Annotated in this window: 106 protein-coding genes and 1 pseudogene (1 of these 107 running past the window's edge); 72 read left to right on the top strand and 35 right to left on the bottom strand. The window is 72.0% G+C overall.

Annotation, left to right across the window (positions count from 1 at the left end; translation table 11 throughout):
* Positions 1 to 43 precede the first annotated feature (43 nt).
* The gene (ku, locus tag AC1DW8_RS12130) at positions 44 to 1000 is read right to left on the bottom strand and encodes a non-homologous end joining protein Ku (protein ID WP_056826443.1); all 957 of its coding nucleotides are present in this window, start codon (positions 998 to 1000) and stop codon (positions 44 to 46) included.
* Positions 1001 to 1018: 18 nt separating this feature from the next.
* Here ku and ligD (AC1DW8_RS12125) point away from each other — a divergent pair, with 18 nt between their 5' ends.
* Both ligD (AC1DW8_RS12125) and ligD (AC1DW8_RS12120) read left to right on the top strand, forming a co-directional pair.
* Positions 1019 to 1966: a non-homologous end-joining DNA ligase gene (gene ligD / locus AC1DW8_RS12125; RefSeq protein ID WP_478094252.1), complete on the top strand. Its 948-nt coding sequence runs from the start codon at positions 1019 to 1021 to the stop codon at positions 1964 to 1966.
* Positions 1966 to 2850, top strand: a complete 885-nt coding sequence (ligD, locus tag AC1DW8_RS12120) for a non-homologous end-joining DNA ligase (protein ID WP_056773562.1) — start codon at positions 1966 to 1968, stop codon at positions 2848 to 2850. Before ligD (AC1DW8_RS12125) ends, ligD (AC1DW8_RS12120) begins: the two co-directional genes overlap by 1 nt.
* Before the next feature lie 136 nt (positions 2851 to 2986).
* On the opposite strand, the gene AC1DW8_RS12115 is transcribed toward ligD (AC1DW8_RS12120), so the two are convergent.
* Entirely contained in the window at positions 2987 to 3319 is a 333-nt protein-coding gene (locus tag AC1DW8_RS12115; protein ID WP_478094249.1) for a histone-like nucleoid-structuring protein Lsr2, read from the bottom strand.
* Positions 3320 to 3562: 243 nt separating this feature from the next.
* The gene (locus AC1DW8_RS12110) at positions 3563 to 3781 is read right to left on the bottom strand and encodes a hypothetical protein (protein ID WP_056773556.1); all 219 of its coding nucleotides are present in this window, start codon (positions 3779 to 3781) and stop codon (positions 3563 to 3565) included.
* Positions 3782 to 3852: 71 nt separating this feature from the next.
* Here AC1DW8_RS12110 and radA point away from each other — a divergent pair, with 71 nt between their 5' ends.
* Genes radA through AC1DW8_RS12095 form a run of 3 tightly spaced genes read left to right on the top strand, consistent with a single transcriptional unit; the run spans position 3853 to position 7320 of the window.
* The gene (radA, locus tag AC1DW8_RS12105) at positions 3853 to 5268 is read left to right on the top strand and encodes a DNA repair protein RadA (RefSeq protein ID WP_056773554.1); all 1416 of its coding nucleotides are present in this window, start codon (positions 3853 to 3855) and stop codon (positions 5266 to 5268) included.
* A gap of 55 nt (positions 5269 to 5323) precedes the next feature.
* Positions 5324 to 6400: a DNA integrity scanning diadenylate cyclase DisA gene (disA, locus tag AC1DW8_RS12100; protein ID WP_056773551.1), complete on the top strand. Its 1077-nt coding sequence runs from the start codon at positions 5324 to 5326 to the stop codon at positions 6398 to 6400.
* A gap of 26 nt (positions 6401 to 6426) precedes the next feature.
* Positions 6427 to 7320 carry an HhH-GPD family protein gene (locus tag AC1DW8_RS12095; protein WP_478094244.1) on the top strand — a complete coding sequence of 298 codons (894 nt, stop codon included), beginning with the start codon at positions 6427 to 6429 and terminating at the stop codon, positions 7318 to 7320.
* A 197-nt stretch (positions 7321 to 7517) separates the two neighbouring features.
* Here the strand turns inward: AC1DW8_RS12095 and AC1DW8_RS12090 are convergent, their stop codons facing one another.
* Entirely contained in the window at positions 7518 to 7907 is a 390-nt protein-coding gene (locus tag AC1DW8_RS12090; RefSeq protein WP_056773548.1) for a PPOX class F420-dependent oxidoreductase, read from the bottom strand.
* 103 nt (positions 7908 to 8010) lie between these two features.
* Here AC1DW8_RS12090 and AC1DW8_RS12085 point away from each other — a divergent pair, with 103 nt between their 5' ends.
* The 3 genes from AC1DW8_RS12085 to AC1DW8_RS12075 are packed head-to-tail and all read left to right on the top strand — an operon-like array spanning position 8011 to position 10542.
* Entirely contained in the window at positions 8011 to 8805 is a 795-nt protein-coding gene (locus AC1DW8_RS12085) for an ABC transporter permease (RefSeq protein WP_056773545.1), read from the top strand.
* Entirely contained in the window at positions 8798 to 9613 is an 816-nt protein-coding gene (locus AC1DW8_RS12080; RefSeq protein WP_478094241.1) for an ABC transporter permease, read from the top strand. Before AC1DW8_RS12085 ends, AC1DW8_RS12080 begins: the two co-directional genes overlap by 8 nt.
* Positions 9610 to 10542 carry an ABC transporter ATP-binding protein gene (locus AC1DW8_RS12075; protein WP_056773541.1) on the top strand — a complete coding sequence of 311 codons (933 nt, stop codon included), beginning with the start codon at positions 9610 to 9612 and terminating at the stop codon, positions 10540 to 10542. Before AC1DW8_RS12080 ends, AC1DW8_RS12075 begins: the two co-directional genes overlap by 4 nt.
* Positions 10543 to 10719: 177 nt before the next feature.
* On the opposite strand, the gene AC1DW8_RS12070 is transcribed toward AC1DW8_RS12075, so the two are convergent.
* From AC1DW8_RS12070 to AC1DW8_RS12020, 11 genes are all read right to left on the bottom strand, one after another.
* Positions 10720 to 11226 carry an amino-acid N-acetyltransferase gene (locus AC1DW8_RS12070; protein ID WP_478094239.1) on the bottom strand — a complete coding sequence of 169 codons (507 nt, stop codon included), beginning with the start codon at positions 11224 to 11226 and terminating at the stop codon, positions 10720 to 10722.
* Positions 11223 to 12479, bottom strand: coding sequence for an LCP family protein (locus tag AC1DW8_RS12065; protein WP_478094237.1), 1257 nt, complete (start codon positions 12477 to 12479; stop codon positions 11223 to 11225). Before AC1DW8_RS12065 ends, AC1DW8_RS12070 begins: the two co-directional genes overlap by 4 nt.
* Before the next feature lie 22 nt (positions 12480 to 12501).
* Positions 12502 to 13833: an FtsX-like permease family protein gene (locus AC1DW8_RS12060; RefSeq protein ID WP_478094235.1), complete on the bottom strand. Its 1332-nt coding sequence runs from the start codon at positions 13831 to 13833 to the stop codon at positions 12502 to 12504.
* Positions 13830 to 14723: an ABC transporter ATP-binding protein gene (locus tag AC1DW8_RS12055; RefSeq protein WP_478094233.1), complete on the bottom strand. Its 894-nt coding sequence runs from the start codon at positions 14721 to 14723 to the stop codon at positions 13830 to 13832. The genes AC1DW8_RS12060 and AC1DW8_RS12055 overlap by 4 nt, the downstream gene beginning before the upstream one ends.
* A 166-nt stretch (positions 14724 to 14889) precedes the next feature.
* Positions 14890 to 17508: an ATP-dependent Clp protease ATP-binding subunit gene (locus AC1DW8_RS12050; protein WP_056773529.1), complete on the bottom strand. Its 2619-nt coding sequence runs from the start codon at positions 17506 to 17508 to the stop codon at positions 14890 to 14892.
* Between the two features lie 265 nt (positions 17509 to 17773).
* Complete coding sequence (locus AC1DW8_RS12045) at positions 17774 to 18712, bottom strand: hypothetical protein (RefSeq protein WP_478094231.1); 939 nt, start codon at positions 18710 to 18712, stop codon at positions 17774 to 17776.
* A gap of 321 nt (positions 18713 to 19033) precedes the next feature.
* On the bottom strand, positions 19034 to 19549 hold the full coding sequence (locus AC1DW8_RS12040) for a nucleoside deaminase (RefSeq protein ID WP_478094229.1): 516 nt from the start codon (positions 19547 to 19549) through the stop codon (positions 19034 to 19036).
* Positions 19546 to 20298 (bottom strand): SAM-dependent methyltransferase, encoded by a 753-nt coding sequence (locus tag AC1DW8_RS12035; protein WP_478094227.1) that lies wholly within the window; start codon positions 20296 to 20298, stop codon positions 19546 to 19548. The genes AC1DW8_RS12040 and AC1DW8_RS12035 overlap by 4 nt, the downstream gene beginning before the upstream one ends.
* A gap of 125 nt (positions 20299 to 20423) precedes the next feature.
* Positions 20424 to 21710 carry a lactate 2-monooxygenase gene (locus AC1DW8_RS12030; protein ID WP_478094225.1) on the bottom strand — a complete coding sequence of 429 codons (1287 nt, stop codon included), beginning with the start codon at positions 21708 to 21710 and terminating at the stop codon, positions 20424 to 20426.
* An 85-nt stretch (positions 21711 to 21795) separates the two neighbouring features.
* Positions 21796 to 22626, bottom strand: a complete 831-nt coding sequence (locus AC1DW8_RS12025) for a maleylpyruvate isomerase N-terminal domain-containing protein (RefSeq protein WP_478094223.1) — start codon at positions 22624 to 22626, stop codon at positions 21796 to 21798.
* The gene (locus AC1DW8_RS12020) at positions 22626 to 23366 is read right to left on the bottom strand and encodes a hypothetical protein (protein ID WP_478094221.1); all 741 of its coding nucleotides are present in this window, start codon (positions 23364 to 23366) and stop codon (positions 22626 to 22628) included. The genes AC1DW8_RS12025 and AC1DW8_RS12020 overlap by 1 nt, the downstream gene beginning before the upstream one ends.
* 186 nt (positions 23367 to 23552) lie before the next feature.
* On the opposite strand from AC1DW8_RS12020, the gene AC1DW8_RS12015 reads away from it, so the two are divergent.
* The 4 genes from AC1DW8_RS12015 (at position 23553) to AC1DW8_RS12000 (ending at position 26471) form a co-directional block, all read left to right on the top strand.
* A complete protein-coding gene (locus AC1DW8_RS12015) occupies positions 23553 to 24503 on the top strand; it encodes a proline dehydrogenase family protein (RefSeq protein ID WP_156415479.1) in 951 nt (316 codons plus the stop codon).
* A 13-nt stretch (positions 24504 to 24516) separates the two neighbouring features.
* Positions 24517 to 25323: a pyrroline-5-carboxylate reductase gene (proC, locus tag AC1DW8_RS12010; RefSeq protein ID WP_056773514.1), complete on the top strand. Its 807-nt coding sequence runs from the start codon at positions 24517 to 24519 to the stop codon at positions 25321 to 25323.
* A 15-nt stretch (positions 25324 to 25338) separates the two neighbouring features.
* Positions 25339 to 25851, top strand: coding sequence for a GNAT family N-acetyltransferase (locus AC1DW8_RS12005; RefSeq protein WP_442297551.1), 513 nt, complete (start codon positions 25339 to 25341; stop codon positions 25849 to 25851).
* 92 nt (positions 25852 to 25943) lie between these two features.
* Complete coding sequence (locus tag AC1DW8_RS12000) at positions 25944 to 26471, top strand: GNAT family N-acetyltransferase (RefSeq protein ID WP_056826417.1); 528 nt, start codon at positions 25944 to 25946, stop codon at positions 26469 to 26471.
* A gap of 94 nt (positions 26472 to 26565) precedes the next feature.
* Here the strand turns inward: AC1DW8_RS12000 and AC1DW8_RS11995 are convergent, their stop codons facing one another.
* On the bottom strand, positions 26566 to 27234 hold the full coding sequence (locus tag AC1DW8_RS11995) for a potassium channel family protein (RefSeq protein ID WP_056773504.1): 669 nt from the start codon (positions 27232 to 27234) through the stop codon (positions 26566 to 26568).
* Between the two features lie 50 nt (positions 27235 to 27284).
* On the opposite strand from AC1DW8_RS11995, the gene AC1DW8_RS11990 reads away from it, so the two are divergent.
* The 6 genes from AC1DW8_RS11990 (at position 27285) to AC1DW8_RS11965 (ending at position 34161) form a co-directional block, all read left to right on the top strand.
* A complete protein-coding gene (locus AC1DW8_RS11990; protein WP_478094217.1) occupies positions 27285 to 28481 on the top strand; it encodes an acetoin utilization protein AcuC in 1197 nt (398 codons plus the stop codon).
* 503 nt (positions 28482 to 28984) lie between these two features.
* Positions 28985 to 30265 (top strand): aspartate--tRNA(Asn) ligase, encoded by a 1281-nt coding sequence (gene aspS, locus AC1DW8_RS11985; protein WP_478094215.1) that lies wholly within the window; start codon positions 28985 to 28987, stop codon positions 30263 to 30265.
* Positions 30266 to 30449: 184 nt separating this feature from the next.
* Positions 30450 to 30650: a helix-turn-helix domain-containing protein gene (locus AC1DW8_RS11980; RefSeq protein ID WP_056773495.1), complete on the top strand. Its 201-nt coding sequence runs from the start codon at positions 30450 to 30452 to the stop codon at positions 30648 to 30650.
* Positions 30651 to 30878: 228 nt separating this feature from the next.
* On the top strand, positions 30879 to 30977 hold the full coding sequence (locus AC1DW8_RS11975; RefSeq protein ID WP_003792170.1) for a 30S ribosomal protein bS22: 99 nt from the start codon (positions 30879 to 30881) through the stop codon (positions 30975 to 30977).
* A gap of 305 nt (positions 30978 to 31282) precedes the next feature.
* The gene (locus tag AC1DW8_RS11970) at positions 31283 to 32329 is read left to right on the top strand and encodes an NAD-dependent epimerase/dehydratase family protein (protein ID WP_056826649.1); all 1047 of its coding nucleotides are present in this window, start codon (positions 31283 to 31285) and stop codon (positions 32327 to 32329) included.
* The gene (locus AC1DW8_RS11965) at positions 32326 to 34161 is read left to right on the top strand and encodes a 1-acyl-sn-glycerol-3-phosphate acyltransferase (protein ID WP_478094213.1); all 1836 of its coding nucleotides are present in this window, start codon (positions 32326 to 32328) and stop codon (positions 34159 to 34161) included. The genes AC1DW8_RS11970 and AC1DW8_RS11965 overlap by 4 nt, the downstream gene beginning before the upstream one ends.
* A gap of 62 nt (positions 34162 to 34223) precedes the next feature.
* Here the strand turns inward: AC1DW8_RS11965 and AC1DW8_RS11960 are convergent, their stop codons facing one another.
* Positions 34224 to 35540, bottom strand: a complete 1317-nt coding sequence (locus tag AC1DW8_RS11960) for a DUF5667 domain-containing protein (protein ID WP_478094211.1) — start codon at positions 35538 to 35540, stop codon at positions 34224 to 34226.
* A 347-nt stretch (positions 35541 to 35887) separates the two neighbouring features.
* On the bottom strand, positions 35888 to 36643 hold the full coding sequence (locus AC1DW8_RS11955; protein WP_478094209.1) for an RNA polymerase sigma factor: 756 nt from the start codon (positions 36641 to 36643) through the stop codon (positions 35888 to 35890).
* Positions 36644 to 36808: 165 nt separating this feature from the next.
* On the opposite strand from AC1DW8_RS11955, the gene AC1DW8_RS11950 reads away from it, so the two are divergent.
* The 9 genes from AC1DW8_RS11950 (at position 36809) to AC1DW8_RS11910 (ending at position 45641) form a co-directional block, all read left to right on the top strand.
* Complete coding sequence (locus tag AC1DW8_RS11950; RefSeq protein WP_478094327.1) at positions 36809 to 37111, top strand: glutaredoxin family protein; 303 nt, start codon at positions 36809 to 36811, stop codon at positions 37109 to 37111.
* 143 nt (positions 37112 to 37254) lie between these two features.
* Positions 37255 to 37938, top strand: coding sequence for a redox-sensing transcriptional repressor Rex (locus tag AC1DW8_RS11945; RefSeq protein WP_020145048.1), 684 nt, complete (start codon positions 37255 to 37257; stop codon positions 37936 to 37938).
* Positions 37935 to 39317, top strand: a complete 1383-nt coding sequence (hemA, locus tag AC1DW8_RS11940; RefSeq protein WP_056773485.1) for a glutamyl-tRNA reductase — start codon at positions 37935 to 37937, stop codon at positions 39315 to 39317. Before AC1DW8_RS11945 ends, hemA begins: the two co-directional genes overlap by 4 nt.
* On the top strand, positions 39314 to 40282 hold the full coding sequence (hemC, locus tag AC1DW8_RS11935; protein ID WP_056773483.1) for a hydroxymethylbilane synthase: 969 nt from the start codon (positions 39314 to 39316) through the stop codon (positions 40280 to 40282). The genes hemA and hemC overlap by 4 nt, the downstream gene beginning before the upstream one ends.
* Positions 40279 to 41928 carry a bifunctional uroporphyrinogen-III C-methyltransferase/uroporphyrinogen-III synthase gene (locus tag AC1DW8_RS11930; RefSeq protein WP_056826406.1) on the top strand — a complete coding sequence of 550 codons (1650 nt, stop codon included), beginning with the start codon at positions 40279 to 40281 and terminating at the stop codon, positions 41926 to 41928. The genes hemC and AC1DW8_RS11930 overlap by 4 nt, the downstream gene beginning before the upstream one ends.
* Before the next feature lie 13 nt (positions 41929 to 41941).
* Entirely contained in the window at positions 41942 to 42907 is a 966-nt protein-coding gene (hemB, locus tag AC1DW8_RS11925) for a porphobilinogen synthase (protein WP_056773478.1), read from the top strand.
* 35 nt (positions 42908 to 42942) lie between these two features.
* Positions 42943 to 43428, top strand: a complete 486-nt coding sequence (locus AC1DW8_RS11920; RefSeq protein WP_056773476.1) for a MarR family winged helix-turn-helix transcriptional regulator — start codon at positions 42943 to 42945, stop codon at positions 43426 to 43428.
* Between the two features lie 44 nt (positions 43429 to 43472).
* Complete coding sequence (gene hemL, locus AC1DW8_RS11915; protein WP_056826405.1) at positions 43473 to 44810, top strand: glutamate-1-semialdehyde 2,1-aminomutase; 1338 nt, start codon at positions 43473 to 43475, stop codon at positions 44808 to 44810.
* Between the two features lie 210 nt (positions 44811 to 45020).
* On the top strand, positions 45021 to 45641 hold the full coding sequence (locus tag AC1DW8_RS11910; RefSeq protein ID WP_056773470.1) for a hypothetical protein: 621 nt from the start codon (positions 45021 to 45023) through the stop codon (positions 45639 to 45641).
* Positions 45642 to 45658: 17 nt separating this feature from the next.
* On the opposite strand, the gene AC1DW8_RS11905 is transcribed toward AC1DW8_RS11910, so the two are convergent.
* On the bottom strand, positions 45659 to 46276 hold the full coding sequence (locus tag AC1DW8_RS11905) for a LysE family transporter (protein ID WP_056773467.1): 618 nt from the start codon (positions 46274 to 46276) through the stop codon (positions 45659 to 45661).
* A 209-nt stretch (positions 46277 to 46485) separates the two neighbouring features.
* Between AC1DW8_RS11905 and AC1DW8_RS11900 the strand changes: the two genes are divergently transcribed.
* Genes AC1DW8_RS11900 through AC1DW8_RS11875 form a run of 6 tightly spaced genes read left to right on the top strand, consistent with a single transcriptional unit; the run spans position 46486 to position 51618 of the window.
* The gene (locus tag AC1DW8_RS11900) at positions 46486 to 47154 is read left to right on the top strand and encodes a histidine phosphatase family protein (protein WP_056773464.1); all 669 of its coding nucleotides are present in this window, start codon (positions 46486 to 46488) and stop codon (positions 47152 to 47154) included.
* On the top strand, positions 47154 to 47768 hold the full coding sequence (locus AC1DW8_RS11895; protein WP_056773459.1) for a TlpA family protein disulfide reductase: 615 nt from the start codon (positions 47154 to 47156) through the stop codon (positions 47766 to 47768). Before AC1DW8_RS11900 ends, AC1DW8_RS11895 begins: the two co-directional genes overlap by 1 nt.
* A 7-nt stretch (positions 47769 to 47775) precedes the next feature.
* On the top strand, positions 47776 to 48519 hold the full coding sequence (locus AC1DW8_RS11890) for a cytochrome c biogenesis CcdA family protein (RefSeq protein WP_056773456.1): 744 nt from the start codon (positions 47776 to 47778) through the stop codon (positions 48517 to 48519).
* 1 nt (position 48520) lies between these two features.
* A complete protein-coding gene (gene resB, locus AC1DW8_RS11885; protein ID WP_478094202.1) occupies positions 48521 to 50272 on the top strand; it encodes a cytochrome c biogenesis protein ResB in 1752 nt (583 codons plus the stop codon).
* Complete coding sequence (gene ccsB, locus AC1DW8_RS11880; protein ID WP_056773453.1) at positions 50269 to 51279, top strand: c-type cytochrome biogenesis protein CcsB; 1011 nt, start codon at positions 50269 to 50271, stop codon at positions 51277 to 51279. Before resB ends, ccsB begins: the two co-directional genes overlap by 4 nt.
* 12 nt (positions 51280 to 51291) lie before the next feature.
* Positions 51292 to 51618: a DUF4229 domain-containing protein gene (locus AC1DW8_RS11875; RefSeq protein WP_056773450.1), complete on the top strand. Its 327-nt coding sequence runs from the start codon at positions 51292 to 51294 to the stop codon at positions 51616 to 51618.
* Positions 51619 to 51747: 129 nt separating this feature from the next.
* Here AC1DW8_RS11875 and AC1DW8_RS11870 read toward each other — a convergent pair whose 3' ends face one another.
* From AC1DW8_RS11870 to AC1DW8_RS11850, 5 genes are all read right to left on the bottom strand, one after another.
* On the bottom strand, positions 51748 to 52971 hold the full coding sequence (locus tag AC1DW8_RS11870; protein ID WP_478094200.1) for a flavin-containing monooxygenase: 1224 nt from the start codon (positions 52969 to 52971) through the stop codon (positions 51748 to 51750).
* Positions 52972 to 53099: 128 nt separating this feature from the next.
* On the bottom strand, positions 53100 to 53975 hold the full coding sequence (locus AC1DW8_RS11865) for a 1,4-dihydroxy-2-naphthoate polyprenyltransferase (protein ID WP_478094198.1): 876 nt from the start codon (positions 53973 to 53975) through the stop codon (positions 53100 to 53102).
* Between the two features lie 19 nt (positions 53976 to 53994).
* Positions 53995 to 54312 (bottom strand): PLD nuclease N-terminal domain-containing protein, encoded by a 318-nt coding sequence (locus AC1DW8_RS11860; protein ID WP_056826394.1) that lies wholly within the window; start codon positions 54310 to 54312, stop codon positions 53995 to 53997.
* An 11-nt stretch (positions 54313 to 54323) separates the two neighbouring features.
* A complete protein-coding gene (gene menE, locus AC1DW8_RS11855; RefSeq protein WP_056781571.1) occupies positions 54324 to 55508 on the bottom strand; it encodes an o-succinylbenzoate--CoA ligase in 1185 nt (394 codons plus the stop codon).
* Positions 55508 to 57049, bottom strand: coding sequence for an MFS transporter (locus AC1DW8_RS11850; RefSeq protein WP_056826390.1), 1542 nt, complete (start codon positions 57047 to 57049; stop codon positions 55508 to 55510). Before AC1DW8_RS11850 ends, menE begins: the two co-directional genes overlap by 1 nt.
* Before the next feature lie 281 nt (positions 57050 to 57330).
* Between AC1DW8_RS11850 and AC1DW8_RS11845 the strand changes: the two genes are divergently transcribed.
* Positions 57331 to 58311: an alpha/beta hydrolase gene (locus AC1DW8_RS11845; protein WP_478094195.1), complete on the top strand. Its 981-nt coding sequence runs from the start codon at positions 57331 to 57333 to the stop codon at positions 58309 to 58311.
* Positions 58312 to 58314: 3 nt separating this feature from the next.
* Here the strand turns inward: AC1DW8_RS11845 and AC1DW8_RS11840 are convergent, their stop codons facing one another.
* Positions 58315 to 59274 (bottom strand): 1,4-dihydroxy-2-naphthoyl-CoA synthase, encoded by a 960-nt coding sequence (locus AC1DW8_RS11840; protein WP_056781566.1) that lies wholly within the window; start codon positions 59272 to 59274, stop codon positions 58315 to 58317.
* Positions 59275 to 59309: 35 nt separating this feature from the next.
* On the opposite strand from AC1DW8_RS11840, the gene AC1DW8_RS11835 reads away from it, so the two are divergent.
* The 4 genes from AC1DW8_RS11835 (at position 59310) to AC1DW8_RS11820 (ending at position 62019) form a co-directional block, all read left to right on the top strand.
* The gene (locus AC1DW8_RS11835; RefSeq protein ID WP_478094193.1) at positions 59310 to 59828 is read left to right on the top strand and encodes an NUDIX hydrolase; all 519 of its coding nucleotides are present in this window, start codon (positions 59310 to 59312) and stop codon (positions 59826 to 59828) included.
* Positions 59829 to 59963: 135 nt separating this feature from the next.
* Positions 59964 to 60230, top strand: a complete 267-nt coding sequence (locus AC1DW8_RS11830) for a hypothetical protein (protein WP_478094191.1) — start codon at positions 59964 to 59966, stop codon at positions 60228 to 60230.
* A 23-nt stretch (positions 60231 to 60253) separates the two neighbouring features.
* Positions 60254 to 61258 (top strand): o-succinylbenzoate synthase, encoded by a 1005-nt coding sequence (locus AC1DW8_RS11825; protein ID WP_478094189.1) that lies wholly within the window; start codon positions 60254 to 60256, stop codon positions 61256 to 61258.
* Positions 61255 to 62019, top strand: coding sequence for a 3-keto-5-aminohexanoate cleavage protein (locus AC1DW8_RS11820; protein WP_478094187.1), 765 nt, complete (start codon positions 61255 to 61257; stop codon positions 62017 to 62019). The genes AC1DW8_RS11825 and AC1DW8_RS11820 overlap by 4 nt, the downstream gene beginning before the upstream one ends.
* Before the next feature lie 16 nt (positions 62020 to 62035).
* On the opposite strand, the gene menD is transcribed toward AC1DW8_RS11820, so the two are convergent.
* Positions 62036 to 63961, bottom strand: coding sequence for a 2-succinyl-5-enolpyruvyl-6-hydroxy-3-cyclohexene-1-carboxylate synthase (menD, locus tag AC1DW8_RS11815; protein ID WP_478094185.1), 1926 nt, complete (start codon positions 63959 to 63961; stop codon positions 62036 to 62038).
* Between the two features lie 11 nt (positions 63962 to 63972).
* Positions 63973 to 65268, bottom strand: a complete 1296-nt coding sequence (locus AC1DW8_RS11810; protein ID WP_056781548.1) for an isochorismate synthase — start codon at positions 65266 to 65268, stop codon at positions 63973 to 63975.
* A gap of 94 nt (positions 65269 to 65362) precedes the next feature.
* Between AC1DW8_RS11810 and AC1DW8_RS11805 the strand changes: the two genes are divergently transcribed.
* The 19 genes from AC1DW8_RS11805 to AC1DW8_RS11715 all read left to right on the top strand — a co-directional run bounded on the left by AC1DW8_RS11805 (position 65363) and on the right by AC1DW8_RS11715 (position 87526).
* Entirely contained in the window at positions 65363 to 66055 is a 693-nt protein-coding gene (locus AC1DW8_RS11805) for a demethylmenaquinone methyltransferase (RefSeq protein ID WP_478094182.1), read from the top strand.
* Positions 66056 to 66173: 118 nt separating this feature from the next.
* Entirely contained in the window at positions 66174 to 67493 is a 1320-nt protein-coding gene (locus AC1DW8_RS11800; protein WP_478094180.1) for a geranylgeranyl reductase family protein, read from the top strand.
* Between the two features lie 127 nt (positions 67494 to 67620).
* Positions 67621 to 67980, top strand: coding sequence for an NADH-quinone oxidoreductase subunit A (locus tag AC1DW8_RS11795; RefSeq protein ID WP_020145018.1), 360 nt, complete (start codon positions 67621 to 67623; stop codon positions 67978 to 67980).
* A 78-nt stretch (positions 67981 to 68058) separates the two neighbouring features.
* A complete protein-coding gene (locus tag AC1DW8_RS11790; RefSeq protein ID WP_056826380.1) occupies positions 68059 to 68613 on the top strand; it encodes a NuoB/complex I 20 kDa subunit family protein in 555 nt (184 codons plus the stop codon).
* A complete protein-coding gene (locus AC1DW8_RS11785; RefSeq protein WP_478094177.1) occupies positions 68610 to 69392 on the top strand; it encodes an NADH-quinone oxidoreductase subunit C in 783 nt (260 codons plus the stop codon). Before AC1DW8_RS11790 ends, AC1DW8_RS11785 begins: the two co-directional genes overlap by 4 nt.
* Positions 69392 to 70780, top strand: a complete 1389-nt coding sequence (locus tag AC1DW8_RS11780; RefSeq protein ID WP_056781533.1) for an NADH-quinone oxidoreductase subunit D — start codon at positions 69392 to 69394, stop codon at positions 70778 to 70780. Before AC1DW8_RS11785 ends, AC1DW8_RS11780 begins: the two co-directional genes overlap by 1 nt.
* Positions 70777 to 71538, top strand: a complete 762-nt coding sequence (gene nuoE / locus AC1DW8_RS11775) for an NADH-quinone oxidoreductase subunit NuoE (protein ID WP_056781529.1) — start codon at positions 70777 to 70779, stop codon at positions 71536 to 71538. Before AC1DW8_RS11780 ends, nuoE begins: the two co-directional genes overlap by 4 nt.
* Entirely contained in the window at positions 71535 to 72866 is a 1332-nt protein-coding gene (gene nuoF / locus AC1DW8_RS11770; protein ID WP_056781526.1) for an NADH-quinone oxidoreductase subunit NuoF, read from the top strand. The genes nuoE and nuoF overlap by 4 nt, the downstream gene beginning before the upstream one ends.
* Positions 72863 to 75328, top strand: coding sequence for an NADH-quinone oxidoreductase subunit G (locus AC1DW8_RS11765; protein WP_478094174.1), 2466 nt, complete (start codon positions 72863 to 72865; stop codon positions 75326 to 75328). Before nuoF ends, AC1DW8_RS11765 begins: the two co-directional genes overlap by 4 nt.
* Entirely contained in the window at positions 75325 to 76755 is a 1431-nt protein-coding gene (gene nuoH / locus AC1DW8_RS11760; RefSeq protein WP_478094172.1) for an NADH-quinone oxidoreductase subunit NuoH, read from the top strand. Before AC1DW8_RS11765 ends, nuoH (AC1DW8_RS11760) begins: the two co-directional genes overlap by 4 nt.
* The gene (nuoI, locus tag AC1DW8_RS11755; RefSeq protein WP_082622891.1) at positions 76748 to 77557 is read left to right on the top strand and encodes an NADH-quinone oxidoreductase subunit NuoI; all 810 of its coding nucleotides are present in this window, start codon (positions 76748 to 76750) and stop codon (positions 77555 to 77557) included. Before nuoH (AC1DW8_RS11760) ends, nuoI begins: the two co-directional genes overlap by 8 nt.
* Positions 77554 to 78342, top strand: coding sequence for an NADH-quinone oxidoreductase subunit J (locus AC1DW8_RS11750; protein ID WP_056781517.1), 789 nt, complete (start codon positions 77554 to 77556; stop codon positions 78340 to 78342). Before nuoI ends, AC1DW8_RS11750 begins: the two co-directional genes overlap by 4 nt.
* On the top strand, positions 78339 to 78638 hold the full coding sequence (nuoK, locus tag AC1DW8_RS11745; RefSeq protein WP_020145008.1) for an NADH-quinone oxidoreductase subunit NuoK: 300 nt from the start codon (positions 78339 to 78341) through the stop codon (positions 78636 to 78638). Before AC1DW8_RS11750 ends, nuoK (AC1DW8_RS11745) begins: the two co-directional genes overlap by 4 nt.
* Positions 78639 to 78653: 15 nt before the next feature.
* Complete coding sequence (gene nuoL / locus AC1DW8_RS11740; RefSeq protein ID WP_478094169.1) at positions 78654 to 80639, top strand: NADH-quinone oxidoreductase subunit L; 1986 nt, start codon at positions 78654 to 78656, stop codon at positions 80637 to 80639.
* Positions 80640 to 80647: 8 nt separating this feature from the next.
* Positions 80648 to 82249: an NADH-quinone oxidoreductase subunit M gene (locus AC1DW8_RS11735; RefSeq protein ID WP_056826372.1), complete on the top strand. Its 1602-nt coding sequence runs from the start codon at positions 80648 to 80650 to the stop codon at positions 82247 to 82249.
* Positions 82246 to 83859: an NADH-quinone oxidoreductase subunit NuoN gene (gene nuoN / locus AC1DW8_RS11730; RefSeq protein WP_056826370.1), complete on the top strand. Its 1614-nt coding sequence runs from the start codon at positions 82246 to 82248 to the stop codon at positions 83857 to 83859. The genes AC1DW8_RS11735 and nuoN overlap by 4 nt, the downstream gene beginning before the upstream one ends.
* 46 nt (positions 83860 to 83905) lie before the next feature.
* Positions 83906 to 84925 (top strand): polyprenyl synthetase family protein, encoded by a 1020-nt coding sequence (locus AC1DW8_RS11725; protein ID WP_056781508.1) that lies wholly within the window; start codon positions 83906 to 83908, stop codon positions 84923 to 84925.
* Between the two features lie 83 nt (positions 84926 to 85008).
* A complete protein-coding gene (locus AC1DW8_RS11720; protein WP_056826642.1) occupies positions 85009 to 86190 on the top strand; it encodes an alanine racemase in 1182 nt (393 codons plus the stop codon).
* A gap of 4 nt (positions 86191 to 86194) precedes the next feature.
* Positions 86195 to 87526, top strand: coding sequence for a D-arabinono-1,4-lactone oxidase (locus AC1DW8_RS11715; RefSeq protein ID WP_082620097.1), 1332 nt, complete (start codon positions 86195 to 86197; stop codon positions 87524 to 87526).
* Positions 87527 to 87570: 44 nt separating this feature from the next.
* On the opposite strand, the gene AC1DW8_RS11710 is transcribed toward AC1DW8_RS11715, so the two are convergent.
* Complete coding sequence (locus AC1DW8_RS11710; RefSeq protein ID WP_478094166.1) at positions 87571 to 87885, bottom strand: hypothetical protein; 315 nt, start codon at positions 87883 to 87885, stop codon at positions 87571 to 87573.
* 145 nt (positions 87886 to 88030) lie between these two features.
* Here AC1DW8_RS11710 and AC1DW8_RS11705 point away from each other — a divergent pair, with 145 nt between their 5' ends.
* Positions 88031 to 88885, top strand: a complete 855-nt coding sequence (locus tag AC1DW8_RS11705; RefSeq protein WP_478094164.1) for a VOC family protein — start codon at positions 88031 to 88033, stop codon at positions 88883 to 88885.
* A 49-nt stretch (positions 88886 to 88934) separates the two neighbouring features.
* Here AC1DW8_RS11705 and AC1DW8_RS11700 read toward each other — a convergent pair whose 3' ends face one another.
* Positions 88935 to 90341 carry a class II fumarate hydratase gene (locus AC1DW8_RS11700; protein WP_478094162.1) on the bottom strand — a complete coding sequence of 469 codons (1407 nt, stop codon included), beginning with the start codon at positions 90339 to 90341 and terminating at the stop codon, positions 88935 to 88937.
* 128 nt (positions 90342 to 90469) lie between these two features.
* Between AC1DW8_RS11700 and AC1DW8_RS11695 the strand changes: the two genes are divergently transcribed.
* Complete coding sequence (locus tag AC1DW8_RS11695) at positions 90470 to 92206, top strand: sialidase family protein (RefSeq protein WP_478094160.1); 1737 nt, start codon at positions 90470 to 90472, stop codon at positions 92204 to 92206.
* A gap of 32 nt (positions 92207 to 92238) precedes the next feature.
* Here the strand turns inward: AC1DW8_RS11695 and AC1DW8_RS11690 are convergent, their stop codons facing one another.
* The 5 genes from AC1DW8_RS11690 to AC1DW8_RS11670 all read right to left on the bottom strand — a co-directional run bounded on the left by AC1DW8_RS11690 (position 92239) and on the right by AC1DW8_RS11670 (position 98292).
* Entirely contained in the window at positions 92239 to 93807 is a 1569-nt protein-coding gene (locus AC1DW8_RS11690; protein WP_056781493.1) for an MFS transporter, read from the bottom strand.
* Between the two features lie 38 nt (positions 93808 to 93845).
* On the bottom strand, positions 93846 to 94847 hold the full coding sequence (rarD, locus tag AC1DW8_RS11685; RefSeq protein ID WP_082620096.1) for an EamA family transporter RarD: 1002 nt from the start codon (positions 94845 to 94847) through the stop codon (positions 93846 to 93848).
* The gene (locus AC1DW8_RS11680; RefSeq protein ID WP_478094157.1) at positions 94844 to 95932 is read right to left on the bottom strand and encodes a 2-oxoacid:ferredoxin oxidoreductase subunit beta; all 1089 of its coding nucleotides are present in this window, start codon (positions 95930 to 95932) and stop codon (positions 94844 to 94846) included. The genes rarD and AC1DW8_RS11680 overlap by 4 nt, the downstream gene beginning before the upstream one ends.
* Positions 95929 to 97827: a 2-oxoacid:acceptor oxidoreductase subunit alpha gene (locus tag AC1DW8_RS11675; protein WP_478094155.1), complete on the bottom strand. Its 1899-nt coding sequence runs from the start codon at positions 97825 to 97827 to the stop codon at positions 95929 to 95931. Before AC1DW8_RS11675 ends, AC1DW8_RS11680 begins: the two co-directional genes overlap by 4 nt.
* A 69-nt stretch (positions 97828 to 97896) precedes the next feature.
* On the bottom strand, positions 97897 to 98292 hold the full coding sequence (locus AC1DW8_RS11670) for a hypothetical protein (protein WP_478094153.1): 396 nt from the start codon (positions 98290 to 98292) through the stop codon (positions 97897 to 97899).
* Between the two features lie 73 nt (positions 98293 to 98365).
* Here AC1DW8_RS11670 and AC1DW8_RS11665 point away from each other — a divergent pair, with 73 nt between their 5' ends.
* The 10 genes and pseudogenes from AC1DW8_RS11665 to AC1DW8_RS11620 form a co-directional block, all read left to right on the top strand.
* Positions 98366 to 98725: an NADH-quinone oxidoreductase subunit A gene (locus AC1DW8_RS11665; RefSeq protein WP_056781480.1), complete on the top strand. Its 360-nt coding sequence runs from the start codon at positions 98366 to 98368 to the stop codon at positions 98723 to 98725.
* Positions 98725 to 99372, top strand: a complete 648-nt coding sequence (locus AC1DW8_RS11660; RefSeq protein ID WP_156415711.1) for an NADH-quinone oxidoreductase subunit B — start codon at positions 98725 to 98727, stop codon at positions 99370 to 99372. Before AC1DW8_RS11665 ends, AC1DW8_RS11660 begins: the two co-directional genes overlap by 1 nt.
* Entirely contained in the window at positions 99369 to 99896 is a 528-nt protein-coding gene (locus AC1DW8_RS11655; protein WP_056781474.1) for an NADH-quinone oxidoreductase subunit C, read from the top strand. The genes AC1DW8_RS11660 and AC1DW8_RS11655 overlap by 4 nt, the downstream gene beginning before the upstream one ends.
* Positions 99893 to 100861 carry an NADH-quinone oxidoreductase subunit NuoH gene (gene nuoH, locus AC1DW8_RS11650; RefSeq protein ID WP_478094150.1) on the top strand — a complete coding sequence of 323 codons (969 nt, stop codon included), beginning with the start codon at positions 99893 to 99895 and terminating at the stop codon, positions 100859 to 100861. Before AC1DW8_RS11655 ends, nuoH (AC1DW8_RS11650) begins: the two co-directional genes overlap by 4 nt.
* Before the next feature lie 27 nt (positions 100862 to 100888).
* Positions 100889 to 101740, top strand: a complete 852-nt coding sequence (locus AC1DW8_RS11645) for a NuoI/complex I 23 kDa subunit family protein (RefSeq protein ID WP_478094148.1) — start codon at positions 100889 to 100891, stop codon at positions 101738 to 101740.
* Complete coding sequence (locus AC1DW8_RS11640; RefSeq protein WP_478094146.1) at positions 101737 to 102312, top strand: NADH-quinone oxidoreductase subunit J family protein; 576 nt, start codon at positions 101737 to 101739, stop codon at positions 102310 to 102312. Before AC1DW8_RS11645 ends, AC1DW8_RS11640 begins: the two co-directional genes overlap by 4 nt.
* Positions 102309 to 102791: an NADH-quinone oxidoreductase subunit NuoK gene (nuoK, locus tag AC1DW8_RS11635; RefSeq protein ID WP_478094144.1), complete on the top strand. Its 483-nt coding sequence runs from the start codon at positions 102309 to 102311 to the stop codon at positions 102789 to 102791. Before AC1DW8_RS11640 ends, nuoK (AC1DW8_RS11635) begins: the two co-directional genes overlap by 4 nt.
* A complete protein-coding gene (locus AC1DW8_RS11630) occupies positions 102788 to 104701 on the top strand; it encodes an NADH-quinone oxidoreductase subunit 5 family protein (RefSeq protein WP_478094142.1) in 1914 nt (637 codons plus the stop codon). Before nuoK (AC1DW8_RS11635) ends, AC1DW8_RS11630 begins: the two co-directional genes overlap by 4 nt.
* Complete coding sequence (locus AC1DW8_RS11625) at positions 104692 to 106197, top strand: complex I subunit 4 family protein (RefSeq protein ID WP_056781456.1); 1506 nt, start codon at positions 104692 to 104694, stop codon at positions 106195 to 106197. Before AC1DW8_RS11630 ends, AC1DW8_RS11625 begins: the two co-directional genes overlap by 10 nt.
* Positions 106194 to 107570: pseudogene (locus tag AC1DW8_RS11620) on the top strand (NADH-quinone oxidoreductase subunit N); the annotation flags it as partial. The gene AC1DW8_RS11625 and the pseudogene AC1DW8_RS11620, both read left to right, overlap by 4 nt.
* Positions 107571 to 107763: 193 nt before the next feature.
* On the opposite strand, the gene AC1DW8_RS11615 reads toward AC1DW8_RS11620, so the two are convergent.
* A complete protein-coding gene (locus AC1DW8_RS11615; protein WP_235508695.1) occupies positions 107764 to 108381 on the bottom strand; it encodes a hypothetical protein in 618 nt (205 codons plus the stop codon).
* A 194-nt stretch (positions 108382 to 108575) separates the two neighbouring features.
* Between AC1DW8_RS11615 and htpX the strand changes: the two genes are divergently transcribed.
* The 3 genes from htpX to AC1DW8_RS11600 form a co-directional block, all read left to right on the top strand.
* Positions 108576 to 109451, top strand: coding sequence for a zinc metalloprotease HtpX (gene htpX / locus AC1DW8_RS11610; protein WP_056826345.1), 876 nt, complete (start codon positions 108576 to 108578; stop codon positions 109449 to 109451).
* Between the two features lie 72 nt (positions 109452 to 109523).
* A complete protein-coding gene (gene pepN, locus AC1DW8_RS11605; RefSeq protein WP_056826343.1) occupies positions 109524 to 112022 on the top strand; it encodes an aminopeptidase N in 2499 nt (832 codons plus the stop codon).
* 5 nt (positions 112023 to 112027) lie between these two features.
* Positions 112028 to 112525: the 5' portion of a hypothetical protein gene (locus AC1DW8_RS11600; protein WP_478094139.1), read on the top strand. It continues 327 nt past the right edge of the window; only the first 498 of its 825 coding nucleotides appear in the window; the start codon lies at positions 112028 to 112030; its stop codon lies off the right edge, out of view.

Genomic DNA, 112525 nt, shown 5'->3' with positions numbered 1-112525 from the left:
TGGCGGGGGTCTGGGCGGTCGGCGACGGGGCGGAGCCGGCGGGTCAGCTGGCCTTCTTGGTGGCCGCCTTCTTCGCCGTGGTCTTGGCCGTCGACTTCTTGGCCGTCGTCTTCTTCGCCGCGCTCTTCTGCGTCGTGGCCTTCGTGGCCGTGGCCTTCGCAGCGGTCTTCTTCGCGGGCTTCTCGGAGTCGGAGTCGGCGTCGGAGGCGCTCGAGCCGCCGGTCTTGGCGGCCTTGGCCTTGTCGACACTGCGCTGCAGGGCCGCGAGCAGGTCGACGACCTCGGTCTCCTCGCCCTTGGCCTCGGGCATCTCGGTGATGTCGCCGCCCTCGATCTTCGTCGCGACGAGCTGGGTCACGGCCTCGGAGTAGTCGTCCTCGAACTCGTCGGGCTCGTAGTCGCCCGACAGCGAGTCGACGAGCGACGACGCCATGGCGAGCTCCTTGGCCGTCGCGTGCGTCTCCTCCGAGAGGGACTCGAACTCGGGGGCGCGGACCTCGTCGGCCCACAGCAGCGTCTGGAGCACGATGACGCCGTCGCGCACGCGGAGCACGGCGAGCGTCATCCGGGTGCGCACCGACACGGTGACGAGCGCCATCCGGTCGGCCTTCTCGAGCGCGTCGCGGAGCAGCACGTAGGGCTTGAGGCCCGTCTTGTCGGGCTCGAGGTAGTAGCTCTTGTCGAAGAGCAGCGGGTCGATCTGCTCGGACGGCACGAACTTCTCGATCGAGATCTCCTTCGTCGACCGCGTCGGAAGGCTCTTGAGGTCCTCGTCGGTCAGCACGACCATCTGCCCGTCGGCGGCCTCGTAGCCCTTGGCGATGTCGGAGTAGGGCACCTCCTCGCCGTCGATCGAGCAGACGCGTTGGTACTTGATGCGGCCGCCGTCCTTCTCGTGGACCTGCCGGAACTGCACGTCGTGGTTCTCGGTCGCCGAAAAGAGTCGGACCGGGACATTGACGAGGCCGAACGACACGGCGCCTTTCCAGATGGCTCGCATGAGAACAAGAATGCACCCATGCGCCCCATGCTCGCGACGCCGACGACGACGATTCCGGTCGGCGACCGCTGGCAGCACGAGGTCAAGTGGGACGGCATGCGGGTGCTGGCCGACGTCGTGGACGGCGAGATGCGCCTCTTCTCCCGCACGGAACGCGACGTCACCGTCGCGTTCCCGGAGCTGCGCGGGCTCGCGAACGAGTACGCCGACATGCTGCTGGACGGCGAGATCGTCTCGATGCGCGACGGCGTGCCGTCGTTCGCCGCGATGGCCGAGCGGTTCCACGTCACCGACGCCCGCCGGGCCGCGATGCTCGCCGAGGCTGCGCCGGTCACCTTGATGACCTTCGACCTGCTGCGGCTCTACGGAGTCGACCTCATGCCGCGCAGGTGGACCGACCGGCGCGCCACGCTCGAGCGACTCGAGCTCGCCGCCGCGCGCTGGCAGACGCCGCCGACGTTCGCCGACGGGACGACGCTGCACGCCGCGACGAAGGAGCAGGGCCTCGAGGGCATCGTGTCCAAGCGCGTCGACTCCGTCTACGTGCCCGGGCTCCGCTCTCCCCACTGGCTCAAGTCGCCCCACCGCGGCACCGTCTCGGTCGTCATCGGCGGCTGGCGGCCCGAGGCCACGGGGACCGTGTCGAACCGTCTCGGTGCCGTCCTCGTCGGGGTCCCCGGGCCGGGCGGCCTGCGCTATCTAGGGCGCGTCGGATCCGGCTTGGCCGGCAAGACGGGGCAGGCCCTCATGCGCGACCTCCAGGCTCTCACGTCGGCCGAGTCGCCTTTCGCCACAGACGTCCCCGCCGAGGACTCGAACGGCGCGACGTGGGTTCACCCGGTGCTTGTCGCCGACGTGCAGTCGCTGGGACTCAGCGGTCAGGGGAGACTGCGCCAGCCGGCATACAAGGGCCTGCGCAGCGACCTCACGCCCGGTGACGTCGACGACCACGGGGACGGTGAGTGATGGCGTACGTGCCGACCAAGGTGACCGTCGAGGTCGACGGCCGACGGATGAAGTTGTCGAGCCTCGAGAAGGTGATGTATCCGAGGGCCGGCACGACCAAGGCCCAGGTCATCGACTACTACGCGCGCATCGCGCCGGTGATTCTTCCCCACCTCCGCGACCGCGCAGTGACGCGGATCCGCTTCCCGCACGGGGTCGGCGACATGCAGTTCTTCGAGAAGAACATCCCGGCCGGCACGCCCGCGTGGATCCGGCGCGCTGGGCGCGACCCCGTCTTCCCGCTCATCGACGACCTCGCCGGGCTGACGTTCTTCGCCAACCTCAACTCGCTCGAGCTGCACGTGCACCAGTGGCGCTACGAGGGGGAGGGGCGCGATGCCGTGCCGCGGGGCCCCGACCGGCTCGTCATCGACCTCGACCCCGGGCCGGGCACCGGTCTGCTCGAGTGCGCCCGCGTCGCGCTCGTCGTGCGCGAACGTCTCGGCCGCATCGGGCTCGACACCGTCCCGGTCACGAGTGGCAGCAAGGGACTCCAGCTGTATGCCGTCCTGCCCGGCGCGCACACGAGCGACGAGATCCGCGACACCGTCCAGCAGCTCGCGCAGGAGCTGACCAAGGCCCACCCCGACCTCGTCGTGTGGAAGATGGCCAAGGAGCTGCGCCCGGGCAAGATCTTCCTCGACTGGAGCCAGAACGTCGCCGCCAAGACGACGGTCTGTCCCTACTCCCTGCGCGGCCGTGACCGCCCGACGGTGGCGGCGCCGCGGTCGTGGGACGAGATCGAGGCGGGCGCCGACGGCGGCGAGCTCGAGCAGCTGACGGCCGACGAGGTGCTCGACCGCGTGGCCCGGGACGGCGACCTGGCAGCCGAGATCACGGGCTGACCGCTGCGGTGGGCGAGCCGGGAGGTGAGGGGGCCCGCTCGCGCGAGGCCGTGACGGCATACGCCCTCCCCGTGGCGTGCGAGAGGGCCCGGCACGTCGGAGTGCCGGGCCCTCTCGGATGCGTCGCCGACCGGGGTCAGTGCGCCTTGTCGTAGGCCGCCTGGACGTCGGCCGAGATGCGGCCCCGGTCCGAGACGGTGTGGCCGTTGGCGCGGGCCCACTCACGGACCGCGCCGAGGTCGCTGCGCTTGACCGAGGCGGCGCCCGCGCGACGACGCGAGGCGGCCTTGGCCGAACCCGCCCGACGTGCGTGACCGGTCCACGTCGCGAGGTCGTCGCGAAGCTTGCGGGCATTCTTGTCGGACAGGTCGATCTCGTAGGTGACGCCATCGAGCGCGAAGGTCACCGTCTCGGCAGCCTTTCCACCGTCGATGTCATCGATCAACACCACTTCGACACGCTGAGCCATGTTTCTCCATCTGAAGTTGTTCGCTAATTCGGAGGGGATTCCGCGAATACGCGACTCGCGGGGCACGATCAATTTAGCGCGAAGACTCCGTAAATGCATTTCCATCGAAACAATGGCGCGGTCGACCGCTAAAGAGATGCACCGACGCGTGCAGGAATGACGGAAAGGCGGTGTTCCTGCCGTGGCGGGTCCTTTGTCGACGCGCGGTCGTCGACACGCGCTCGACGCTCGGCGCTCCGGGGCTCAGCGCTCCGTCGTCGGGGTGGCCTCGGCGCCCGGCGCGGCTGCCTGCGACGCCTCGTTCGCGGCAGCCTCGCGGCGGTCGTGCTCGGCCTCCCACCTGGCCTGGGCGAGGCGCTCGCGACGGTCTCCCTCGAGGATGCTCTTGATGACGAAGTAGAAGAGCGCGCCCACACCGACCGTCGGGACGATGGCGAGCAGATAGGGCATGACCGATTCCATGCCGACATTTTCTCACGGCGCCACGGCCGCCCCTCACGAGCGCTGTCGCACCGCCACCGTACGGTCGTGCCATGGCTACGAGGACGACGACCCGACGCACCCCCGGCTTCCGCTGCGGTGAGTGCGGGTGGACCACCGCCAAGTGGGTCGGTCGGTGCGGCGAGTGCCAGGCGTGGGGCACCGTGGCCGAGACGGGTGCGCCCACGGCCGCCCGCACCACGGCGGCCTCCGTCGTCACCCCGGCCCTGCGCATCGCCGACGTCGACGTGACCCGGGCGGCCGCGCGACCCACCGGCGTGGCGGAGTTCGACCGCGTGCTCGGCGGTGGCCTCGTCCCCGGCGGGGTCGTCCTCGTCGCGGGGGAGCCCGGCGTCGGCAAGTCGACGCTGCTGCTCGACGTCGCCGCCCGGGCGGCCCGGTCGGGCTCCGAGGTCCTCTACATCAGCGGCGAGGAGTCGGCCGCGCAGGTGCGCACGCGCGCCGAACGCATCTCGGCGATGGCCGACACGCTCTACCTCGCAGCCGAGACCGACCTCGCGACCGTGCTCGGCCACGTCGAGGCCCGCTCGCCGGGCCTGCTCGTCGTCGACTCCGTCCAGACCATCGCGAGTGCCGACGTCGAGGGCCAGGCCGGCAACGTCTCGCAGGTCCGCGAGGTCGCCGGTGCCCTCATCGCGGCGGCCAAGGCGCGAGGCACCGCCGTGCTCCTCGTCGGCCACGTGACCAAGGACGGCTCGATCGCCGGCCCCCGGGTCCTCGAGCACCTCGTCGACGTCGTCATCCAGTTCGAGGGCGACCGGCACTCGCGGCTGCGCCTCGTACGCGCCGTCAAGAACCGCTTCGGCCCCACCGACGAGGTCGGGTGCTTCGACCTGTCCGACGTCGGCATCACCGGGCTGGCCGACCCGAGCGGGCTCTTCCTGTCGACGCGTGACCACGCGGTGCCTGGCACGTGCGTCACCGTCACCCTCGAGGGTCGCCGACCGCTCGTCGCCGAGGTGCAGGCGCTCGTCGCACCGTCCACGCTGCCGTCGCCGCGACGCACCTCGAGCGGTCTGGACGCCTCGCGGCTCGCGATGATCATCGCCGTCCTCGACAAGCGGGCCGGGGCGCCGGTCGGCTCGCGCGACATCTTCGCGGCAACCGTCGGAGGGGTGCGCATCACCGAGCCCGCTGCCGACCTCGCCATCGTCTGCGCCGTCGCGTCGTCCGTCATCGACAAGCCCCTCGCCAGCGACGTCGTCGCCTTCGGCGAGGTCGGCCTCGCCGGCGAGGTCCGTCGGGTGACCGGTCTGGACCGCCGTCTCGCGGAGGCGGCCCGCCTCGGATTCCGCCACGCCCTCGTGCCCGCGGGCAGCCTGTCCGACTCCTCCGTGCCCGCCGGGATCCGTGCCGTCGAGGTCGCCGACGTCCCGCGGGCCATCGAGGCGATGGGACGCCTCGCCGGTGGACGGTCAACGAGCGCACCGGCCGTCGGCACCGTCTAGACTGCGACCGACCGGGGTGGACGCGCTCGGCGCCCCCATTGCGAACAGGGAAGTGATGGACCGGAACGACGAGCTGCTGCTGCGTGCGGCCCTCGCCGCCGTGGCACCCGGAACGGAGCTGCGCGACAGCCTCGAACGCATCCTCCGTGGACGCACCGGAGCCCTCATCGTGCTCGGCTTCGACCGCGTGGTCGACTCGATCTGCACGGGCGGCTTCGTGCTCGACATGGAGTTCTCGGCGACCCGCGTGCGCGAGCTGTGCAAGATGGACGGCGCCGTCGTGCTCGACCGCGAGGGCACCCGCATCCTGCGCGCCGCCACCCAGCTCGTTCCCGACTCTCGCATCGAGACCACCGAGTCCGGCACGCGTCACCGCACGGCCGAGCGCGTGGCCAAGCAGACGGGCTTCCCCGTCATCTCCGTCAGCCAGTCGATGGGCGTCGTCGCGCTCTACGTCGGCGACCTCCGGCACGTCATCGAGGGCTCGCCCACGACGCTCTCGCGCGCCGACCAGGCCCTCCAGACCCTCGAGCGCTACAAGGCCCGCCTCGACGAGGTCACCGGCACGCTGTCCGCGCTCGAGATCGAGGACCTCGTCACCATCCGCGACGTCACCGCCGTGCTCCAGCGCCTCGAGATGGTGCGGCGCATCTCGGCCGAGATCCAGGACTACGTCGTCGAGCTCGGCACCGACGGTCGCCTCCTCAGCCTCCAGCTCGAGGAGCTCGTCGGCGGGCTCGGCAACGACCGCGAGCTCGTCATCCGCGACTACCTCCCGGCGACCAAGTCGGGCCTCACAGTCGGCGACGCGCTCGCCAACCTCCAGGCCCTCAACTCCGTCGAGCTGCTCGACCTCGCGGCAGGTGCCCGCGCCGTCGGCTTCTCGGTCGTCGGCGACAGCCTCGATGCCCCCGTGTCGCCGCAGGGCTACCGCCTCCTGACCAAGGTGCCGCGCCTGCCCACCGCGATCGTCGACCGGCTCGTGTCGCACTTCGAGTCGCTCCAGCGCCTGCTCGCCGCCGGCATCGAGGACCTCATGCTCGTCGAGGGCGTCGGTGAGGGCCGTGCCCGCGCCGTGCGCGAGGGCCTGTCGCGGCTCGCCGAGTCGAGCATCCTCGAGCGCTACGTCTGACCGGCTCCGCCGCCGCATCGTTCCGTATGCCGTCCCGCGAGGTCCCGCTGTCGCTGCTCCACGAGCGCGTCAACGCCTGGTACGCCGAGTCCGGGCGCAAGGAGCTGCCGTGGCGGGCGCCGGACGCCAGCCCATGGGGCGTCTTCCTCTCCGAGGTGATGTCGCAGCAGACCCCGCTCGCCCGGGTCGAGCCGATCTGGCGCGAGTGGATGCAGCGGTGGCCGACGCCGGCCGACCTCGCGGCCGCTGCGCCGGGAGACGCGGTGCGCGCCTGGGGGCGGCTCGGCTACCCCCGGCGTGCCCTGCGGCTGCACGAGGCGGCCCGGGTCATGGTCGAGCGTCACGGTGCCGAGGTGCCGAACACCCCGGAGGGCCTGCTGGCGCTCCCCGGGGTCGGTGCCTACACGGCTGCCGCCGTGTCGTGCTTCGCCTTCGGCATCCCCGAGGTCGTCGTCGACACCAACGTCCGGCGCGTGCTGGCCCGCACGGTCGAGGGCAAGGCCTTCCCGAACCTCACGCTCAACCGCGCCGAGGCCCTACTCGCCGCCGACTCGATGCCGGCCGACCGCGGTGCCGCGAACACGTGGAACGTCGCCGTGATGGAGCTCGGGGCTCTCGTCTGCGTCGCCCGTGGGCCACGCTGCGACGAGTGCCCGGTCGCCGACCTGTGCGCCTGGAACGTCGCCGGGCGGCCGGCCTACGACGGACCGCCCCGGCGGGGCCAGGCCTGGCACGGCACCGACCGGCAGGTGCGCGGTGAGCTGCTGCGCCGCCTGCGCGACGCCCACGCGGCGCTGCCCCTCGCCCGTCTAGAGGACTCCGCGGCCGACCGCGTGCAGGTGATGCGCTGCCTCGACTCGCTCGTCGCCGACGGCCTCGTGGAGCCCTTGTCGCGGCAGAGGTTCCGCCTCCCCGCCTGAGGGACTCCACCCGCCCCACCCGCCGAGTCGAGTGAGCGCCCAACCCCACTCGAGTGGCCCCTCCGTCCCACGAGCCCCAACCGCCCACACCTTTCATCGTCGAGTGGCCCCGTGGTCACAGCACGGGTGTGACGCGTGGGACGGGGCGCTCACTCGAGTGGGACGGGGCGCTCACTCGAGTGGGGCGGGCGACGGGGTCAGACGTTGCCGAGGACGGAGCGCACGTCGATCGTGATCACCACGCGCTCGGGGTTGGGGCGAGGCTCGCGGTAGCGGGCGGCATACCTCTGCTCGGCGTCGGTGACCGAGGCCGGGTCGTCGAGGATGCGGGCGGTGCCCTGGAGCGAGAGCCAGTGGCGCCCGTCGACCTGGCACAGCACGGCGGCACACCCGGCGAGCGCGTTGCGGGCCTTGCGGCTGCCGCGGCTCGTGATGACGCGGGCGACCGACATCTCGGGGTCCCACGTGAAGCCGACCGGCACGACGTGGGGCGAGCCGTCCGGCCGCAGGGTCGTCAGCGTCGCGAGGTGACGCACCGACATGAATTCGAGGGCCTCGGGGGAGAGGTCGCGGGGAAGGGTGGCCACGGGCGACAGACTACGAGAGCCGGCATGTCACCGGCGCCTCGCGTTGATCCCGGGCCGCCTCGTCGGTAGCGTGGCCCCTTGTGCCTGCCCCCGTCCGTGCGTCGTGAAGACCTTCTGGCTGCTCGTCCGAGCCGGCTTCAGGAGGCACTCGACGTACCGGCTGGCGCTGCTGGCCGGGATGACGACGAACTCGGTCTTCGGCTTCATCCGCGCCTCGATCCTGCTCGCCGCCCTCGCGTCGGCCGGGACGGCCATCGGCGGCTACGACGCTCCGACGACGATCGCGTTCGTCTGGTGGGGTCAGGCGCTGCTCGGCACGGTCAACCTCTGGGGCTTCGCCGAGGTCAAGGACCGGGTCCGCACCGGTGACATCGCCGTCGACTTCCTGAGGCCGGTCGACCCGCAGATCGCCTATCTCGCAGGCGATCTCGGACGTGCGGGCATCAACCTCATCGGCCGCGGAGTGCCCGCGCTGCTGCTCGGTGCCCTCCTCTTCGACATGGCGTGGCCACCGTCCGCCGTCAGCTGGGTCGCGGGCGCCGTGTCCATCCTGCTCGCCGTGGTCGTGGCCTTCTCGGGCAACTTCGTCATCAACCTGCTCGCGTTCTGGCTCGTCGAGATCCGTGGCATCACGCTGCTGTGGATGATCACCGGTGGCCTGCTCTGCGGTCTCTACCTGCCGGTGCCGTGGTTCCCGGACTGGCTGCGCACCATCGCCAACTGGTCGCCCTTCCCGTCGATGCTGCAGAACCCCATCGACATCCTCGCCGGACGCGTCGTCGGGGACGACATCGCGTCGGCCGTCGGGGTGCAGGTCTTCTGGGCCGTCGCGCTGCTCGCCCTCGGTCAGGTCGTGCTGCGCGCGGGCCGTCGGCGGCTGGAGGTGCAGGGTGGCTGACACGACGCTCTCCCAACGGCTGCGCCCCTACCGGGTGCTGCTCGCGTCCCGTGCCCGGGCGCAGATGCAGTACCGCGCCTCGTTCGTCACCGACATCCTCGGCACCGTCGGTGTCGGCCTCGCCGAGTTCGCCGAGGTGTGGGTGATCTTCCACAACGTCGACGTGCTCGGCGGGCTCGACTTCACGGCGGCCCTGCTCGTCTTCGCCCTGTCCAACCTGTCCTTCTCGCTCGCCGACATGTTCGTCGGTCACCTCGACCAGCTGCCGCGCTACATCCGGGCCGGCCAGGTCGATGCCTTCTACGTGCGTCCGCTGCCGCTGCTGGCCCAGCTCATGACGAGCGACCTGTCGCTCCGGAGAGTCGGCCGGCTGTCCGTCGCCCTCGTCGCCCTCGGCGTCGCCCTGACGACCGCCGACATCGCCTGGTCGCCGGCCTCCGTGGCGCTCATCGTGCTCACCGTCGTCAGCGGCACCGCGATCTTCTCGGCACTGTTCACGGCCGCTGGCGGTCTCCAGTTCTTCCTCGTCGACGGTGCCGAGTTCACCAACGCCTTCACCTACGGCGGGTCGTATGCCGCCCAGCAGAGCCAGCAGGTCTTCCCCGACCCGTTGCGGATCTTCTGGACGTTCGTCGTGCCGACGGCCTTCGTCGCCTACATCCCGGCCGTCGCGATCCTCGGCCTCGACGACCCGCTCGCGCCGACCTGGCTCGCGTGGCTCACCCCCGTCGCCGGGCTGCTGGCCTGGGGCATCGCCGCCACGTGCTGGCGCCTCGGCACTCGTCACTACCAAGGAGCAGGCGGATGAGCATCATCGAGACGCGCGACCTCGTGCGCGACTTCAAGAAGACGCGCGCCGTCGACCGGATGACCTTCTCGGTCGAGCCCGGCGAGGCGGTCGGATACATCGGCGCCAACGGTGCCGGGAAGTCGACGACGATCAAGATGCTGACCGGCATCCTCAAGCCGACCTCCGGTCACGTGCGCACGTGCGGGCTCGACCCGATGCGACAGCGGGTCGAGGTCGCGCGCCGGGTCGGAGTCGTCTTCGGCCAGCGCTCGCAGCTGTGGTGGGACCTGCCCTTGCGCGACTCCTTCGCGATCCTCGGGGCGATCCACCGGATGGACGAGGCGGCGACGCGGGCGCGCACCGACCTGCTCGTCGAGCAGCTCGAGATGGGCCCGCAGCTGGGCACGGCGGTGCGCTCGCTGTCGCTCGGCCAGCGGATGCGTGCCGAGATCGCCGCCGCCCTGCTCCACTCGCCGGAGCTGCTCATCCTCGACGAGCCGACGATCGGCCTCGACGTGCTCTCGAAGCAGCGGTTGCGCGAGTTCCTCGTCGCCGAGCGCCGCGAGCAGGGCACGACCCTGCTGCTGACCACCCACGACATGGGCGACATCGAACGGCTCTGTGACCGGGTCCTCGTCGTCGACCGCGGCCGGCTCGCCTTCGACGGCACCCTGACCGGGCTCGCGGGCACCGTCGGCGCGCAGCGCATCCTCGTCATCGACCTCGCCCAGCCCACGCCGGACCTGCACGACGTCCCGGGAGCGACCCTCGTCGAGAGCGAGTCGGACGGCCTGCGACAGCGGCTCTCGTTCGACGCCGAGGCCACGACGGTCGCGGCCGTGCTCGCCCACGTCTCCTCACGCCACGAGGTGCGCGACCTGACGATCGAGGAGCCCGACATCGAGGACGTGGTGCGCCGCATCTACGCCGCCTCCGGCCGCGCCTGACATCCCACCCCTCCGTCGAGTGGCCCCGTGGATACTCCCGGCCCACGGGCGTATGCCGTCCCACCCGTCGAGTGGCCCCGTGACCTCAGGTGCCACTTCAGTCGTGTGACGGGTGGGACCGGGTGGCCACTCGAGTGAGGTCGTCGCCCGGCAGGGGTGCTGGAGCGGTGGGCGGGGTCAGAGGGTGCGGAGCATCCGGGTGTTGCCGAGGGTGTTGGGCTTGACGCGCTCGAGGTCGAGGAACTCGGCGACGCCCTCGTCGTAGGAGCGCAGCAGCTCGGCGTAGACGTCCATCGGGACGGCCTGGCCCTCGATGACGTCGAAGCCGTGCCGGACGAAGAAGTCGGTCTCGAAGGTCAGGCAGAAGAGTCGCTCGACGCCGATCTCGCGCGCGTCCTCGACGAGCGCCTCGAGCAGGCGCCCGCCCAGACCGGTGCCGAGCTGGTCGGGAGCCACCGCGAGAGTGCGGATCTCGGCGAGGTCCTCCCACATCACGTGAAGCGCGCCGCAGCCGACGACGCGGCCGTCGAGGTCGGCGACGCGGAACTCCTGGAGGCTCTCGAAGTAGGTGACTGCCTCCTTGCTGACGAGCACCCGGCGCTCGGCCAGCGGCGCGACGAGGCCCCGGATGGCGCGGACGTCGGACGTTCGGGCCCGCCGGAGGACGGGCGTGCCGCCGCTCACGAGAGGTTCCCGTCGCGGAACTCGGCGAAGAGGGTGCGGGCCTGCCTGCCGAGAACGACGATCGACTGCTGGCCGGCCCACCCGAAGGCGCCCTGGGCGACCCCCCGGCCGACCTGGAGCGGGCTCAGCTGATGGAGACCGGCCGTGAAGGTGAGGATCTGCTCGGCCGAGAGGTTGCTCCGACCGACCGTGCTGAAGCTCGTCAGCGCCGACGGGATGGCGATCGGCCCGGCGAGCTTGGCCTTGATCGCGGCGGCGAGGATGACCTCTCCCTGGTGGCGTGACCTGCCGAAGTCCCCGTCCGGCAACGTCTTACGCTCGCGGGCGTAGGCGAGGGCCTCGGCGCCGGACAGGGTCTGGGCGCCGGCCTTGATGACGAGGTTCTTGGCATGCGAGGCCACGACGGTCTTGGGGATGACGATCGGGATGCCGCCCTGGTCGTCGACGATCTTCTTGAAGCCACTGAAGCCGAGCACGACGTAGCCCTCGACGGGGAGGCCGGTCACGGACCTGACGGTGCTCACCTGCGCCCGCGGGCCGCCGAACACCATGGCCGAGTTGATCTTGCCCTTGCCGCCGGTCGCCAGCGGGACCCACAGGTCGCGGGCCATGCCCATGACGCCGCCGCCACCCGTGCCGTCGATGCCGATGACCTGGAGCACGTCGGCGCGGGTGCGCTCGAGGGGCTGGCCCTTGCGGGCGTCGGACCCGATCGCGAGCACCCAGCGCGGCCCGCCGCCGAGGCTCGGCTTCGCGACCCCGAGCGACGGCCACCAGCCGCCGACGACCTTCCACGTCGGCCCGACGGCGAGCGTCACGTCGTCGCCGGCGGTGACGACGGCGAGGGGCGTGCCCATCCACGAGCCGACCTCGGCCTTGGCCGTGACCGGGCCGGGGGCCGCCTTGCGCGTCTTCAGGGCAGCCGCGGCGGAGGGGGAGGACGTACGCGTGAGGTCGCCCCCGGCATACACCGTCGAGACCAGCGCAGCCAAGGGCGCTGGCGCCCCGCTCACGCGGACCCCCGAGGAGGGGGCGGACCCGGACGCGGCGCCGTCGGCCGAGGCGGACACTCCGGCCGGCGAGCCGGCCCCGCTCGGCGCACCCGTCGAGCAACCGGCGAGGGCCACCGCTGCGGCCGCCGAAACGGCCCCGGCGCGCGCCACCACGGACCGTCGCGTGCGGGCCGGACGACGGGTGTCGGCGGGCATCGCAGACCGCTGGCGGACGTCGGTGGGGCGGTGCTGGGAGGTCACCGCCCCACCGTAGACGACCGGTTCAGGCGACGCGGGAGGCCGTCCGCACGAGCGACCGGGACGCCAGCACCGACGCCAGGACGACCGCCCCGGCGACGGCCGAGGTCACGACGAAACGCACGACGAGGCCGCTGTCGAGGGCGCTCGTGAAGGGCAGCATGAGCACGAGCACGAAGCCGGCCGACAGCACGATCGTCATCGACAGCGGGAGCGCGACCTCGAGCGCGCGGGCCCGGTGGAGCGAGCGCTCGCTCGTACCGGCGAGCGCCAGCGCGCGGTACTGCTCGCGCTGGTCGAGCACCCGGGCCGCCTGGACGACCCCCGTCGACGTGGCGCCGACGATGGTGATGATGACGAGGGTGACGAGCGCGCCCGTGCCGAGGTCGTCGGCGAGGTAGCGCTCGAGCGGAGTCGTCGGGTCGTCGACCTGCGCGAGGCTCGTGAAGCCCACGACGACGACGGCGAGGCCGAGGGCGCCGACCGCGCGCCACGTGCTCTTCGGGTCGTCGGCGATGCGCCGGGCCGCCAGCAGCGTCGCGGCGGTCGGGGCGAGACGGGCCGCGACCCTGCCGGCCACCATGACCACCCACGGCCCGACGGTGTTGACGGCGAGGATCATCGCGCCGAGCACGAGCACGATCGTCATCCGCTGCGGCTCCTTCATCGGGGTGATGACGAGCACCCACGCAGCTCCGGCGGCCAGGGCGACGAGCAGCCGCAGGACGCTCAGGCGCTTCGGGCTCGTGCGGGCAGCCACGCCGAGCGGGCTGATCGCCACCCGGGCGAGGCTCGACGCGCCGGACACGACCGCCACGACGACGACTGCCGCGACGACGGCGAGCGTCTGCCACAGCGGCAGCACCAGCTCGCGCAGCTCGAAAGGGCGGCCCTGGAAGCTCAGCCGGGCCACGAGGGGGAGGACGGCGAGGTAGAGCACGACGCCTGTCAGCGCACCGACGACGGCCTGGGCGGCCGCCTCGGCCAGCGTCATGAGGGTGACCTGCCCCGACGTCGCACCGGCGAGACGGAGCGCGGCCAGACGCTGGTCGCGGCGGGCGATCGCGAGACGCGCCGCGACGCCGCCGAGGGTGAGGATCGGGATGACCATGCACGTCGTCGCGATCCAGGCGAGGGTCACGTAGAGGTTGCCGAGCGCCGCCTCGTCGCTGAGGTGGCCCTCGAGCCCGCCTGGCGGCAGGGGGTTGCGCGCCTCGAACGCGTGGAGCCCGGCGACGCAGACGAGCAGGGCCGCCGTCGCGACGGCGAACGAGACCACCGCGAGGATGCCGGGCACCCGGTTGTCGGCCGCGCCCGCACGCCGCAGGCGCCACCACAGCTCGGTCGCGGCCCTCACCTGGTCACCGCCGTCGCAGCCTGGACCGGGCCGGCCGCGACGCGGTCGTCGGCGTCTGCACCAGCGATCCGACCGTCGCGGACCCGCACGACGCCGTGGCACCAGCGGGCGACGTTCTCGTCATGGGTCACGACGACGAGCGAGGCTCCGGTGTGCGCCGCGAGCTGCGTCAGGTGGTGCATCACCTCGGCGCTGGTCGACTGGTCGAGCGCACCGGTCGGCTCGTCGGCGAAGACGACCCCGGGTCGGGCCACGAGGGCGCGGGCGATGGCGACCCGCTGCGCCTGGCCGCCCGAGAGCTCGCCCGGACGGCGCTTCTCCAGCCCCGAGAGGCCGAGCGGGTGGAAGAGCGTGGCGGCCCGCGCCGTCGCCTCCGACCGCCTGACCCCGCCGAGCATGAGCGGCAGGGCCACGTTCTCGATCGCCGGCAGCTCGGGCAGCAGCATGCCCTGCTGGAAGACGAAGCCGAAGTCCTCGCGGCGCAGCACGGTGCGCTCGCGGTCCGACATCCGTGCGATGTCCCGGCCGCGCCACAGCACCTGGCCGCCGGTCGGTCGCAGGATCCCGGCGAGCACGTGCAGCAGCGTCGTCTTGCCGGAGCCGGACGGCCCCATGACGGCGAGGCTCTCGCCGGCGCGGATCGTCAGGTCGACGCCGCCGAGCGCGGGCGGCCCGGCGGAGGCCCCGGAGCGGCCGTAGGTCATGACGAGGTCCCGGGCGACGAGGTCGCGGGCCGGGTCGGGCGACGGCGCCCCTGCCGGGCGCGAGGGGGCCTGGGCGCCGGTGAGGCCGACGGTGGGCCTGACAGGCGGGGTGACGGTGGGGGAGGCGGGGGAAGCTGGGCGCTCGGGCGCACCGGACGGCGTACGGGCTGGGTCGTAGTAGCTCATGGACCCAGCCTCGCCGCGGTGGGCCGGGTCCCACATCGGGCCGTGGTCGCCTCCCGGGCGGGACGGCATACGACCCCGGTATGACGACCGGGACGCGGGCGTACGACGAAGGGGCCGGGGACGTGGTGTCCCCGGCCCCTTCGGCCGTGCTGGCGGATCGCTGCGGTCAGCGCTCCGTGCCGGTCAGCCCCGCGTCGGGGTAGACCTGGTCGTCGGGCACGGGCGGGCCGGCCGTGATGTTGACCCCGAGCGCCTCGTCGAGGGCAGCGCCCTCGGGAAGCTCCGGGAGGTCGTCGGCCGGGCGGTGCGCGGCGTCCGGGTGGGCCATGTCGGAGAAGGTGAACGTCTCCGCCTTGCCCTCGCCCTCGGTGTCGACCTTGACGTACTGGCCGGAAGCGAAGTCCCCGAACAGGATCCGCTCCGACAGGGCGTCCTCGATCTCGCGCTGGATGGTGCGGCGCAGCGGACGCGCACCGAGCACGGGGTCGTAGCCCTTCTTGGCGAGCAGGTCCTTGGCGGACTGCGTGAGCTCCATGCCCATGTCCTTGTCCTTGAGCCGCTTGTCGAGCTTGGCGATCTCGAGGTCGACGATCTGGATGATCTCGTCGCGGCTCAGGTGCGGGAAGACGATGGTGTCGTCGACACGGTTGAGGAACTCGGGCCGGAAGTGCTGCTTGAGCTCGTCGGTGACCTTCGCCTTCATCCGCTCGTAGTCCGAGCGGCTGTCGGGTCCGGCCGAGAAGCCCATGTTGGCCTTGGAGATGTCCCGCGTGCCGAGGTTGGTCGTCATGATGATGACGGTGTTCTTGAAGTCGACCATCCGACCCTGCGAGTCGGTGAGGCGGCCGTCCTCGAGCACCTGCAGCAGCGAGTTGAAGATCTCCGGGTGTGCCTTCTCGACCTCGTCGAAGAGCACGACGGAGAACGGCTTGCGGCGCACCTTCTCGGTGAGCTGGCCGCCCTCCTCGTAGCCGACGTAGCCGGGAGGCGAGCCGAAGAGGCGGCTCACCGTGTGCTTCTCGGAGTACTCGGACATGTCGAGCTGGATCAGCGCGTCCTCGCTGCCGAAGAGGAACTCGGCGAGCGTCTTGGCGAGCTCGGTCTTACCGACACCGGTGGGGCCGGCGAAGATGAACGAGCCACCCGGACGACGCGGGTCCTTGAGGCCTGCACGGGTGCGGCGGATCGCCTGGGACAGCGCCTTGACGGCGTCGTCCATGCCGACGATGCGCTTGTGCAGCTCGTCCTCCATGTGGAGCAGTCGGCTCGACTCCTCCTCGGTCAGCTTGAAGACCGGGATGCCGGTGCTGGCCGCCAGGACCTCGGCGATGAGCTCCTCGTCGACCTCGGCCACGACGTCCATGTCGCCCGACTTCCACTGGGCCTCACGGGCGGCCTTCTCCTGGCGCAGGCGCTTCTCGTCGTCGCGGACGCGGGCCGCGCGCTCGAAGTCCTGACCGTCGATGGCCGACTCCTTCTCGCGCACGAGCGCGGCGATCTTCTCGTCGAACTCGCGCAGGTCCGGCGGAGCCGTCATCCGACGGATGCGCAGTCGCGCGCCCGCCTCGTCGATGAGGTCGATGGCCTTGTCGGGCAGGAAGCGGTCGTTGACGTAGCGGTCGGCCATGTTGGCGGCCGCGACGAGCGCACCGTCGGTGATCGTCACGCGGTGGTGGGCCTCGTAGCGGTCACGCAGACCCTTGAGGATCTCGATCGCGTGCGGCAGCGTCGGCTCCTGCACCTGGATCGGCTGGAAGCGCCGCTCGAGGGCCGAGTCCTTCTCGATGTGCTTGCGGTACTCGTCGAGCGTCGTCGCACCGATCGTCTGCAGCTCACCACGGGCGAGCATCGGCTTGAGGATCGACGCGGCGTCGATGGCGCCCTCCGCGGCACCTGCACCGACGAGCGTGTGGATCTCGTCGATGAAGATGATGATGTCGCCGCGGGTGCGGATCTCCTTGAGGACCTTCTTCAGCCGCTCCTCGAAGTCACCGCGGTAGCGGCTGCCGGCCACGAGCGAGCCGAGGTCGAGGGTGTAGAGCTGCTTGTCCTTGAGCGTCTCGGGCACCTCACCCTTGACGATGTCCTGGGCGAGACCCTCGACGACGGCGGTCTTGCCGACGCCGGGCTCGCCGATGAGGACGGGGTTGTTCTTGGTGCGGCGGGACAGCACCTGCATGACCCGCTCGATCTCTTTCTCACGGCCGATGACCGGGTCGAGCTTGCCCTCACGGGCAGCCTGCGTGAGGTTGCGACCGAACTGGTCGAGCACGAGGGAGCCCGCGGGCGTCCCCTCGGCCTGGCTCTGGCCGACACCGGCGCCGGCCTTCTCGCCGCCCTGGCCACCCTGGTAGCCGGAGAGCAGCTGGATGACCTGCTGGCGGACCTTGTTGAGCTCCGCGCCGAGCTTGACGAGGACCTGGGCGGCGACGCCCTCGCCCTCGCGGATCAGGCCGAGCAGGATGTGCTCGGTGCCGATGTAGCTGTGGCCGAGCTGGAGCGCCTCGCGGAGCGAGTACTCGAGGACCTTCTTCGCGCGGGGCGTGAAGGGAATGTGACCGGTGGGGGCCTGCTGCCCCTGGCCGATGATCTCCTGGACCTGGGCCCGGACCGCTTCGAGCGAGATGTCGAGCGATTCGAGGGCCTTCGCGGCGACGCCTTCGCCTTCGTGGATCAGACCCAGGAGGATGTGCTCGGTCCCGATGTAGTTGTGGTTGAGCAGGCGAGCTTCCTCCTGCGCGAGGACAACCACCCTTCGGGCCCTGTCGGTGAACCGTTCGAACATGTTCTTCTCCTGACTGATCGAGAGACATCTCGATGCTATCTGTGCCCGCTGTGGACGAGCACACCCCGACCAACGCCGGTGGTGTCCCTCCTGTTCCCCATCCTGAGCGTGATCGGCTCAGGTTCAGCCGCTGTTCGCCGTGAGCGGACAGATGCCGTGAGGCGTGTCGTGATCCTTGCGTATGCCGTGTCGTACCCGCCCAGTGTCCGCCCGCTCTGTTGCCGGCGCGTTTCACATCCGTCTCGCACGGGTCGCCGAGGTCGGGTCATGCCGGCAGGGCGAGGTCGCCCGACCTGCTCGGGAAGTGTCGGCGCCACTCGTGCCGGAGCCGGGGCACCGGCATACCTGCTCGGCGCATGGCCCGCGTGATCCTCGCGAGCGTGTTCGCCGGTGTCGAGTAGATGTCCCGGGACACGACCACGAGCCGGCGGATCTGCTCGTCGTCCAGCGCCTCGTCGCGGCCGATGTCACTGAGCCACTGCTCGTCCGACTCGGCGTGCTGCCTGCCGTCGTACTCGATGATCAGTCGGAAGGGGAGGTAGGAGAGGTCGTAGCGCCGCAACAAGGTCCCGCCGTCGTCGTGCACCCGGTGGTCCACCTCGGGCTCGGGAAGCCCGGCGAGGACGATGAGCAGCCGCAGGCGCGTCTCCATCGGCGAGTCGACGCCGGCTCTCACGAGCCTTGCCGCTCGCCGGGCCAGCCTCGAGTGGGGGCCGCGGTGCTTCTCAGCCACGTCAACCAGCTCGTCAGGTGTGAATTGCTTCTTGCGGACCAACGAGTCCCCGAGTACGACGAGATCCACGAGACCGAGCACATGACTCATGTCGAGAAAGGTCTGCGCCGGGCCGGTGACGGGCAGACCCATCCAACGGACCACGTGCTGTCGCGCCTTGGCACGGTGAGCCGCGATGCCGAGACACTGGGCACGCATCCTCGGATACGTCACGTGGACGTCAGGGTTGTCCGGAACGACGCCGCCCCACAGCCGGGCCGCGGTGTGATGGGAGAGGTAGCTGCTCGGCTCGGCCAACAGCAGGGCTGCCTCGGCGAGCAGCCGAGGGGTCACGCGGGTCTCGGCGGTGACGTAGACCCCACGGAAAAGTGCGCGATGCGTTCGCCGGAAGCGCCATGCGCTCAGCGTGTCGTCTCCGTCACTCGTGCGCAGAAACGGCTGGTCGGTGCCGGGGCTGTCGGCGGGCTTCATGACGTCACTGTGCGACACCGGACCCGCGCTCGTTGTAGGTCATCCACAGCCGCCCAAACCTCTGAGCGCCAAGGCCACCGGGGCGGACTTGTGGTGGCCGAGTGCGGTCGCTGGGCCCCTTTCGCCCGCCAGGGCGGAGTTGTCGTGGTCCCGGGTCTCGGGTGCGTCGGTCGGGTCCGCCCCGGTGGAGTTGATGTGGTCGGGGAGGGCCTCCGGGCGTGTGCCGGTTGGCCGGGTCCGGGTCCGGGTCCGGGTCCGGGTTCGGGTTCGGGTCCGGGTCCGGGTTCGGGTTCGGGTCCGGGTTCGGGTCAGGGGTTGGGGTCAGGGGTTGGGGTTGGGGTCGGGGTCGAGGTCGGGGTGGGGGTGGGCGAAACGGTCGTGGAGGTCGCGGACCTCGGCCTCAAGCTCGGGGGCCGGCCCGTCGACGACAGCGCCCGGCACGACGTCGCGGATCGACAGCGCCGCGACCGGCGACGGGGCCGAGCCCCACGCCGACCGCCACGCGGTCAGCTGGGCCGAGCTCACGGCATACGCGATCCGGCCGAGGCCGACCCACGCGTGCGCTGCTGAGCACATGGGACAGTGCTCGCCCGAGGTGTAGACGGTCGCGGCCGCCCGCGCCGAGGCGGTCAGGTGGGCACCCGCCCAGCGCGCGATGGCGAACTCGGGGTGCTGGGTGGCCTCGAGCGCGAGGACGTGGTTGTGGTCCTCGAAGAGCACCTCGCCGTCGCCCGACACGAGGACGGAGCCGAACGGCTCGTCCCCACGCTCCAGGGCCAGGCGCGCGAGCGAGACCGCCCGGCGCAGGTGCTCGAGGTCGGTGGCGTCGAGGCTCATGCGACCCTCCCGGTGACGAGGGCGAACGTGACGAAGGCGCCGCCGTCGGCCTCGAGCATCCCCTGCACCGCCGAGGTCGGCTGTCCCTTGAGCTCCATGACGGCACGTTCCCACAGCAGCCAGTTCGCGCACGCGTCCGGCTGGTTGCGGGCCGTGACGGTCGTGAAGGCGCGGCTGAACTCCCACTGGCTGCGCAGCCAGTCCGCCGTGTGCCATGCCGCGGACTCGGCGCCGACGACGCGGTCGATGTGCTCGGGGATCTCGCCCAGCTCGCGCACCTCGGTCGTCAGGGCGGGCGTCGCGACCCCGAGCTGGCCGCCCGGCTTGAGGAAGGTCGCGAGGTAGGGCGGGTAGTGGTCGCCGGTGCCGAAGTACTCCCACGCGTCGATGCTGAGGATGGCGTCGAACGAGCCCCGGCCGAAGGGGAGCGCGTGCGCGTCGACCCGCATCGCGAGGACGCGGTCGTCGACGCCCTCCTTGCGGAAGACCGCGGCAGCCTCGGTGGGGTCGACCCACAGGTCGGCGGCCACGACGCTGACGCCGTACTCCCGCGCGAGGAAGACCGACGTCGCGCCCAGCCCCGAGCCGAGGTCGAGGACGCGCATGCCGGGCCGGAGGTCGAGGTCGGCGGCGAGGTCCTCGAGCAGCCACAGCGGGTGGGGGCCCATGTCGAGGTCGACGAGCCACTTCGCGTCGTAGCCGTTCGACTTCGGGTAGGCGTCGCGGGTCAGGTGGTCGAGGGCTGGCATGACCCGATCCTCCGGGACGAACCCCGATGGCGTCGACCCGGTTCCATGCGGCGAGAAGCGGCCTCTCGACCGTGACCGGGCTGCCACACGTGGCCCGTCGACGGTCGGCGCGGCGCCTTGTCGCGTCAGGGCGCGGCCACGAGGCGCTCCGGGGTGAGGTCGGCGAGCGACGTGCACCCCGTGAGCGCCAGCTGGAGGTCGAGCTCGGCACGCAGGTTGCGCAGCACCTGCGACACCCCGTCGGCGCCGGCGAGGGCCAGACCGTAGACGTGTGGTCGCCCGATGCCGACGGCCGAAGCGCCCAGCGCCAGGGCGACGAACGCGTCTGCGCCGCAACGGATCCCGCTGTCGAAGATCACCGGCGCGTCCGACCCTGCGCCGCGCACGGCCTCGACGACGCCGGGCAGGGCGTCGAGCGCGGCGACCGACCGGTCGACCTGCCGGCCGCCGTGGTTGGAGACGTAGACGCCGTCGACCCCGGCGTCCACGGCGCGTCGGGCGTCGTCGGGGTGCAGGATCCCCTTGAGCACGATCGGCAGGCTCGTCATGGCCCGCAGCCGCGGTAGGTCGTCCCACGTCAGCGAGGGTCGGCTGAAGACGTCGAGGAACGTCTCGACCGCGGCGCGCGGCTCGGGCGCCGTGAGGTTGTGCCGGGTGTCGCCCGGGTGGTTGCGGCTGATAGACACGAGCGTCGCGACCGCGGCCGGCGTGGGTCGCGGTCGGACCGCCGGCCCGGCGGCCGCCACCCGCTCGCGGACGAGCCGCTGGAAGACGGGGTCCGACGTGTACTGGGCGATGCCCTCGCCGCGGGCGAACGGCAGGTGCCCCAGGTCGAGGTCGCGTGGACGCCAGCCGAGGTATGCCGTGTCGAGGGTGACGACGAGGGCGTCGCTGCCGCACGCCTCGGCGCGCGAGACGAGGCTCTCGACGAGGTCGTCGTCGCTGCTCCAGTAGAGCTGGTACCAGTGCCCCGAGCCGGCGAGGGTGCGCGCGACGTCCTCCATCGGCACCGAGGCCTGGGTGCTGAGGATCTGGGTGACGCGCTGCTCGCGGGCGCCGTGGGCGACGGCGAGGTCGGCCTCGTCGTCGGCCATCGACAGGACCCCCACCGGGGCGACGAGGAAGGGGCTCTCGTGGCGACGCCCGAAGAGCTCGACGGACGTGTCGCGCTCGGTCGTGTCGACGAGCATCCGGGGCACGACGCGCCACCTCGAGAAGGCTGAGACGTTAGCGTCGGCGCTCGCCTCGGAGCCGGCCGAGCCTGCGACGTAGGCGAACCCGCGCTTCGACATGACCTTGCGGGCCGCCAGCTCGAGCTGCGTGCCGTCGGTCGGGACCGCCGGGCGGCGGCCGAAGGCACCGGCCCGGTAGATGGCCGACTGGACGGTCCGTCCGATGCCCTCCTGCGGCATACGAGCTCCTCTGGTCGCACGGGCCCGGGCCGCGACGGTGCGGTCCGGGTGCTGCGCCCATCCTGCTATGTGGTCGACCCGGGGGTCACCACGAGATCGAGATGTTCTCGCGCCACCAGCGCTCGAGCTCCGTGACGGGCCGCGTGGGCTCGACCGGCTCGGCAGCGCCGCGGCTCCACAGCCGCAGGTAGAGGTCGACGGGGTCGCCGGCCAGGACGTGGTCGGCGTCGGCCCCACCCGAACCACCGGACCCCGAGCGGACCCGGCTGGTCCGGATCGGCCGGCCGGTGTCGAGGTCGACGAGCCAGGCGACGTCGGCGCCGTCGGGGCGCACGAGCAGCCGGGTCGGGGCGCCGGGTGAGGCTCCCTCGTTGCGGCGGGTGACGAAGCCGACGAGCAGCTCGTCGATGCCGTCGAGCGCGACGGCGGGCCGGATCCACGTCTCGTCGGCGCGCGCGGGCCGTCCGAGCCGGGCCCCGAGCGCGTCGACGGCGTGGACCGTCGTCTCGTGGCACTGCCGGCGCGTCCAGAAGAGCCGCGGGGCAGGCGCGTCCTTGAGGAACACGACCGCGTCGAGGTCGTCCGGCGCATCGACGATCGCCTGCAGCAGCGCCGTCGCCCCGTCGTCGAACCAGCCGAGCACGTCGGCGGACCGGCGCCCCTCGCGCTCGAGCGGCTCCGGCTCGACGGGCTCGCCGCGCAGGTGGCTCGCGGCCCAGCGGTGGACCATGCCCTGGTGGGCGACGAGGTCGAGCACCGTCCAGTCGGGGCACGTGGGGACGGGTGCGTCGAGGCCAGCAGCCATCGCGTTGGCGCGCAGCACGGTCGCGGCACCCCCGAGGGCCTCGCCGAGGTCGTCGAGGCTCAGGCCGAGTGGTCCGGGCGCGGCGAGGGCGGCGTCGTCGATCGTGGACATCAGAGTCCCTGCACGTCCCGGGCCAGCAGCGCGAGCGCGGTCGACCCCTTGTCGGTGGCGACCTTCGCGTCGCCGGACGAGTAGGTGAGGCGCACGAGCACGTTGCCCACCTGCACGACGCCGACGTAGTCGTGGCGCGTCTCGTCCGGGGACGTCCGGGTCACGTCGACCCGGCCGAGCGGCATACCCTCCGCCACGTCGCGGCGCTGGTTGGCGATGGTCGTCGTGACGCCCTTGGCCGGCCGGGGCGCCCGGCACACCTGCGCCGCGACGAGCAGCGGCTCGGCCGCCTTCGCGGCCGACGAGAGGTCGGGGAAGGTGATCGCGGCGACGTCGGCGCGGACTCCTCCGGGCCCCTCCCAGGAGCGGGCGTATGCCGTCGGGCCGACGTCCCGGGCCACGGTGGGCCCGTTCGGGCACGACGTGAGGACGGCCTCCGTCACCGACTCGTCGTCCGTGCGGGTGAGCCCCCTGAGGTCGTGGCCACGGAGGTAGGAGGCGACGGCGGCGGTGGCGTGCACGCGGGGTGGCACGACGCTCGAGGGCGGCGTGAGCGGCGCGTCGTCAGCGGCTGGGCTCGTCGGGGCGCCGGTGGCGCCTGCCGTTCCGGTCGCGCCTGCCGGGCGGGTGGCGGCGGACGGCGTCGCGACCGGCTGGCCGCACGCGGCGAGCACGAGAGGCAGCGCTGCGGCCGCGAGGGCGGCGGGCGCGGGTCGTCGGGTGGCGGTCGGGCGAGCCATGGCAGCGAGTCTGCCGCATGCCCCGAGGAGGACTCCGAGGGACCGGGCGGGCGGCGTGCGTGCCGCAGGAGCGGAGGGGACCGGCGGGCGCTGGCTGCCGGCGGCGGTAGATTTGCCCGGCGGGACGGTCACCACCGTCCGCCGCCGTGACCCGAGCGACATCCCGAGCACCACCCGGAGGCCCCCGTGGACGCCAGCGACCTGCTGCGCAACTCGCTCCTGCAGCTGTCCAAGCAGGAGAAGATCCGAGACGTCATCGAGAAGGCGCCCGTGTCGCGCTCGGTCGTCAAGCGCTTCGTGCCCGGTGCCGAGCGTGCCGACGTCGTCGGGGCCGCCTCCGAGATCGCGGCGTCCGGCCGCCTCTCGACGATCGACTACCTCGGCGAGGACACGACCGACCTCGCCCAGGCCCGGCACACGCGCGACGCCTACCTCTCGCTGCTGACGGCGCTGCGCGACCAGGGCCTCACCGAGGGCGGCTCCGTCGAGGTATCGCTCAAGCTGAGCGCGCTCGGGCAGGCGCTGCCGGGCGACGGCAACGCCATCGCCCTCGACCACGCCCGTGAGATCTGCGAGCTGGCCAAGCAGGGCGGCACGACCGTGACCCTCGACATGGAGGACCACACGACCACCGACCTGACCCTCGACGCCCTGCGCGAGCTGCGGGCCGACTTCCCGACCGTGGGCGCCGTCGTGCAGGCCTACCTCTACCGCACCGAGGCCGACTGCCGGGACCTCGCCCACGCCGGGTCCCGTGTCCGGCTCTGCAAGGGCGCCTACAAGGAGCCCGAGTCGGTCGCCTTCCAGTCCGGAGCCGACGTCGACAAGTCCTACGTCCGGTGCCTCAAGATCCTCATGCAGGGCGAGGGCTACCCGATGGTGGCCTCGCACGACCCGAGGCTCATCGAGATCGCCGGCGCGCTCGCGGGCCAGGCCGGTCGCGACCCGAGGTCGTTCGAGTACCAGATGCTCTACGGCATCCGCCCCGAGGAGCAGAAGCGGATCTCCGACCGCGGCGACCAGATGCGCGTCTACATCCCCTACGGCCAGGAGTGGTACGGCTACCTCATGCGCCGGATGGCCGAGAAGCCCGCCAACGTCATGTTCTTCCTGCGCGGCGTCGCGACCAAGAGCTGAGCGGAGACCCACGATGACGACGACGGCCATCTTCGGCGCGGGGGTCATGGGCGAGACCCTCGTCTCCGGCCTCATCCGCTCGGGCCGCACGCCCGGCGACCTCGTCGTCACCGGACGCACGCCGGAGAAGGTCAACGCCCTCGCCGAGCGCCACGGGGTGCGGGTGCTGGCCAACGCCGAGGCGGCCGACGTCGCCGACACGCTCGTGCTGTGCGTCAAGCCGCAGGACATGGCGGCGCTGCTCGACGAGATCCACGACCACGTCGCCCCCGGCAACGCCGTCATCTCGCTGGCTGCCGGCATCACGACGGAGTTCCTCGAGTCGCGGCTGCCCGAGGGCACGTCGGTGATCCGCGTCATGCCCAACACCCCGGCGCTCGTCGACCAGGGGATGGCCGGCATCTCGCCCGGCAGCCACTGCACCGACGACCACCTCGCCGAGGCCGAGGCGCTGCTCAGCTCGTGCGGCCGGGTCGTCCGGCTCGCCGAGAAGCACCTCGACGCCGTCACGGCGATCTCCGGCAGCGGCCCCGCCTACATCTTCTACGTCGTCGAGGCGATGATCGAGGCCGGCGTCGTGCTCGGTCTGCCGCGGGCCACGGCCACCGAGCTCGTCGTGCAGACGCTCTACGGGGCGGCGACGATGCTCAAGGAGACCCGGGAGCACCCGACGGTCCTGCGCGAGCAGGTCAGCTCGCCCGGCGGCACGACGGTGGCGGCGCTGCGCCAGCTCGACGACCACAAGGTCCGGGCCGCGTTCGTCACGGCCATCGAGGCCGCAGCGGCCCGCTCGAAACAGCTGGCGTCCGGGCAGGTCTGAGGGCATCGTGGGGTGATGGCCGAGCCCCACACCCACGACCAGCGCCTCCACCTGCACCCCGTCTCGCCGGAGGACTGGGAGTCGCACCGCGACGTCCGGCTCGCGATGCTCCAGGAGGCCCCCGACGCCTTCTGGTTCACCTATGCCGACGAGGCCGCCTACGACGAGGCCGACTGGCGCCAGCGGATCGAGGGCGCCTGGCTCGTGCAGGCCCGTGACGCCTCGGGGGTGCTCGGCAGCGCGGGGCTCGGTTCCCACTGGGAGCCCGAGCGGGCCACGACCGCAACGCTGTTCGGCATGTACGTCGCCCCGGAGGCCCGCGGGCGTGGTGTCGGCGAGGCCCTGGTCCGAGCCGTCCTCGAGCAGGCGAGGCGCCTCGGCAAGACCGAGGTCGTGCTCGAGGTGACGAGCTCCAACGTGGTCGCCGAGGGGTTGTACGCGCGGTGCGGGTTCGTGCGCACCGGCGCGGTCCACGACCACCCGCGGCGCCCGGACCTGCGCGAGATCGAGATGGTCCACCGCTTCTGAGTCACCCTGTCGGCCAGTCGGTCCCGAGGTGCACCCGAACGTTCACCGCCCCGCGGGTGCGGTCCGACAGGCTGTCGTGCGAAGGTGGACCCATGAGCGACATCACCGTGCGTCCCCTCGGCGAGGACGACTGGGAGGACTACCGTTCCGTCCGCCTCGCCGCACTGCGTGAATCGCCCGAGGCGTTCGTGGCTTCGGTCGACGAGGAAGAGTCCTATGGCGAGGACTTCTGGCGTGAACGCATGCAGCGCTCCGCACGGCTCGTGGCCGAGCGTGGCGGCCGCGCCGTCGGCGTGGTGAGCATCGGCACCGCCAAGGAGAGCGACGGCACGGCCGGCGAGCTCTTCGGGCTGTGGGTGCGCCCCGAGGCCCGCGGCTCGGGCGTCGCCACCCACCTCGTCAAGGACGGCGCCTCCCTCGCCGCCGAGCGCGGTCACTCCCACCTCGTCTACTGGGTCGGCACCGAGAACGGCCGTGCCGTCGCCTTCGCGAGCGGCATGGGCTTCCGCCCCACCGACTACCGCCGGCCGATGGGTGTCGTCAGCGAGGAGGACGGCGAGGAGGAGATCGCCATGGTCCTGCCGCTCGGCGTCGACCACGGACCGACGCTGCGCCTCTGAGCCGGCGGCGCGCTCCGGCCGCAATGCGTTTCACGAACCCACCGTCCCCGCGCTCGGGACGGTGGGTTCGTCTGTGCCGGAAGCGAGCCCGGCGTCAGGGGCGCGCGGCGAAACGCTCGATGAGCTCGACGGGCCCGCTGACGATGAGCATGTGGTGCGCCGAGATCTTCGTCTGCGGGACGGCATACGTGAAGTCCTCGCCCGGTGCCTTGACGCCGACGACGGTGACGCCGTACTTGCGGCGGATCTGGCTCTGCTCCAGCGTGAAGCCGATCGTCTCGGCCGGCGGCTTCAGCTTGACGATGGCGAAGCCGTCGTCGAACTCGATGTAGTCGAGCATCTTGCCGTTGACGAGGTGGGCCACGCGGCGACCGGAGTCGGCCTCGGGCGAGATGACGTGGTGCACCCCGATGCGGTCGAGGATGCGCTTGTGCTCGGGTGAGAGGGCCTTCGCCCAGATCGAGGGGACGCCCGCGTCGACGAGGTTGGCCGCTGCGAGGACCGACGACTCGACGGACGAGCCGATGCCGACGATCGCGATCCGCGGCTGCGCGTGGCGGATCATGTCGAGTGCCGTCGACTGCGCCATGTCGGCGTGCACGACCTTGGCCACCTTGTTGACGTAGCTCTCGGCGATGGCGTTGTCGCGCTCGACGGCGATGACCCGGTGGCCGAGCTTGGTGAGCTCGAGAGCGACGGCCGAGCCGAAGCGTCCCAGCCCGATGACGATGACGTCGTCGTCGAAGAGCCGGTTGCGGCCCATGGGTGTTACCTCCGTCGTCCGTGGCGCGTTTCCGCGATAGCGTCTCAATCATGCCAACTCAGGCCCGGGTCGTCTGGGACTCCTCCTTCACGAGGTACGACTTCGGCCCCACGCACCCGATGGCGCCCGCTCGCCTGGACCTCACGGCCCGGCTCTGCGACGCCCTCGGTGTCTTCGACGTCGACGGCGTCGAGGTGGTCGGCGCCGAGGTGGCCACCGACGAGCTGCTGGCCACCGTCCACGACGACGACTACGTCGCCGCGGTCAAGGCCGCCTCGACCGACCCCTCCGCTGCCGACGACGCGTACGGCCTCGGCACCGAGGACGACCCGGCCTTCGTCGACATGCACGATGCCAGCGCCCGGGTCGTGTCCGGCACGGTCGACAGCTGTCGCGCCGTCTGGGAGGGCGAGGCCGAGCACGCCGTGAACTTCACGGGCGGCCTGCACCATGCGATGCGCGGCAAGGCGAGTGGCTTCTGCGTCTACAACGACATCGCCGTCGGCATCCAGTGGCTCCTCGACCACGGCGCCGAACGTGTCGCCTACGTCGACGTCGACGTGCACCACGGCGACGGCGTCGAGCGGATCTTCTGGGACGACCCCAAGGTGCTGACGATCTCGGTCCACGAGACCGGCCGGGCCCTCTTCCCGGGCACCGGGTGGCCCAGTGACATCGGTGGTCCCGACGCGGAGGGCACCGCCGTCAACGTCGCGCTGCCGCCCGGCCTCAGCGACGCCGGCTGGCTGCGCGCCCTGCACGCCGTCGCCATGCCACTCATCCGCGCCTTCAAGCCCGACGTGCTCGTGACCCAGCACGGGTGCGACACCCACGCGGAGGACCCCCTCGCGCACTTCGCCGTCACGGTCGACGCGCAGCGGGCCGCGGCCGACGCGCTCCACCGCCTCTCGCACGAGGTGTGCGAGGGCCGCTGGGTCGCCCTCGGAGGTGGCGGCTACGAGGTGATCGGTGTCGTGCCCCGCACGTGGACGCACCTGACGGCCATCGCCGCCCACGCCCCCATCCCGACGAGCACCCCGGTCCCCGAGGACTGGCGTGCCCACGTCGAGCAGATCTTCGGCCGTCCGGGTCCGCGACGGATGGGCGACCTGACCGCCGAGGACGGGCCGCTCTGGTGGCGCTCGTGGGAGATGGGCTACGACCCCGCGAGCGAGGTCGACCGCGCCGTCATGGCGACGCGCACGGCCGTCTTCCCGCTGCACGGGCTCGACGTCCACTTCGACTGAGTTCTTGGCACTCCGCTTCGCGTCGCGCGTGCCTCGGCGCCCTTCAGGCGTCGCCTTCCTCCGCTTCGCTCGCTCGTTCCTCGCTCGCTGCGCTGTGCCTTTGGCGCCTCGCTTCGCTGCGGCGCGTGCCGCGGCGCCCCTTTGACGTTGCCTTCCTCCGCTTCGCTCGCTCGTTCCTCGCTCGCTGCGCTGCGTCCAGGCAACGTCGGCGCCGCGGCTCTGTTGTCTGCGTCTCGTGTAGCTGCTTGTTTCCGGGAGGACGCCGGCGCCGGGCGTGGCCTGACAATCGGGTTGGTGGGCGGCGGGCTGAGCGCCTACCCTTGGCGCACGGCGACGACGGGCCTGACGATCCTGAGCCGAGCAGGACCAGAGGCCGTCCGCGATCCGCGGCGGCGAAGGTGTGGTGGCACAGCGACATTCCCCATCGCCCACACCTCCGGGGCACCAACCCTCTGGAGGTGAACGGAATGCAACCAACCCAACCCACGACCCTTGCTCCGCGCGTGCTCGCGCGGGACCTCGCGTCCGTCGAACCCGGCGAGCGGGTCACGCTCGCCGGCTGGATCCACCGGCGCCGTGTCCTCGCGAGCGTCACGTTCCTCGTGCTGCGCGACCGCTCGGGCCTGGCCCAGGTCGTCGTCAAGGACCGCGAGACCGTCGACCAGCTCTCGGGTCTGCCCGAGGAGACCGTCGTCGAGGTGACCGGCACCGTGTCGGCCAACGAGTCGGCCCCCGGCGGTGCCGAGCTCGTGGAACCGGGGATCACCCCGCTCACCGAGCCGGCGGTCGCGCCACCCACCGAGCTGTGGCGCCCGACCTTCGGCGCCGGGCTGCCCACGCACCTCGACCACGCGGCGGTGACCCTGCGCCACCCGCGCCACCGGGCTGCCTGGCAGCTCGCGAGCGCGTCGATGCGAGGCTTCCGCGCTGCGCTCGGAAGCCTCGAGTTCACCGAGATCGCGACCCCGAAGCTCGTCGGCACGGCCACCGAGTCGGGGGCCAACGTCTTCACCGTCGACTACTTCGGACGCACGGCCTACCTCGCGCAGAGCCCGCAGCTCTACAAGCAGATGCTCGTCGGGGTCTTCGAGCGGGTCTTCGAGGTCGGTCCGGTCTTCCGGGCCGAGCCGCACGACACGGTGCGCCACCTCGCGCAGTACACCTCGCTCGACGCCGAGCTGGGCTTCATCCGTGACCACCACGACGTGCTCGCCGTCCTGCGCGAGGCGATCGCGGGCATGGTCGAGGGCATCCGGGAGTATGCCGCCGACGCCGCTGCGCTCCTGGGCGTGGAGCTGCCGCAGGTGCCGGAGCAGTTCCCCGTCATCCACTTCAGCGATGCCCTCGCGAAGGTCGGCGCCGACCCGGACGAGCCCGACCTCAGCCCCGCGCACGAACGCGCGCTCAGTGAGTGGGCCAAGACGGCATACGGCTCGGACTTCCTTGCGGTGGAGGGCTATCCGATGGGCAAGCGGCCCTTCTACACGCACCCTCAGCCGGGCGACGAGCGGTGGAGCAACAGCTTCGACCTGCTCTTCCGCGGGCTCGAGCTGACGACCGGAGGGCAGCGCCTGCACCGGCCCTCGGACTACGCCGCGGCGATGGAGCGCACCGGGACCGACCCCGCGGTCCTGGCCGGCTACCTCGACGCCTTCGCCCACGGCATGCCTCCGCATGGCGGGTTCGCCATCGGTCTGGAAAGGTGGGTCGGGCGGCTGACGGGTGCCGAGAACATCCGCGAGGTGACCCTCTTCCCGCGTGACCTGCACCGCCTGGAGCCATGACGAGTCGGGAGATCCACAGCGATCTCACCGGCGTGTCGAGTTGCGCGTGATCGATTCGTTCTCCGGTTCGCTTCCCCTCCAGTCACATCTGCCCCTAATGTTGCTTCTTGCACCTGCGTGCAGTTTCGCCGGAGGGGAAGCCGTCGACGCGCGGGTGCAAACCCACCGAAGATCGGGGTAACACATGTCGAATGAGCGCCAGCTCGCCGAGGTGCGGTTTCTGACCGTCGCCGAGGTCGCCTCGATCATGCGCGTGTCGAAGATGACCGTCTACCGGCTCGTCCACGGCGGAGACCTTCCGGCCGTACGCGTCGGCCGCTCCTTCCGGGTTCCGGAGGATGCGGTGCACAAGTACCTCCAGACGTCCTTCATCGACACCGCGTGACAGCAGCGTCACCACGCACCCGAGGGGGCGGCCGCGACCACCCGGTCCGGCCGCCCCCTCGGCGTTGGCGCAGGTGGGCGCGTCGACGCGCTTTTGGGTTAGGGAGCCCGCACGCGCTACCCTGTGAGCCTGTTCGGCTCGTGAAGTTCGACCTACCCTTCTCCGAGGGGTGTCGACGCAGGTCGGCACCAGCTCAGTTCGAGGACACGTCTCACGACAAGGACAAACATGGGTTCTGTCATCAAGAAGCGCCGCAAGCGGATGGCGAAGAAGAAGCACCGCAAGCTGCTGCGCAAGACGCGCCACCAGCGTCGCAACAAGAAGTGACCTGACCAGCTCAGGTATACCGGCGGGATCGCCCCGCACGCTCTCGACCCTCACCTCCGGTGGGGGTCGTTCGCGTTCCCGGGGTCAGTCGGACACCGAGCCTCGACGAGGGCCGACGGGAGCGCCGATGGAGAGCCGCGACACATCCGACCATCAGGTGCCACGCCCGGGTACGGATCGAGCAGGGTCTCGGTAGGCTGCGAGGGCGGGGGAGCGAGAACTCCTCCGCAGCGCGCGCCATCCTCGAGCCCGATCGAGCAGCGCCCGTGCACGACGTCCGCACCGACCGACGACAGGAGGATCCCATGGCCAAGGTCGTCCTGGTCACGGGGGTGTCCCGCTACCTCGGTGGCCTCTACGCCCGAAGGCTCTCGACGGATCCGTCGATCGAGCGCATCCTCGGCGTCGACGTCGTGCCGCCCAAGCACTCCATCGGCCGGGCCGAGTTCGTGCGCGCCGACATCCGCAACCCGATGATCGGGCGCATCATGGCGCAGGCCGAGGTCGACACGGTCGTGCACATGAACGTCATCGCGACGCCCAAGGACTCCGGCGGTCGGGTGACGCAGAAGGAGATCAACGTCATCGGCACGATGCAGCTGCTCGCCGCGTGCCAGAAGTCCGAGTCGGTCTCGCGACTCGTCGTGAAGTCGTCCGCTGCCGTCTACGGCTCCTCGCCCCGCGACCCGGCGATGTTCAGCGAGGACATGAACCCCAAGACCCTGCCGCGCACGGGATTCGGCAAGGACTCCGTGGAGGTCGAGGGCTACGTCCGGGGCTTCTCGCGGCGCCGGCCCGACGTCGAGATCACGATGCTGCGCCTGGCCAACGTCGTGGGACCGAGCATCCACACGGCCATCACCGACTACTTCTCGCTGCCACTCGTGCCGATCCCACTGGGCTACGACGCCCGCTTCCAGTTCATCCACGAGGACGACGCCACGGCGGCCATGATCCTCGCGACCACCGGACCGCCCGCCGGGATCGTCAACGTCGCCGGCGACGGTTTCCTCACCGTGACGCAGTGCACCGCCATCGCGCGGCGCCCCGTCGTCCCGGTGCCGCTCTCGGCCGCCGGTCTCATCGGCACCATCGTCAAGCGCAGCGGCTTCGCCGACTTCTCGTCAGACCAGCTGACCTTCCTCGCCTTCGGCCGGGGTCTCGACACGACCCGGATGCGCTCCGTCCTCGAGTTCGAGCCGCACTTCACCACCCGAGAGGCCTTCGAGGACTACGCGCGTCACCTGCGGCCCGCCGTGCCCGGCGTCGAAGGTGTCGGCGAGGTCGTCAGCGACGCCGCCGGTGGCACCGCCGCAGCCCTCTCCCGCGTCTTCGACAGGATCCAGCCGTGAGCGCCGACCCGAGCAAGGCCGCCGACTCGACGACGTCCGACGCGGCTGAGACGACGAAGGCCACGGCCGCGCCGTCGACCTCCACGACGGGCGCATCGAAGAAGCCGACGGGGACGAAGCCGACGGGGACGAAGCCGACGGGGACGAAGTCGGCGAAGCCGGCCAAGGCGAAGACGCCTAAGACCCCGAAGGCCCCGAAGACGGCGAAGAGGACCGCGCCGGCCACGAAGGCCGAGCCGGCCACGGTCACGAGCGAGAGGCCTGTCGCGACCTCGGGCCGCCCGGCCCGGGGAGCCTTCGCGGCCGGAGCGGCCCGTGCCTCGGGCGAGCGTCGGCGCCGCGCGGGGACGCCCCTCATCCCCACGGCGCCGGTCGAGGTGAGCGCCGCGCGACGCCTCGCGACCGGCGCGGGCGCCGACACCGTCGCCGACGACCTCATCGAGGCAGCGGTGACCGAGGGCCCGACCGAGCCCGAGTCCCGCCCCGTCCGGACGCCGTCGAGCCGGTCCGCGCGCGACGAGGTCCCGAGCGACGGGGGTGACGCCGCCGGACCCGCCGAAGCCTTCGAGTCCGCCGAGCCCGACGAAGCCTTCGAGGTCGCCGACATCACCGAGCCCGGGGACCCCGCCGACACCCTTCCGGCCGAGCCGACACCGCCACGGACCAGGCCGAGCCGCGCGTCGATGCGTTCGCCCCGTCGCGCGGGCGCGGGCGAGCCTGCCCGGCTGCGTGCCGTCCCGCCGGTCGAGGAGGTCGCCCAGCGCGGCGTCCGCCCCGAGACCGAGCCGGAGACACGGCATACGCCCGCTGGAGACGGAGGCGGCTGGGAGCACGCGCTGACGTCGGGGCTGCAGTCGCGGGCCGAGAAGCTCGTCGGCGCGGTGCTCGACGGGGCCGAGCTCAGCTCGGAGTCCCGCCCGGGCCCGGCCGAGCTCGTCGAGCTCGCCGTCAACGTGCTGCGCGCCGCCGCCACCTCGGCCGGGGTGCCCGCCGAGGAGGTCGAGCGCCAGGTCGCCGAGGCCCTCGCCTACCTCCGGCGCCGGCTCACGGGCGACTACGTCGTCGACGAGTTCGGCTTCGACGAGGACTACACCGTCAACGTCCACCTGCCGCTGCTGCGCCCGCTCTACCGCTCGTGGTTCCGGGTCGAGGTGCGCGGCATCGAGAACATCCCCGACGTCGGCGGAGCCCTCGTCGTCGGCAACCACTCCGGCACCATCGCGATGGACTCCCTCATGACGCAGGTGGCCGTCTACGACGAGCACCCACGCAACCGGCACCTGCGGATGCTCGGCGCCGACCTCGTCTTCCAGATGCCCTTCATCGGCACCATGGCCCGGCGCTCGGGCACGACCCTTGCGGCCAACTCCGACGCCGAGCGCCTCCTCAGCAGCGGCGCCCTCGTCGGCGTCTGGCCCGAGGGCTTCAAGGGTGTCGGCAAGCCGTTCAGCGAGCGCTACAAGCTGCAGCGCTTCGGCCGCGGTGGGTTCGTCTCGGCCGCCCTGCGCGCCGGCGTGCCGATCGTGCCGGTGTCGATCGTGGGGGCCGAGGAGATCTACCCGATCCTCGGCAACATGCCCGCCGTCGCCCGGTTGCTCGGGCTGCCCTACGCCCCGATCACGCCGACGTTCCCGCTGCTCGGCCCCCTCGGCATGGTGCCGCTGCCGAGCAAGTGGCTCATCGAGTTCGGGCCGCCCATCGAGACCACGAGCTTCGGGCCCGACGCCGCCGACGACCCCATGCTCGTCTTCGACCTCACCGACCAGGTGCGCGAGACGATCCAGCAGACGCTCTACAGCCTGCTCATGCAGCGCAAGTCCGTCTTCCTCTGACCGGCGCCCGCCCGTGACCGCCGGTCGCGACGGAACCGCGAGGAGACCGACACGCGTTCAGTTCAGGGCAGGATCTTCGTCGGTAGCGGCACCGGCACCGTGGGGGCGCCGAGGGTCACCGACGGCAGCGGGATCGTCGCGCCGGGCAGCGTGACGCCACCGCCGCCGACCCTGATCGTCGAGGACGTGACGCCCACCCCCGGCAGGCTGACCGTGGCACCGGGGAGCGTGACGCCGCCGCCACCGACACCCACGGACGAGCTCGTGACCCCGACGCCGGGCAGGTTGATCGTGCCGCCGGGGAGGGTGACGCCGCCGGTGACGGTGACGCCGGGCACGGAGACGCCGGGCACCGGCACGCCGCCCGGGACGGGCACCGAGACCACCGGGGGCCGCGGTGCCGAGCCGGTGGGCCGTGGGGTCGTCGTGGCCCCGGGTCGAGATGGCGCGGTGCCCGGGGCGGACGTGCCGCTCACCGGGCTGCTGGGCCGGACCGCACCGGGCAGTCGTGCCAGGGCCTGTCGGGCCTGGGTGGCTCGGTCGCCGCACACGCCGCAGGCGGCCAGCTCCCTCAGGGTGGCCACCTGGCCCGCGCCGAGCAGGTCCCGCAGACGCTGCCAGGACGCGAGCGAGCCGGCGGGCACCCGGGCTCGCATCGCGTCGACCTGCGGGATGGCGCGGGTGTAGAAGTCGGCCAGCTCGGTCAGCGCGTCAGCGCGGTGCTCGGTGCGGTAGACCTCCATGAGGATGGTCTGGGCGCGGCCGGTCGCGTCCGTCGCGGCGTCGTAGGCCGTGTCGAGGTCGTGCGTCGACGGCGAGCCTCCGTCGATGAGGTCGCGGGCATCGGCGATGTGCTCCTGCGCCTGGGCGAGGTAGGTCAGGCCCTCGTCGTAGCGGGAGCCCGCCAGCTGGACGGCGGCCCGGTCGAGCAGCTGCTTGACGCCGTAGAGCGCGTCGCCGGGCACGGCCGAGCGGGACGCGAAGCCGAGGGCGCCGCCGATGACGAGGATGCTGGCGGCCGCGGCGGCGATGAACTTCAGCGGTCGCGCCGCCACGCGGAGGATCGACACGGTGCCGCCGTCGCGCGGACCGTCGTCGGCGGCGTCGGCGGCGTCGGCTCGGGCGGGTCCGTCCTCGTCGCCGTCGACCGGGTCTGCGGGTGCGAGGGGGACGAGGGGAGTGACCGCGGTGGCGTCGTCGGCCAGCAGTCGGGCGCGCAGGTCGGAGACGAACTCGGCCCGCGGCGCCAGGCCGGCCTGGTCGACGGCCTGCACGACGTGCAGCACCGCGACGAGCTCGAGGATGCCGGGCTCGGAGACCTGCTCGCCCTCGAGGGCGCGCTGGAGGAGCTCGCCATCGGCGTTCGCACCGAGGTCCATGTCCCTCCTCCGTCTCGAGTCCGTCTGGTTCGTCGTGCTGGTGTGCTGGCTGGTCGTGCTTGCTGGTCCCGCTCGTCGGTCGTCCCGTCAGGGCGTGCCGGGTGCCCTCGCCCGACCCGGCGGCCCCGGCTGGGACGACACGGCACGGCATACGACACGTGGTGCGGCGAGGGGTGGGTGGTGCGGGTCGTTCGTCAGGGGCCGGAGCACCGCCATCGCTGCCACCCCGCCGCCTGCGTTCACACGTTCCACGGTCGCGCCGGTCAGCGCGCCGAGCGTCGGTCCGGGCCCACACGCACCGTCCCTACGCCATGAGAACGACGAGGGGACCGGTGGGGTTACGCGGATCACAGCTCGGCTCCTTCGAGGGCCTTGCGCAGCGCCCGGGTGGCGCGCAGCTGGAGCTGCTTGACGGCCCCCTCGGACTTGTCGAGGATCTTCGCGGTGTCGGCGAGGCTGAGTCCCTGGAGAAAGCGCAGGGTGATGCACTCGGCCTGGTCGGAGCCGAGCTCCTTGATCGCCGAGACGAGGCGCTCGTCGCGCAGCCGGGTCAGCACCTCGGTGTCGGGGGCGTCGACCCGCTCGTCGGCGTCACGCATGTCGGCTGTCGCCACCTCGAACCGGAACTTCGCCGACTTCACGTGGTCGGCGATGAGGTTGCGCGCGATGGTGACGAACCACGCCGCGATGTCCTTGCCCTGCCACGTGAACGAGTCGATCCGGCGCATCGCCCGGAGGAAGGTCTCGGACGTGAGGTCCTCGGCGAGCGCGCGGTTGGCGACCCGGACGAGCACGTAGCGGAAGACCGTGTCGACGTAGACGTCGTAGAGCTGGGCGAACGCCTCCTTGTCGCCGCCCTGGGCGAGCTCGACGAGGGCCGCGATGCGGGCCTGCTCGTCGGCGTCGCGCTCCGGGTGCCGCCGCCACCCGGCAGAGCCGCGGGAGCCCGGGGAGGTGCGGGTCAGTCCGCCACCCTCGGCGCCTGCATCGGCCAGGGCCGACCAGATGGCGTCGAGCGCCGAGCGCCACGTCGGCGGGGCGTATGCCGTGGGCGCGAGGATCGCCGGGACCGTGCCCGGCAGTGCCGGGCAGGCAGGCGTCATCGACGCCCGCCCCGGGGTCGTTCCCGGTGCGAGGACAGGTGGGGGCCGGCGACCCGACGTCCTGTTCGCGCGCATTGTGGACAGTCTGTCGGAATGCGCCCGCGGATGGGACCCCGACGACGTTTTGTGGTGCACCCGACGTGCGGCGCCGTGAGCGTGCCTACAGTGGTCGGCATGACGAGCGAGCATCCCCTCGACGCTCCAGACCCTCCCGCTGTCCCGGCTGCCGGGGTCCCACCGCGGGTCGTCCTCCTCGGGCGCGCCGGATGCCACCTGTGCGACGAGGCGCGCGCCGTCGTCGAGCGGGTGACCGGCGAGCTCGGCGTGGCCTGGCAGGAGCAGTCCGTCGACGACGACCCGGAGCTGCTGCGGCGTTATGCCGAGCAGATCCCCGTGACGTTCGTCGACGGGCGGCGCCACGACTTCTGGCGGGTCGACGAGGCACGCCTGCGCGCCGCGCTCCGGTGACCTGCCTCACCGGCGCATCCCATGCCGTGGTAGGCCGTCGAAGTCAACTTTGTGCATGGGTTCACAAACGTCTAGCCTGATCGGGTCCCCACGTGCTCCACGTGTGGGAGAACGCCTCGTTCGAGAGGAGCCGGTGAGCAAGAGTGTCCGCCGACCCAGCACTGCGTCGCGAGATCCCCGACGCAACCGTCGCGCGGCTTCCCGAGTACCTCCGAACGCTCTCGCGCCTCGCTGAGGACGGCGTCCTGTCGGTCTCGTCGGAAGAGCTCGCGGCCGAGGTCGGAGTGCGCTCGGCGCAGCTGCGCAAGGACCTCAGCCACCTCGGCTCCTACGGTGTCCGCGGCGTGGGCTACGACGTCGAGACGCTCGCCCTCGAGATCTCCCGCGCCCTCGGTCTGACCGAGGACTGGCCCGTCGCCATCGTCGGGATGGGCAACCTCGGGCACGCGCTCGCCTCCTACTCCGGCTTCGTCACCAAGGGCTTCCGCATCGTCGGTCTCTACGACGACGACCCCGCGCTCGCCGACGAGAAGATCGTCGGGGTGGCGATCCGCCCGCTCGCCGAGCTCACCGAGCACCACGCCGTCGATCCCATCGCCATCGGCGTCATCGCGACGCCGGCCCCCGCCGCCCAGGCCGTCTGCGACGCCCTCGTCGGCGCGGGCATCAGCTCGATCCTCAACTTCGCGCCCGCGGTGCTCTCCGTCCCGAGCGGTGTGGACGTACGCCGGGTCGACCTCTCGACCGAGCTGCAGATCCTCGCCTTCCACGCCCAGCGCAAGTCGCTGGCCGCGGGTGACCTCCGGTCGGCGGTGGCCGCCCCATGAGCCTTCTCGTCATCGGCCTGTCCCACCACACCGCCCCGCTGTCGGTGCTCGAGGCGCTCTCGGAGCGTCCCGGCCGTGCCGAGGCCATCGCCGCCTCCGTGCTCAGCTCGGCCACGGCCACCGAGGCCGTCGTGCTCTCCACGTGCAACCGCCTCGAGGTCTACGCGTCGGTGCCGGCCTTCCACCCCGCCGTCGCCGCCATCGGTGAGGCGCTCGCCCTCGCTGCCGGGGTCGAGGAGCCCGAGGGGGCGCGCCGCGTCGCCGACCTGCCGCCGGGCGACCCGGCCGACGCCCTCGCCGACCGTGCCGAGGCCCTCGCCGACCACCTCTACGTGCGCTACGACGACGCCGCCGTCGCCCACGCCTTCACCGTCGCCTGCGGGCTCGACTCGATGGCCGTCGGCGAGGCCCAGATCCTCGGCCAGATGCGCGACTCGCTCGCCGGGGCCCAGAGCCGGGGTCAGGTGGGGGAGTCGCTCAACGCGCTCTTCCAGGGCGCCCTGCGCGTCGGCAAGCGCGCCCACACCGAGACCGACATCGACCAGCACAGCGTCTCGCTCGTGCAGATCGCGCTCGAGGAGGCGGCCGCGGTCCTCGGCCCGCTCGAGGATGTCGCCGCCGCGGTCGTCGGGGCCGGTGGCATGAGCGGCCTCGCCGCCGCGACCGTCCGCCGCCAGGGCATCGGGTCCCTCACCATCGTCAACCGCACGCCCGAGCGTGCCGAGCGCCTCGCGGCCACGACGTCCGGCGTGGCCCGTCCCTGGGACGACCTGACCGACGTCCTCGCCGAGAGCGACCTCGTCGTCACGTGCACCGGGGCGGTCGGCCACGTCATCACGGCCGACATGCTGGCCGCGAGCGCGAGCCGCCGCGGGGGTCGACCCCAGGTCGTCGTCGACCTGGCCCTCCCGCGCGACGTCGAGCCCGTCGTCTCCTGGCCGCACGCCGTCCCGGGCGTCTCGCTCGTCGACCTCCAGTCGCTGGGACTCCTGCTCGAGGGCCGCGCCGACACGACCCAGGTCGTCCGCGTGCGCGAGCTCGTCACCGGTGAGGTCGCCGACTACCTGACGCGCCGCATGGAGAAGTCCGTGGCGCCCACCGTCGCCGCGCTGCGCGCGCGTGCCGCCGCCCTCGTCGCGACCGAGATGGAGCGGCTCGACCAGCGGCTGCCCGGCCTCGACGAGGCCACCCGTGCCGAGGTCGGCCTCGCCGTGCACCGCATCGTCGAGAAGTTGCTCCACACGCCGACCATGCGGGTCAAGGAGTTCGCGATGGAAGGCAGCGGCGACGACTACGCCGCCGCCCTGCGCGAGCTCTTCGACCTCGAGCCCAAGGACGTCGCCAACGTGTCCACGCCGCCGAAGCGGGCCCAGCCATGACCGCCCTGCGTCTCGGCACGCGCCGATCGGCCCTCGCCACCACCCAGTCCGGGTGGGTGGCCGACCGCCTCCGCGAGGCCGGCCACGAGGTCGAGCTCGTCGAGATCACGACCGAGGGCGACGTCTCGGGCGAGCTGCTCACCGCGATCGGTGGCACCGGCGTCTTCGCCGCGGCCATCCGACGAGCCCTGCTCGACGGTCGCATCGACGTCGCCGTGCACTCGCTCAAGGACCTCCCGACGGCGCCCGAGCCGGGTCTCGTCGTCGCCGCCGTGCCGGTGCGCGAGGACAGCCGCGACGTGCTCGTGGCGCGCGACGGGCTGACGCTCGGCGAGCTGCCCGCCGGTTCCGTCGTCGGCACCGGCTCGCCGCGTCGCACGGCACAGATCGCGGCGCTCGGGCTCGGCATCGAGATCCGGCCGATCCGCGGAAACGTCGACACCAGAATCGGATTCGTCTCCTCGGGTGCGCTCGACGCCGTCGTGCTGGCGCGCGCCGGTCTCGCCCGGCTCGGCCGTCTCGACGAGGCCACCGAGGTCATCGACCCGATCCAGGTGCTGCCGGCACCGGGTCAGGGCGCCCTCGCCGTCGAGTGCCGGTCCGACCGCGACGACGTCGTGGCCGCAGTCTCCGTCCTCGACGACCCCGACACGCGAGCCTGCGTCGAGGCCGAGCGCTCGCTGCTCGCGACGCTCGAGGCCGGTTGCACCGCACCCGTCGGGGCGCTCGCCGAGGTCGTCGAGGGCGACGACGGCCTCGAGCTGTCGCTGCGTGCCTTCGCCGGCGCGGAGGACGGCACCGCCCCGCTGCGCCGCTCGCTCGTCGGGCCCTACGACGAGCCGGTGGTTCTCGGCTCGCGCCTCGCCCGGATCCTGCTGGAGGACGGCGCCGCCGACCTCCAGGTCGCCACGTCAGCTGGACCTGTCCCAGACCACGCCCCACACCAACCGGAGCAAGTTTCGTGACTCCTTCCCGCCAGCCGTCAGAGCAGACGGACTCGACTCCCACCCACGCGACGACGCCGGCGTGTGTCGCCTTCGTCGGCTCCGGACCGGGCGATCCCGGCCTCATGACGCTGCGCGGCCGCGACCTGCTCGCCGCCGCCGACGTCGTGATCCTCGACCGGATCGCCCGCGACGACGTCGTGCTCGAGCACGCCCGCCCCGACGTCGAGATCATCGACGCCGGCCACGGCGAGCAGGGCCAGGAGCTCACCCACGCGGTGCGCGCCAAGCTCGTCGTCAAGGCCGCGAAGTCGGTCGCCCCCGGCGGTCTCGTCGTGCGCCTCATGGACGGTGACCCCGCGACCTTCAACGGCCTCGTCGAGGAGGTGCGTGCCTGCCGCAAGGCCGGCATCACCTACGACGTCGTGCCGGGGGTGTCGGCGCTCACCGCCGGGCCCACGTATGCCGGAGTGCCCCTGACCTCGAAGTCGACCGGGGCCGTCCACGTCGTCGGCGTCGACCGCTCCGGCGTCGACTGGTCCGCCTACGCGGCCGACACCGACACCCTCGTGCTGCTCGGCGGCACCGAGGGCATCCGGGCCGCCCTCGCTGCGCTGCGCGCTGCAGGACGTCCGGCGGACGCCCTCGTGGCGCTGACGGCATACGGCACCACCGTGCGCCAGTCCTCCGTCGCGACGACCCTCGGCGACGCCGACGGGATCTTCGGTGGCAAGGAGCCGCTGCAGGTGTCGCTCGCCGTCGTGTCTCCCAACGTCGGGCTGCGTGACGAGTTCTCGTGGTTCGAGTCCAAGCCGCTCTTCGGCTGGAAGGTGCTCGTGCCGCGCACCCAGGCCCAGGCCGGCTCGATGGTCGACCGGCTCGCCGGCTACGGCGCGACGGCCGACGTCGTGCCGACCATCTCCGTCGAGCCGCCGCGCACGCCGCAGCAGATGGAGAAGGCCGTCAAGGGCCTCGTCACCGGACGCTACGAGTGGGTCGGCTTCACCTCGGTCAACGCCGTGCGCGCCGTGCGCGAGCGCTTCGAGGAGTTCGGGCTCGACGCCCGGGCCTTCGCGGGCCTCAAGGTCGCCGCGGTCGGTGGCGTCACCGCCGCCGCTCTCCGCGAGTGGGGCATCAACCCCGACCTCGTGCCCGCGGGCGAGCAGTCCGCTGCCGGGCTGCTCGAGTCGTGGCCGGAGTTCGACGAGGTCCTCGACCCGATCAACCGCGTGCTGCTGCCCCGCGCCGACATCGCGACCGAGACGCTCGTCGCCGGCCTGCGCGACATGGGCTGGGAGGTCGACGACGTCACGGCCTACCGGACGGTCCGCGCCGCCCCGCCGGCCGCGTCGATCCGCGACGCCATCAAGGGCGGCGACTACGACGCCGTGCTCTTCACGTCGAGCTCGACCGTGCGCAACCTCGTCGGCATCGCCGGAAAGCCCCACGCCGCAACGGTCGTCGCATGCATCGGGCCTGCCACGGCCAAGACGGCGCAGGAGCACGGCCTCCGGGTCGACGTCCTCGCGCCCGAGGCCTCGGCCCTCAGCCTCGTCGACGCGCTCGCCGGCCACGGCGTCGGGCTCGCCGTCGCGGCGGCCGAGGCGGGCCAGTCGGTGCAGCGTCCCAGCGACAAGCGTCCGGCCTCGCGCCGCCGCGCCCGCTGAGACGAGGTCCCGGATGATCGAACGTCCCCGCCGCCTGCGCCAGACCCCCGTCCTGCGATCCCTCGTCGCCGAGACCCGGCTGCACCCGCGTGACCTCGTGCTGCCCGTCTTCGTCGGCGAGGGCCTGACGGAGCCGCGCCCGATCACGAGCATGCCGGGCGTCGACCAGCACACGCTCGAGAGCGTCGTCGAGGTCGCCCACCGCTGCGTCGCGGCCGGACTCGGCGGGATCATGCTCTTCGGGGTGCCGCAGGAGAAGGACGCGACCGGCTCGGGCGCCGTCGACCCCGACGGCATCCTCAACGTCGCCCTGCGTGCCGTCCGCGACGCCGTCGGTGACGACCTCGTCGTCATGGCCGACACGTGCCTCGACGAGTTCACCGACCACGGGCACTGCGGCGTGCTCGACGAGCACGGTCGCGTCGACAACGACGCCACCAACCTCCTCTACGCCGAGATGGCCGTCGCGCAGGCTCGCGCGGGCGCCCACGTCGTGGCGCCCTCCGGGATGATGGACGGGCAGGTCGCCGTCATCCGCGAGGCGCTCGACGCCGAAGGCCTCACCGACACCGTGATCCTCGCCTACTCCGCCAAGTACGCCTCGGCCTTCTTCGGGCCCTTCCGCGAGGCCGTCCAGTCGAGCCTGCAGGGCGACCGCCGCACCTACCAGCAGGACCCGGCCAACATCGTGGAGTCCCTCCGCGAGATCGACCTCGACATCGCCGAGGGCGCCGACATGGTCATGGTCAAGCCGGCGATGTCCTACCTCGACGTCGTCGCGGCCGCTGCCGAGCGGGCGTCGGTGCCGGTCGTGGCCTACCAGGTGTCGGGCGAGTACTCCATGATCCACGCGGCCGCGGCCAACGGCTGGATCGACCTCCGGAGCGCCGCGATCGAGTCCCTCACCTCGATCCGCCGCGCCGGTGCGCAGGTCGTGCTGACGTACTTCGCGCTCGACGTGGCCGAATGGACCGCCTGACACCACTACCATCTGTGCAATCGCAGGAGGTTGACATGTCAGGTACAGGGGATGACGGCGTGCGGTGGCTCAGTGACGCCGAGCAGGCGTCGTGGCGGGCCATCCTGCGCGGCACGAGGCTGCTCGAGCGCGCGCTCGACGACGCGCTCGGCGACGCCGGGTTGCAGCTGAGCGAGTACGAGATCATCTCGATGCTCTCCGAGAGCCCGAACCACCGGCTCCGGATGTCCGAGCTCGCGGCCATGGTCGTCCAGTCGCGCAGCCGGCTGACGCACACGGCGAAGCGGCTCGAGGACCGCGGCTGGGTGACGCGCGAGCAGTGTTCCGACGACAAGCGCGGCGTCGAGCTCGTCCTGACGACCGGTGGTCTGGCTGCGGTCGGCGACATCGCGCGCGTCCACGTGCAGAGCGTGCGCGCCAACCTCGTCGACATCATGACGGCGACGCAGTTCACGGCGATCGGCGACGCCATGGCCATCGTGCGTGACCACCTCGACCCGAACGGCACGAGCGGCCACTGACGACCCGGCGGGGCGCACCCAGCATCGGTTGAGAGACTGGGTGCATGAGCTCGCAGCCCGTCACCGTCCAGACGACCACCGACGCCCCGGCGTCCGCCGCGCTCCTGGCACGGGCCAGCGAGGTGATCCCCGGTGGGGTCAACTCGCCGGTGCGCGCCTTCCGGGCGGTCGGCGGCACGCCGCGCTTCATGGCGAGCGGGACCGGTCCGTGGCTGACCGACGTCGACGGCAAGCGCTACGTCGACCTGATCTGCTCGTGGGGCCCGATGATCCTCGGCCACGCGCATCCCGACGTCCTCGCCGCCGTGACCGAGGCGGCCGCTCACGGCTTCTCGTTCGGCACGCCCAGCGAGAACGAGGTGCGCCTCGCCGAGGAGATCGTCCGGCGGGTCGAGCCCGTCGAGCAGGTGCGCCTCGTCAACTCCGGCACCGAGGCGACGATGTCGGCCATCCGCCTCGCCCGCGGCTTCACCGGCCGCGACGTCATCGTCAAGTTCGCCGGCTGCTACCACGGTCACGTCGACGCCCTCCTCGCCTCGGCGGGCTCGGGTGTCGCGACCTTCGCCCTCCCCGACTCCGCCGGTGTGCCGCGCTCGAGCGCCGGCGAGACGATCGTCTTGCCCTACAACGACGTCCCGGCCCTCGAGGCCGCGTTCGCCGAGCGCGGCCACGAGATCGCCGCCGTCATCACGGAGGCCGCGGCCGGCAACATGGGCGTCGTCCCGCCGGCTCCCGGCTTCACCGAGGCACTGCTCCGCGTCACCAGGGCGCACGGCGCCCTCCTCGTCTCCGACGAGGTGATGACGGGCTTCCGGTGCAGCGCGTCAGGCTTCTACGGCCTCGAGGGACCCTATGCCGCAGGGGCGCCCGACCTCTTCACCTTCGGCAAGGTGATGGGCGGCGGCTTCCCGACCGCGGCCTTCGGCGGTCGTGCCGACGTCATGGCGCTCCTCGCCCCGCAGGGGCCCGTCTACCAGGCCGGCACGCTGTCCGGTAACCCCGTCGCCTCCGCTGCCGGCCTCGCGACGCTCCAGGGCTGCACGCCTGCCGTGTACGAGCGCCTCGACGTCGTCTCGCACGCGATCGCCGACGCCGTCGCGAGCGAGCTCTCCGCGGCCTCGGTGCCGCACAGGATCCAGTGGGCCGGCTCGATGTTCTCGGTCTTCTTCCGCGACGGGGCCGTCGCCAACTACGACGACGCCAGGGACCAGGACAGCGACGCCTTCCGCCGGTTCTTCCACTCGATGCTGAGCCAGGGCGTGCACCTCCCGCCGAGCGCCTTCGAGTCGTGGTTCGTCTCGGCCTCGCACGACGACGAGGCCGTCGACCACGTGCTCGCGGCCCTACCGGCCGCAGCGCGGGCCGCCGCGACCTCGGACTGACCTGCGGACCGCCGACCCGGCGCCTCGCGCGACCCCGGTTCGAGGTGATCGCGGCCGCCACGGGCCAGCCCGCGATCACCTCGAACGGGCGTGGGGACCGGGCGACACGGCATACGGCAAGCGGGGATTGTGGGCTCGACCCACGAGGAGGACGCTGGTCGGTGACGGCGGCGCCGTCGGGGTGCCGCCCCGACCGAGGGAGGTGGGGTCGTGCACGCACGCTCCACGACGGTCCTGGGCCGTCCCGGCATGATCGAGAGCGGCATCGCACACGTGCAGGACGTGGTGATGCCGCAGGTCAGGGCGATGGACGGCTGCGTGGGCCTGTCCATGGTCGCCGACCGCATCAGCGGCCAGTGCATCGTCACGACGGCCTGGCGTGACGATGCCGCGATGCGCGCCACCGCCGACACCGTCGTCCCGCTCCGACGGCAGGCGGCCGACCTGCTCGGCGGTGAGGCCACCGTCGAGGAGTGGGAGATCGCCTACCTCCACCGTGACCACCGCGTGGCCGACGGCTGCGCCGCCCGGGTGACGTGGACCGACGGCGACCCGGCCATGGTCGACCGGATGCTCGACGCCTTCCGGATGGGCATCATGCCGCGGGTCGAGCAGCTCGAGGGCTTCTGCAGCGCCAGCCTCTTCGTCGACCGGGCCGCGGGACGGACGTGCGTCACCGCGACGTACGACTCACCGCAGGCGATGATGGCGACCCGCAACGCGGCGATGGGCCTGCGGGCCGACCTCGTGCAGGAGACCGGCATGAGGATCACCCAGATCGGCGAGTTCTCCCTCGCCATCGCGCACCTCGACGTGCCCGAACTCGTCTGACGCCGGTCGTCCGGGCGCTAGTGGACGGCGGCGAGGAGCACCCCGACGCCGACGAAGAGCCCGCCGAAGACGCGGTTGAGCGTGCGCTGGCCCGACTCGCGCTGGGTCAGCCGCCCCAGCCCGCGTGCCGCCGCGGCGAAGAAGAACCACATGACGATGACGTCGATGGCGATCACCGTCGCGGCGAGCACGGCGTACTGCGGCAGCAGGGGCTGCTCCGGCCGGATGAACTGCGGCGTGAACGCGAGGAAGAAGACGACGGCCTTCGGGTTGGTGAGGTTGACGAGCAGACCGCGGCGGAACATCGACCACGCCGGCTCCCGCTGCACCTCACCCACCCGTGCCGCCGCGGCGCGCGACCGGAACTGGCGGATCCCGAGGTAGACGAGGTAGGCGGCGCCGGCATACCGGATGAGGTTGAAGAGCACCGGTGAGCCCGCGACGAGGACGCCGACGCCGGCGGCCACGACGGCGATGTGCGCGAGCAGCGCGACCTGCTGGCCGAGGATGCCCCAGATCGAGCGGGTCCAGCCGGACCCGAGCGAGTTGGCCATCGTGTTGACGGCGCCGGCCCCGGGGGTGAAGGAGATGAGCGCGCCCGTCGCGACGAGCGTCAGCCAGAGTGACCACGACACGTCACGGAGTGTAGGTCGGCCCCCGTCCGTGGCGCCGGTCGTCCCACGGACGGCGTGACCTCGGCCACCGGTGTCGGGGACCGCCACCGACGGCGTACGCGTGGGGCCATGTCAGCGGGGCACCGCTCAGTGTCGCTGCACGTCACAGGGGGTGCACAGGCTCGGATGCGGATTCGGTCCTGAGCACGACGTTTGAGAGACTGTCGCCCATGGGTGAGAGCACGAGCGGGGTGGCGCCGGGCGCCGACGACCTCACGGTCGTGCACCTCATGCGACACGGTGAGGTCCACAACCCCGACGGCGTGCTCTACGGGCGCCTCGACGGCTTCCACCTCTCCGATCTCGGCCGGGAGATGGCGTGTCTCGTCGCGGCCCACCTCCGAGCCAACGACATCACCCACGTCGTCGCCTCACCGCTCGAACGCGCCCAGGAGACCGCGGCCCCCATCGCGGTCGACCACGACGTCGAGATCGCCACCGACACACGCGTCATCGAGTCCGAGAACCAGTTCGAGGGCCGGTCGGTCAGCCCCAAGGACCTGCTCCACCCGCGCAACTGGCACCTCTTCCGCGACATCACGAAGCCCTCCTGGGGCGAGCCCTACGAGGACATCGCGACCCGCATGCTCGCGGCCGTCGCCGACGCGCGCGACGCCGCCCGCGGACACGAGGCCGTCGTCGTGAGCCACCAGCTGCCGGTCTGGACCGTGCGCAACAAGCTCGAGGGACGGCGCCTCTGGCACGACCCGCGCAAGCGCGAGTGCACGCTCGCCTCGCTGACGTCGCTGACCTACCGGGGCGACGAGCTCGCCTCGATCACGTACTCCGAGCCGGCCGCCGAGCTGCTCGCGAGGGCGAGCAAGAGCGTGGGCGCCTGATGGACCACCTCGACCGACGCACCGCACTGCGGTGGGGCGCCGTGGCCATGGCCGGGGGCCTCGTGACGTTCGCGGCCGCCTGCTCGTCCGACCCGAACTCCGTTGCGGACCAAGCCCGCTCGGGTGACCGCAAGGGCTACGTCGCCGGCGACGGCTCCATCGAGCAGCTGCCCGCCACCGACCGCGGCGAGCCGGTGAAGCTCGACGGCACGACCCTCGAGGGCAAGCCGTGGAGCAGCGCCGAGCGCGCCGGCACGGTCCTCGTCGTCAACGTCTGGGGCTCGTGGTGCCCACCCTGCATCGAGGAGACGCCCGCGCTGCAGAAGGCCTGGGAGACCGTGCAGTCGAAGGGCAAGAAGGTCGAGTTCATCGGCCTCGACAAGCTCGAGGGCCCCGAGACCGGGCTCGCCTTCCAGACCGCCAACAAGGTGACCTACCCGTCGCTGGCCTACGACGGCGGCGTCCCGATCCTCTCCCTCCAGGGCAAGGCCTCCGCCACCCCGACGACGCTCGTGCTCGACCACCGGGCCCGCATCGCGGCGCGTGTCTCCGGTCCTGTCTCGACGACGACCCTGCTCGGCCTCATCGACGACGTCCTCGCCGAGAAGGCCTGAGGTCCTCGTGGGTACCGAGCTCGCCTCCGGGTCACTCCTCGCCGCGGGGCTCGTCGCCCTCGTGGCCGGGTTCGTCTCGTTCGCCTCACCGTGCGTGCTGCCCCTCGTGCCCGGCTTCCTCGGCTACGTCACCGGTCTGTCCGACGTGTCGCTGGAGAAGCGGTCGCGCGGACGGCTCGTCGTCGGGGCGCTGCTCTTCGTCCTCGGCTTCACGGTCGTCTTCCTCATCGCGGCCGCTGCCGTTTCTGCCGTCGGCCTCGCCTTCCGCGAGCACCAGAGCGCGCTGCTGCGCGTCGGCGGTGCCGTGGTCCTGCTCATGGGTCTGCTCTTCCTCGGGCTCGGCCGCTCGTATGCCGCCCCGGTGAGCTGGCGACCGCGTGCCGGACTCGCGGGGGCACCGTTGCTCGGCGCCGCCTTCGCCATCGGCTGGTCGCCGTGCATGGGCCCGACGCTCGGGGCCATCCAGGCCATGGCTGCTCCGATCTCGGCCGAGTCCGGCTCGATCGGACGCGGCCTCGCGCTCGCCGCCGTCTACTCGATCGGGCTGGGTCTGCCGTTCGTGCTCATGGCGGCGCTGTGGGAGCGCGCCGGCACGGCGAGCGACTGGCTGCGTCGGCACCGCCGCGCCCTCCAGAACGTCGGCGGCCTGCTCCTCGTCGCCGTGGGCCTGCTCATGCTGACCGGGGTCTGGGAGGACGTCATCGTCTGGCTCCAGGTGCGGCTCGTCAACGGCTTCCGGGTGGCGATCTGACATGAGCACCGACACCGACCCCGCCACCGGCGAGGCCACCGCCACGGCCGACACGTCCGTCGACGCGGCCGCAACCCGGAAGGCCACGGCCGGCGCGACGCCCAGCGACGGCATACGCACGGGGATGCGTCCCGACCGCCAGGAGCCGACGCTTCCCACCCTCGGCGCGATCGGGATGCTCCGCTGGGGCTGGCGCCAGCTGACGAGCATGCGCACGGCGCTCTTCCTGCTCCTGCTGCTCTCCATCGCCGCCGTCCCGGGCTCGATCTTCCCGCAACGCAACATCGACGCCGGCCGGGTCGCCGACTACATCGCCCAGAACCCGACGAGCTCGCCGTGGCTCGACAAGCTCGGCTTCTTCGACGTCTACGCGTCGCCGTGGTTCTCGGCGATCTACCTGCTGCTCTTCGTCTCCCTCGTCGGCTGCATCGTGCCGCGCACGAAGGTGCACCTGTCGGCCCTGCGCTCGCGGCCGCCGCGCGCCCCCGCCCGGCTCAAGCGTCTCGACGAGCACGCCGAGATCACGACGACCCTCTCGCCCGACGAGGCGCTTTCGGCCGCGCGGGCCGTGTTGAAGCGCAAGCGGTTCCGGCTGCACTCGCACGACGCGACGAGCGTCTCCGCCGAGTCCGGCTACCTCCGCGAGACCGGCAACCTGCTCTTCCACCTGGCCCTGACCGGCATCATCATCGGCATGGCGGTCGGCCACCTGCTCGGCTGGCGCGGCGACATCATCCTCGCCGAGGGCGACAAGTTCGCGTCGTCCGCGGGCACCTACAACACGATCTCGCCCGGCCCGTGGGTCGACACCGAGACGCTGCCGCCCTTCGTCCTCTCGCTCGACAAGCTCCACGTCGAGTTCAACGAGACGCCCGGCCGCTCGTTCGGCACGCCGCGCCTCTTCGACGCGCAGACGACGCTGCAGAGCTCGCCCGGCGCCCCGAAGAGCAGCGAGAACGTCTCGGTCAACCACCCGATCACCGTCGACGGCGCCGACATCTTCCTGCTCGGCAACGGCTACACGCCCGTCATCACGGTCAAGGACGCCAAGGGCTCCGTGCTCTACCGCGAGGCGACGCCGTTCCTGCCGCAGGACGGCAACTACCGCTCGGTCGGCGTCATCAAGGTGCCGTCGGCCTCGCCGAAGCAGCTCGGCTTCACCGGCTTCTTCCTGCCGACCGCCGAGCCGAGCTTCACCAACGGGCCGGTGTCGATCTTCCCCGACACCAACAACCCCGAGGTGGCGCTCTCGGTCTGGGAGGGAAACCTCTTCCCGGGTGGCGCGCCGCAGTCGGTCTACACGCTCAACACCGACGAGATGAAGCAGGTCACCAAGGCCGACGGCTCGCCCGCGCTGATCCGCCTCAAGCCCGGCCAGACCTACCAGCTCCCGGGCGACCGCGGCTCGATCACCTTCGACAGCGTCAAGCGCTTCGCCGGCCTGTCCGTGCGCACCGACCCCGGCGCCCCGATCAGCCTCGTCTGCGCGATCCTCGCGACGCTCGGCCTGATCCTCGGGCTCACGATCAAGCGCCGCCGCGTCTTCGTCCGCGTGCGGCCGGCCCCCGCCACCACGGGCGACGGCCCCGACGGCGGCACGCTCGACAGCCCTGCCGGCGCCGACGGGCGACCGGCTACCGTGGTCACCATCGGTGGCCTCTCGAAGGACTCCGACCCCGGGCTCGCCGCGATCGTCTCCGCGATCACGACCGGCGTGCACGACCGCCTTGCAGAACGGACCGACCGCTCGTGAACCTCGCAGCCAACGCCAACGCCGCGCTCTACGCGTCGATGATCGTCTACACGCTCGCCATGCTCGCCTTCACCTGGCACCTGGCCGCGCGAGCACCGAAGGTGGCCGACTCGAAGGCCGTCGCCGAGTCCCGTGCCGAGGTCGCCGCCAACGAGCGCGAGGGCGTCCTCGTCGGTGCCGGCGCCCCGACCCCGGCCGAGCGACGTCCGGCAACGCCGTACGCTGCCGGGCCGGGTTTCGAGGAGAGCCTCAAGAGCCGCCAGCGGGGCAGCATCGCCCTGATGCTCACCTACCTCGCGTCGGCGCTGCTCGTCGCGTCGGTGCTCATGCGCGGCCTCGCCGTGGGCCGCCCGCCGTGGGGCAACATGTTCGAGTTCGCGACGGCCGCCACGGCGGCGGTCGGTGCCGCCTACAGCGTGCTCGCCAAGCGCAACAACTGGCAGTGGCTCGGCGTCTTCATCGTCACGCCCATCCTCCTCGTCCTCGGTCTCGCCCTGACGGTGCTCTACACCGAGGCCGGCGAGCTCATGCCGGCCCTCAAGTCCTACTGGCTCGGCATCCACGTCTCCGTGGCCTTCCTCGCCGTCGCCTTCTTCACGCTGGCCTTCGCGGTCGGCCTGCTCTACCTCGTGCGCCTGCGCCGTGAGGAGAAGCCGCCGGCCAAGCCGAACTTCATCGAGTCGCTGCCGTCGTCCGCCTCGCTCGAGCGGACGGCATACAGCCTCAACATGGTGGCCTTCATCCTCTGGACGTTCACGCTCATCGCGGGAGCCATCTGGGCCAAGCAGGCCTGGGGCGCCTACTGGCAGTGGGACCCCAAGGAGGTCTGGACCTTCGTCATCTGGACGGTCTACGCCGCCTACATGCACGGCCGCGCGACGGCCGGCGTCGACCACCGCAAGTCGATGTACATCGCGCTCGCGGGCTACGTCGCCGTCATCATCAACTTCACGCTGGTCAACCTCGTCTCGACCTTCGTGGGCATGCACAACTACTCGGGCATGTGACGGTGATCTGACATGGTCCGTTACTCCCTGCTCCGCATCCTCATCTTCTTCGGGTTCCTCTTCCTCTTCTGGCTCATCGGCCTGCGCAACAACCCCGTGCTCCTGCTCGGTGCCTCGGCGATCGCCTCGGCGGCCGCGTCCTACATCCTGCTGCGCGGCATGCGCGACGAGATCACGGCCAAGCTCGTCGAGCGCCACGAGGCCAAGCTCGAGGCGAAGCACGCGGTCGACCCGACGAGCGACGAGTTCGCCGAGGACCTCGAGGACGAGCGCCCGCTCCGCGACGCCGACACCACGGGTGCCGCGGCCACCGAGGACCCCCGCAACGCCGACCGCTGAGCGCCGACATCCACTCGAGTGAGCGCCCAACCACAGTCGAGTGAGTACGCCGTCACACCGGTCCCACGATCGTGTGACGGAGCGCTCAGTCGAGTGGGACGGGGCGCTCACTCGAGTGGGCGGGGTGGGTCAGGTGGGGAGGCCGAAGCGGGTGGCGATGCGGGTGGCCGTGGCCGTGGCGTCGTCCCCGACGCCGAAGAGCAGGGACGAGCGGCGCCGGCGCAGGAAGTGGACGCCGACGAAGTGCAGGTCGGGCGCCACGACGCTCTCGCCGTCGACGTGCACGGGGAACCCCTGCTCGTCGACGAGCCCGGGGACGTCGACCCACTCGGTGTAGCGCGACCGGAAGCCCGTGGCCACGACGACCGCTCCGAAGCCCCGCAGGTCGAGCTCGGTGGGCGCCGACGTGTCGAGAGGGCCCGGCTCGGGGATCTCGGGTGCCGGCATCCCGCGCTCCCGGCACCCGGCGACGATGGTGTCGCGCACGAACCCGAACCCGGCGTCGCCGGCGGCGATGACCTCGGGCAGGTCGGGCGCGAAGCGCGCCGTGTGGCCGTCGATGTCGACGAGGTGTCCCACGAGGCGCACGCCGAGCGCGGCGAGCGTCCGGTAGTGCAGGTCGTGACCGCCGCCGGCGCCGCTCGCCTGGACGTTGGCGCCGTGCCGCGCCGCAGGGCTCGGTAGCTGGTCGGGCGTCTGCTCGTAGAAGCTCGAGTCCATCAGCCACTCGAAGAGGTCGCGGCCGCCGACCCGCCGCAGGAACCACGGCGCCCTGCCGCACGCCATGACGACGTCCCGCCCCGACAGCGCGAGCTCCTCGGCGATCTGGCACGCGCTCTGTCCGCTGCCCACGACGAGCACCGCGCCGTCGGGCAGCGCGCCCGGGTTCCGGTAGCCGAGCACGTCGATGCACGGCACGTCCGGCGAGAGACCGGCGACCGCTGCCGGTCGGAGTGGCTGCTGGTAGGCGCCCGTCGCCACGACGACGATGCGGCTGCGGATCGTGTCGTCGTCGGTGCGCAGCTCGAACGCGCCGTCGCGTCTCCAGAGCCCGTGCACGGGGACCCCCTCGCGCACCCGACCGAGCCGGCCGGCATACGCCTGCAGGTGCCCGGCCACCTCCGTGCGGGTCATGAAGCCGCCGGGGTCGTCGCCGGCATAGGCGGCGCCCGGCAGGCGGACGGTGTGGTTGGGGCCGACGAGGGTGAAGCTGTCCCACCGGCCGAGCCACGACGACCCGGGCACGCTCGCCTCGAGGACGACGTGCTCGACGCCGCGCTGGTCGAGCTCGTGGCTCGTCGCGAGGCCCGCCTGCCCGGCCCCGATGACGACGACGTCGATCTCCTCGGACACGCGTCCACGGTGGCACCGGGACGTGGCTCCCGTCAGCCGAATGCCGAGGTATGCCGTCGCGCCCGGTCGCGAGGGATCACCTCGACCCGCTGCGGCGCAGCGGCTCAGCGGCTGGGCGGTTCACCGGCTCAGACGCGGCCGAGCGCCAGGCCGACGGCGAGCAGCAGCGACCAGGCGAGCTGGAACTGCCCCGTGCCGGCCAGGGCCGGGATGAGGCCGGGCCCCGTGGCGCGCCCGACGACGGCCTGCATCGGCCGCACGACGAGCGGCGCCGCGAGGAGCGCGAGCATGGCCCACGGCGAGGTGAGCGAGGCGAGGCCCGTCATGACGAAGGCGACGGCGATCAGCGCGACGTAGAAGGCCCGGGTCCCTGACTCGCCCATCCGCACGGCGAGCGTGCGCTTGCCGTGCTCGCGGTCGGTCGGGATGTCGCGCAGGTTGTTGGCGACGAGGATCGCCGAGGCGAGCGACCCGACGCCGATGGCGCCCCACCAGCCGGCGGCGGTGGGCGGCGTCATCGTCGCCATGGTGCCGAGGGTCGCGACGAGCCCGAAGAAGACGAAGACGAAGACCTCGCCGAGGCCGAGATAGCCGTAGGGCCGCGTGCCGCCGGTGTAGTACCAGGCCGCGACGATGGCGGCCGCGCCGATCGGGATCATGATCCACAGCTCCGACAGCCCGACGAGCGCGAGTCCCATGAGCGCGGCGAAGAAGAAGCACGCGAAGGCCGCGATCTTGACCGAGCGGGGTGCGGCGAGCCGCTGGCCCACGAGCCGCACCGGCCCGACGCGCACCTCATCGGTGCCGCGGATGCCGTCGGAGTAGTCGTTGGCGAAGTTGACCCCGACCTGCAGGGCCAGGGCGACGACGAGGGCGAGGACGGCGTACGCCCAGACGACGTGACCGGTCTGGTAGGCGGCACCAGTGCCGACGAGGATGGGCGAGACGGCGGCGGGCAGCGTGCGGGGGCGAGCGCCCTCGATCCACTGGGACAGGGTGGCCATGGAGTTCCGGAGGGTCCTTCTACAGCTTGCGGAGGAAGTCGGGGTCGTCGTCGGGGCCCATCGGGCCTCGGGGCCCGGGCGGCCGGCGGCCGGGCCCGCGCGACGCGGGACCGGGGCCGCCCCGGGCGTCGCTGCGCCCGGCGACGAGCCAGAAGACCGGGCCGAGCACGGGCACGAGCACCGCGATCAGCCAGACGGTCTTGGGCATGATCCGCACGAGCCGACGATCGGTCTGGAGGCAGTCGACCAGCGCGTAGATCGTGGCGAAGACGACGAGGGCGATCAGCACGACGCGCAGCACGGCGACCTCCTTCGGCGACGGGTGGGACACCCCCATCTTGCCACCGCTCAGCCGAGGCCCTGCACGGCGCGTCGGATGGCGGCCCGATCGGGTTTGCCGGGCCCGCGCTGAGGGATCTCGGCGAGCACGAGGACCCGGCGCGGCAGCGCCGCGTCGGGGAGGATGCCGCGCAGCCTCTCGCGGACGGCGCGCGTCGTCAGGTGGCCGGTCGGGTCGACGAGCGTCACTGCGGCACAGACGGCCTCGCCCCACTCGGGGTCGGGGAGGCCGAGCACGACGACGTCGAGCACGTCGTCGAGGTGCCGGGTCATGGCGTCCTCGACGACTCCGGGGTTGATCTTGAGGCCCCCGGTGTTGATGACGTCGTCGGCGCGGCCGTCGATGACGAGCAGACCGTCGTCGTCGAAGTGGCCGAGGTCGTCGGTGCGGAACCACCGCACGCCGTCGGGGTCGACGGCGAAGGCGTCGCGGCTGAGGCGCGCCTCGCCGAGGTAGCCGTGTGCGACGGTGTCGCCGCCGAGCACGACGTGCCGGTCGTTGTCGACGTGGACCCTGCTGACGGGCAGCGGGATGCCGTCGTAGACGCAGCCGCCGGCCGTCTCGCTCATGCCGTACGTCAGGCTCAGCGCGACGCCCAGCGAGCGGCAGCGCTCGACGAGGGCGGGCGGCGTGGCCGCGCCGCCGACGAGCACCCCGTCGAAGGTGCGCAGGGCGTCGAGCCCGACGGGGTCGTCGACGAGACGGGACAGCTGCGTCGGCACGAGCGCGGTGTAGCGCCGGGGTGCCGCGCTCGTGGGCCGCACCAGGGCCGCGGCCTCCGCGAAGCCCGCGACCGAGAAGCCGTCGCGCAGGTCGAGCACCTCTGGCGTCACGCCCGAGGCGAGCGACCGGAGCAGGACCTGGAGCCCCGCCACGTGGTGGGCCGGCATGGCGAGCAGCCACGCGCCACTGCCGCCGAGCACCTGGTGGGTGGCCCACGCCGACCGCTCGAGGGCGTCCGCCGTCAGCAGCGCGCGCTTGGGCCGGCCGGTCGAGCCCGACGTGCCGATCGCGACCGCGAGACCGTCGGGGAGCTCGGCCGGGTCGTGGGACGGCACGGTCGGCGGCGGGGTGTCGGCGGCATACGGCAGCACGGGGGAGCGGCCGGTCAGGGCCGCCTCGAGGGCAGGCAGGACGCCGAGGACGGCGGGTCCGGCGGGGACCGCCAGCGGGCGGGGGGACGGCGCGGCCATCAGGCACGTCTCGCTCTCGGGGGTGCGGTGGGGGCGGCGCGCCGGCGCTGGCGCGCGGCCATGGCGACGGTCCAGACGAGCGCGACCGCGCAGACGGGGAAGCCGACGTAGGGGTTGAGCGGGAGCACGATGCCGAGGGTGCCGCCGACGACCCACAGCACCTGGAGCATCGTCTCGGACCAGGCGAAGACCGACGTGCGGACGTTCTCGGGCACCTCCCGCTGCACGAGCGCGTCGAAGCCCAGCTTGGACAGCTGCGCCGACATGCCCTGGACGAAGCCGAGCACGACGAGCGTCCACACGCCGTACCAGATGCCCGTCGCGACGCAGCAGACCGTCGCGGCGAGGACCGACACCATGGCGATGCGCTCGGGCCGCTGGTCGCGCACGACGTTGCCGACGACGCTGCCCATGCCGTTGCCGACCCCGATGGCGACCGCGATGAACGCGAGGACGAGCTCGCCGCGGATGCCGTCGATGGGGTGCTCCTTCGCGAGGAACGCCATGAAGAGGATGAGGAAGCCGGTGAGCACCCGGGTGCCACCCGTCGACCACATGGCGTGCATCACCGGCCAGGGGATCGCCTGCTTGCGCCGGCGGAAGCGGCCGAGGGGGCCCAGCGAGTCGACGGTGAGCGCGTCGCCGTCCGAGGGCGTATGCCGCCGGGCCGGGTCGTCGCCCCAGCCGCGCCGGGTGCCGCGGAGCGAGCCGGCCCCGGGTGCGCTCGCGTCGTCGTGCGCGCCTCGTACCGGGATCGGGGTCGTGTCCTCGATGGAGACCTCGCCGAGCGAGCTGTCGACACGCGCCGGGAGGCGGATCGCCTGGACGGTGGCGACGACGAAGACGACGAAGCCGACGCGGAGGGCCCAGGACGGTCCGGCGAGCATCGCCACCCCGCCCAGGGCGCCCCCGATGACCGCGCCGACGACTCCGGCCATCGAGACCCGGGAGTTCGCCTTGACGAGGGTCGTGCCCGGCGGCAGGAGCCGCGGGACGGCTGCCGCGCGCGTGATGGTGTAGGCCCGGGAGGCGACGAGGCACCCGAGCGCGGCGGGGAAGAGCCAGCTGCTGTCGTGGGTGATGGCCTCGGCGAGCACCCAGCAGAGGAAGGCCCGCACGGCGAGCGTCGTGCCGATGGCCCAGCGCCGGCCGTGCGAGAAGCGGTCGAGGAGCGGCCCGATGAGCGGCGCGACGAGGACGAAGGGCACCATCGTCAGCAGCAGGAACGTCGCGACGTCGCCGCGGGCCTGGGCCGTCTGCGGGTTGAAGAAGAGGGTGCCGGCCAGGGCCAGCGTCATGATCGTGTCGCCCGCGGTGTGGCTCGCGTGCAGCTCGGTCATCCGGGCCAGACCGCTCTCGCCGGCTCCGCCGGAGTGGGTGTACGCATGCGCCTTGGCGGCAGCGAAGCGACCCGAGCGTGCGGTCAGGCGAGCGGTGCCGGTGGCGGCCCGTCCGAGCCCGCGCCCGACGGCGCGCGTCGCGTTGGCCGCGGTCGTGCGCGGTGGCTGGCGGAAGTCCGCGGGCCGGCCGCCCTCGGGCACGTCCGGGGTCTCGGGTGCGGGAGGGGGAGCGGGAGGGGGTGCGGCCGATCCGTCGGTCCCGTGCGGGGCGCCTGCTGCGGCGCGACCACGTGGCGCGGAACCGGGCGCACGACGGCCAGGGCTGGCGCGGCGGTCGTCGCTCGGTTCCACTCCAACATCCTGCCCTGTCCCGCGGGCCGGCGGGCGACCGACACCGGCTTCGCCGCGGCCGGGACGTCCGTCCTCCGGAATGCCGGCGTCCACGCCGCCGCTGGGCCCTCCCGCGTGGTTACCCTCAGGGCGTGACGACCGTGCCGGACGAGGGACTGGCGGGGACCGGGGCCGGGGCCCGACGGCGCCCTCGCGCGCGGTTCACCGTCGTGCTCGGGGTCCTCTGGCTCGTCGTGCCGCTCGTGCTCTTCCTGCTCGACCACTCCGTCCTGCTGGCCGGCAACCCGGCCCAGGTCATCGCGCTCGCGGCGAGCGGTCTCATCGGCGTCGTGCTCCTCGTGCGGGACCGCTCGGAGCCGGACCCGCGACGTCGGACCGCGCGACCGGTGCTCCGTGTCGTCGGCCGGGTGGCCGGGGTCCTGGTCACGGTCGTCGTGCTCGGGGCGCTCGTCTGGCTACGGCCCTTCGGGGCGACCCCCGAGGCCGTGGCCGCGATGTCCGGCAGCGCCGACGTCCGCGTCATGGACGCGCCGGCCCACATCGTCATCGCGCCGACGAGCGGCACGCCGACCCGCGGCCTGATCTTCCAGCCTGGCGCCCGCGTCGACCCGCGGGCCTACGTGCCGATGCTGTCGGAGGTGAGCCGGCAGGGCGTCATCGTCTTCATCGTCAAGCAGCCGTTCGGCATCGGCTTCCTTGCCACGACGGCGCCCCACGCCTTCATCGACCGTCATCCCGAGGTGACGTCGTGGACGATCGCCGGGCACAGCCTCGGCGGCGTCGTCGCGGCCGGGTTCGCCCACGACCACCCCGGCGTCGTCAAGGGACTCGCGCTCTGGGCGTCCTATCCGGTCGACTCCATGGCCGAGCGCACCGACCTCGCCGTCGCCTCGGTGAGCGGCACCCGCGACGGCTTCACGACGCCCGCCGACATCGCGGCCAGCCGGCCGCTCCTGCCCGGCGACACGGCATACACCGCAGTCACGGGGGCCGTGCACTCCTACTTCGGTGACTACGGCGACCAGCCCGGGGACGGCACCCCGACGGTCAGTCGGGCCGAGGCGCAGCGCCAGATCGTGGCCGCCACCGTCGCCCTGGTCGATGGGCTCTGAGCGTCAGAAGTACCAGGGGAAGGGCGACCAGTCGGGCTCGCGCTTCTCGAGGAACTGGTCGCGGCCCTCCACGGCCTCGTCGGTCATGTAGGCCAGGCGCGTCGCCTCGCCGGCGAAGACCTGCTGGCCCATGAGCCCGTCGTCGGTGAGGTTGAAGGCGAACTTGAGCATCCGCTGCGCCTGCGGGCTCTTGCCCATGATCTCCGTCGCGACCTGCAGGGCCTCGCGCTCGAGGTCGGCGTGGTCGGCGACGATGTTGACGGCGCCCATCCGCTGCATGTCCTCGGCGGAGTAGGTGCGCCCGAGGAAGAAGATCTCGCGGGCGAACTTCTGGCCGACCATCTTGGCGAGGTAGGCGCTGCCGTAGCCGGCGTCGAACGAGCCGACGTCGGCGTCGGTCTGCTTGAAGCGGGCCTGCTCTCGGCTCGCGATCGTCAGGTCGCACACGACGTGGAGGGAGTGCCCGCCGCCGGCCGCCCAGCCGTTCACGACGGCGATGACGACCTTGGGCATGGTGCGGATGAGCCGCTGCACCTCGAGGATGTGGAGTCGCCCGCCCTGGGCCTTCGTGCGGGCCGCGTCGACGGTGTCGGCCGTCTCGCCCTCGGCGTACTGGTAGCCGGAGCGCCCGCGGATGCGCTGGTCGCCGCCCGAGCAGAAGGCCCACTTGCCGTCCTTGGGGCTCGGGCCGTTGCCGGTGAGCAGGACGACGCCGACGTCGGGCGTCATGCGGGCGTGGTCGAGCGCGCGGTAGAGCTCGTCGACGGTGTGCGGGCGGAAGGCGTTGAGCACCTCGGGCCGGTCGAAGGCGATGCGCACGACCCCCGACTCCGCGTGCGGGCGTCCGGCCACGGGCCGGCGCCGGTGGTAGGTGATGTCGGTCAGGTCGAAGCCCTCGACGGGTGCCCACTCACTCGGGTCGAAGGTCTCGGACACGGCGCTCTGGCCCGGCTCGCTGCTCACGGACCGACCCTATCGGCGGGGTTAGGGTCGGCCGTATGCCGATCCCTCCCTACGTCTCCCACCTGCGCACCATGGTCGGCACGGAGCTGCTCTGGATGCCCGGGGTCACGGCGGTCGTGCTCCGCACGGGCGCTGACGGCGCCGACGAGGTGCTGCTCGTCAAGCGCTCGGACAACGGCGCGTGGACGCCGGTCACCGGCATCGTCGACCCGGGCGAGGACCCGCACGTCACCGCCGTCCGAGAGGTCGAGGAGGAGGCGTGCGTCGTCGCCGAGGTCGAGCGGCTCGTCTGGGTCTCGGCGAGCGGCGTCGTGACGCACGTCAACGGCGACCTCGGGCAGTACCTCGACCACACCTTCCGTTGCCGCTGGGTCTCGGGCGAGCCCCGACCGGGTGACGACGAGTCGACCGACGCGCGGTTCTTCCCCCTCGACGCCCTCCCGCAGATGCGCCAGGTCTTCCGCGACCGCATCGCCGTGGCCGTCGACGACCCGCGCGACGTCGTCCTCGGCCCCCTCTCCCACTCGAGTGAGCGCCGCGCCCCAGTCGAGTGAGCGCCCCGTCCCGGCCGGCGGAGGTGACATCTGTCAGGGGGAGGCGCTGACAGAGGGACCGGGTCCGCCGGGCTTCGCAGGCCTACCGTCGAGGGAGTAGCGGGCCGACCGGTCCCGCGGACGGAGGAGACCGACGTGTTCTCGCCACGCAACCTCATCATCGCCGGAGTCGTGCTCATCGCCGTCGCGCTCGGTGCGTCCGGTCACGGCCTCTGGTGGCTCTTCGGGCTCTTCTGGGTGCTCCCTCACGCCGCCGGCCGCACCCGCGGCCACGCCTGTGGCAGTCGGGCCCGTCGCTCCCACGACCGCGGGCTCCCGCACGACGACCACGCCCCGACGCAGCCGGTCCCGGCGCAGCCCGACCCGACGCAGGACCGGCACGAGGCCTTCCCCGCCCGCTGAGCGCCGTCGGTGATGATGGAGGCATGACGACGCTGCCTCCTGCCGACGAGCTCCTCGCCCGGGCCCACGTCGTCGCCCTGCCGATGCGGGTGCGCTTCCGCGGCGTCGACGTGCGCGAGGCCCTGCTCCTCGAAGGGCCCTCGGGCTGGGGTGAGTTCAGCCCTTTCGTCGAGTACGCCGATCGCGAGTCCGCGCGCTGGCTGTCCGCGGCCCTCGAGGCGGCGTATGCCGTGTGGCCCGCTCCCGTGCGCGACGCCGTGGGGGTCAACGCGACCGTGCCGGCCGTCGGCCCCGACCGGGTGCCGGAGGTCCTGGCGCGCTTCGACGGGTGCACGACGGCGAAGGTGAAGGTCGCCGAGCGTGGCCAGACGCTCGACGACGACATCGACCGGGTCGCGGCAGTCCGGTCCGCGATGGGTCCGTCGGGGCGCATCCGGGTCGATGCCAACGGAGGGTGGGACGTCGCGACCGCCACGGAGGCGCTGCGGCGGCTCACGGCATACGACCTCGAGTACGCCGAGCAGCCCTGTGCCAGCGTCGAGGACCTCGTCGAGCTGCGAACCGCCTTGGCACGCAACGGGATCGATGTGCTCATCGCGGCCGACGAGTCGATCCGCAAGGCCGAGGACCCGATCCGTGTGGCCCGGCTCGGTGCCGCGGACCTCGTCGTCGTCAAGGTCGCACCCCTCGGTGGTGTGGCGTCGGCGCTCGGTGTCGTCGAGGCGTGCGGGCTGCCCGCCGTCGTGTCGTCGGCGCTCGACACGAGCGTCGGCATCGCTGCGGGGGTGGCCCTCGCCGCGGCGCTGCCGTCGCTCGACCACGCGTGCGGTCTCGGCACGGTGGGTCTCTTCGAGCGCGACGTCTCGGCGGACCCGTGGCGTCCGTCGGGCGGTCTCCTGGGGGTCGGTCGTGCCGTGGCGGACCCCGACGCGCTCGCGGACCTCGCGGCCCCGCCTGACCGGCAACAGTGGTGGCGTGACCGGCTCGTGCGCTGCCACACCGTGCTCGCCGAGGGGAGCCCCCGATGATCCAGGCCTGCCTCAACGGTGACCGCACCCGCGGCCAGCACCGCACGGTGCCGCAGACGCCCGACGAGCTCGCCCGCGCCGCGGCCGACGCCGTGGCGGCGGGTGCCGTCATGGTGCACGTGCACCCGCGTGACGAGTCCGGCCGCGAGACGCTCGAGACCCGGCACGTCGTCGACGCCGTCAGCGCGATCCGGGCTGCGACGCCGGGGCTCCGCATCAGCGTCTCGACGCGCGACGGCATCGTCGACAGCGCCCGCCGCAAGCTCGCCCACGTGTCGGAGTGGCCGTCGCCGGACCTCGGCGGCCCGGACTGCGCGAGCGTGAACTGGCACGAGGAGGGCGCCGTGGACGTCGCGGCAGCCCTGCGCGACAACGGATCCGGCGTCGAGGCGGGGATCTGGACGCCCATGGCGGCCAGCCGCTACGTGGGGACGAACTGGCCCTGGCAGGTCGAGCGGGTGCTCGTCGAGCTCATCCCGGGTGTGACGCCCGGCTCCGACGGGCCGTGGGCGGCCGAGCGCATCCTCGCGGCGCTCGGCATGTCGCCGGTGCCGGTCCTCGTGCACGGTGAGGGGCGCTGGACCTGGCGGGTGCTGCGCTGGGCGCAGGCTGCGGGCTACGACGTGCGCATCGGCCTCGAGGACACCGTCCACCTGCCCGACGGGCGGGCGGCGCGTGACAGTGCCGAGCTCGTCGCAGCAGCGGTGCGGTCCGAGCCGGGCACGCCGTCCCAGTGGCCGGTCCCCGACGCCCCGGGCTGACCCGACGCCGGTCCGGTCAGCGGCGGTCGTCGCGGTGGGTCACGACCTGCTGAGCCAGCTCGCGCAGCCAGGCGGCCTCGGCCCGGCGGTCGGCCCGCGAGACGGGGACCTCGAGGACCCTGGTGCCAGAAGGGGACTCGGCGAGCGCCTCGGCAAGCCGGCCGAGGTCGTCGACGCGTTCGTATGCCGTGTGGTGCGCCGCGCACAAGGCCTCGAGGTCGGTGCCGTGCGGGGTCGCGAAGACGCGTTCGAAGGCACGCGCGTAGCGGCGGTCGCCCTGCTCGAGGGTGCTGAAGATCGCGCCCCCGTCGTCGCTGAGCACGACGAAGGTGAGGTCGGGCCGCCGCTGACCGCGACCCGTGAGCAGGCCGTTCGTGTCGTGGAGGAAGGTCAGGTCGCCGAGGTAGGCGATGCTGCGCGCGGCTCGTGGGCGACCGAGGGCGACGCCGACGGCCGTCGAGACCATGCCGTCGATGCCGGCGAGACCACGGTTGCCGACGACGAAGCGGTGCTCGAGCGGCGTCCACGGTGTGGCCATGACGTCGAGGTCGCGGACGGGGTTCGACGAGCCGACGACGAGCGTCGTGTCGGCGGCGACCGCGGCGCCCACGACAGCCGCGACGGCGAGTGGCGACAGGCCGCCGTCCCCGGGGGCTCGTGACGGATCTCCCTCGGGCGCAACGAGTCCCGCATCGATGAGGGCGCCGAGTCGCTGGTCGGCGCCACGCCAGGCGTCGAACCAGGCCGGGTCGTCGGCGGCCTCGACCCGTGGCACGACGTCGAGCACGCGCGCCACCCGGCCCGGGTCGGTGGCCACGCCGGCACGACCTCGGACGGACAGGACCTCGAGGCCCGGGTCGCTGATGAGGCTCGTGACGGGGCGGGACAGGGTCGGGTGGCCGACGACGACGACGCGCTCGACGTCCCCGCGCAGGTCGGTGGTGAGCAGCAGCCGCCCGGTGCGCAGGGCCTGCCGGCCGATGCGCGCCCCAGAGGTGGGCTCCGCGACGAGCGGCCAGCCCGCCGCCTCGGCGAGCAGGCGTGCGGCTGGTCCGGCGTCGTCACCGGCGACGACGACCGTGCGCGGCCCGAGCGGCAGCACCTCGCCGTCGGTCGGCACCGACACCGACGGCTCGGCGCCTCGTCCGGCCCGGCCCGCGCGCGCAACGTCCGCCGGGGCGGACTTGTCGTGGGTATCGGCTCCGGTGTCGCGTCGGAGGTCCGCCGGGGCGGAGTTGTGGTGGGGTTCGGCTCCGGTGTCCCGTCGGAGGTCCGCCGGGGCGGAGTTGTCGTGAGGTTCGGCTCCGGTGTCGCGTCCGAGGTCCGCCGGGGCGGAGTTGTGGTGGTCGATCGAGGTGGGGAGGGAGGGAGGAGAGGGCTCCTCGGCCGGGCGCTGCCACCACGTCGTTGGGTCGGCGTCCGAGGGCAGCAGGTCACCGTCGAGCTGGACGTTGAGCTGGGTCGGTCCGGGTCGCGAGCACGCCTGTGCCACGAGGCCGGCCAGCTCGTCGTCGGGCGTGGCCGCCGTCAGGTCGTGGCACGGCGCAAAGGTGCCGAAGATGCCGGCCTGGTCGGTCGTCTGGTTGGCGCCCGTGCCCCGCAGGTGGTCGGGCCGGTCGGCACTGACGACGACCAGCCGGCGCCCCGTGTGGTGCGCCTCCATGACCGCCGGGAGCAGGTTGCCGACGGCCGTGCCCGACGTCGTGACGACGGCGACCGGTCGGCGTGACCCGGTGGCGAGACCGAGCGCGAGGAAGCCCGCGGACCGCTCGTCGACGCGCACGTGCAGGCGCAGGTCGCCGGCCCGGTCGGCCGCGTCGAGGGCGAGGGCGAAGGGTGCCGATCGCGACCCCGGGGCCAGCACGACGTCGCGCACCCCACCGAGCCACAGCTGCTGGAGCACGTGCAGCGCGACCTCAGGCGCACTCCGACGAGCGGTCACCGTCGCCCCGATCAGTCGCTCGCGAGCGCGTCGCGCATCGGGATGAGCTTGGCGTTGGACTCGGCCACCTCGGACTCGGGGTCGGACCCCGCGACGATGCCGCACCCGGCATACAGCGTGATCTGTGACGGGTTGCCGGGATCGATGGCGCCGCTGCGGAGGGCGATGCCCCACGCGCCGTCGCCACTGGCGTCCATCCAGCCCACCGGGCCGGCGTAGCGCCCCCGGTCCATGTGCTCGAGCTCCCCGATCAGCTCGACCGCGCGGGCCGTGGGGGTCCCGCCGACGGCGGCCGAGGGGTGCAGCGACGCGGCGAGCGTCAGGGCCGAGGCCTCGTCGGCGCTCACGGCGGCGACGTCGGTCGCGAGGTGCATGACGTTGGGCAGGTGCAGCACGAACGGTGCCTCGGGCACGTTCATCGACGAGCAGTGCGGGGCGAGGGCCTCGGCGACGGAGCGCACGGCGTACTCGTGCTCCTCGAGGTCCTTCGACGAGCGGGCGAGCGAGGCCGCGAGGGCGAGGTCCTTGGCGTCGTCGCCGGTGCGGCGGATCGTGCCGGCCAGCACACGCGAGGTGATGAGTCCCTGGTCGCGGCGCACGAGCAGCTCGGGGGTTGCTCCGACGAGACCGGCCACCGAGAAGACCCACGTGTTCTCGTAGCGCTCGGCGAGTCGACGCAGCAGCCAGCGCGGGTCGATGGGGCCGGAGGCCGTCGCGACGAGGTCGCGGGCGAGGACGACCTTGTCGACCTCACCCGCCCCGATGCGCTGGACGGCGTCGGCGACCGCATGGGCGTAGTCGGCGGGGGACACCTGGCCGTCGGCGAAGGCGACGTCACGAGGAGGCTCGGGATCGCTTGCGACAGAGGGCTTCTCGAGCAGCGTGAGCTGTGGTTCGAGAGAGACCGTCGTGAGCCAGGTCTGCCCGTCCCGACGCCCGACGATCGTCGAGGGGACGACGAGCCGGGCCGCCTCGGCGGAGTCGGAGGCGAAGGGGAACGAGCCGAAGCACACGAGACCCGTGCCCGGGCGGCCCACCTCGTCGCGCACGACGGCGTGCCGGCTGACCTCGCGCCACCAGGCCTCGGCCTCGCGGAAACGGCTGTCGCCGTTGGCCTCGAACGACAGTGCCGACCCCCAGCCGACGAGGCCCTCGCCTCGGCGCACCCACGAGAGCAGCTCGTCGTGCGGGACGTCGGCCGGGAGGTAGGCCAGCAGTGGGTCCGCGGCCTCGAGGGGCACCGTGCGGACGACGACCGTCGGTCCCGCGGCGGGGGACGGCGCTTCGGGGGCGGGAAGCGTGGACATCGGTGGCAACTCTACGGCCGATCGTGAGCCACCCCGCTCGCGTGGTCGCCGGTGCGACCCGACCCACACCCGTCGTGGGTGCGAGGATGAGCGCATGACCCGTGCGCAGCTGGACAAGAAGCCGGTCGACGTCGCGTCGATGTTCGACACCGTCGCCGAGAAGTACGACGTGACCAACGACGTGCTCTCGCTCGGGCAGGACCGGCTGTGGCGCCGGGCCGTCGTCAAGGCCGTCGACGCCAAGCCGTGGGAGCGCATCCTCGACATCGCGGCGGGCACGGGCACGTCGAGCGAGCCGTGGGCCAACGAGGAGATCGAGGTCGTCCCGGCCGACTTCTCGCTCGGCATGCTGCGGGTCGGCCGCCGGCGTCGCCCGGACATGGCCTTCACGGCCGCCGACGCGATGAGCCTGCCGTTCGCCGACGAGAGCTTCGACGTCGTGACGATGAGCTTCGGGCTGCGCAACGTCGCCGATGCCGAGACCGCGCTGCGCGAGTTCCTCCGCGTCACCAAGCCGGGCGGCCGACTCCTCGTCTGCGAGTTCAGCCAGCCGGTCAACAAGGTCTTCCGCACCGTCTACTCGAACTACCTCATGCGTGCGCTCCCGCCGGTCGCCCGCCGCACGTCGAGCAACCCCGACTCCTACGTCTACCTCGCCGAGTCGATCCGCGCCTGGCCGCCGCAGGGCGAGCTCGCCCGAGTCGTCGAGGCGGCCGGCTGGCAGCAGGTCGGCTGGACCAACCTGACCGGCGGCATCGTCGCGCTGCACCACGGCACCAAGCGCTGACCGTCGGCTTGTCGAGAGTTAGGCATGCCTTATCTGACAAGCGCGAAATCGCGGGAATAGACTCCCGAAGTTAGTTCGTGAAGATCTTCACAAGCGGTTCGGAAGCGTGCAGGGAGACATGACCAGTTCGAGCGTCGCGCCCCGCCCCTCGGGGTCTGGTGCTGCACCCGTCGAGCGGGCCGACGTCATCGTCGTCGGCGCCGGTCCGGGCGGCAGCGCGACGGCGGCCTACCTCGCCGACCACGGTCTCGACGTCGTCCTCCTCGAGAAGTCGGCCTTCCCCCGCGACAAGATCTGCGGCGACGGCCTGACCCCCCGCGCGACCAAGGAGCTCATCTCCCTCGGCGTCGACACGACGGGGTGGCAGCGCACCAAGGGCCTGCGCATCAAGGGTGGCGGCCACACGCTGCAGCTCGACTGGCCCGAGTCCGACGCCTTCCCGGGCTACGGCATGGTCCGCACCCGCGCCCAGCTCGACGAGACCCTGGCCCGCCACGCCGAGGCCCGGGGCGCGCGCCTCCACGAGCGCACGAGCGTCTCCACCCCGCTCCGCGACTCCTCGGGCCGCGTCACCGGCGTCACGGCCAAGCGCCTCGACGACGCCGGCCGCGCGACGGGCGAGACCGTCTCCTACCGTGCGCCCGTCGTCGTCGCGAGCGACGGCGTCTCGAGCCGCCTCGCCACGGCCGTCGGCCGACCCAAGCGCGAGGACCGCGTCATGGGCGTGGCCGTCCGCGCCTACTACACGACGCCGAAGCGCGACGACTACCTCGAGAGCCACCTCGAGCTGTGGAGCCGCGACGACGACGGCAACCGCATCCTCATGCCCGGCTACGGCTGGCTCTTCCCGCTCGAGGACGGCCGCACCAACGTCGGCCTCGGCACGCTCGACACCACCTCGGCCTTCCAGAAGACCGACTACAAGGACGTCATGCGTCGCTGGGTCGAGGACATCAATCCCGAGTGGCAGCTCGAGCACGACGAGTCGGCCGGTCCGATCCGCGGCGCCGCGCTGCCGATGGGCTTCAACCGCACCCCGCTCTACGCCGACGGCCTGCTCCTCGTCGGCGACTCCGGTGGCATGGTCAACCCCTTCAACGGCGAGGGCATCGACTACGCCCTCGAGGCCGCGCGCCTCGGCGCGGAGCTCGTCGCCCAGGCCATGGCGCGCCCGAGCGACGCTGCGCGCGAACGGGTGCTCGCGGCATACCCCAAGGTCATGAAGGACGAGCTGGGCGGCTACTTCACGCTCGGTCGCTGGTTCGCCCACGCCATCGGCAACCCCGAGGTCATGCGGCTCGCGACGAAGTACGGCCTGCCCCGCAGGAAGCTCATGCCGCTCCTGCTCAAGATCATGGCCAACCTCGCCGACCCCGCGAGCAAGGGCGCGAGCGACCGCCTCATCACCACCCTCTCGCGGCTGGCTCCGAGCGCATGAGCCACCCGCCCGTCGGCGCCATTGTGACGCCGAGCACAATCGATGCCGACGCCCCTAGGATGGGTGCGCCGCGCACCTGCGCCCCTGCTTCGCACGTCAAGCACGACCGAAAGGCACGTGACCTCGGATGAACTCCTACGTCCCGATCCTGTTCATGCTGGGGCTCGGCTTCGCGTTCGCCGCGCTGTCGGTCTTCACCTCGCTCGTCGTCGGGCCCAAGCGCTACAACCGCGCCAAGCTCGAGGCGTACGAGTGCGGCATCCAGCCGACGCCCCAGGCGGCCGGTGGTGGCCGCGTGCCGATCAAGTACTACCTGACGGCGATGCTCTTCATCATCTTCGACATCGAGTCCGTCTTCCTCTACCCGTTCGCGGTGGCCTTCAACAAGCTCGGCCTCTTCGCGCTGGTCGAGATGGTCCTGTTCATCCTCACGGTGTTCGTCGCGTACGCCTACGTCTGGCGTCGCGGCGGCCTCGAGTGGGACTGACGCCCGTTGCAAACGTGAGCACCCGCACCAGCGGGTACGCGTCCACCGGGTTCGTCAGGAAAGGTTAAGGAGTAAGCAATGGGTCTCGAAGAGAAGCTCCCAGCCGGGTTCCTGCTCTCGACCGTCGAGGGTCTCGCCGGCTACATGCGCAAGGCCTCGATCTGGCCGGCCACGTTCGGCCTAGCGTGCTGCGCCATCGAGATGATGGCCGTGGGCACGCCCGACTACGACATCGCCCGGTTCGGCATGGAGCGCTTCTCGGCGACCCCGCGCCAGGCCGACCTCATGATCGTCGCCGGTCGCGTCAGCCAGAAGATGGCCCCTGTCGTGCGCCAGGTCTACGACCAGATGCCCAACCCCAAGTGGGTCATCTCGATGGGTGTGTGCGCCAGCTCGGGCGGCATGTTCAACAACTACGCGATCGTCCAGGGCGTCGACCACATCATCCCGGTCGACATCTACCTGCCCGGCTGCCCGCCGCGCCCGCAGATGCTGCTCAACGCGATCATCGAGCTGCACCACCAGATCGAGACCTCGCCGCTCGGCGTCAACCGCGAGGAGGCGGCCAAGGCCGCCGAGGTCGCGGCCCTCTCCGCGACGCCGACGCACCAGATGAAGGGTCTCCTCGCATGAGCGACGGGGAGAAGAAGGACGACACGAACGCCGTGAACGCCGACACGACCAAGGACCAAGCCTCGGGCCTGACGCCCCACGAGATCGAGCTCGCCCGGACGGGCGGCTCGACCGAGCCCGAGGTCGTCGGCGTGCGCCACGGCATGTTCGGGGCGACCCAGGGCGCCGACACGACCGGCTACTCCGGCCTCGTCCGCCCGATCCTCGTCGCCGGCGCCTCGGAGCGCCCCTACGGCGGCTACTTCGACGAGATCGCCGACAACCTCGAGCGTGGCCTCGTCGGCGGCACGGCCTCCTACGGCGAGGCCGTCGACCGCGTCGTCGTCGACCGGGGCGAGATGACGATCCACGTCCGCCGCGAGCACCTGCTGGCCGTCGCCCGCGTCCTGCGCGACGACGCGTCGCTGCGCTTCGAGATCGTCACCGGCGTCTCGGGCGTGCACTACCCGAACCGCACCGGCGAGGAGCTGCACGCGGTCTACCACTTCCTGTCGATCACCCACGGCGGCCGGCGGGTCCGCGTCGAGGTCTCGTGCCCCGACGACGACCGCCACATCCCGTCGATCGTCTCCGTCTACCCGGCCAACGACTGGCACGAGCGCGAGACGTGGGACATGTTCGGCATCGAGTTCGACGGCCACCCGGCCCTCACCCGAATCCTCATGCCCGACGACTGGCCGGGCCACCCGCAGCGGAAGGACTACCCCCTCGGCGGCATCCCCGTCGAGTACAAGGGCGCCACCGTCCCGCCGCCGGACCAGCGGAGGTCGTACAACTGATGAGCACGCACACCGAGTTCACCCAGACCGAGGTGCCGGAGCCCGGCGCCAACGACGTCTACGCCACGTCCGTGGCCGACGAGCAGGCCAGCGAGGGCGCCCACGTCTTCAACGCCGCCGGCGGCGACTGGAACGACCTCGTCGACGAGGCCACCTCGCTCGGCGAGGAGCGCATCGTCGTCAACATGGGGCCGCAGCACCCGTCGACGCACGGCGTGCTCCGCCTCATCCTCGAGATCGACGGCGAGACGGTGACGGAGGCCCGCGCAGGCATCGGCTACCTCCACACCGGCATCGAGAAGAACATGGAGTACCGCACCTGGGTGCAGGGCGTCACGTTCTGCACGCGCATGGACTACCTCACGCCCATGTTCCAGGAGGCGGCCTACTGCCTCGCCATCGAGAAGCTCCTCGGCATCACGGACCAGATCCCCGAGCGGGCCAACGTCATCCGCGTGCTCATGATGGAGATGACGCGCATCAGCAGCCACCTCATCTGCCTCGGCACCGGTGGCATGGAGATGGGCGCGACGACGGTCATGACCGTCGCCTTCCGCGAGCGCGAGCGACTGCTCCGCGTCATCGAGATGATCACGGGCCTGCGCATGAACAACGCCTACATCCGCCCCGGCGGTGTGGCGCAGGACCTGCCGCCCGGCGCCATCGACGCGCTCCGCGAGATGGTCCCAGAGGTGCGCCGTGGTCTCGGCGAGCTCGAGGCGCTGCTCAACGAGAACCCCATCCTCAAGGGCCGCACCGTCGACGTCGGCGTGCTCAACCTCGCCGGCTGCATGGCGCTCGGCATCACCGGCCCGGTGCTCCGCTCGACCGGCCTGCCGCACGACCTGCGCAAGCTCGACCCCTACTGCGGCTACGAGACCTACGACTTCGAGATCAAGACCCGCACGAGCCAGGACGCCTACGGCCGCCTGCGGATCCGCATCGACGAGATGTACGAGTCGCTGAAGATCATCGAGCAGGCGACCGACCGCCTCCAGGCGAACGAGGGCCCGGTCATGGTGGCCGACAAGAAGATCGCCTGGCCGGCGCAGCTCGCGCTCGGCAGCGACGGTCTCGGCAACAGCCTCGACCACATCCGCGAGATCATGGGCACCTCGATGGAGTCCCTGATCCACCACTTCAAGCTCGTCACCGAGGGTTTCCGCGTGCCGGCTGGACAGGCCTACGTCGCCATCGAGTCGCCGAAGGGCGAGCTCGGCTGCCACGTCGTCTCCGACGGGGGCACGCGCCCCTACCGCGCCCACTTCCGCGACCCGAGCTTCAACAACCTGCAGGCCGTGGCCGCGATGTGCGAAGGCAGCCAGATCGCCGACGTCATCGTCGCCGTGGCCTCGATCGACCCCGTCATGGGAGGTGTGGACCGTTGAGCGGTCACGACGCGTCAGGCCACCTGCACGTCAGCCCCGAGTCCAAGGCGCCGTATGCCGCCGACGTCCTCGAGAAGCTGCACGTCGACGCCGCCGAGGTCATCTCGCGCTACCCGCAGAAGCGCTCGGCGCTGCTGCCGCTGCTGCACCTCGTGCAGTCGGTCGACGGTTACGTCGCGGGCCGAGGCGTGAGCTTCTGCGCGGAGGTGCTCGACCTCACCGAGGCCGAGGTGAGCGGTGTCGCCACCTTCTACACGCAGTACAAGCGCCACCCCAACGGTGACTACACCGTCGGCGTCTGCACCAACACGCTGTGTGCGGTCATGGGCGGCGACCTCATCTTCGACCGGCTCTCCGAGCACCTCGGCATCGGCCACGACGAGACGACCGACGACGGCAGGATCACCCTCGAGCGCGTCGAGTGCAACGCCGCGTGCGACTACGCGCCGGTCGTCATGGCCAACTGGGAGTTCTTCGACAACCAGACGCCGGAGAGCACGATCGGCCTCGTCGAGGACCTTCGCGCCGGCAAGGACGTCGCCCCGACGCGCGGCGCCGCCAAGGTCTGCACGTTCAAGGAGGTCTCGCGGGTCCTCGCGGGCTTCGAGGACGGCCGCGCCGACGAGGGCGTGGGCGCCGGTCCGGCGTCCCTGCTCGGTCTCAAGATCGCCAACGACCGCGGCTGGGTCGCCCCTGGTGCCAACAGCAGCAACGGCTCGCACTCGTCGCAGCCCGACGGGAAGGACGGATCGCAGTGACCGACACCCTGACCCCGATCCTCACGAAGTTCTGGGACGACCCGCAGTCCTGGACCCTCGCGACCTACGAGCGCCACGACGGCTACAAGGCCCTGACCAAGGCGCTCGACATGGAGCCGCAGGCGATCATCGACGCCGTCAAGGACTCCAGCATCCGTGGCCGTGGTGGTGCCGGCTTCCCGACCGGCATGAAGTGGTCGTTCATGGCGCCGCCCGACGGCGGCCCGCGCTACCTCGTCGTCAACGCCGACGAGTCCGAGCCGGGCACGTGCAAGGACGTGCCGCTCATGATGGCCAACCCGCACGCGCTCATCGAGGGGGTGGCCATCTCCTCGTACGCCATCGGCTGCGAGCACGCGTTCATCTACCTCCGCGGTGAGGTCGTCCACGTCTACCGCCGCCTGCTGCGCGCCGTCGAGGAGGCCCGTGCCGCGGGCTACCTCGGCGACAACGTCGGTGGCAAGGGCGTCAAGGTCGACATCACCGTGCACGCCGGCGCCGGCGCCTACATCTGCGGCGAGGAGACGGCGCTGCTCGACTCGCTCGAAGGTCGCCGCGGCCAGCCGCGCCTCAAGCCGCCGTTCCCCGGTGCCGCCGGTCTCTACGCCCGCCCGACGTCGGTCAACAACGTCGAGTCCATCGCCTCGGTGCCCGGGATCATCCTCGAGGGCTCCGACTGGTTCAAGGGCATGGGCACCGAGAAGTCCACGGGCTTCGGCATCTTCAGCCTCTCCGGCCACGTCGCCAACCCGGGCCAGTTCGAGGCCCCGCTCGGCATCACGATGCGCGAGCTCATCGACCTCGCCGGCGGCATGCGCGGCGGCAAGAAGCTGAAGTTCTGGACGCCGGGTGGCAGCTCGACGCCGATCTTCACCGACCAGCACCTCGACGTGCCCCTCGACTTCGACTCGGTCGCCGCGGCCGGCTCGATGCTCGGCACGCGTGCCCTGCAGGTCTTCGACGAGACCGTGTCGGTCGTGCGCGCCGTCGCCCGCTGGACCGACTTCTACGCCCACGAGTCGTGCGGCAAGTGCACGCCGTGCCGCGAGGGCACGTGGTGGCTGCGCCAGATCATGAACCGCATCGAGAACGGCCAGGGCACGCAGGACGACATCGACAAGCTCGTCGACATCTGCGACAACATCCTCGGTCGCAGCTTCTGCGCCCTCGGTGACGCGGCCACGAGCCCGATCACCTCGGCCGTGCAGTACTTCCGCGAGGAGTTCGAGGCCGGCATGCACACGCCGGCCCACGAGCTCTTCCCGCCCGAGAAGTCGGTCCTCTTCGACGTCCAGACCAAGGAGTCCAGCGGGATGGTGTCCGCATGACCGCCACGACGGAGACGAAGGCGCCCACGGCGCCCGACCACGTCAGCCTGACGATCGACGGCGTGCCCGTCAGCGTCCCCAAGGGCACGCTCGTCATCCGCGCCGCCGAGACGATCGGCGTCGAGATCCCGCGCTTCTGCGACCACCCGCTGCTCGACCCCGTCGGGGCGTGCCGCCAGTGCCTCGTCGACGTCGCGATGCCTGACCGCGAGGGCAACGTCCGCCCCATGCCGAAGCCGCAGGCCTCGTGCACGATGACGGTGTCCGAGGGCATGGTCGTCAACACGCAGGCCACGTCCAAGGTCGCCGACAAGGCGCAGCAGGGTGTCATGGAGCTGCTCCTCATCAACCACCCGCTCGACTGCCCGGTCTGCGACAAGGGCGGCGAGTGCCCCCTGCAGAACCAGGCGATGAGCGCCGGCCGCCCGGTGTCGCGCTTCGACGACGTCAAGCGCACCTACCCCAAGCCGGTCAACATCTCCTCGCAGGTCCTGCTCGACCGCGAGCGCTGCGTGCTCTGCGCCCGCTGCACCCGCTTCTCCGACCAGGTCGCCGGTGACCCGTTCATCGCGCTCGTCGAGCGCGGTGCGCTCCAGCAGATCGGCATCTACGAGGAGAAGCCGTTCGAGAGCTACTTCTCGGGCAACACCGTCCAGATCTGCCCGGTCGGCGCGCTGACCGGTGCGGCCTACCGCTTCCGCAGCCGGCCCTTCGACCTCGTGTCGACGCCGTCGGTCTGTGAGCACTGCGCGAGCGGCTGCGCGACCCGCACCGACCACCGCCGCGGCGTCGTGCTGCGCCGGATGGCGGCCGAGGACCAGGCCGTCAACGAGGAGTGGAACTGCGACAAGGGCCGGTGGGCGTTCACGTACGCCACGCTGCCCGACCGCGTCGAGCTGCCCATGGTCCGTGACGCCGACGGCGAGCTGCAGGTCGTCGGCTGGCCCGAGGCCCTCGCTGCCGCGGCGGCCGGTCTCGCCGGCACCAAGGCCGGCGTGCTCGTCGGTGGACGCGTGTCCGCCGAGGACGCCTACGCCTACGGCAAGTTCGCGCGCGTCGTGCTCGGCACCAACGACGTCGACTTCCGGGCGCGACCGCACTCGGCCGAGGAGGTCGCCTTCCTCGCCGAGCACGTCGCCGCCACGGGACCCGATGGCGGCGCCGTCACGTATGCCGACCTCGAGGCCGCCAAGGCCGTCCTGCTCGTGGGCTTCGAGCCCGAGGACGAGAGCCCGATCGTCTTCCTGCGCCTGCGCAAGGCGTTCCGCAAGCACCGGACGCAGGTGTATGCCGTCGCGTCCCACCCGACGCGCGGCCTGACCAAGGTGGGCGGCACGCTGCTGCCGACCGTCCCCGGCCACGAGGCGTCGGCCCTGACCGACCTCGGCTCGACCGAGCTCGGCGCGAAGGCCCGCGAGGCCCTCGGTGCCGGTGGCGTCGTGCTCGTCGGTGAGCGCCTCGCCACCTCGCCCGGTGCCCTGCGCGCCGCGGCCGACCTCGCCGCCGCCACCGGTGCCCGCCTCGCGTGGGTGCCGCGTCGGGCGGGGGAGCGCGGTGCCCTCGAGGCCGGTGCGCTCGGTGCGCTCCTGCCCGGCGGACGCCCGGTCTCCGACGCCTCGGCCCGTGCCGAGGTCGCCCGCGTGTGGGACGTCGACCAGGTCCCGGCCACCCCGGCCCGCGACACGGCCGGCATCGTCGCGGCCGCTGCGGCCGGCGACATCGCGGCCCTCGTCGTCGGTGGCGTCGACCCGTCCGACCTCGGTGACCCGGCCGCCACGGCAGCGCTCGAGAAGGCGTTCGTCGTCTCGCTCGAGATGCGCGAGTCGCCGGTCACGGCCGTCGCCGACGTCGTGCTGCCCGTCGCCTCGCAGTCCGAGAAGACCGGCACCTACGTCAACTGGGAAGGCCGCGTCCGCGCCTTCGAGGAGGCCCTCGAGACCAACGCGGTCAGCGACCACCGCGCCCTCGACATGCTCGCGAGCGAGATGGGCGTCTTCCTCGAGACCCGCACCCAGCGCGAGATCCACGCCCAGTTCGAGGCCCTCGGTCCGTGGGGTGGCGCCCGTGCCACGAGCGCCCCCGACGGCCAGCGCGTCGCGACGGCCCCCGACGGCAGCGGCGACTTCGTCCTGTCGAGCTGGGCCACGCTCCTCGATGCCGGCCGCATGCAGGACGGCGAGCCGTTCCTCGCCGGCACCGCGCCGCTCGCCGTGGCCCGTCTGTCCGAGGCCTCGGCCGCCGGCCTCGGGCTCGTCGAGGGCGACCACGTCACGGTCTCCGGCCCGGCCGGCAGCGTCACGCTGCCCGCCGTCGTCACCGAGGGGATGGTCGACGGCGTGGTCTGGGTCCCGACCAACTCGCGTTCCACCAGCGACTCGACCCACCAGGACTGCTCGATCCGCTCGGGCCTCGGCACCGACGCCGGTGGCCGCGTCCACGTCACGAAGGGTGGTGCGGCATGAGCCTCGGCCTGACCGCATACGGGGTGGCAGCCACGCTGCCCGTGTCCGAGAACCCCACGGCCGACTTCAGCGACACCCCGTGGTGGGTGGCCCTGATCAAGGCCGTCGGCATCTTCGTCTACCTGCTCGTCTCGACGCTGCTCGTCATCTGGTTCGAGCGCCGCGTCATCGGCCGCATGCAGCAGCGCCCGGGCCCGAACCGCAACGGTCCCTTCGGTCTGCTCCAGACGCTCGCCGACGGCATGAAGTCGATGCTCAAGGAAGACATCACGCCGGCCAACGCCGAGAAGCTCATCTACACCCTCGCGCCGCTGCTCGCCGCGACGATGGCCTTCGTGTCGTTCGCGATCATCCCGGTCGGCGGCACCGTCTCGATGTTCGGCCACGAGACGCCGCTGCAGGTCACCGACGTCCCCGTCGCCGTGCTGCTCGTGCTCGCCGTCGCCTCGGTCGGCGTCTACGGCATCATCCTCGCCGGGTGGAGCTCCGGCTCGACCTACCCGCTGCTCGGTGGCCTGCGCTCGACCGCCCAGGTCATCAGCTACGAGATCGCCATGGGACTCTCGCTCGTCGCGATCTTCCTCTACAGCGGGTCGATGTCGACCTCGGCGATCGTCTCGGCGCAGAGCTCGCTCTGGTACATCCTCCCGGCGTTCTTCAGCTTCGCCGTCTACGTCATCACCATGGTCGGCGAGACCAACCGCCTGCCCTTCGACCTCGCCGAGGGCGAGGGTGAGCTGACCGGTGGCTTCCACACCGAGTACTCCTCGATGCGGTTCGCGATGTTCTTCCTCGGCGAGTACGTCAACATGTTCACCGTCTCGGCCCTGGCCACCACGCTCTTCCTCGGTGGCTGGCAGGCCCCGCCGTTCATCTCGGCGATCAACGACAACATGTTCGGCGGCGGCTGGTGGGGCCTGCTGTGGTTCACCGCCAAGCTGTGGCTGTTCATGTTCATGTTCGTCTGGCTTCGTGGCTCGCTGCCGCGTGTCCGCTACGACCAGTTCATGCGCTTCGGCTGGAAGTTCCTCATCCCGATCACCCTGGCCTGGGTCGTGGCCGTCGCCTTCATCCGCGGCGCTCAGCTCGGCTTCCTCGGTGACAGCAAGCTGACCTTCGCCGGGCGCGAGCTGTCCGTCGCGACCGTCGTCATCGTCAGCATCGTCGCCGTCATCGCCCTCGCCGCGGCGTGGATCTGGGACGACAAGCGCGCCGCCCGTGCCGCCGCCGAGGACGTGACCCCGCCGGAGGAGATCGACCCCTTCGAGGACGGCTACCCCGTCCCGCCGCTGCCGGGTCAGCGCCTCAACGAGCCGACCCGGTCGGGCCACCAGCTGGCGGCATCCCGCGAGCCCGTGCTCACGACCGTCGGCACCTCGAGCACCTCGAGCACCTCGACCGCCGTCAAGGAGGAGGACCATGGCTGACGACACCGTCGGCAAGGACGTGTCACCCCAGAGCCCCGGCAGGGGTTCAGAGGTCGGCGCGCCCCGTGACCAGCGACCCGGTCAGGACGACCGCAGCAAGGGCTTCCTGTCCGAGCTCTTCGCGCCGGTGGCCGGTTTCGGGGTGTCGTTCTCTACGATGTTCCGCAAGGTCGCGACCGAGGAGTACCCCGAGAAGCCGCGCCCCACGGCGCCGCGCTTCCACGGTCGCCACCAGCTCAACCGCTACCCGGACGGCCTCGAGAAGTGCATCGGCTGCGAGCTGTGCGCGTGGGCCTGCCCGGCCGACGCGATCCTCGTCGAGGGTGCCGACAACGACGACACCCCGCTCGACCAGGGTGGCAAGGGCCGCTTCAGCCCGGGCGAGCGCTACGGCCGCGTCTACCAGATCAACTACCTGCGCTGCATCTTCTGCGGCCTGTGCATCGAGGCGTGCCCGACGCGCGCCCTGACGATGACGAACTTCTACGAGCTCGCCGACAACGACCGCGGCAAGCTGATCTTCACCAAGGACCAGCTGCTCGCCCCGCTCCAGAGCGGCATGCTCCAGACGCCGTTCCCGATGTCCGACGGGCTCGAGGAGCGCGACTACTACCAGGGCAAGGTGAGCGAGCCGACCGCCGCGCAGCGCGCCTACGTCGACGCCCGCGACGCGGCCGACGACGAGGACGACGCGTATGCCGGTGGGCCCGGCAACGTCGGGGCGGCGGTGCCCGGGGCCCATGACCTCGTGCACTCCACCCACCCGACCGCAGCAGAGACCAGGGAAGGGGCCAACCCGTGACCTCCACCGCCGAAGCCGTCGGCTTCTGGGTGCTCGCCCCGATCGCGGTCCTCGCCGCGCTGGGCCTGCTCTTCGCCAAGAAGGCTGTCCACGCCGCCCTCGGCATGGCCCTGGTCATGTGCATCCTCGGCGTCTTCTACATCATGCAGAAGGCCGACTTCCTCGGGATCGTGCAGATCTTCGTCTACACCGGCGCCGTGATGATGCTCTTCCTCTTCGTCCTCATGCTCGTCGGCGTCGACTCGTCCGACTCGATCGTCGAGACGATCAAGGGTCAGCGCTGGGCTTCGCTGCTGCTCGTCATCGGCCTCGCCGGCATCCTCGTCTTCTCGCTGGGCCGCGTCGTCATGGACGAGCAGACGGTGCAGGCCGGGATGGACAAGCTCGTCTCGTCCAACGCCGAGACCGGCAACGTGACGGGCCTCGCCGAGCTGATCTTCGGCCAGTACGTCTGGATCTTCGAGGTCACCTCGGCCCTGCTCATCACGGCCGCCCTCGGCGCCATGGTGCTCGCGCACCGCGAGCGCCTGACACCGCGCATCACGCAGGCCGAGTGGGCCGCCAAGCGCGTCCGCGACAACAAGAACGTCGCGGGCCTGCCCGCGCCGGGTGTCTATGCCCGCCACAACGCGGTCGACACCCCGGCGCTGCTGCCCGACGGCACGCCGAGCGACCTGTCCGTCTCGCGCGTCCTCGTGGCCCGTGACCAGGTCGCGACGACCGACGGCTTCAAGGACGTCGAGCGCCACATGGAGCGCGAGATCGAGGAAGGTCGGTCCAAGTGAGCCCGATGCACTACGTCTACCTCTCGGTGCTGCTCTTCGCCATCGGCGCGGCTGCAGTGCTGGTGCGACGCAACGCGATCATCGTCTTCATGGGCGTCGAGCTCATGCTCAACGCGACGAACCTCGCCCTCGTCACCTTCTCCCGGATGCACGGCGCCCTCGACGGGCAGGTCATGGCCCTGTTCGTCATGGTCGTCGCAGCCGCGGAGGTCGTCGTGGGACTCGCCATCATCATGGCGATCTTCCGCGCCCGCCGCTCGGCCTCGGTCGACGACGCCAACCTGCTGAAGCTGTAAGGAGCGCCGGCCAGAATGGGAACTCTCGTCCAGACGCTCGCGAGCTCGTCGAGCACGCTGAGCACGTATGCCGCGGGCCTCGCCACGCACGAAGGTGAGGCGCACGCCGCCACCGGGGTGACGGCATACGCGTGGCTGCTCGTCGCGCTGCCGCTGCTCGGTGCCGCCGTGCTCCTCCTCGGCGGCCGCCGCACCGACAGGTTCGGGCCCGTGCTCGCGACCGCCCTCTCCTGGGGTGCGTTCGTCGTCGGCGCGCTCGTCTTCCTCGCGATGCTCGGCCGTGGTGCCGAGGACCGCGCCGTCGGCATCAACCTCTTCGACTGGATCGCCGCCGGCTCGTTCAAGGTGAGCGCGGGGCTGCTCGTCGACCAGCTGTCCATGGTCTTCGTCCTGCTCATCACCTTCGTCGGCTCGCTCATCCACGTCTACTCGATCGGGTACATGGAGCACGACGCCGACAAGCGGCGCTTCTTCGCCTACCTCAACCTGTTCGTCGCGGCGATGCTGCTGCTCGTCCTCGCCAACTCCTACCTGCTGCTCTACGTCGGCTGGGAGGGCGTCGGCCTCGCGAGCTACCTGCTCATCGGCTTCTGGAACTACAACCCGGCCTACGCGACCGCGGCCAACAAGGCGTTCGTCGCCAACCGCGTCGGTGACTTCGGTCTGTCCATCGCGATCATCGTGATGTTCTTCCACTTCGGTGCGGTCGACTTCGCGACGGTGCTCGGCGCGGCCGGCAGCAACGCCAACCAGGGCTTCATGACGGCCATCGGCCTGATGCTCCTGCTCGGCGCCTGCGGCAAGTCGGCGCAGTTCCCGCTCCAGAGCTGGCTCGGTGACGCCATGGCCGGCCCGACGCCGGTCTCGGCGCTCATCCACGCCGCGACCATGGTCACCGCCGGCGTCTACCTCGTCGTGCGCTCGGCGCCGATCTTCGAGGCGGCGCCCACGGCCCAGCTCGTCGTCGTCATCGTCGGCGCGATCACGCTGCTCTTCGGTGCGATCGTCGGTTGCGCCAAGGACGACATCAAGAAGGCCCTCGCGGCCTCGACGATGAGCCAGATCGGCTACATGATGCTCGCCGCAGGCCTCGGCCCGGTCGGCTACGCGTTCGCGATCTTCCACCTGCTCATGCACGGGTTCTTCAAGGCCGGGATGTTCCTCGGGGCCGGGTCGGTCATGCACGGCATGAACGACCAGGTCGACATGCGCCGCTTCGGCGGCCTGTCCGGCGCCATGAAGATCACGTGGGCGACGTTCGCCGTCGGCTGGCTCGCCATCCTCGGCGTGCCCCCGTTCTCGGGCTTCTGGTCCAAGGACAAGATCATCGAGGCCGCCTTCATCGGCGAGGGCTGGCGCCCGTGGGTCTTCGGTCTGGCCGCCCTCCTCGGTGCCGGCATCACGGCCTTCTACATGTCGCGCCTGTTCTTCATGACCTTCCACGGCAAGAAGCGCTGGACCGACGACGTGCACCCGCACGAGTCGGGCAAGCTCATGACGGTCCCGATGATCGTCCTCGCGGTGGGCTCGGCCTTCCTCGGTCTGATCCTCGGCCCGACGGGACTCTTCACCTCCTGGCTCGAGCCGGTCACCGGCGCCGAGCCCGAGGGCGCCCACCCGGTCATCCCGGTGCCGGTCCTCATGGCCCTGACGCTCGTCCTCGTCGCCGCCGGTGGCGCCTTGGCGTGGCTGCGCTACTGGCGTGACGAGGTGCCGGTCACGGCCCCGGCCGGCTCGCTGCTCACGCAGGCGGCGCGCAAGGACCTCTACCAGGACCAGGTCAACGAGGCCCTCCTCATGCGGCCCGGCATCCACCTCACGCGCTCGCTCGTCTTCGCCGACAGCAAGGGCGTGGACGGTGCGGCCGGTGGCCTCGCCGCCCTCGTCGGCGGGACGAGCTCCCGCCTGCGCAAGCTGCAGAACGGCTTCGCGCGCTCCTATGCCCTGACGATGCTCGCTGGTGTCGTCGCCATCCTCGGTGCTCTTTGGGTGATGTCCTGATGACCGCAATGTCCACCGTCCCCTGGCTGACGATCCTCGGCCTCATCCCTCTCGTGGGCGCGCTCGTCGTCGCCTTCGTGCCGGGGAGCGCCGAGAACGCCAAGCGGATGGCGATCGGGTTCTCCGTCGTCACGCTCGTCGTCGGCATCATCGCCGCGACGCAGTTCGACCGTGCCTCCGGCAAGCAGTTCCAGCTCGGTGAGCAGCACTCGTGGATCCCGCAGTTCGGCGTCAGCTACTCGCTCGGCGTCGACGGCATCGCGCTCGTGCTCATCCTCATGGCGCTCGTGCTGACCCCGATCTGCCTGCTCGCCGCCTGGCACGACGTGCCCGAGGAGGCCGGCCCCCGGGGCGGCCAGCGGGTCAAGACGTACTTCGCGCTCATCCTCGTGCTCGAGACGTTCATGGTCGGGGTGTTCGCCGCCACCGACGTGTTCCTCTTCTACGTCTTCTTCGAGGCCATGCTCATCCCGGTCTACTTCCTCATCGGCCGCTTCGGCGGGCCGCGCCGGCAGTACGCCGCGATGAAGTTCCTCCTCTTCTCGCTGGCCGGCGGGCTCATCATGCTCGTCGCCGTCATCGCCCTCTACCTGCAGGGCCCCGGCGGCACCGACGGCTTCCTCATCGAGCGCCTCACGGGTCTCTCGCTCGACCCGACCACCGAGCGGCTGCTCTTCGTCGGCTTCTTCTTCGCCTTCGCGGTGAAGGCGCCGATGGTGCCGTTCCACACGTGGCTGCCCGACGCCGCCACCGAGTCCTCGCCCGCGACGGCGACGCTGCTCGTCGGCGTGCTCGACAAGGTCGGCACGTTCGGGATGATCCGCTTCTGCCTCCAGCTCTTCCCGGAGGCGAGCACGTGGGCGACGCCCGTCGTCGTGGCCCTCGCGGTGCTCTCGGTCATCTACGGTGCGCTCCTCGCGATCGGCCAGACCGACATGATGCGCCTCGTGTCCTACACCTCGGTGAGCCACTTCGGCTTCATCGTGCTGGGGATCTTCGCCTTCACGACGGTGGGCCAGGGCGGCTCGACGCTCTACATGGTCAACCACGGCTTCTCGACGGCGGCGCTGTTCCTCTTCGCCGCGATGCTCGTCCGGCGCAGGGGGAGCAAGCGCATCCCCGACTTCGGTGGGTGGCAGCGCATCACCCCTGCACTCGCGGGCATCTTCCTCGTCGCGGGCCTGTCAGGTCTGGCCCTCCCGGGCCTGTCGAGCTTCGTCTCGGAGTTCCTCGTGCTCGTCGGCAGCTTCTCCACGCAGCCGGTGGCCACGGTCATCGCGACGTCCGGCATCATCCTCGCCGCGCTCTACATCCTGCTCATGTACAAGAAGGTCATGACCGGCCCGAAGCCCGAGGGCCTCGTGGGCGAGCGCGAGCACGACCGGCTCGACGAGCGCGGCCGTCGCGGCCTCACCGCCGTGCGTGACCTGACGACGCGCGAGAAGCTTGTCGCCGCCCCGTTGATCGCCGCCTTCGTCGTGCTCGGCTTCCTGCCGAACCTCGCGTTGAACGTGATCAACCCGGCCGTCGACAAGACCTTGTCGCACGTCCAGCAAGCCGTTCCGAACCTCAACCCGGCCGGCACCGTGGCCGAAGGGAGCTCGAAGTGACCGCCGTCGCTCCGCTGGCGCTGCCCACGCTTCCCGCAGCGTTCCAGCAGTCGAACGTCGACTACCTCGCGATCCTGCCGTTGCTCATCGTCTTCGGCACGGCGCTCATCGGCGTCCTCGTCGAGGCGTTCGCCTCGCGGGAGCGTCGCCACGCCATCCAGGTGACGCTCGCCGTCGCGGGCCTGCTCGCGGCCGCCGCGGCGATCATCCTCGCGGCCAAGCACCAGGGCCTGACGATGGGTCTGACGGACGGCTCGACCAACCGCCAGCTCTTCGCCCTGGCCATCGACGGACCGGCCCTCTTCATGCAGGCCACGATCCTGCTCCTGGGTGTCCTGGGCGTCCTGACGATGGCCGAGCGGTTCGGCGGCGTCGGTCCCGACGCCTTCACCCCGAGCGGTGCGTCGACGCCGGGCTCGGCCACCGAGACGGCGGCGGCCCGCGCGGGCGCGCTGACGTCCGAGGTCTTCCCGCTGACGATGTTCGCGATCTTCGGCATGATGCTCTTCCCGACGACGAACGACCTCATCGGCATGTTCGTCGCCCTGGAGGTGCTCTCGCTGCCGCTCTACATCCTCTCGGGCCTGGCGCGTCGTCGCCGCCTCCTCTCGCAGGAGGCGTCCCTGAAGTACTTCCTGCTCGGTGCCTTCAGCTCGGCCTTCTTCCTCTTCGGCACGGCCCTGCTCTACGGCTACGCCGGCTCGGTCTACTTCGGTGACCTGTCCAAGGCGATCGCGGCCGGACCGCTCGCGATGAACGGCCTGCTGGTGCCCGGTGCGTTCCTCGTCTTCGTCGGCCTCCTCTTCAAGGTCGGCGCGGTGCCGTTCCACGCGTGGACGCCCGACGTCTACCAGGGCGCTCCGACGCCGGTCACCGGCTTCATGGCCGCGTGCACCAAGGCCGCCGCGTTCGGCGCGATCCTGCGCCTCGGCTACGTCGGCCTCGACACCGGCCGCTGGGAGTGGACCAACGCGCTCGTCCTCGTCGCCCTGCTCACCATGGTCGTCGGTTCGGTGCTGTCGGTGACGCAGACCGACATGAAGCGCCTGCTCGCCTACTCCTCGATCGCGCACGCGGGCTTCATCCTCGTCGGTGTCCTCGCCTTCGACCGCAAGGGCGTCGGCGCGGTGCTCTTCTACATCGTCGCCTACGGCTTCTCGACGATCGCGGCCTTCGCCATCGTCTCGCTCGTGCGCCAGAACGGCGCCGAGGCCACGCACCTGTCGCAGTGGGCCGGCCTCGGCAAGCGCTACCCGGTCGTGGCCGGCGCGTTCGCCTTCCTCATGCTCGCCTTCGCCGGCATCCCGCTGACCTCGGGCTTCGTCTCGAAGTTCGGCGTCTTCTCGGCGGCGATCGGCACGGGTGGCGCGACCGGCACGGTCCTGGCGATCGTCGGTGTCCTGTGCAGCGCGATCACGGTCTTCGTCTACGCCCGGGTCATCGTCCTGATGTTCTTCAGCGACGCCCCCGACGACGCCGTCGAGGTCGTCATCCCGTCGGTCTCGACGACGTTCTCGATCGCCATCGGCACCCTGGCCACGCTCGCCCTCGGCGTCCTGCCGTCGGCGCTGCTCGACCTGGCCGACCGCGCCTCGCAGTTCGTCCGATGACGGCTCAGCCACGGCTGCAGGGTCGTCCGTCCGGTCACGGGGCTCGATGACGACGCACGCCACCCCGCCGGTCCTCGGGATCCCCGGGGCGACTGCGGACCTGTCGGCACGCCTGCGTGACGGCCTGGCCCGGGTCGACGCCCTGCTGACGCAGGTCGTCGACCACGACGACCCGTTCATCGCGGCCGCGTCGGGGCACCTCGTCGCGGCGGGCGGCAAGCGGTTCCGGCCGCTGCTGACGCTCCTCGCGGCCGAGCTCGGTGAGGGCATCAACGACGACGTCGTCGCGGCTGCGGCAGGTGTCGAGCTGACCCACCTCGCCTCGCTGTACCACGACGACGTCATGGACGAGGCGAGCGTGCGGCGTGGTGTCGCGTCGGTCAACGCGGCCTACGACAACTCGACGGCGATCCTCGTGGGCGACCTGCTCTTCGGCAAGGCGTCCGAGCTCGTCGCGGGTCTCGGCGCCGAGGCCGTTCTCATCCAGGCCCAGACGTTCGTCCGCCTCTGCAACGGGCAGATCCGCGACGACCGTCCCTGCCCCGAGGGCGTCGACCCGGTCGACTACTACCTCGGTGTCCTCGCCGACAAGACCGGCGTGCTCATCGCGACGGCCGGACGCTACGGCGTCATGTTCAGCGGCGGCTCGCCCGAGTCGGTCGAGATCATGCGCTCCTACGGCGAGAAGCTCGGCATCGCCTTCCAGCTCGCCGACGACCTCATCGACATCGCGTCCGACGCCGACGACAGCGGCAAGATCCCCGGCACCGACCTGCGCGAGGGCGTCGACACCCTGGCCGTGCTGCGGTTTCGCGCCACGGCCGATCCCGCCGATGCGTCGGACGCACGTCTGCTCGAGCTCCTCGACGGTGACCTCACCGACGACGACGCGGCCCTGGCGGAGGCCCTCGGGCTCCTCCGGGCCCACCCGGCCCTCGCGGTCGCGCGCGACGAGACGTATGCCGTCGCCCGCGAGGCGCAGGCCCTGCTCGACCCGCTGCCCGACAGCGACGCCAAGGCAGCCTTGCAGGCTCTGGCGATGAGCGTCGTCGACCGCGTCGGCTGACGTCCCCTCGCGACCACCCTCACCCCAACTCGAGTGAGATCGGGGGGTCACGGGGTGGGGTGACGCTGGGTAGGGTGCAGACCATGCATCGCCGCCTGTCGCCGCCCGTCGCGGCGCGCCTCTCGGCGGCGACCGCCGACCTGCACGGCCCGCTCGCCGTCGTCGACCTCGACGCCTTCGACGCCAACGCCGCGACCCTCGTCGACCTCGCCGCGGGCGTGCCGATCCGCATCGCGACGAAGTCGCTGCGCAGCAGACCCCTCATCGAGCGGGCCCTCGGGCGCGGCGGCTTCGAGGGCCTGATGTGCTACGCCGTGCGCGAGGCCCTCTGGTGGGCCCGCGACGGTCACGACAACCTCCTCGTCGCCTACCCGAGCGTCGACGTCCCCGCTCTGGCCGAGCTCGCTGCCGACCCCGCCCTGACCCGGGCCGTCGTCGTCATGGTCGACAGCGTCGAGCACGTCGACTTCATCGCCCGCGAGGTGCCCGGCCACGAGGGTCTGCGCGTGGCGATCGACGTCGACGCGTCGCTCCGGGTCGGCCCCGCACACATGGGGGTCCGCCGGTCACCCACCCGCACGCCGGCCGACGTCGAGGCGGTCATCCGTCGGGCCCAGGAGCGGGGCCTCGTCGTCGCCGGCCTCATGTTCTACGACGCCCAGATCGCCGGTCTGCCCGACTCCTCGCCCGTCGTGCGCCGGATGAAGAAGGCGTCCGACGCCGAGCTGCGCACCCGCCGGGCCGAGGTCGTCGCGGCCGCGCGCGCCCTCGCCGACCTCGAGCTCGTCAACGGCGGTGGGACCGGCAGCCTGCACGTCACGCACCACGACCCGTCGCTCACCGAGCTCGCTGCGGGGTCGGGTCTCTTCGCGCCGACCCTCTTCGACGGCTACGACGCGCTGTCGCTGCGTCCGGCCGCCTACTTCGCCGCCCCGGTGGTGCGCCGGCCCGGCGCAGGGATGGTGACGGCATACGGCGGCGGTTACGTCGCGTCGGGGCCGCCCGGGTGGTCCCGCGTGCCGAGCCCGCTGCCCGAGCACGAGGTCGCGCTCCTCCGGCGGGAGGGGGCGGGCGAGGTGCAGACGCCTCTCGAGGGTCCGGGCGCCGACCGTCTCTCACTGGGTGATCGGATATGGTTCCGGCACGCCAAGGCAGGGGAGCTGGCCGAGCGCTTCACGGAGTTCGCGCTCGTCAGCAGCGACGGAGGTGACCGGGTTGTCGGACGGGCCGCGACCTATCGTGGGGAAGGGCAGTGTTTTGGCTGACAGCGTGGGTGGCGTGAAGCGTCGCGTCGTACGCAGCATCGACTGGTCCAACTGGGCCGGCACCGAGTCCTCGAAGCTCGCGCGCGTGGCGACGCCGCGCAGCGAGGCGGAGGTCGTCGAGGAGGTCGTGCGAGCTGCCGACCGGGGGCTGCGGGTCAAGGCGATCGGCGCCGGTCACTCGTTCACCGGCGTCGCCGTGACCGACGGGGTGCAGCTGCGCCTCGGCGCCCTGAGCGGGGTCACCTCGATCGACTCGACGCGCGGCGAGGCCACCGTGCGCGCCGGCACCCCGCTGCACGTCCTCAACGAGGAGCTCGAGGCGTTCGGCTACGCGCTGCCCAACCTCGGCGACATCGACCGGCAGAGCCTCGCCGGCGCCACCGGCACCGGGACGCACGGCACCGGTCTGCGCCTGACGGGCCTGTCCGCGGGCATCCGGGCGCTGCGCATCGTCCTCGCCGACGGGTCTCTCGTCGAGTGCTCCCCGACGCACGAGCCCGAGCTCTTCCAGGCTGCCCGTCTCGGGCTCGGAGCTCTCGGCATCGTCACCGAGATCACCGTCGCCGTCGTGCCCGCCTTCCTGCTCCACGCCGTCGAGCGTCCCGAGTCCCTCACCGACGTGCTGGCCCACGCAGACGTCTCGGCGGAGGCCAACGACCACTTCGAGTTCTACTGGTTCCCCCACACCGACCGGGCCCTGACCAAGCGCAACAACCGCGTGCCCGAGGGCACGGCGAGGCGCCCGCTGCCGGCCTGGCGCGAGAAGCTCGACGACGACCTCCTGAGCAACCGCTTCTTCGAGCTGACCAACCGTGTCGCCACCCGGATGCCGCGCTCGACGAGGAGCATCAACGCCATCGCGTCGCGTGCCCTGAGCGAGCGCCAGTTCACCGACAGCTCGCGCAAGGTCTTCGTCACCGCGCGCGAGGTGCGCTTCATGGAGTCGGAGTGGGCCTTCCCGCGCGCGAGCCTGTCCGAGGTGCTGCTCGAGCTGCGCGAGTGGGTCGACACCCACGACGAGCGCATCTCCTTCCCCGTCGAGTGCCGCGTCGCCGCTGCCGACGACGTCTGGCTCTCGACGGCCTACGAGCGCCAGAGCTGCTACATCGCGATCCACAAGTACCACCGGCAGGGACGGGGTGCCTACTTCGACGCGTTCGAGGCCATCGCCGTCAACCACGGCGGTCGCCCGCACTGGGGCAAGCTCCACACGCGCCACGCCGACTACCTCCGCGGCGTCTACCCGCGCTTCGACGACTTCCTCGCGGTGCGCAACCGCGTCGACCCGGAGCGCCGCTTCGGCAACCCCTACCTCGAGCGGGTCCTCGGCCCCTGAGCGCCGCCGTCCCGGCGAGCGATGGCGTATGCCGTGTCCGCCACTCAGGCGCCAGCGCGCGCCGAGCGCTGTCGCTCCCAGGCGAGGCGCAGCGAGCGCCTGATGGCGTCCTCGTCGCCCGTGAGGTCGGCCTGCAGCTTGGCGTGCGCCTCCCACCGGGGCAGCACGCCGAAGGTGTCGGGGTGGGCGCTGACGAGCTGCTCGCGGTCGCGGCCGCCGAGGCGGACGAGCAGCGTGCCGGCAACGTCGGCTCGGGCCACGAGCAGCCCGTCGACGTACCACGCGCGGCGCCCGTCGGTGCGTCTGGCGCGGACCCCGTCGAGCGTCCGGAGGTACTCGTCGACGTCGTCCAGGGTCATCCACCGACGGTAGACCGCACGGGCCCGCCTGCGGGGCGAGCGCTCTGCTCGGCGGCACCTGGTGACGACCGTCGTGTGCGTCGACGGCTGTCGGCGGGCCCACCTACGGTGGAGAACGACGCACACCGACGCCGAGGAGGATGCCGTGACCGAGCAGAGGACCTACCCCGAGGGCGTGACCTCGTGGGTCGACACCGAGCAGGACGACGTCGATGCCGCCGCCGACTTCTACAGCGGGCTCTTCGGCTGGACGTTCACCGAGGCCACCCCGCCGGGGGTGCCGTTCCGCTATCTCATCGCCCAGCTCGACGGCCAGGACGTCGGTGGGCTCGGCGGCCCCGCGACACCCGCGGCCGAGGACGCCGGTGGTGATGGCGGTGGAGCGGCCCGGTGGCACACCTACGTCGCGGTCGACGACGCCGAGGCCGCGACCAGCCGCGTCGAGGAGGCCGGGGGAGCGGTCGTCCAACCGCCGACGGCTGCCGGCGACGGTGGCCGGTCGGCCGTCGTGCGCGACCCGCAGGGACTCGAGGTGCGCCTCTGGGAGGCCAGGCGACGTCTGGGCTCGCAGGTGACCAACGTCCCGGGTGCCTGGAACTTCAGCGACCTGCACACCGACGAGCCCGCGGCCGCGCAGCAGTTCTACGCCCGGGCCTTCGGCTGGGAGTTCGCCGACGTCGGCTTCGCCACGATGATCCGTGTGCCCGGCTACGGCGACCACCTCGCCTCGACGGTCGACCCCGACATCCACGAGCGACAGTCCGGGGCCAGGGTGCCACCGGGCTTTGCCGACGCCATCGGCTGGGTCGTGCCCGTCGCACCGGCCGCCGAGCCGGGTTGGCACGTGACGTTCACCGTCGCCGAGCGCGACGCGGCGGCCGAGCGTGTCGTGCGGCTCGGCGGGTCCGTCATCCGCACCGGTGACAGCGACTGGACGAGCACCGCCGTCGTGCGCGACCCGCAGGGCGCCGTCTTCACGGTCAGCCAGTTCCTCGGCTGATGTGCGCGCCGACCCGGCCTGACGGCATACGCCCTCGGTGCCGGCGCTGTCAGGCGTCGGGGCGGGTCATCGAGAGGACGTCGAGGGCCTCGTCGAGCTGCTGCTCGGTGAGCTTGCCGTCGGCCACGTGACCCTGCGCGATGACGACGTCGCGGATCGTGCGCCGCTCCTTCACCGCCTGCTTGACGACCGCGGCCGCCGCCTCGTAGCCGAGGTAGCGGTTGAGCGGCGTGACGATCGAGGGCGAGCCCTCGGCGAGGGCCCGCGCGTGCTCGACCTCGGCCGTGATGCCGTCGACGCAGCGGTCGGCGAGCAGGCGGCTCGTCGAGGCGAGCAGCCCGATCGACTCGAGGACGTTCTTGGCCATGACCGGCAGCATGACGTTGAGCTCGAAGTTGCCCGCAGCGCCGGCCGTCGTGATGACGACGTCGTTGCCGATGACCTGCGCGCACGCCATGAGGGTCGCCTCGGGCACGACGGGGTTCACCTTGCCGGGCATGATGCTCGACCCGGGCTGGAGGTCGGGCAGGTGGATCTCGCCGAGGCCCGTGCGGGGCCCGGAGCTCATCCAGCGCAGGTCGTTGCAGATCTTCGTCAGGCTCACGGCCACGACCTTGAGCGCCCCGGACAGCTCGACGACGGCGTCCTGCGCCGACTGCGCCTCGAAGTGGTTCGCGGCCTCGCGGAACGGGATGCCGGTGACCCCCGAGACCCGCTCGATCACCTTGCGGGCAAAGCCGGGTGCCGCGTTGAGACCGGTTCCGGCGGCCGTGCCACCGAGGGGCAGCTCGCTCGTCGCCTCCGCCGCGCTGCGCACGCGGCTGGCGCCGAGCTCGACCTGGCGCCGGTAGCCGCCGAACTCCTGCCCGAGCGTCACCGGCACGGCGTCCATGAGGTGGGTGCGTCCGGCCTTGACGACGTCGGCGAACTCGGTCTCCTTGCGGCCCAGGGCGAGCGCGAGGTGCTCAAGCGCCGGCACGAGGTCGAGGACGCTCGCCGCCGTCGCCGCGATGCGCAGCGCGCTGGGGAACGTGTCGTTGCTCGACTGGCCGGCGTTGACGTGGTCGTTGGGGTGCACGTCGAGGTCACTCGCGAGGTGTGCGATCCGTGCCACGACCTCGTTGACGTTCATGTTCGTCGAGGTGCCGGACCCGGTCTGGAAGACGTCGATCGGGAACTCGTCGTCGTGGTCGCCGTCCGCGACCTCACCGGCTGCCGCCGCGATGGCTCGGGCCCGGTCGGCGTCGAGGACCCCGAGCTCGGCGTTGACCTCGGCGGCGGCGGCCTTGAGCCGGGCGAGGGCGTGGACGACGCCCGGCGGCACCGGCTGCCCGCTGATCGGGAAGTTCTCGACGGCCCGCGCCGTCTGCGCGCCCCACAACGCGTCGGCGGGCACCTGTACCTCGCCCATCGAGTCGTGCTCGGTCCGGAAGCCTGCCGCTGATACGTCGCTCATGTCCCCATCATCCACGTCTCGCCGACGAGATCCGCGCCGTAGACCTTGTCGGATGCCGGGTCACGGGCGCACGCTGGACGGTGCGGGCGCCGACGCGATCCTTTGACGTACCACCCTGAGGAGAGGCCATGGCTCACCGTCGAGTTCTCACCGCGTGCATCGTGTCCGTCGCGACCGCCCTCGCCGGAGCCGCGGTCGCGGTGGCCTCCCCACCCGACGAGATCGTCAGCGTCGCCAGTCCGCCCACCCCCTTCTCGCAGAACAAGCAGAACGAACCCGCCGTCGCGATCGACGCCCACGACCCGAGCGTCGTCGCGGCAGGGGCCAACGACGAGATCGACGACGAGTCGTGCGCGGCCGGGGACCCGACAACCTGCCCCTTCACGGACGGCGTGGGTGTCTCCGGGGTGTACTTCTCGTTCACCGGCGGCAGCGGGTGGACCCAGCCGACCTACACCGGCCTCACGGCCCGTGACTGCCTCGGACCCGCGGCCTGCACCGCGCACCCCGGCCCCATCGGCACGCTCCCCGGCTATGCCGCGAAGGGACTCGTCTCGGACGGTGACCCGGCGGTCGCGTTCGGCCCGCGTCCCGCGTCGGACGGGACGTTCTCGTGGGTCAACGGCTCGCGCCTCTACTACGCGAACCTCACCTCGAACGTCTCGGCGGACAAGGAGTCCGCGACCTTCAAGGGCTTCGAGGCCATCGCGGTGTCGAGGACCGACGACCCGCACGCGGCAGCCGCGGGTGACGCCACGGCGTGGAAGGACCCGGTGATCATCTCCAAGCAGTCGTCGACGACGTTCTCCGACAAGGAGCAGGTGTGGGCCGACAACGCCGAGTCGAGTCGGTTCTTCGGCAACGTCTACGTGTGCTGGGCCTCGTTCAGGAGCAACAGCCGCGGCAACGCCCTCCCGACGCCCCTCATCGTCGCGCGGTCGACGGACGGCGGAGGCACGTGGACGACGAAGCAGGTCGGCCCCGCGACCGACAACGGGATCAACGGGCAACCTGACGGCTGCACGGTCCGCACGGACAGCCACGGCAACGTGTACGTCTTCGGCATCGGCAGGCGTGCGGGCACCGATCTCCAGCTCATGTACCGCTCGACCGACGGCGGCGCCCACTGGGCAGGCCCGACGGTCGTCGCCCGGGTCACCGAGCCCGGTGTCACCGACCCCGTGCTCGGTCGCCCGACCATGGACGGGATCGCAGGAGCTCGCGTCGACCTGGCGGCAGGCCCGAGCGTCGACATCGCCAACGGGGCCCCGAGCGGGGCCGGCGCCACGAACCAGATCGTCATGACCTGGGCAGACGGTGCCTCCGGACTCGACCACGAGAGCCTGCTGTGGACGACCTCCACCACGGCGGGCGCCAGCTGGACCGCTCCGGCCGCGCTCGAGCTGCCGACGGGGGACCGCCCCGTCTACACCGCGCCGGCGCTGTCTCCCGACGGCACCGACCTCTACGTCGTCGACAACGCCTTCACGACGCCCTACCGGCACGACACGGCGTCGTCCCGCGGTCTCGTCGGTCAGGTCTGGCACGCGAACATCGTGGCCGGGGTGCCGAGCGGGTGGTCGTCACTGGACCGCAGCGCCGTCGGCGACCCGCGCGGGACGAGCCAGAACGGCCTGACCGCCGAGTTCCTCGGCGACTACGTCTATGCGGCCGCGACCCGCGACGGCGTGGTCGGCGTCTGGAACGACGCGTCGCACGCCGCCGACTGCCCGGCGATCGACTCGTACCGCGCCTCGCTCTACACGGCGAGCCCCAAGCCGCCGCCCGACGTCCTCGCGGCGTGCCCGGCGACCTTCGGCAACAGCGACATCCGTGGTGGGAGCTGGGCCGACCCGACGCCCTGACGGTGCGGCCGACCGGGCGGGGCGGACTTGCGTCAGCGCCCGGTCGGCGCCCCGCCCAGCGCGGGCAGGTCCTCGTCGTGGTGGTGCGCCGTCCCCGGGCACCCCTCCGAGCCGGCGCACGACCAGCCGGCCGGAACCGCTCGCGTATGCCGTGTCGCCCCCGCTGCGGCGGCGCGCCCCTGCCGCTCGGCACCCGTCTCGTCGGTGCCGGACGGCGCGGGTGCGGGGTTGCGGATGAGCAGCCACGACACGACACCTCCGGCGGCGAGCATCCCGGCGCACAGGAGCATCGCGGTCCGGTACGCCGACGAGAAGGCCTCGGGGACGGCGTAGTCCGAGCCGCTGAGCCCGACGACGGCCGGCAGTGCGGCGACGGCGAGGAGACTGCCCGCGCGCGCGACGGCGTTGTTGACCCCGCTGGCGACGCCGGCGTAGCGGTCGGGAGCCGCGGCGAGGACCGTCGCCGTCAGCGGCGCGACGAGCAGGGTGAGCCCGAGGCCGAAGACGGAGATGCCGGGCAGGACGCCGGTCCAGTAGGTCGAGCCGGCGCCGACACCCGACAGCAGGAGGGCGCCGACCGCGCACACGACCGGGCCGACCGTCATCGGCAGGCGTGGCCCGATGCGGGAGGCGAGCGCACCTCCCCGCGCCGCGAAGAGCAGCATGAGCACGGTGACCGGCAGCGAGGCCATGCCGGCGAGCAGCGGGCCGTAGCCGAGGACGGTCTGGAGCTGGAGGGTGAGGAAGAAGAAGACGGCGCCCAGGGCGGCATACACGAGCAGGGTCATCGCGTTGGCCGCGCTGAACTGGCGCGACGCGAAGAGAGCGGGCGGGACCATCGGGTGTGAGATACGGCGCTCGACGACGACGAACGCCGCGCCGATGGCGAGGCCGACGAGCCCGACCCCGGTGGCCGCCGTCGCTCCGAGCGACTCGTGCTGGATCAGGGCGAAGGTCGTCGTTCCCAGGGCGAGCGTCGCGAGCACCGCGCCGGTCACGTCGAAGTGGTGGTCGGCACGGTCGTCCCTGGTCTCGGGGACGTGCAGCTGCGCGATCCAGACGGTCGCGGCGCCGAGGGGCAGGTTGACGAGGAAGGCCCAGCGCCAGCTCGCGTACTGCACGAGCCACCCGCCGACGAAGGGCCCGAGGGCGGAGGCGATGCCGCCGAGTCCGGACCACGTGCCGATGGCCTTGCCGCGGTCGTCGGGACGGAAGGACGCCTGGATCATCGACAGGCTGCCCGGCGTCAGCAGCGCGCCTCCCACGCCCTGGAGCACCCGGCCGACGATGAGCTGGACGGGTGACTGCGCGAGACCGCAGGCGGCGGAGGCCACCGTGAACCACACGACCCCGATGACGAAGACGCGTCGGCGGCCGAAGCGGTCACCGAGCGACCCGCCGAGGAGGATGAGCGAGGCGAGCGCGAGGAGGTAGCCGTTGGTGATCCACTGCAGCTCGGCGAGGCTCGCGCCGAGCTCCTCGCCGATCCGGACGAGCGCGACGTTGACGACGGTCCCGTCGAGCAGGGCCATCCCCGAGCCGAGCACGGCAGCGGCGATGACGAACCGACCGGTGCGGGAGCCCAGGACGACGTCGCTCACACCGGCAGTCTGTCACCGCGGGTGCGACGAATGGCTCCTCAGCGCGGGCAGTCGTCGACGGGCAGGTCGCGCCGCGCGGCCCGGGCGCCACGCAGGCTGAGGAGCGAGTCGACGGTGAGGACGACGAGCGCGAGCCAGACGATGCCGAAGCCGATCCACCGCTCGGACGGCATGTGCTCGTCGAGCAGGACCACCGCGCAGAGCAGCTGCATGACCGGGGTGATGAACTGGATGAGCCCGATCGACACGAGCGGGATACGGCGCGCCGCGGCGGCGAAACACAGCAGCGGCACCGCGGTGACCAGCCCGGAGAGGACGAGCAGCGACGTGTGCACGCCACCGTGCAGGCCGAACTCGAGGCCGCCCTGCGCGCCGACGACGAGCAGCAGCACGACGGCGACGGGGGCGAGCACGACGGTCTCGACCGTGAGCCCGTGGATGGCGTCGAGGCTGACACCGACCTTCTTCTTCGTCAGCCCGTAGAGCGCGAAGGACACCGCCAGCGTCAGGGCCACCCACGGCACGCGTCCGCCGGAGACGCCGAGGTAGACGCCCGCGACGACACCGATGCCGACGGCCACCCACTGGAGGACGCGGAGGCGCTCACCGAGCACGACGACGCCGAGGGCGACCGTGACGAGGGGGTTGAGGAAGTAGCCGAGCGCGGCCTCGGACGTGTTGCCCGACGTCACGGCCGCGACGTAGACGACCCAGTTGACCGCGATGAGCACCGCCGCCACCGCGGTGCCGGCGAGCAGCCGCGGCCGACGCAGCAGCGGCCTGATCCAGCCGAGGTCGCGCACGACGAGCAGCACGACGACGCAGAAGAGCAGCGTCCAGAGGATGCGGTGGGCGAGGATCTCCCACGGCCCGGCGGGTTTGAGCGCGTCGAAGTAGAGCGGGAAGAGCCCCCAGAGGCCGTAGGCCGCGAAGCCGAGCAGGGTGCCCCGCCCGACCTCGCCGTGGGGTGCCGTCGACCCCGTCCCGCGCGTGCCGGACTCGCTCGGCGCGAGGGACGGAGCGGTCTCTCGCGCGGTCACGCCCCCACGGTCCAGGTGTCCCGACCGGCGAGCAGGGCGTCGATGTCGGCGTCCGTGACCTCACCCGTGCGGGCCGAGGCGATCTGCTCGCGCAGCGAGTCGTCGTAGGTCGGGCGCTGGACGTTGCGGAAGATCCCCATCGGGACGTGCCCGAGGTCGGGGCTGTCGAGCCGCGAGAGCGCGAACGCCGCGGACGGGTCGTGGGCCGACTCGTCGTGGCGCACGATGCGGGCCGGGTCGGCCCCGGCGCGCGGCACGACGGCGAGCGACCCGCGGTCGTCACGCACGACGACCGTCTCGGCGGTGCCGACCTCCTCGCCGTCGGCGAGGTGCAGGATGCGGGCGGCCGCCTCGGTGCGGTCCTTGAGCACGTCGAAGACGCCGTCGTTGAAGATCGGGCAGTTCTGGTAGATCTCGACGAGCGCCGACCCACGGTGCTCGGCCGCGGCACGCAGCACCGACGTCAGGTGCTGGCGGTCGGAGTCCATCGTGCGGGCCACGAAGCTCGCCTCGGCGCCGAGCGCGAGCGACACGGGGTTGAAGGGCGTGTCGAGCGAGCCCAGCGGCGTCGACTTCGTCACCTGGCCGACGTGCGAGGTGGGGGAGTACTGCCCCTTGGTCAGGCCGTAGATCTCGTTGTTGAAGAGCAGGATCTTGAGGTTGACGTTGCGGCGCAGGGCGTGGATGAGGTGGTTGCCACCGATCGACAGGGCGTCGCCGTCGCCGGTGACGACCCAGACCGAGAGGTCCTCTCGCGTCGCCGCGAGGCCGGTCGCGATGGCCGGGGCACGGCCGTGGATCGAGTGCATGCCGTAGGTGTCGAGGTAGTAGGGGAAGCGCGAGCTGCACCCGATGCCCGAGACGAAGACGATGTTCTCGCGCTTGAGCCCGAGCTCGGGGAGGAAGCCCTGCACGGCGGCGAGGATCGCGTAGTCCCCGCACCCGGGGCACCAGCGCACCTCCTGGTCGGACGTGAAGTCCTTCTTCGTCAGCGCGGTGCCGTCGGTGAGGCGTGGGACGCCGGCGGTGCCGTGGGCACCGGGGGCGCCTGGCCCGCTGGACGGCATACCCAGGTCGGTGGTCACTTGGCGGCCTCCTTCAGGGGCACGTCCGAGACGGACGCCACCGCGGTGGCGATGACGTCGGCGAGCTCGCCCGCCTGGAACGGCAGGCCGCGCACCGAGGTGTGCGACTCGATGTCGACGAGGTACTTCGCCCGCAGCAGCATCGCGAGCTGGCCGAGGTTCATCTCGGGCACGATGACGCGCTGGTAGGAGCGGAGCACGTCGCCCGTGTTGGCGGGGAAGGGGTTGAGGTGGCGCAGGTGCGCCTGGGCGACGCGGGCTCCGGTGGCCCGCGCCAGGCGGACGCCCGCGGCGATGGGGCCGAAGGTCGAGCCCCAGCCGAGGACGAGGACGTCGGCGTCGTCGGTCGGGTCGTCGACGACGAGCGGCTCGATGGTGTCGGCGATCCCGTCGATCTTGGCCTGACGCAGGCGCGTCATGTGGTCGTGGTTGTCGGGGTCGTAGGAGATGTTGCCCGTGACGTCCGCCTTCTCGATGCCCCCGACCCGGTGCTCGAGGCCCGGTGTGCCCGGGATCGCCCACGGCCGGGCGAGCGTCTCGGGGTCGCGGAGGTAGGGGTGGAAGGTCGGCTGGCCCTTGTCGTCCACGGCGTTGGGCTCGGTCGCGAACTCCACGGCGATGTCGGGCAGGTCGGCCGCGCGGGGCAGCCGCCACGGCTCGGAGCCGTTGGCGAGGTAGCCGTCGGACAGCACGATGACGGGCGTGCGGTAGGTCGTCGCGATGCGCACGGCCTCGACGGCGACGTCGAAGCAGTCGGCCGGCGTCGCGGGTGCGACGACGGCCACCGGCGACTCGCCGTTGCGGCCGAAGAGCGCCTGGAGCAGGTCGGCCTGCTCGGTCTTGGTCGGCAGGCCGGTCGAGGGGCCACCGCGCTGGATGTCGCAGACGATGAGCGGCAGCTCGAGCGACACGGCGAGGCCGATCGTCTCGGCCTTGAGCGCGAGGCCGGGCCCCGACGTCGTCGTCACACCGAGCGCGCCGCCGAAGCTGGCACCGAGGGCGGCGCCGACACCGGCGATCTCGTCCTCGGCCTGCATCGTCGCGACGCCGTAGCGCTTGAGCCCGGCGAGCGTGTGGAGGATGTCGGAGGCCGGCGTGATCGGGTAGCTCCCGAGGAAGAGCGGCAGGTGTGCGCGGTGCGCAGCGGCCACGAGGCCGAGCGACAGCGCGACGTTGCCGGTGACGTTGCGGTAGGTGCCCGCCGGCATCGCGGCCGGGGCCACCTCGTAGGCGACCGCGAAGTCCTCGGTGGTCTCGCCGTAGTTGAAGCCCGCGCGCAGGGCGGCGAGGTTGGCCTCGAGGATCTCGGGCTTGTCGGCGAACTTCGCCTTGAGGAACGCCTCGGTGCCGTCCATGGGCCGGGTGTAGAGCCACGAGAGCAGGCCGAGCGCGAACATGTTCTTCGCGCGCTCCTTCTCCTTGCGGGTCAGGTCGGTGAAGGACACGAGGGCCTCGACGGCGATCGAGGTCAGGGCCACCGGGTGCACGTCGTAGCTGTCGAGCGAGCCGTCGTCGAGCGGGTTCTCGACGTAGCCGACCTTGGAGAGGTTGCGCTTGGTGAACTCGTCGGTGTTGACGATGATCGCTGCGCCCCGCGGCAGGTCGCGCAGGTTGGCCTTGAGGGCGGCGGGGTTCATCGCGACGAGGACGTCGGGGGCGTCACCCGGCGTCAGCACGTTGTGGTCGGCGAAGTGCAGCTGGAAGCTCGAGACGCCGGGCAGCGTGCCTTGGGGCGCCCGGATCTCGGCGGGGAAGTTCGGCAGCGTCGACAGGTCGTTGCCGAGCAGTGCGGTCTGCGACGTGAAGCGGTCTCCGGTGAGCTGCATGCCGTCGCCGGAGTCCCCGGCGAATCGGATGACCACGCGATCGAGCTTCTGGACCAGTTTGGCGCTCATGCTCTGCGACGTCCTCGAACTTCCATACGATTCACTGCCCGGGGCCCTGTGCGGCGGGCACTTTCCATGCTATGTCTCGTCGGGCCTCAGATCGTGCACCTGCCACAACGTGGACGACGCGGGTCGACGCGGTGCCGACACAGGGTGAGCCGCGGTCAACGCACCGAGGCGCCCACCGGGACGTGCCGACCGCGGAGGTAGCGCCCCCCCGACGGCGCCGACCGCCGCCCCGATGCCGAGGGCGAGGACCACGTGCGCCACGACGAGGGCGGTGGCGTCCCAGCCGAGCTGGTCGACGCCCGGGTCGACGCCCGGGTCCAGGCCGGGGTCCAGGCCGGGGTCCACGTCCGGGTCCACGCCCGGGTCCGTCACGTCGAGCGGCGCGTCGTCGGGCACGTCGTCGGGCACCTGGGTCGTCGCCTCGTGCGGCGAGCCCACCCGGTCTTGTCCACCCCTGTCGACCATGCGCCGCAGGGTAGCCCGGATGCGGCTGACCACTCCGTGCCACTCGCGTACCGGCATGGATAGGCTGGCCGTCATGTCCGGGTACGTGGCCGTCGCAGCGGTGCTGGGGGCGGGCGTCCTGCTCGTCACGGCGGCGATGCTCGTGCGACGGCTCCTCGCCCCGCGCGCACCCCACGCGGCCAAGCTGGCGACGTACGAGTCCGGTGTCGACCCGGTCGGCGAGGGCTGGGCGCAGACGAAGGTCCGCTACTTCGTCTTCTCCTTCCTCTACGTCGTCTTCGCCGTCGACGCGGTCTACCTCTTCCCGTGGGCGACCGTCATCCGCGACGCCGACCTCGGCCGCGCGAGCCTCGTCGAGATGGGCATCTTCATCGGCGTCATCGTGCTCGGCCTGGCCCACGCGGGCCGCCGCGGTCTGCTGAGGTGGGTGTGATGGATCAGCCGCCGAGCCAGCCCGGCCAGTCGGCGAGCCAGCCGGTCAGCCTGCCGATGCCGACCATCGGACCGGCGTCGATGGGCGTCCTCGGCGCCCACGCGCCCAAGCCGATCAAGGTCGTCCTCAACTGGGGCCGCCGCTACTCCCTCTGGGTCTTCAACTTCGGGCTCGCCTGCTGCGCCATCGAGTTCATCGCGGCCTCGATGGGTCGTCACGACTTCATCCGCCTCGGCGTCATCCCCTTCGCGCCGGGCCCGCGCCAGGCCGACCTCATGGTCGTCTCGGGCACCGTCACCGACAAGATGGCCCCGGCGATCCGCCGCCTCTACGACCAGATGCCCGAGCCGAAGTACGTCATCTCCTTCGGCGCCTGCTCCAACTCCGGCGGCCCCTACTGGGACTCCTACTCCGTGACGAAGGGCGTCGACCAGATCGTGCCCGTCGACGTCTACGTCCCCGGCTGCCCGCCGCGCCCCGAGGCGCTGCTGCACGGCATCATCCGCCTCCAGGAGCAGATCGCCGCCGAGCGCCTGTCGACGCAGAAGCTCAAGGGCAGGTATGCCGGCACCCGCGTCGGCAGCGCCGGCGACCTCCGCCGTCCCCTCCTGCGCCGTGGCGCGAAGCCGGGGGAGGACGGCCGGTGAAGGTCACCGACGTGCGCGACGTGCCCTTCGGGGAGTGGTCGAGCACGGTGCTCTCGCTCCGTGAGGAGGGCTACGCGTACTTCGACTGGCTGACGGCCGTCGACGAGACCGACCGCGAGGGCGACGACGCGGGCTTCGACGTCGTCTGCCACCTGCTCGACACCCGCACGCCGGGCGCGCTGAGGTCGGTGCTGCTGCGCACTCGCGTCACCGGGGGTCTGCCGGTCCCGTCGTTGACGGGGATCTTCCGGGGCGCGGCGTGGCACGAGCGCGAGACCCACGAGATGTTCGGCATCGACTTCGACGGCTTCGACGACGGCAGCGGCCTCGGCCTGCGCCCGCTCCTGCTGCCGGACGGCTTCGAGGGCACGCCGCTGCGCAAGTCCTTCGTCCTCGCGGCTCGCGCCAGCAAGGCCTGGCCCGGTGCCAAGGAGCCCGGCGAGGGCCACGACTCCGCCCGCGCACCCGGCCGCCGGCGCGTCCAGGCGCCCGGCGTGCCCGGACCCGAGTGGGGGCCGCGATGAGCGACCTCGCTCCCTGGCTCGAGGTCGTGCTGCGCGCCGTCGCGGTGCTCGCCGCCTTCCTCGTGCTGCCGCTGCTCGTCGGCCAGACCGAGCACAAGGTCATGGCGCACATGCAGGGTCGCCTCGGGCCGATGTATGCCGGTGGCTTCCACGGGTGGGCCCAGCTCGTCGCCGACGGGGTGAAGTTCGTCCAGAAGGAGGACATCACTCCGGCCCGGGCCGACCGCTGGGTCTTCCGGCTCGCCCCCTTCGTCGCGCTCATCCCCTACCTCGTGGCGCTCGCCGTCATCCCCCTCTCGCCACGGGTCGTCGGGGCCGACGTCGACGCGAGCGTCGTGCTCGTGCTCGCCGTGATCGGTGTCGGCGTCATCGGCACGCTCATGGCCGGGTGGGCCTCGGCCAACAAGTACTCCCTGCTCGGGGCGATGCGCGCCGCCGCGCAGCTCGTGTCCTACGAGCTGCCGATGGTCCTCGCGGTCGCGTCGGTCGCCCTCGCCGCCGGGAGCCTGTCGCTCGTCTCCATCGCCGAGGCGTGGAACCCGTGGTGGCTGCTCTGGCAGCTGCCCGGCGCCGTCGTCTTCCTCGTCGCGGCCCTCGCCGAGCTGCAGCGCCCGCCGTTCGACATGCCGCTCGCCGACTCCGAGATCGTCTTCGGCGCCTTCACCGAGTACACCGGCCTGCGGTTCGCCTTCTTCCTGCTCGCCGAGTACGCCGGCATCGTCGTCATGTCGCTGCTCTTCGCGGTGCTCTACCTCGGCGGCTGGGCAGGGCCGTTCGAGCAGTGGCTCGGCTGGGTGTGGACCGTGCTCAAGGGCTTCCTCGTCGCGGTCGTCGTCATCTGGCTCCGCGTGTCGTGGCCGCGCATGCGCGAGGACCAGCTCCAGCGCCTCGCCTGGGTGTGGCTCGTGCCGATGGCGCTCGTCCAGCTCGCCCTGACCGCCGTCGGGGTGGTGGTCTTCCCGTGACCGACGACCGATCGAGGGTGGAGCGACATGGCTGACGGGATCATTCCGGGGCTCGTCAAGGGACTCGCGACGACGGCGAAGTCGCTGACCCGGCACACGCACACGGCCGAATACCCCGACGTCTCACCCGCGCTGCCGCCCCGGTCACGCGGCGTCATCGCGCTGACCGAGGAGAACTGCACCTCGTGCATGCTCTGCGCGCGCGAGTGCCCCGACTGGTGCATCTACATCGACTCGCACAAGGAGGAGCTGCCGCCGACGACCCCCGGCGGCCGCGCCCGCCAGCGCAACGTCCTCGACCGCTTCGCCATCGACTTCTCGCTCTGCATGTACTGCGGCATCTGCATCGAGGTCTGCCCCTTCGACGCGCTGCACTGGAGCCCCGAGTTCGAGTACGCCGAGACCGACATCCGCGACCTGCTCCACGAGAAGGACCGCCTCGGCGCGTGGATGGCCACCGTCCCGGCGCCGCCCGCTCTCGACCCGGGCAGTGCCGACCCTGCCGAGGTCACGGCCGCGGCGAAGCCCGCCCGGGGGTCCGCCGGAGCAGCCGCTGCCGCTGCAGGTACGCGCGGTGCCGGGGCCGCGGCCCGACCGACGCGGGTGCGCCGGGAGACCACGACCCCGCCGCCGCTCGCCGCGCCCGAGCCGGCGGCTCAGCCGGCGGCCGAGCAGACCCGGGTCATGCCGGCGGTCGAGCGGACGGCCGCGCTGCCCGCCGCTGAGCCCACCGAGAGCCTTCCGGCTGCCGAGCAGACCTCGGTCCTCCCGCCCGCCGACGGTGCCGAGGCCGAGCGGGCCGCGGACCAGGCTGCGGCACAAGGAGACTCGACCCAGGTCCTGCCGACGGTGTCGACCGACGAGGAGGGGAGCGAGTGACGACCCGCGACATCGTCTTCACCGCGGTCGGCGCCGTGACGGCGCTGTCGGCGCTGCTGTCGGTGACGACGAAGCAGGTCGTCCACGCCGCCTTGTGGCTGCTCGTGTCGCTCGGCTCACTCGCGGGTGCCTACCTCGTCCTCGGGCAGGAGCTCGTCGGCCTCGTCCAGCTGCTCGTCTACGTCGGCGCCATCGTCGTGCTCGTCCTCTTCGCGCTCATGCTGACCCGTGCGCCGATCGGTCCCCACGCCGAGATCGACACCCCGTGGTGGCAGCGCCTCGCCGGCGCCCTCCTCGGCGCCGCGACGACCGCACTGCTCGCCTCGCTCCTGCTCCCGCTCTTCTCCGGCGCGACCGCCGACCTCGACACCCCGACGACGACCACGCCGCAGGTGGCACAGGCGGTCTTCGGCACGTGGGTCTGGCCCTTCGAGCTGCTCTCGGTGCTCCTCCTCGTCGCGCTCATCGGCGCCTTCGCCGTGTCGCGTCTGGTCCTGCACCGCGACGGCGGCCACGGCGCGCGCCGGCCGGCCACCGTCCCGTCGGGAGCACGGGCGGACGGTCGCGGATGATCCACCTCTCGCTGCCGGCCGCCCTGTCGGCGCTCCTGGCCGGCATCGGCGTCTACGGGGTCCTCGCACGCCGCAACGCCGTGCTCGTCCTCATCGGTGTCGAGCTCATCCTCAACGCCGCGAACCTGCTGCTCGTCACGGCGGGGTCCCGCCCGGGCGCGCCGCTCTCGGCCGGTCCGGTGCTCACCCTCTTCGTCATCACGATAGCCGCCGCCGAGATCACGGTGGCGCTCGCGATCATCCTCGTGATGTTCCGCCGCACGGGGCACATCGACCTCACGGCGGTTCCCGACCTCACCGACGGGCCGGACGACGCCGGCGACGGCTACGGGGCCGACACCGGCGACACCGGGGACGCCGACGACACCGGCGACGCCGACGACGCCGACGACGCCGAGGACCCGCGCGCCGAGGACCGGGACGGCCACCCGCACGACGCGACGCGTGAGCCGGCGGCAGCGGGGGAGGGCGTCGCATGAGCTGGATCGTTCGGATGATCATCGTGCTCCCGGCGCTGGCCGCCCTCGTGGGGCTGCTGACGCGGCGCCGGCGCGGGCTCGCGGCGGCCGTCGCCGTGTCGGTGTCGGCCTACGTCGCGGTGCTCGGGCTCATCCAGTGGGTCGCACCGTCGCGCACGGCCGACATCGAGTCGATCGGCAGTCTCCCGCTCGGCGACCTCTCCGTGCCGCTGCACCTGCTCTCCGACCGTGTCTCGGGCCTCGTGGCGTTCGTCGTCGCCCTCGTCGTCCTCGGCATCCAGGTCTTCACCGCGTGGTACCTCCGCGACGACCCCCGCTACGGCCAGTTCGCCGCGACCGTCTCGCTCTTCGCGGCCGGCATGCTGCTCCTCGTCCAGTCGGGCGACCTCGTGCTCATGCTCGTCGGCTGGGAGGTCATGGGCTGGTGCTCGTGGCTGCTCATCGGCCACGACAGCGAGCGTGCGGCGGCGAGGCGAGCGGCCTACAAGGCCTTCATCGTCACCCGCGTGGCCGACATCGCCATGGTCGTGGGCATCGTCGCGCTCTCGGTGCGGGCCCGGTCGACCGACCTCATGGCCGTGCTCACGGCCGGCGGGGACGGCACGCTGCTCACGATCGGTCTCGTCGGCATCGTCATCGGTGTGGCCGGCAAGTCGGGTCTCGTGCCGTTCCACGACTGGCTCCCCGACGCCATGGAGGGCCCGACCCCGGCGTCGGCCCTCATCCACGCGGCGACGATGGTCGCAGCCGGCACGTACGTCATCGCCCGCCTCTTCTCGCTCTACGCCGGGGACGACGGCGCGCGCACCCTGCTCGCCGTCCTGACAGCCGTGACCATGGTCTACGCCGCCCTGCTCGCGCTCGTGCAGACCGACCTCAAGCGGATGCTCGCCTACTCGACCCTGAGCCAGATCGCGATCATGCTCTCGGCGCTCGCCGCGGCACCGGCCGAGCTCGGGCCCGGTGCCGGCATCGCGCACCTCGTCGGCCACGCCTTCTTCAAGGCGCTGCTCTTCCTCGGGGCCGGCTGGCTCTCGGTGCTCGCCGGCGCGACCGCCGTCGCCGCCCTGCGCGGTCGACTGCGTCCGACCGGCGCCTTGCGCTGGTCGATGGGGATCGGCCTCGCCGCCCTCGCCGGCGTACCGCCGCTCATCGGCTTCTTCACCAAGGACACCGTCATCGACGCCGCGCTCGAGGGCGCGACGGGTGGTGGCGGTTTCCGCGCCTGGCTCGTCGTCGTCGCCCTCTTCGTCACCGTCGTCCTCACGGCGGCCTACTGCACCCGCGCCTGGCTGCTGCTCGACACCCCCGTGGCCGCGACGGGCCGGCTGCCCGACGTCGAGCCCGCCGTCGTCGCCGAGGAGGACGTCGCCGTCGTGACCACCACCGACAGCGCCGACGACGCCGAGGTCGAGCGCGTCCACGCCCACGGCCACGCCCCCATCACGCTCCCGGCCGCGCTCGTCGTGTCCGTCCTGGCCGCCCTCACCGTCGTCGGCACCCTCTTCCTCTCGAGCCTCCGCGGTGGCGTGCACGTCGGGCTGCTCAGCGCCCTGCTGTCCGTCCTGCTCGTCGCCGGCGCCGCGTATGCCGTGTGGTCCCTCAGCGACCGCGGCCGGCTCGACGTCGCCGACCGGGTCCCCAGCCGCGTCCGAGAGCCGGCGGTGCGCGGCTTCGGCGTCGACACGGCATACGTCGGCTTCGGCCGGGCGGTCACCGCGGTCGCGCGTCTCGTCGTGGCGCTGGACCGTGACGTCGTCGACGCCTACCCGCGGGCGACCGCCGTCGTCGCCCGGGCCGCCGGCCGGGCGGGGGAGCGGAGCCATCGCGCCGTGCCCTCGCTGTCGCTGCTCAGCCTGCTCGTCGGCGTCGTGGTCGTCGCCGTCCTGGGGGTGGCCGCATGGCGCTGACCCTCGTGCTCCTGCTGCCGCTCCTCGCGGCGATCGCGCTCATCGCGATCCCCGGCGAGTCCACCGTCGAGCGCGGCATCGCGCTCGGATCCACCGTCGTCACGGCGGTGCTCGCCGTCGTCGTCGTGTGGGGCCGCCACGAGGTGGACGTGCCGTGGATCCGCTCGCTCGGCGTCCGGTGGCACTTCGGCGTCGACGGGATCTCGGCGGCCCTCGTGCTCCTCACCGCGCTGCTCACCGTCGCCGTCGTCGCGCACGCCCTGTCCGGGCCGATCCCCAAGGGCGGCACCGGGTCGACCTTCCTCGGCTGCATCCTGCTCGTCGAGGCGGGGGCGCTCGCCACGTTCATGGCGCGCGACGCGATCCTCTTCTTCATCGCCTTCGAGGTCGTCCTCGTGCCGATGTGGGTGCTCGTCCGCCGCTTCGGCGACGACCACGTGCGCGACGAGACCCGCGCCGACGCCGCCGGCCGCTTCGTGCTCTTCACGGTGCTCGGCTCGACGCTGATGCTCGTCGGCATCCTCTTCCTCGTCCACCACCAGGGCACGAGCGACCTCACGGTCCTCGCCGAGCGCCACGGAGCCGGGCTGTCCCGGCCGCTCCAGGTCGCGATCGCCGCGATCCTGCTCCTCGGGCTCGGCATCAAGGTGCCCCTGTGGCCGCTGCACACGTGGCTGCCCTCGGCGCACACCATCGCCCCCACCGCCGGCTCGGTGCTCCTCGCCGCCGTCCTGCTCAAGATGGGCACCTACGGCATCGTCCGGCTCGCGGTCGGCACCGTGCCCGCAGGAGTCGCGCAGCTGAGTCCGGTCCTCGCGATCCTCGGCGTCGTCGGCATCCTCTGGGGAGGGCTCGCCTGCCTCGTCGAGCGCGACCTCAAGCGCCTCATCGCCTACAGCTCGGTCGCGCACATGGGTTTCGTCGCCCTCGCCATCGCCTCGGGCAGCGAGACGGGACTGCAGGCGGCGCTCTTCGGCAACATCGCCCACGGCGTCGTCGCGGCCCTCCTCTTCTTCATCGTCGGCGACCTCAAGGAGCAGTGGGGGTCCTCCGACCTCCACGTCGCCCGGGCCGCCCTGCGTGACAAGGCTCCCCGCTTCGGCCTCGCCCTCGTCGTCGGCCTGGCGGCCGCGCTCGGGCTCCCGGGCCTCGTCAGCTTCTGGGGTGAGTTCCTCGCGTTGTACGCCGCGTGGTCGCCCGCGCCCGACCGGCCCGTCGCGCTCCTGCGCGTCTGCGTCGTGCTCGGTGCCGTGGGGCTCGCGCTGGCGGCGGCCTACGCGCTCCGGGTCGCCCGCATCGTCTGGGCGGGTGAGGGCAGCGACGCCGCGCAGGGGGCTGCGGCCGAGCCCGTGGCGGACGCCCGTGGCGCCCGTTGGGCGGTCGTCATGACGCTCGTCGTCGTCATCATCACGCTCGGCCTGCTCCCGCACCTGCTGCTCGGCCTCTCGGACGCCGCGACGTCCGGCCTGCTCTCCGGACTGGGGGTCTCGCCGTGAAGGGCCTCGCCATCGACTACAGCATCCTGCTTCCGGCGATCCTGCCGGTCGCCGGGCTCGTGCTCGTGCTCGTGCTCGATCTCGTCAACCCGCGCCTGCGCCAGGTGCCTTATGCCGTCGCCGCCCTGGTTGCGCTCGGGTCCGCCGTGGCCACGGTGCCCGGGCTCGCGCTCGGCGGTGGGTCGACGCGCGAGACGTTCTGCCTGACCGGTCGGACCGGACAGGCCACGGGTGGCGCCACGGCGGCCGGCGTCGACGGCCTGCCGCAGGTCTGCCTGTGGCAGGCCGACGCGCTCGGCAGCACCCTCCAGCTCGCAGCCGCCGTCTCTGCCCTCGTCTGCATCGCCCTGGCCTGGCCCCGCACCCGCCGTCGGCGCCCGACCGACAGCACCCGTGAGCCGGTCGAGGCCGTGCTGCTCCTCGCGGCCCTCGCCGGCACGATCGTCGTGGCAGCGAGCCGCGACGTCGGCACGTGGCTCGTCGCCCTCGAGCTCGCGACCCTGCCCGTCATCGCGCTCGTCGCCCTCTCCGGGCGCCGGTCGGCCGTGGCCGGCGCCACCCAGCTGCTCGTGACGTCCCTCGTGTCCTTCGCCCTGCTCGTGCTCGGCGTCGCCCTCTGGTTCGCCGCGACGGGGAGCCCGTTCCTGACCCCGGACGCCGCGCTGTCCTCCGGTGGCGCGTTCTCGGCCGCGTCGGGCGCCCCGACGTCCGTCGTCTTCCCGTCGGTCTCGGGAGGCGTCGTCGCGCTGGCGACGGTCCTCGTCGTCGCAGGGGTCGGCTTCAAGCTCTCGCTCGTGCCGTTCCACGCGTGGACGCCCACGGCATACGCCGGCTCGTCGGTGCCCGTCGCGACGTTCCTCGCGACGGTCTCCAAGATCGCGGCGCTCGCGGCACTGCTCGTCGTGCTCCGCGCGGTCGCCGCTCTCGGGACGCCCGCCCTGGTGTCGATCGCGCTGCTCGCCTCACTGAGCATGACGCTCGGCAACCTCATGGCGCTGCGCCAGGACGACGTCGTGCGCCTGCTCGCGTGGTCGACGGTCGCGCAGGCCGGGTGGGTCGTGCTGCCGCTCGTCAGCATCTCCGCGCTCGGCGTCGGCGCCAGCGCCACCTACCTGCTCACCTACGTCGTCGCGACGCTCGTCGCCTTCGCCGTCGTCGCGGTCACCCTGCGCGACCGGCCCGGGGAGGGGCGGTCCATCGCGGCCTACGAGGGTCTGTGGCAGCGCAGCCCGTGGCGGGCCGGCGCGCTCGCCCTGGCGCTGACCTCGCTCGCGGGACTGCCGCCCGGCATCATCGGCCTCGTCGGCAAGATCACGGCCCTGCGGCCGGTCGTCGCCGAGGGCTGGGTCTGGCTCGCGGTCGTCGCGGCGGTCAACGCCGTCATCGGCGTCGCCGTCTACCTGCGCTGGCTGCGTGCCGTGATCACCGCCCCCGACGTGGTGGCCGGTGCCGCGGGCTCGGAAGGCCCGGGCCCCGCCCCGGTGGCTGTCGCGCGTCGGCGACCGGTCATGGTCGCCGGGCTCGTCCTCGCGTCGGCCATCCTCGTCGTCGTCAGCGGTGGAGCGGTCAGGCGGTCTGGGGCACCGCCCGGGCGTCGCCCGTGGGCTCGGTCGGCTTCGCGAGACCGGTCGCCTCGTCCTCGACCGTCTTGGCGTGGCGCAGGCCGAGCAGCGAGAGCACGAGCAGCAGGGCCGCTCCGACGAAGGAGGCGATGCCGGCCCAGAGGGCGATCGTGCCCATGGTGCCGAAGGCGTAGGCGTTGAGCAGCAGGCCCCGGAGCGTGTTGCCCATGAAGAGGCTCTGGCGGAGGTCGCCGAGGGCCGTGACCTGGGCCGGGTCCGCGTTCGGGTCCTTGACGGCCAACATGTACTCGGCGGACACCTCCGAGTACGTCTTGTTGTTCGCCTGGGTGTTCATGTGCACGAGGATGTAGTGGTCGGCGAAGGCCTTGGCCTGGGCGCCGTTCTCCATCTTCTGGCCGGCGTACTGCAGCAGGGCGTCCTTCTGGTCCTGGGTCTCGAGCGCGGCGGCGGCCGGCATCGTGATGTTCTGCTGGCTCAGCTGCTCCTTGACGTTGTTGGCGACGAAGCTGCTCGCGTAGATCAGGAGCGCGCCGGCCACCGCCAGCACGACGGCCATGATGAGGCCCGTCCACGAGATCAGCCGGTCGAGTGTCTTGCGCATCATGTGCTTCTTTCATCGGATGGGATGTCGGTTTCCCCAACACCGCCAAACTACTACCGCATGTAGTAGATAAGTTGCCGGTTCAACGATGTCTGACCGAGATCTGGGTCACAGAGGTCGTCGAGGTGGATCCCAGTCACCTCTCAGGGGATTCACAGTGGGAACACGCGCTCCAGGCCGCTCGTTCACCCGACATGCACAACCACTTCAACGGGCTCAAGACGGCCGCGCTCTTCGGCGGCATCTGGGCCCTGCTGCTCGGGATCGGCGCGCTCGTCGGTGGCGGGCGCTTCATCTGGTTCTTCGCGCTGATCGGCGTCGCGATGACGTTCTACGGCTACTGGAACAGCGACAAGCTCGCGATCCGGGCCATGCACGCCTACCCGGTCTCCGAGGCGCAGGCGCCGGCGATGTACCGCATCGTGCGCGAGCTCTCGACGGCAGCCGGCAAGCCGATGCCGCGCCTCTACATCAGCCCCACCCAGGCGCCGAACGCCTTCGCGACGGGCCGCAACCCGTCGAACGCCGCGGTCTGCTGCACCGAGGGCATCCTCGGCCTGCTCGACGAGCGCGAGCTGCGCGGCGTGCTCGGTCACGAGCTCATGCACGTCTACAACCGCGACATCCTCACCAGCTCGGTCGCCGCCGCGGTTGCCGGCGTCATCACCTCGATCGGCCAGATGCTGATGTTCTCGAGCATCTTCGGCGGCGGTGGCTCCGACGAGGACCGCCCCAACCCGTTCGCGCTGCTCGCGATGAGCCTGCTCGCGCCGATGGCCGCGATGATGATCCAGATGGCGATCAGCCGCACCCGCGAGTACGACGCCGACGAGGACGGCGCGAAGCTGACCGGTGACCCGCTCGCTCTCGCCTCTGCCCTGCGCAAGCTCGAGTCCGGCGTCGCCCGCGCACCGCTCGCACCCTCCCAGGACATCGTCAACGCGAGCCACATGATGATCGCGAGCCCCTTCCGGGCGCAGGACGTCACCCGGTTCCTCTCGACGCACCCGCCGATGGACCAGCGCATCGCGCGCCTCGAGAGCATGGCCGGCGGTCCGCTCCACCGCTGACCGGGCGGGGTCGACACGACGAGGGGGCAACCCCGGCGACGGCGGGCCCGTCGATCTGGCAGGCTCGCCCCTATGCGCAGTCTCACCCTGGCCGAAGCCCGCGAGCGATCCTCGCTGATCACCGTCACGTCGTATGCCGTCGAGCTCGACCTCGACCAGGGGTCGGAGGTCTTCGGCTCGCGCACCAGCGTCCGGTTCACGTGCGCCGAGCCCGGCGCGGACTCGTGGATCGACCTCAAGGCCCGCTCGGTCGAGACGATCTCGCTCAACGGCGAGTCGCTCGACCCGGCCGGCGTCGTCGACGGCCGCCTCCCACTGGCGGGACTGGCCGCCGACAACGAGCTCGTCGTGGCCGCGACCATGGCCTACAGCCACGACGGGCAGGGGCTGCACCGGGCCACCGACCCCGCCGACGACCTCGACTACGTCTACGGCCACCTCTTCCTCGACGCCGCGCCGAGCGTCTACGCCTGCTTCGACCAGCCCGACCTCAAGGCGCCCTACGACGTCATGGTCCACGCGCCCCTCGACTGGACGGTCATCGGCAACGGCGCCGCCTCCGAGGCGGGCGCCGGCACGTGGAGCCTCGCCACGACGAAGCCGCTCGCGACGTACTTCATGACCGTGTGCGCGGGACCGTACGTCTCCGTCCACGACGAGCACGACGGCATACCCCTGGGCCTCCACGCGCGGGCCTCGCTGCGCGAGCCGCTCGAGCGGCACGCGGCCGAGCTCTTCGACGTGACGAAGCGGTCGTTCGACTACTTCCACGGGCTCTTCGGCATCCGCTACCCGTTCGGCGAGTACCACCAGGTCTTCGTGCCGGAGTTCAACGCCGGCGCGATGGAGAACCCCGGCTGCGTGACCTTCCGCGACCAGTACCTCTACCGCGGTGCAGCGACGCGCGACGAGCTGCTGACCCGGGCCAACACCGTCAGCCACGAGATGTCGCACATGTGGTTCGGCGACATCGTGACGATGAAGTGGTGGGACGACCTCTGGCTCAACGAGTCGTTCGCCGAGTACATGTCGCACCGGTGCCTCGTCGACGCCACCGAGTACACCGACGCGTGGGTCGACTCCTCGATCGTGCGCAAGGTGTGGGGCTACGGCGCCGAGCGCTCCCCGTCGACCCACCCCGTCGCCGGCGTCGAGGCGCTCGACGCGCAGAGCGCGCTGCAGAACTTCGACGGCATCTCGTACGCCAAGGGCGCGGCCACGCTGCGCCAGCTCATCGCGTACGTCGGTGACGACCAGTTCATCGCCGGCGTCCGCGCCTACCTGAACGACAAGTCCTACGGCAACGGCACGCTCGCCGACTTCCTCGCCGCGATCGAGACCGCGAGCGGCAAGGACCTCGAGGCCTGGTCGCGGGCCTGGCTGCTGACGGCCGACCGCGACACGATCTCGGTCGACGTCGAGGAGCAGGCAGGCGTCGTCGAGTCGGCCGTCGTGCGCCGCGAGGCGCCGGCGGACCGGCCGGCCGACCGCCCGCACGCCTTCGACGTCGCGGGGTGGACCGACGGACGCGAGCTCGGTCGTGTCATGGCCACCGTCACCGGACCCGAGACCACCCTCGCCGGGCTCGAGGGGACCCCGGAGCCCGCCGTCGTCGTGCCCAACGCGTCCGACCTGACGTGGGCTCGCGTACGCCTGTCCGACGCCACCGTGGCCGCGCTGCCGTCCCAGCTCGGCCAGATCCCCGACGAGCAGGCCCGCGCCGTCGTGTGGTCCGCGCTCATCGACGGCGTGCACGGCGCGACGGTCTCGCCCGAGGCCTTCCTCGACGTCTTCGACGCCGCGTGGCCGCTCGAGGCGAACTCCTCGATCCTGACCCGGGTCGCGGCCTACGCCGAGCACCGGATCGTGCCGTACTTCGTGCCGCGCGAGTCGCAGGAGGCGGCCATGGCCCGTCTCAACCGGGCTGCGGTGGGGCTGCTCGAGCGGGCCACGGCCGGCACGACCGAGTCGCTCGCCGCGGCCCGCCTCGTCGCCGGCACGAGCGACGACGAGGCCCTGCTGCGCGCGTGGGCCGACGGTCAGGGTCTGCCGGCCGGACTCGAGGACGACGGTGACTTCCGCTGGATCGTCGTGCGCAACCTCGCGGCGCGCGGGCTGATCGGGGTCTCGGAGGTGGAGGCGTTCCGCGCCAAGGACGACACCCTCCAGGGCGGCCTCAACGCGCTGATGTGCCGGGCGAGCCTGCCCGATGCGGAGGCCAAGGCCTGGGCGTGGGAGCAGCTGACCGGCCGCGAGGGCCGCTCCAACTACGAGATGGTCCATCTCGCGCGCGGCTTCTGGGTCGCGCCCGGCGCGGCCCTCGTCGCCGACTACGTGCCGCGCTACTTCACGGACGTCCCGGCGATGTCGGCCTGGGTCGGGGAGGACGCCCTGTCGCGCGTCGTCCTCGTCGCCTTCCCGCGGGTCTTCGACGACGAGACGGCACGGCTCAGCGCCGCGGCCATCGCGCGTGACGACCTCACCCCCGCGGTCCACCGCTCTCTCGTCGACGCCGACGCCGAGCTGCGTGAGGCCCTCGCGTCGCGGGCGACGTTCGGCGCGGCCGTCTGACCGCGGTGGGCGTCCCGACCCGCGACGAGCTCCCGGACGTCGTCCGCGACGTGTGCGGCTCTCATCTCGCGCTCCTCGACGAACGCCTGCCGGGGCTGCTCGACGGTCTCCACCTCCACGGCTCGATCGGGTTCGACGGCGAGTTCCACGGCGGCAGCGACATCGACTTCGTCGCGATCACCACTCGCCGCCCCACCGAGGCGGACGTCGAGGTGCTCCGGGAGGTCCACGGCGAGCTGGCCCGGCGCTGGCCCGAGCCCGACTACGACGGCTTCTACGTTCTCGAGAGCGACCTGGCCGGCGCTCCGGGCGACGTGCCCGAAGGACCTGGCGTCCTGCACCAGTGGTTCGACGTCGGCACCCACTGCGACCTCAAGGAGATCACGTGGCGCGAGCTGCGTGACCACGGGATCACGCTGCGCGGCAAGCACATCCGTGACATCGCGATCGCGAGTGACGACACCGCGCTGCACGACTCCACCCGCGAGAACCTCGACACCTTC

This window comes from Terrabacter sp. P2_E3, assembly GCF_056403915.1.
This window is presented reverse-complemented; position numbering and strand designations above follow the sequence as displayed.

Excerpts from the sequence above, each read along its gene's own strand:
- resB (WP_478094202.1), top strand. The coding sequence starts at position 48,521 with ATGAGCACCGACACCGACCCCGCCACCGGCGAGGCCACCGCCACGGCC.
- radA (WP_056773554.1), top strand. The coding sequence starts at position 3,853 with ATGGCTACGAGGACGACGACCCGACGCACCCCCGGCTTCCGCTGCGGT.
- AC1DW8_RS11720 (WP_056826642.1), top strand. The coding sequence starts at position 85,009 with ATGCATCGCCGCCTGTCGCCGCCCGTCGCGGCGCGCCTCTCGGCGGCG.
- AC1DW8_RS11695 (WP_478094160.1), top strand. The coding sequence starts at position 90,470 with ATGGCTCACCGTCGAGTTCTCACCGCGTGCATCGTGTCCGTCGCGACC.
- AC1DW8_RS11900 (WP_056773464.1), top strand. The coding sequence starts at position 46,486 with ATGGGTGAGAGCACGAGCGGGGTGGCGCCGGGCGCCGACGACCTCACG.
- AC1DW8_RS11970 (WP_056826649.1), top strand. The coding sequence starts at position 31,283 with ATGGCCAAGGTCGTCCTGGTCACGGGGGTGTCCCGCTACCTCGGTGGC.
- AC1DW8_RS12075 (WP_056773541.1), top strand. The coding sequence starts at position 9,610 with ATGAGCATCATCGAGACGCGCGACCTCGTGCGCGACTTCAAGAAGACG.
- AC1DW8_RS11805 (WP_478094182.1), top strand. The coding sequence starts at position 65,363 with ATGACCCGTGCGCAGCTGGACAAGAAGCCGGTCGACGTCGCGTCGATG.
- AC1DW8_RS11665 (WP_056781480.1), top strand. The coding sequence starts at position 98,366 with ATGTCCGGGTACGTGGCCGTCGCAGCGGTGCTGGGGGCGGGCGTCCTG.
- AC1DW8_RS12035 (WP_478094227.1), bottom strand. The coding sequence starts at position 20,298 with ATGCCAGCCCTCGACCACCTGACCCGCGACGCCTACCCGAAGTCGAAC.
- AC1DW8_RS12055 (WP_478094233.1), bottom strand. The coding sequence starts at position 14,723 with ATGAGCTACTACGACCCAGCCCGTACGCCGTCCGGTGCGCCCGAGCGC.
- AC1DW8_RS11835 (WP_478094193.1), top strand. The coding sequence starts at position 59,310 with ATGCCGATCCCTCCCTACGTCTCCCACCTGCGCACCATGGTCGGCACG.
- AC1DW8_RS11875 (WP_056773450.1), top strand. The coding sequence starts at position 51,292 with ATGGTCCGTTACTCCCTGCTCCGCATCCTCATCTTCTTCGGGTTCCTC.
- AC1DW8_RS12045 (WP_478094231.1), bottom strand. The coding sequence starts at position 18,712 with ATGAAGCCCGCCGACAGCCCCGGCACCGACCAGCCGTTTCTGCGCACG.
- hemB (WP_056773478.1), top strand. The coding sequence starts at position 41,942 with ATGATCGAACGTCCCCGCCGCCTGCGCCAGACCCCCGTCCTGCGATCC.
- AC1DW8_RS11990 (WP_478094217.1), top strand. The coding sequence starts at position 27,285 with ATGCCAACTCAGGCCCGGGTCGTCTGGGACTCCTCCTTCACGAGGTAC.
- AC1DW8_RS11800 (WP_478094180.1), top strand. The coding sequence starts at position 66,174 with ATGACCAGTTCGAGCGTCGCGCCCCGCCCCTCGGGGTCTGGTGCTGCA.
- AC1DW8_RS11980 (WP_056773495.1), top strand. The coding sequence starts at position 30,450 with ATGTCGAATGAGCGCCAGCTCGCCGAGGTGCGGTTTCTGACCGTCGCC.
- AC1DW8_RS11700 (WP_478094162.1), bottom strand. The coding sequence starts at position 90,341 with ATGAGCGACGTATCAGCGGCAGGCTTCCGGACCGAGCACGACTCGATG.
- nuoK (WP_478094144.1), top strand. The coding sequence starts at position 102,309 with ATGATCCACCTCTCGCTGCCGGCCGCCCTGTCGGCGCTCCTGGCCGGC.
- AC1DW8_RS11660 (WP_156415711.1), top strand. The coding sequence starts at position 98,725 with ATGGATCAGCCGCCGAGCCAGCCCGGCCAGTCGGCGAGCCAGCCGGTC.
- AC1DW8_RS11725 (WP_056781508.1), top strand. The coding sequence starts at position 83,906 with ATGACGACGCACGCCACCCCGCCGGTCCTCGGGATCCCCGGGGCGACT.
- AC1DW8_RS11865 (WP_478094198.1), bottom strand. The coding sequence starts at position 53,975 with ATGGCCACCCTGTCCCAGTGGATCGAGGGCGCTCGCCCCCGCACGCTG.
- AC1DW8_RS11795 (WP_020145018.1), top strand. The coding sequence starts at position 67,621 with ATGAACTCCTACGTCCCGATCCTGTTCATGCTGGGGCTCGGCTTCGCG.
- AC1DW8_RS12025 (WP_478094223.1), bottom strand. The coding sequence starts at position 22,626 with ATGTCCACGATCGACGACGCCGCCCTCGCCGCGCCCGGACCACTCGGC.
- ligD (WP_478094252.1), top strand. The coding sequence starts at position 1,019 with ATGCGCCCCATGCTCGCGACGCCGACGACGACGATTCCGGTCGGCGAC.
- AC1DW8_RS11645 (WP_478094148.1), top strand. The coding sequence starts at position 100,889 with ATGGCTGACGGGATCATTCCGGGGCTCGTCAAGGGACTCGCGACGACG.
- AC1DW8_RS11735 (WP_056826372.1), top strand. The coding sequence starts at position 80,648 with ATGTCCACCGTCCCCTGGCTGACGATCCTCGGCCTCATCCCTCTCGTG.
- AC1DW8_RS11615 (WP_235508695.1), bottom strand. The coding sequence starts at position 108,381 with ATGCGCAAGACACTCGACCGGCTGATCTCGTGGACGGGCCTCATCATG.
- hemC (WP_056773483.1), top strand. The coding sequence starts at position 39,314 with ATGACCGCCCTGCGTCTCGGCACGCGCCGATCGGCCCTCGCCACCACC.
- hemL (WP_056826405.1), top strand. The coding sequence starts at position 43,473 with ATGAGCTCGCAGCCCGTCACCGTCCAGACGACCACCGACGCCCCGGCG.
- AC1DW8_RS11920 (WP_056773476.1), top strand. The coding sequence starts at position 42,943 with ATGTCAGGTACAGGGGATGACGGCGTGCGGTGGCTCAGTGACGCCGAG.
- ligD (WP_056773562.1), top strand. The coding sequence starts at position 1,966 with ATGGCGTACGTGCCGACCAAGGTGACCGTCGAGGTCGACGGCCGACGG.
- AC1DW8_RS12030 (WP_478094225.1), bottom strand. The coding sequence starts at position 21,710 with ATGCCGCAGGAGGGCATCGGACGGACCGTCCAGTCGGCCATCTACCGG.
- AC1DW8_RS11860 (WP_056826394.1), bottom strand. The coding sequence starts at position 54,312 with ATGGGGGTGTCCCACCCGTCGCCGAAGGAGGTCGCCGTGCTGCGCGTC.
- nuoH (WP_478094150.1), top strand. The coding sequence starts at position 99,893 with ATGAGCGACCTCGCTCCCTGGCTCGAGGTCGTGCTGCGCGCCGTCGCG.
- AC1DW8_RS11675 (WP_478094155.1), bottom strand. The coding sequence starts at position 97,827 with ATGAGCGCCAAACTGGTCCAGAAGCTCGATCGCGTGGTCATCCGATTC.
- AC1DW8_RS11710 (WP_478094166.1), bottom strand. The coding sequence starts at position 87,885 with ATGACCCTGGACGACGTCGACGAGTACCTCCGGACGCTCGACGGGGTC.
- menE (WP_056781571.1), bottom strand. The coding sequence starts at position 55,508 with ATGGCCGCGCCGTCCCCCCGCCCGCTGGCGGTCCCCGCCGGACCCGCC.
- AC1DW8_RS12040 (WP_478094229.1), bottom strand. The coding sequence starts at position 19,549 with ATGAGCCTCGACGCCACCGACCTCGAGCACCTGCGCCGGGCGGTCTCG.
- hemA (WP_056773485.1), top strand. The coding sequence starts at position 37,935 with ATGAGCCTTCTCGTCATCGGCCTGTCCCACCACACCGCCCCGCTGTCG.
- disA (WP_056773551.1), top strand. The coding sequence starts at position 5,324 with ATGGACCGGAACGACGAGCTGCTGCTGCGTGCGGCCCTCGCCGCCGTG.
- AC1DW8_RS12110 (WP_056773556.1), bottom strand. The coding sequence starts at position 3,781 with ATGGAATCGGTCATGCCCTATCTGCTCGCCATCGTCCCGACGGTCGGT.
- AC1DW8_RS11825 (WP_478094189.1), top strand. The coding sequence starts at position 60,254 with ATGACGACGCTGCCTCCTGCCGACGAGCTCCTCGCCCGGGCCCACGTC.
- AC1DW8_RS12115 (WP_478094249.1), bottom strand. The coding sequence starts at position 3,319 with ATGGCTCAGCGTGTCGAAGTGGTGTTGATCGATGACATCGACGGTGGA.
- nuoI (WP_082622891.1), top strand. The coding sequence starts at position 76,748 with ATGGCTGACGACACCGTCGGCAAGGACGTGTCACCCCAGAGCCCCGGC.
- AC1DW8_RS11670 (WP_478094153.1), bottom strand. The coding sequence starts at position 98,292 with ATGGTCGACAGGGGTGGACAAGACCGGGTGGGCTCGCCGCACGAGGCG.
- AC1DW8_RS11995 (WP_056773504.1), bottom strand. The coding sequence starts at position 27,234 with ATGGGCCGCAACCGGCTCTTCGACGACGACGTCATCGTCATCGGGCTG.
- pepN (WP_056826343.1), top strand. The coding sequence starts at position 109,524 with ATGCGCAGTCTCACCCTGGCCGAAGCCCGCGAGCGATCCTCGCTGATC.
- ku (WP_056826443.1), bottom strand. The coding sequence starts at position 1,000 with ATGCGAGCCATCTGGAAAGGCGCCGTGTCGTTCGGCCTCGTCAATGTC.
- nuoH (WP_478094172.1), top strand. The coding sequence starts at position 75,325 with ATGAGCCTCGGCCTGACCGCATACGGGGTGGCAGCCACGCTGCCCGTG.
- AC1DW8_RS11785 (WP_478094177.1), top strand. The coding sequence starts at position 68,610 with ATGAGCGACGGGGAGAAGAAGGACGACACGAACGCCGTGAACGCCGAC.
- AC1DW8_RS11820 (WP_478094187.1), top strand. The coding sequence starts at position 61,255 with ATGATCCAGGCCTGCCTCAACGGTGACCGCACCCGCGGCCAGCACCGC.
- nuoL (WP_478094169.1), top strand. The coding sequence starts at position 78,654 with ATGGGAACTCTCGTCCAGACGCTCGCGAGCTCGTCGAGCACGCTGAGC.
- AC1DW8_RS12000 (WP_056826417.1), top strand. The coding sequence starts at position 25,944 with ATGAGCGACATCACCGTGCGTCCCCTCGGCGAGGACGACTGGGAGGAC.
- AC1DW8_RS11790 (WP_056826380.1), top strand. The coding sequence starts at position 68,059 with ATGGGTCTCGAAGAGAAGCTCCCAGCCGGGTTCCTGCTCTCGACCGTC.
- AC1DW8_RS11975 (WP_003792170.1), top strand. The coding sequence starts at position 30,879 with ATGGGTTCTGTCATCAAGAAGCGCCGCAAGCGGATGGCGAAGAAGAAG.
- AC1DW8_RS11780 (WP_056781533.1), top strand. The coding sequence starts at position 69,392 with ATGAGCACGCACACCGAGTTCACCCAGACCGAGGTGCCGGAGCCCGGC.
- AC1DW8_RS11895 (WP_056773459.1), top strand. The coding sequence starts at position 47,154 with ATGGACCACCTCGACCGACGCACCGCACTGCGGTGGGGCGCCGTGGCC.
- proC (WP_056773514.1), top strand. The coding sequence starts at position 24,517 with ATGACGACGACGGCCATCTTCGGCGCGGGGGTCATGGGCGAGACCCTC.
- AC1DW8_RS11960 (WP_478094211.1), bottom strand. The coding sequence starts at position 35,540 with ATGGACCTCGGTGCGAACGCCGATGGCGAGCTCCTCCAGCGCGCCCTC.
- AC1DW8_RS12050 (WP_056773529.1), bottom strand. The coding sequence starts at position 17,508 with ATGTTCGAACGGTTCACCGACAGGGCCCGAAGGGTGGTTGTCCTCGCG.
- AC1DW8_RS11765 (WP_478094174.1), top strand. The coding sequence starts at position 72,863 with ATGACCGCCACGACGGAGACGAAGGCGCCCACGGCGCCCGACCACGTC.
- AC1DW8_RS11630 (WP_478094142.1), top strand. The coding sequence starts at position 102,788 with ATGAGCTGGATCGTTCGGATGATCATCGTGCTCCCGGCGCTGGCCGCC.
- AC1DW8_RS12005 (WP_442297551.1), top strand. The coding sequence starts at position 25,339 with ATGGCCGAGCCCCACACCCACGACCAGCGCCTCCACCTGCACCCCGTC.
- AC1DW8_RS11810 (WP_056781548.1), bottom strand. The coding sequence starts at position 65,268 with ATGTCCACGCTTCCCGCCCCCGAAGCGCCGTCCCCCGCCGCGGGACCG.
- AC1DW8_RS12020 (WP_478094221.1), bottom strand. The coding sequence starts at position 23,366 with ATGGCTCGCCCGACCGCCACCCGACGACCCGCGCCCGCCGCCCTCGCG.
- AC1DW8_RS11955 (WP_478094209.1), bottom strand. The coding sequence starts at position 36,643 with ATGACGCCTGCCTGCCCGGCACTGCCGGGCACGGTCCCGGCGATCCTC.
- AC1DW8_RS11625 (WP_056781456.1), top strand. The coding sequence starts at position 104,692 with ATGGCGCTGACCCTCGTGCTCCTGCTGCCGCTCCTCGCGGCGATCGCG.
- htpX (WP_056826345.1), top strand. The coding sequence starts at position 108,576 with ATGCACAACCACTTCAACGGGCTCAAGACGGCCGCGCTCTTCGGCGGC.
- AC1DW8_RS12095 (WP_478094244.1), top strand. The coding sequence starts at position 6,427 with ATGCCGTCCCGCGAGGTCCCGCTGTCGCTGCTCCACGAGCGCGTCAAC.